Raw genomic sequence first — 112,636 nt, forward strand, 5'->3', positions numbered from 1 at the left:
AATTTGAGGCACCGCAGTGGCGGCCGGACTACCGTACCAGGGGGACCGAGGTGCAGGTCATGGATCCGGTGGCGGACGCACTGATGCATCCGGAGTGTCGGGGCGGACCTCCACGTGGGCGGATCTCGTAGACCGTGGACGACGTCAAGGGCGGACCCCACATATACGGGTGACCTGAGACCGCTCAACGCACCGTCGTGGGCCGCGAAGGCAGGCATGGCCGTCGGGGACACGCCTCTTTGGACGCCCTGAAAGAACTCTCCGGCCGACATTGAGGATGGAAACCTCGTCATCCCGCCCGGTAGCAAACTCGATCCCAAGGACATACTGTGATCACCTCAAGCCCAGTTGGCGACTGGACATGGGAAGTCGCGTCGGATGCGGAAGAGATGCAGCCGACTCGTGCAGCGGAAACAGCGGTAGCCATTTGGAATATCCTGACCGAAAACGAACTGGCAGTCCCCGAAGGAAGGGTCAGTGTTTCGGTCCGAGCCATGGGCGATATCCGAGAGGTACCTGTCGAGGCTTCCGGTCTTCCTCTGGAGCCGGAGCCCCTGTCCCTTGGAACGGCCCTCTCGCGGGCCATGGCTGACGCTGACTCCCTCACGGGGGATTTCCTCGTGAGCGTCCGGATTGAATGCCCTGGCTACTGGCTGGGATCAGGAGTCAAACACCGCGTAGAGAAACTGTTCGTCGTGCAGGTGGATATCTGGAAAGGCAGCCTGCTCGTGGGAACCCTGGAAACGTACACCGACGCCTGGCTGACGATGGACACGCGCGACCGGGAGCAGCCTGAGGTATACGCGGAGAATGCGCCCCGCCTGGCCCAAGCTCTGGCGAAAATCTCAGCATTGCTCGGCAGCGATTCGACACCGGGCGACCCGAACCGCCACGCAACCCCCACGAAGACGGGTTTTGAGGATCCGAGCATCGAGGGATTCTCCTACGACGACTCCTGGGGGACATTCGAGGTTCCCACGCGCTCCCGGCTGATCCGCTCCAGAATTCCTGCGTCAGACGACGAACACCAGGACATCACCGATCATCCGGTCCGCTACTTCACAGTTCGGCGCGACGGACAGACGCTGGGCTATCTCTGGGCCTCCACCGGAGATGAGGCCGCAGGCTTCGAACCCAGAACAGCCGCTGGCGAGGCGGCATTCGAGGCGGGCGCAGAATGGCTGCTACGCCTGCGGGCTGCTCATGGTCAAGGGCTCAGTCCACTCACCGCTCTGTCGTGGGCCGCCCATAGCCCGCCGCGCCCGCAGACCGGCCTGGTCATCGAGGACACAGCCCACGAAGCCCCGTCCTTGGACGCCCTGGAAGAACTCTCGGGACGGTACTGAGTATGGAAGCGCCGAAGGGATTCTTCAGGGTCTCATGATTCATGATCATACAGAAGGGACGCTGCCCTGAATAACCTGAGCGGACCAAGGTCAATACTGCCTGAACAACACCACTCCCGAACCCCAAATGGTCTGCGCCCCAGAGGAGTCTTCCGTGATTGCTACGGTCACCCGGCACGGCGAGCCGGGCTCCAATGCTGCGAGGTGGGCGGAGGAGCTGGGTCAGGAGCTGGCTGAAGACATCGACGAACTTGAGCAGTCCTCGGAGATGATCGACTCCACGTTCAGGACCGCTCTTCTGTATCTACGCGCCCGCTGCACCATCGATCCGCGCGCGGCGGAACTGGAGACGTGGGAGGGGGTCGTCAATGCAATGCAGCTGGGCTCAGCAATGTTCGCCGCAGCAGGTGCGAGCGAGGGCACCGTCGAGTGCCGCATCAACCGACAGCTGCGCAACATCCCAGCTCTCGGACGCAGCTCGTTCGCCGATGCAGGGAACTGGCTGACGTCGTTCTGGCTGGCGGTCGTCTGCCGGGACCAGAGGCGGATGACCGAGTTGTGCGAGATCACGCTTGATCGCCTCCGTTCACCGGAGGGTGCCTATGACGAGTACATTTACCACTGGGTGGATACCCTGCAGGCGTATTGGTTGCAGCGGCCCGGGCTGGTTGACAATCTCATCGCCGCAGTCGAAAGGTCGCACCCTGACGCGGTTTCAGTCACCCCTCGGCCTCTCTTGCAGGCCGTGCTCTATCCACCGATCAATCTCTTCCACCGCTTCGTCACCAACGATGCACAGAGCTTCAACCAAGCCTTGATGGAGGCACTGGAACTGCACAAGGCTTACTGGACCGCTGACGAGGACCGGGCGAAGGACCCTGACGGTCGCATCGCTCTGGGACCACTCGCCATTGCCTGCCTCGCCTTCGACGGGGGGATTCCGATCGAGGTCGAGTCGGATTATCTGCCCAAGCACCTCTTGCAGCGCGGTTGGCTAGGAGAGTTCCCCACGTGAGAGGACGGCACGCCGAGGTGAATAACGCTGTCCTCTCCAGAGGCTGGTGTGGACGTCTCCGGAAAGCAGGACCGTGCTCACCGGTGTCGATTTCTACCAATCGTTGTTGATCCTCTCCGACTTCACCGGTGCGGATCGGGGGCTAATCGTCGCCGTGAAGCGGACTGGGCTGTTGTGAGGTGATGCGTTGCCGCAGGGCGATGGCCCTGGGGTCCGTGAAGTCGGTCAGCAGGCCGGCCGCCCGGGCCAGGTGGGTGGTCGCCTCGTCCAAGGCCGTGGCCGACAGTGCGGTAAGGGCCACTGCCTCGTACCAGCGGTCTCCGAGTTCGCGGTGGGCCGTCGCCGCCTGGCGGAAGAAGTCGGCGGCCTCCTTATCCCGGCCCATCGCCCGGTAGGTCTCGCCTGCGCCCTGCCAGGCCATCGCCTCCCGGCTTCGGTCACCCAGCCGCCGGTGCAGGGCGGCGGAACGCTGGTAGGAGGCAAGGGCGTCAGCGTGCTGCCCGTTCTCACGCTGGGCATCGCCCAGCGTGATCAGCCAGTAGCCCTCCAGCACGTGGGCGCGGAGTTCGAGCGCGATCTCCACCGCCTCCTGGGCGGTGGCGAGGGCCGCTGCTGCCTCGCCGCGTTCACCGTGGATGGCGCTCAGGATGCGCAGGGCGTTCCCCGTACTGTTGCGCCGACCCAACTCCCTGTGCACGGCGAGGGCCTGGCCGGCATCCTCGGCAGCTTCCTCCAGTCGGCCGGCCAGTTGTCCGGCACTGGCCCGGTTGGAGCGGGAGACCGCTGCCCAGTAGGGGTCGCCCAGCTCTTCCCACAGCGTGATGGCCTGGTTGAGGCGTTCCTCGGCGGCCGTCAGCCTGCGGCGGCGGAGGTGGACAATGCCCAGCAGGTTCAGCGAGGTGGCCTCGCCCCTGCGGTCACCGAGTTCCCGCCGGATCGTCAGTGCCACCTCGTGGTGCGCCAGGCTCACCGTCAGTTGGTTGATCTTGGTGCGGCCCATCCCGAGGTACTCCGCGAGGAGCGCCTGTGCGGCCCGGTCGCCGAGGCGGCGGGCGGCTCGGAGTCCGGCTTCTCCGATGGTCAGCCAGTCGTGGATGGTCGTGGACGGAGGTTGGGCGTCGTACAGGACGGCGGACAGCAGCCATACGAGGCGGTCCTCCCCGGCCGCCTCGGCGGCGCGCACCACCGGGAGGAAGTTCTCCACCTCCTGTTCCGACCAGTCCACCGCTCCGTCGTAATCGGGGAAGGACAGCGGCAGTACTCCCCCGCCCGGCGGGTCGAGCGGCAGCGGGTCCTCCTCCGGCTTGGTCCACCCCCGTACCGCATGGGCGGTGTGGAGATACCAGTCGAGGACGCGGTACAGGGCCGCCCGCTGTTCGTCCGGGGACTCGTCGTTCCGGGCCTGGTCGGTGGCGTAGGCGCGCAGCAGGTCGTGGAATGCGTAGCGGCTGGGCGCGGTCTGTTCGATCAGGTAAGCGCCGACGAGGGTGTCCAGGAGTTGACGGGTACGGCGTGGGGTGGCCGAGCCGAGGGCCGCCGCGGCGGCCAGGCTGATGTGCGGGCCAGGGTGCAGGCCCAGGAGGCGGAACAGGCGCGCGGCGTCGGGGTTCAGGGCGCGGTAGGACCAGGCGAAGATGGTACGTACCGCCTCGGCTTCGTCCTCGTCGCCGGTGCTGAGGGTGTCCCACAGGGCGGATTCATCCCGCAGATCGGCGATCAGATCGTCCAGCCGCATATGGGGGTGGGTGGCGGCGCGTTCGGCCGCTATTCGCAGGGCCAGCGGCAGCCGGGCGCACAGCCTGGCGAGTTCGGCGAGCTTGTCGGCGTCGTCCTCGGGGCGGTAGCCGGCGGTGACCGCCCGCAGGAGGGATACCGCCTCCGGCTCGGGGAGGGTCCCCAGGGTGAGGCGTTGGGCGCCTTCCCGGATGGCGAGACCGGACAGCAGACCCCGGCTGGTGACAACGGCGAGAGAACGGGAGTTCCCCGGCAGCAGGGGTCGCACCTGGGCCACCGTCGCGGCGTTGTCCAGCACGATCAGAGTGCGGCGGTCGGCCAGTTGTGAGCGGAAGAGGGCCGACGCAGCCTCGATGTCGTCCGGGATCGCGGGGGCGGGAACGCCGAGAGCGGAGAGAAAACGGTGCAGGGCTTCCCGCGCGGTGACCGGTTCGCCCGGGTCGTAGCCGCGCAGGTTGATGTACAGCTGACCGTCCGGGAACTGCTCCTGGACCTGATGGGCCCAGCGCACCGCCAGGGCGGTCTTGCCCGCCCCGGCGGTACCCGCGATCAGACAGACCGAGACGACCAGCGGTGTCGTGCCGTCTTCTGCGGCGAGAATCGCGTTCAGCCGGTCCAGCTCGGCCGTACGGTTCACGAAGCCCCTTACTTCCGCCGGTAGTTGCCGGGGGATCCGCTCCCTGGTCGGTCGACCCGGCCCGGTGGCGTGCTCGTGGAAGTGCACGCCGCCGCTGATGCTGCCCGCCTGGACCGCGTCGCGGGCGGTCCCCGACAGCTCGTTCTCTCCGCCCACCGTGATCGCTACTCCCGGTCCGTCGTCTTCATCGTCAGGTTCGGTGGGGGAAGCGGGACCACCTCGCGGTCCACGTATGTGATCAGGTCCTCCCCCGTCGCGTAGAGACTCTTGATGAATTGCTCCCAGCCCGCGATGAGGCCGGGGTCGGTGAAGCGGAGCGCCCCCTGCGGGACACCCTGTTCCGAGTACTGAACGTGATACAGGACCTCACTCGCCAGGATCACGATCTCCGGGAGTACCCCTGCGGCCTCATGGGCGCGCACCACGTCGGCGCCGACCACTCGGGCGGGTCGTCCGTACTCGGCCTGCCTGCGCAGCGAGTGCAACTCCCACTGGAGGTAGGGGGTGAGGGGCTGTTCCACCACGCGCAGCCGGTGGAAGATGTTTCCCACCCGGACTTCCTCCGCCACGGTCCGGCGCAGGGCATCACCCCGGTCGTCCAGCAGCCGCAGCGCCCGGCCCCAGTCCCCGTCCCGGAGCGCGTCCCGGCTGGGGTTGTTCCGCTCCTCGAAGTGCTGAAGCCGCTCCAACTTCCAGGAAATGCGGTCTTTGATCTTCTCGTCGTGCCGCTGGAAGTCCCGCTGGTATTCGGGGCTGCTGAGCCGTTCGCCGCGCGCGGGGTCGAGCACCGGGGGCTGGAGGTCAAGCATCGGGGATGTCCGCTTTCAGCGCGTGCAGCATGTTGCCGGGGATGACCACCAGCCGCTCATCGGCGGCGAGGGTGACGCCCTCCGGAAGCCGTGAGCCGTACGCACTGGTCAGATCGCGGCCGATCACCGCGATATCGCCGTTGTCCAGCTGCCAGATGTCCGGGCAGTCGCCCTTGTCGTCGCTGTTTCCCAGCTCCTGTGCCGACTTGCCCAGCCGCCGGTCGAATAACGCCGACGGATCCGCCTCCCAGGAACGTGCCATGGCTGACTCCCTTCACGAGTCGATCAGGGCGTGTGGCACCCGTCACTCAGTGTAGGGGTGGGGGCTGTCCGCTTCAACGGCGTGCCAGGGGCGCGTAGTACGGCGAGGGCCCGGGTCCGGCGAGTGTTCGCCGGGGCCGGGCCCTCCCTGTTCCCGTGTCGCTCAGAACGCCGCTTCGTTCAGGTCCATCACCGTCGGGTCGACCGATTCGGCCGCCGTGCGGGCCGCCGTCACCGTCGGCAGGACTGTCGTCGCGAAGTGTTTGGCCGCCGCGATCTTGCCCTCGTAGAAGGGCTTGTCCTTCGCCGATGCCGTCGGCAGCTTCTCCGCCGCCACCGCCGCGCCGCGCAGCAGCAGGTAGCCGACGATCACGTCGCCCGTGGCGAGGAGGAAGGAGGTGGTGTTCAGGCCCACCTTGTAGATGGACTTCACGTCCTTCTCGGTGGCCGCCAGGTCGGTGAGCATGATGCCGGCGATCACCTCCAGGTCGGCCGCCGCCGTCGTCAGGCGGTCGCGGGCGGTGGCGAGGTCGTCGCCGCCGGGGGCGTCGGTCAGGAACTTCTTGATCTCCGCCGAGACCGTGCCCAGCGCCGCACCCTGGTTGCGGACGATCTTCCGGAAGAAGAAGTCCTGGCCCTGGATCGCGGTCGTGCCCTCGTACAGGGTGTCGATCTTGGCGTCCCGGATGTACTGCTCCAGCGGGTACTCCTGGAGGTAGCCGGAGCCGCCGAAGGTCTGGAGCGACTGGGCGAGCTGCTCGTACGAGCGCTCCGAGCCGTACCCCTTCACGATCGGCAGCAGCAGGTCGTTGATCGCCTCCTCCGCCGCAGCGTCCTCGCCCGCCGACCGCTTCAGTTCGATGCTGTCCTGCACGCTCGCCGTGTACAGCACCAGGGCGCGCATGCCCTCCGCGTAGGCCTTCTGCGTGAGCAGCGAGCGCCGGACGTCCGGGTGGTGGGTGATGGTGACGCGCGGCGCGGACTTGTCCGTGAACTGGGCGAGGTCCGGGCCCTGGACCCGCTCCTTGGCGTACTCCAGGGCGTTGAGGTAGCCGGTCGACAGCGTCGCGATCGCCTTCGTCCCGACCATCATCCGCGCGAACTCGATGATCTTGAACATCTGCCGGATGCCGTCGTGCTTCTCGCCCAGCAGCCAGCCCTTGGCCGGCCGCCCGTCGCCGCCCGTGCCGAAGGTCAGCTCGCAGGTGTTGGAGACCTTCAGGCCCATCTTGTGCTCGACGTTGGTGGCATAGGCGCCGTTGCGCTCGCCCAGTTCGCCGCTCTCCCAGTCGAAGTCGTACTTGGGGACGATGAACAGCGACAGCCCCTTCGTACCGCCCGCGTGGCCCTCGGGCCTGGCCAGTACGTAGTGGATGATGTTCTCGCTCAGGTCGTGCTCGCCCGAGGTGATGAAGCGCTTGACGCCCTCGATGTGCCAGCTGCCGTCCTCCTGGCGCACCGCCTTCGTGCGGCCGGCGCCCACGTCCGAGCCGGCGTCCGGCTCGGTGAGCACCATGGTGGAGCCCCACCCCTTGTCGATCATCAGTTGCGCGATCCTGCGCTGCTCCTCGGTGCCCTCGTCGTGCAGGATCGAGGCGAAGGCCGGCCCGGAGGCGTACATCCAGATCGCCGGGTTGGCGCCGAGGATGAATTCGGCGAAGCCCCACAGCAGCGAGCGCGGCGCGACGGTGCCGCCCAGTTCCTCGCCGATGCCGAGCCGCCACCATTCGGCGTCCATGTAGGCGGCGTAGCTCTTCTTGAAGGCGTCGGGCAGCGGGGCGGTGTGGGTGGCGGGGTCGAAGACCGGCGGGTTGCGGTCGCCTTCCGTGTACGAGGCGGCGAGTTCGTTCTCCGCGAGCCGGGAGATCTCCCGCAGGACGGTGCGGGCGGTGTCGGTGTCCGTCTCGGTGAACGGCCCGGTGCCGTACACCGCGTCGCGGCCGAGGACCTCGAACAGGTTGAACTCGATATCGCGGAGATTCGACTTGTAGTGACCCATGGCGACGACTCCAGCTCGCTCCGACAGTACCCGGTAGTAACTCCCATCATGCTACCCACCGGTAATAAGAAGCAAGCGGAAACCGCCCCCTCCTCACTCAGTAGGCTGCTGAGCATGTACGGCTACGACCAGACCCCGTACCCGGGTCAGCAGCAGCAGCCCTACGGGGACGCCTACAACGGGCAGCAGCTCTATCCCGAGCAGCCGCCCCAGCCCCAGCCCCAGGCGCAGCAACAGCAGCAGGCCGCCGCGGCCCCCGCCGCCGGTGGCGCCGCCCCCGCGCCGCCGTCCTTCACCGACGCCCTGCGCGCGTACACCTCGGGCGCGCTGTCGTCGGAGGAGTTCCACGACATCTTCCTCTCCGCCAAGATCTACTGCCCGCGCGGCGACACCCCCGGCTTCCTGGCGCTCCACAACACCCAGCAGCCCGTCATCCCGCTCTTCACCTCGCTCCGCGAGCTGCGCCGCTACGCCGGCAAGGAGTCGCGCTACTTCACGGTCACCGGCGGTGAGGTGCTGGATCTGCTGCCCACCGGGTACGGCTTCGCGCTCGACATGGAGGGCGAGCACCGCCTGGTCCTGGAGGCCGCCGCCGTGAATGAGATGGTCGACTACACCATGCGGCGTATGTACGGCTGACCCGGAAGCAGCGCCCCGGGCGCCCCCTCGACGAATGTTCACTGTTCAACTATTCTGGTGGTAGCCGCCGAGGAGGTACGACATGCCCGCCATCACCGTCGACAACCCGCTCACCCTGCCCAAGGTCGCCGCCCCCACCGGCAGTGACGCCCGCAAGGTGCTCACCGTCACCACCGCCCCCACCGGCTTCGAGGGTGAGGGCTTCCCGGTCCGCCGCGCCTTCGCCGGCATCAACTACCGGCACCTCGACCCGTTCATCATGATGGACCAGATGGGCGAGGTGGAGTACGCGGCCGGCGAGGCCAAGGGCACCCCCTGGCACCCGCACCGCGGCTTCGAGACCGTCACGTACCTCCTGGACGGCACCTTCGTCCACCAGGACTCCGAGGGCGGCGGCGGCGTCATCAAGGACGGCGACACCCAGTGGATGACCGCCGGCTCCGGCCTGCTGCACATCGAGGCCCCGCCGGAGGAGCTGGTCGTCACCGGCGGCCTCTTCCACGGCATCCAGCTGTGGGTCAACCTCCCCGCCAAGAGCAAGATGACCAACCCCCGCTATCAGGACATCGGCGGCGGCAACGTCAAGCTGCTCACCACCCCCGACGGCGGCGCGCTGCTGCGCCTGATCGCCGGCGACCTCGACGGCCACGCCGGCCCCGGCGTCACCCACACCCCCATCACCCTCATCCACGCCACCGTGACCGCCGGCGCCGAGCTGACGCTGCCCTGGCGCCCCGGCTTCAACGCCCTCGCGTACGTGCTGGCCGGCCGCGGCAGCGTCGGTACGGAGCGCCGCCCCGTCGAGCTGGGCCAGACCGCCGTCTTCGGTACGGACGGCGCGACGCTCACCGTGCGCGCCGACGAGCGGCAGGACTCCCACACCCCGGCCCTGGAGATCATCCTGCTGGGCGGGCAGCCGATCCGGGAGCCGATGGCGCACTACGGGCCGTTCGTCATGAACTCGCACGCCGAGCTGTCCCAGGCGTTCGACGACTTCCAGGCGGGACGGCTCGGCCGCATCCCCGCCACCCGCAACGTCGCCAAATAGGAGCTTTGACCGGTTTATACCTTTGCGGTGAGCGGCGCCGGGGCGGGACGGTAGTCTGAGTGGTCCATTCCCGGAACATGTTGACGACTTGGATGAACGATGCATAGGTACCGGTCCCACCTCTGCGGCGAGCTGCGCTCCGCGGACATCGGCAAGGATGTCCGGCTGTCGGGATGGCTGCACAACCGCCGCAATCTGGGCGGCATCCTCTTCATCGACCTGCGCGACCACTACGGCATCGTGCAGCTCGTCGTCCGCCCCGGCTCCGCCGTGGGCGAGCAGCTCAGCTCGCTCTCCAAGGAGACGGTGATCCGCGTCGACGGCACCGTCATCGCGCGCGGCGCGGACAACGTCAACCCCGAACTGCCCACCGGCGAGATCGAGGTCGAGGTCGGCGAGGTCGAGGTGCTGGGCGCCGCCGACCAGATCCCGTTCACCATCAACGCCGACGACGGCGTCAACGAGGAACGCCGCCTCGAATACCGCTTCCTCGACCTGCGCCGGGAGCGGATGCACCGCAACATCATCCTGCGCTCCCAGGTCATCTCCGCCATCCGGCAGAAGATGACCGCGCAGAACTTCACCGAGCTGGCCACCCCGATCCTCTCCGCCACCTCCCCCGAGGGCGCCCGCGACTTCCTCGTCCCCTCCCGCCTGCACGCCGGCAAGTTCTACGCCCTGCCGCAGGCCCCGCAGCAGTTCAAGCAGCTGCTGATGATCGCCGGCTTCGACCGCTACTTCCAGATCGCGCCCTGCTTCCGCGACGAGGACGCCCGCGCCGACCGCTCGCCCGGCGAGTTCTACCAGCTCGACGTCGAAATGAGCTTCGTCGAGCAGGAGGACGTCTTCCAGGTCATCGAGAAGGTGATGACCGAGCTGTTCGAGGAGTTCGGCGGCGGCCGGCACGTCACCTCCCCCTTCCCGCGCATCCCGTACCGCGAGGCGATGCTCAAGTACGGCTCCGACAAGCCGGACCTGCGCGCCAAGCTGGAACTCACCGACGTCTCGGAGATCTTCGCGGGCTCCGGCTTCAAGGCGTTCGCCGACCAGCACGTACGGGCGCTGGCCGTCCCGGACACCGCCGGGCAGCCGCGCAAGTTCTTCGACCAGCTCGGCGAGTACGCCGTCACCCAGGGCGCCAAGGGCCTGGCCTGGATCCGGGTCGGCGAGGACGGCCGTACGCTCAGTGGCCCGATCGCCAAGTTCCTGACCGAGGCCGACACCGACGCGCTGCTCGGCAAGCTGGACGCCACGGCCGGCACGGCGGTGTTCTTCGGCGCCGGCGACTTCGACGAGGTCTCCAAAATCATGGGCGCGGTACGGGTGGAGGCCGCCCGCCGCGCCGGACACTTCGAGGACGGCGTCTTCCGCTTCTGCTGGGTCGTCGACTTCCCGATGTTCGAGCGGAACGAGGACACCGGGCAGATCGAGTTCTCGCACAACCCGTTCTCCATGCCGCAGGGCGGCCTGGAGGCGCTGCGCAGCAAGGACCCGCTGGACGTGCTGGCCTGGCAGTACGACATCGTCTGCAACGGCGTGGAGCTGTCCTCCGGCGCCATCCGTAACCACGAGCCCGATGTGATGTACGAGGCGTTCGGCATCGCCGGGTACTCGCGCGAGGATGTGGAGCGGGAGTTCGGCGGCATGCTGCGGGCGTTCAAGTTCGGTGCCCCGCCGCACGGCGGGATCGCCCCGGGCGTGGACCGCATCGTGATGCTGCTGGCCGACGAGCCGAACATCCGCGAGACCATCGCCTTCCCGCTCAACGGCAACGCCCAGGATCTGCTGATGGGCGCACCGAGCGAGGTGGACGAGTCGCGGCTGCGCGAGCTGCACCTGAACGTGCGCAGGCCGGCGGCGCAGGAGAAGTAGGCCGTAACGACAGGGCCCGGGAGGACGTCGTCCTCCCGGGCCCTGTCGTGCGCGAGGTCAGCCCTCGGGGTTGGCCGAGGAGTGGTGGCTGACGATCAGCCACTCGCCGGTCTTGGCGTCCTTCTCGTAGACGAAGGTGTAGCGGGCGTCGACGGTGGAGGTCACGCCGTTCTCGGTGAGGGTGAAGGTGTACGAGCCGGAGTCGACGGCGGAGGTCGGGCTCAGGATGTCGACATAGGACTCGTTGATCTTGCCGGAGGGGTGCTTCTCCAGGAAGTGCTCGAAGTAGTCGACTATGCCGTCGCGGTCCGACCGGATCTGGTTGGAGAGGGTCGGAAGCAGCACGCCGTCGGCGGCGTAGCGGTCGGCGACCTCCTCCGGGTCAAGCGTGGCGAGGGCGTCGTTCCACTTGTCGAACTGGTCCCGGATCTCCTGCTGGGTCGGGTAGGTGGGAGTGGGGGGGTTGTGGTGGCCGTGGCCGTGGCCGTTGCCGTGACCAAACGTTTCCGCACTGACGTCGGCGGAGGCGACGGCGGTCGCACCGGAGGCCGCGGTGAGGAGCAGCAGGCTGCTGGCGGCGACGGCGTAAGCGGTCCGGGACCGTGAGTTGATCTTTCGCATGCTGCCAAGAAGTACAGGTCCGCGGTGAAGGACCGTACAAGAGTGAGTAAAGGAACTGGCATGGCAGGGCAAGGAGTTGACCAAGCCCAGCCATGTTCGTTCAATACTGATCAGTTTAGTTTAAAGGTCAAACTCGGCGGGCGGGATGTCCAGGGCGAAGCACACATCACGGACGACCTTCCGCTCATCGGCGTCGAAGTCCCCGTCCGCGCCGCCGATCACGATACCGATCTGGATCACCGCACGCGCCTCGGCCGGCTTCTTCTTCACCTTGGCGATCTCCTGCATGACCCCGATCTTCCCGAAGTCGAAGTCGGCGGTGAGCTGGTCGACGTACTTGTTGAACCGCTGCCGCAGATCATCGGCGGGGAAGTTCTGAAGCACCTCGTTGTTCCCGATCAGCGCCGCGACCCGCTGCCGCTCCACCGGATCCACCGAACCATCGGCGGCTGCCACCAGCGCACACATGGCCATACTCGCGTCCCGGAACGCCCCGCTCTTCAGGTCGTTCTTCTTCGCCACCAGCTGTGACTGCATGTTCTGGGCGGAATCCTTGATCCGGTCCCACAGGGCCATGTCTGTTCTCCTCGGCGTGCGTCGCGTTGAGTGAGCGTTACCTGTCCTCAACGAACCCGGGCGCGGGCCTGGTTCCGTACCCCGGGATTGACCGCGCGGAAGTACAGGAAGCCGGGCGAGGTGGACAGCACCTCGAACGCCTCGGGATCCTTCTCCTCGGCCTCCGGGCGCGGCAGCGGCTCCACCAGCTGGTCCACCGTGAACCCCGCCTCCCGCAGCGCGGCGAAGCACGCTCCCCCAGACTTCGTCCGGGAGGTACCCCCTTGCGGGCGGCGGTAGAACCGTACGGTGTGCGGCCGGCCCGCCAGTTCCCAGGTGTCTTCCACCTGCTCGGTACGGAAGTAGTCCGGCCGGTCGAACCAGTGCCAGTCCGCCCCCGGATGGTGCACCGACATCACCAGCGCGCCGCCCGGCCGCAGCACCCGGCGCAGCTCGGTCAGCGGTGCCACCCAGTCCTTCAGATAGTGGATCACCAGGGAGGCGGTCACCAGGTCGAACGACGCGTCCGGGAGGAAGTCCAGTGGTTCGGCCAGATCGGCGCGGTGGAAGTCCACACCGGCGCCGCACCGTGCGCGGGCCAGCCGGATCATCTCCGCGCTGCCGTCGATGCCGGTGGCGGACGCCGCGCCGCGTCCGATCAGCTCCGCCAGCAGATGCCCGGCGGCGCACCCCACGTCCAGCACCCGCAGCCCGGCCACCTCGCCCGCCAGATCGAGGATGGCGGGCCGGTCGTAGTGCGCGTTGTTGATGCTGGACGCGGTGTGTTCGGCGTAGTCCGCGGCTATGCCGTCGTACTGATCCGTCTGGACGCCCTGATGCGGCTGGTGCTGCTGATCGGTGTGGTCCGGGTGATCGGTGTGGCGCGGGTGATCCGTGTGGTCCGTCACGTTCCCACTCTGCCCACCGGCCCTGGTGCGCTACCCGGCCCCGCCTCAGCCGTCCGTCGCCCGGAACGCCCGCAGCCGCAGGCTGTTGGCCACCACCGACACCGAGGAGAAGGCCATCGCCGCCCCCGCCAGCATCGGGTTCAGCAGCCCGGCCGCCGCCAGCGGCAGCGCCGCCACGTTGTAGCCGAACGCCCAGCCCAGGTTGGTCCTGATGGTGAACAGCGTGCTGCGCGACAGCCGGATGGCGTCCGCCGCCGCCCGCAGGTCGCCGCGTACCAGGGTGAGATCGCCGGCCTCGATCGCCGCGTCCGTCCCGGTGCCCATCGCCAGACCCAGGTCGGCGGTGGCCAGCGCCGCGGCGTCGTTCACGCCGTCGCCGACCATGGCCACCGACCTGCCCTCCGCCTGGAGCCGCTTGATGACCTCGACCTTGTCCTGCGGCAGCACCTCGGCGATGACGTGCCCGGCGTCGATCCCGACCTCCGCCGCCACCGCCCGGGCCACGGCCTCGTTGTCGCCGGTCAGCAGGATCGGGGTCAGCCCCAGGCCGCGCAGCCGGGCGACCGCCTCGGCGCTGCTCTCCTTCACCGCGTCCGCGACCTCGAACACCGCCCGCGCCGCGCCGTCCCAGGCCACGACGATCGCGGTACGGCCGGCCGCCTCGGCCCGTACCTTCGCCTCGGCCAGCCCGGCCGGCAGCTCCATGGCCCACTCCGTCAGCAGCCGCTCCCGGCCCACCAGTACGGCGTGGCCGTCGACGACACCCTGGACGCCGAGCCCCGGCACATTCGCGAACTCCTCGGGGGTGGGCAGGGAGCCGGCGCCGACGCCGAGCCGCTCCGCCGCGCCCGCCGCCACCGCCTGGGCGATCGGATGCTCGGACGCGTGCTCCAGCGCCCCGGCCAGCCGCAGCGCCGCCGCCTCGTCCGTACCGTCCGCGACATGCACGCCCAGCAGCGTCATCCGGCCGGTGGTGACCGTACCCGTCTTGTCGAGCACGATGGTGTCGGCCTTGCGGGTGTTCTCCAGGACTTCCGGGCCCTTGATGAGAATGCCGAGCTGCGCGCCGCGCCCGGTGCCGACCATGAGGGCGGTCGGGGTGGCCAGGCCGAGCGCGCACGGGCAGGCGATGATCAGCACGGCCACGGCGGCGGTGAAGGCGGCCGAGGCCCCCTCGCCCAGCAGCAGCCAGAACGCGAGCGTGCCCAGCGACAGCAGGATCACCGCCGGGACGAACACCGCCGAGATCCGGTCGGCGAGCCGCTGGGTGGCGGCCTTGCCGTTCTGGGCGTCCTCGACCAGCTTCGCCATCCGCGCCAGCTGGGTGTCGGCGCCGATCCGGGTGGCCTCGACCACCAGCCGGCCGCCCGCGTTGACCGTGGCGCCGGTGACGGCGTCACCGACCGCGACCTCCACCGGGACGGACTCCCCGGTCAGCATGGACGCGTCCACGGCGGACGAGCCCTCCACCACCACTCCGTCGGTGGCGATCTTCTCGCCCGGCCGCACCAGGAACCGGTCGCCGACCGCGAGCCGCCCCACCGGCACCAGGACGGGGACCCCGTCCCGCAGCACCGTGACCTCCTTGGCGCCCAGCTCCAGCAGCGCCCGCAGCGCCGCGCCCGCCTTCCGCTTGGCGCGCGCCTCCAGATAGCGGCCGGCGAGCAGGAAGGCGGTCACCCCGGCGGCGGCCTCCAGATAGATGTTGCCGCCGGCGTCGCCGCGCTGGATGGTCAGCTCGAAGGGGTGGGTCATCCCCGGGTGCCCGGCCGTGCCGAAGAACAGCGCCCAGGCCGACCACAGCAGCGCGGCGACGGTGCCCATCGAGATGAGGGTGTCCATGGTCGCGGCGCCGTGCCGGGCGTTGGTGAACGCGGCCCGGTGGAAGGACCAGCCGCCCCACACCACGGCGGGCGCGGCGAGGGTGAGGGAGAGCCACTGCCAGTAGTCGAACTGCCAGGCCGGCACCATGGCGAGCACGATCACCGGGACGGCCAGCGCCACGGTGACCAGCAGCCGGTGCCGCAGCCCGGCGAGCTCGTCCGGTACGCCGGCGGTGGCGGCGGATTCCGGCTCGGGGGCGGGCGGCTCCGGTACGGCGGCGGTGTAGCCGGTCTTCTCGACCATGGCGATGAGATCCGGCACCGCCACCTCGCCGCCGTAGCTGACCCTGGCCTTCTCGGTGGCGTAGTTGACGCTCGCGGTGACCCCTGTCATGCGGTTGAGCTTCTTCTCGATCCGCGCGGCGCAGGAGGCACAGGTCATTCCGCCGATGGCGAGTTCGACCTCGTCCTTGGTCTCGCTGGTCTCGCTGGTATCGCTGTCGCTGTTCATCGCTGCTCCTCACCGCGAATATACCCGAGGGAGGTATCCCGCCCCCTGCCTCCTGTATACCCCTATGGGGTATACAGACGCAAGAAGCCGACCGGAATACGCATCGACCCCCCGGGGTTCCGGGTAGGGGCAGCCGGAACCCGCCCGGCCAGACGCGCCACCGAGGCAGACAGAGAGCGAGAGAGTGCGATGACAGCCATCGAACTGACCAAGGACAACTTCGAGGAGCAGGTCGCCAGCAAGGGGATCGCCTTCGTCGACTTCTGGGCCTCCTGGTGCGGCCCCTGCCGCCAGTTCGCCCCGGTCTTCGAGGCGGCGGCCGGCAAGCACGACGACATCATGTTCGGCAAGGTCGACACCGAGGCCCAGCAGGAGCTGGCCGCGGCCTTCCAGATCACCTCCATCCCCACCCTGATGGCGATCCGCGACAACGTCGTGCTGTACTCCCAGCCCGGCGCCATCCCCGGCACCGCGCTGGAGGAACTGATCGCCAAGATCCGCGAGGTGGACATGGCCGAGGTGCACCAGAAGCTCGCCGAACAGCAGGCCGGCCAGACGCCCGACGCCTAAGGTGGGCGCATGACCAGCGGCGGCCGGGCGATCGAGACGTCCATCTTCACGGAGATGACCGAACTGGCCCGGCGCACGGGGGCCGTCAACCTCGGGCAGGGCGTCCCCGAACTGCCCAGCCCGCCCGCACTGCTGCGCGAGGTCAGCGCGGCGGTGCTGGCCGGCCACAACCAGTACCCGCCGGCCGCCGGGCTGCCCGCCCTGCGCGCGGCCATCGCCGCCCACCAGCAGCGCCGCTACGGGATCGGCTACGCGCCCGACGGCGAGGTCCTGGTTACCACCGGCGCCACCGAGGCGCTGGCCGCCGCCGTCCTCGCGCTGACCGGCCCCGGCGACGAGATCCTCACCTTCGACCCCTGCTACGACGCCTACCCGGCCGGCGCCCGGCTCAGCGGCGCCGCACTGACCGCCGTGCCGCTCGCCCCCGACCCGGCCGGGGACCGCTTCGCCCTGGACGCCGACGCGCTGCGCGCCGCCGTCACCCCGCGCACCCGGCTGCTGCTCTTCAACTCCCCGCACAACCCCACCGGCAAGGTCTTCACCCCCGCCGAACTCGACATCATCGCCACGCTGTGCCGCGACCACGATCTGATCGCGGTCACCGACGAGGTGTACGAACACCTGCTGTACGACGCGGGCGCCCGCCATGTGCCGCTCGCCGCGCTGCCCGGGATGCGCGACCGTACCGTCACCATCTCCTCGGCCGGCAAGACGTTCAACGTGACCGGCTGGAAGGTCGGCTGGGCCTGCGGCCCGGCCGAGCTGATCGCCGCCGTCGCCTCCGTGAAGCAGTTCCTCACCTACGCCTCCGGCACCCCCTACCAGGGGGCGATCGCCTCGGCCCTGGACGGCGTCGAGGAGTGGGCGGCCGGGCTGCGCGACACCCTGCGGGCCAACCGCGCCCTGCTCGGCGAGGGACTGACGGCGGCCGGGCTGCGCCCGTACCGCGCCGAGGCCGGCTACTTCCTCCAGGCGGACGTGCGGCCCTGGGGGTACGCGGACGGGGTGCGGTTCTGCCGCGAACTGCCCGAGCGGGCCGGGGTGGTCGCCATCCCCACCGCCGCCTTCTATCTGAACCCGGGCGCGCCCGGCTGCCCGCCGTGGCTGGCGCGGTTCTCGTTCTGCAAGCGGCCTGAGTCGCTGCGGGAGGCGGTGGCGCGGCTCACCGCGGCGGCGGGGCGGCGACCCCCCACGGCGTAGGGCCGGCGTCCTCCGGGGGCCATTCGCCGGTCGCCAGCTTGCGCAGCGGTCCGGCCACCGCGCGCCGCAACACCGCCTTGAGCGCGGTGCGTTCGGCCTGATCCAGGCCGTCGAGCGCCAGCCGTTCGATGGCCGCGACCGCGTCGCGCGCGGCGGACAGCGCCAGCTTCCCGGCGGCGGTGGCCGTGACGATACGGGCCCGGCGGTCGTTCGGATCGGGCCGCCGGGTGATCAGAGCGGCCTTCTCCAGGTCATCGAGGACGGCGACCATCTTGCTCTTGTCAATCAATGACGCCTCGGCGAGCGCCAGCTGGGTGCGGGCCGGCTCCTCGGCGAGCCCGAGCAGCACGGTGTAGCCCCACAGGTCCATGCCGTACTGCCGCACGGCGCGGTCCTCGGCGACGGTGAGCCCGAACTTCATCTGGAGCAGCAGCCATCGCAGGTCGTCTTCAAGCTCGCCGCTGCCCATGCGCAGATGCTAGCAAGCGCCAGATCTTCTCAACAGAAGATGATTGCTGTATAAATTCATCCGCGATCCCAACTATTTTTCTCGCTGAACATACTGCAACGAAACGATTGGGGACCCCAACAGACCATGGACATCGGACTCAAGGACCGCGTCGTGCTGGTGACCGGCTCCTCCACCGGCATCGGCGCCGCCACCGCCCGCGCCTTCGGCCGCGAGGGCGCCTTTGTGGCGGTCACCTACCACCACAACAAGGACGCCGCCGAACGCGTCGCCGCCGCCATCACCGAGGACCGGGCCGACGCCTGCGCCGGCGCCGGCGCAGGCGGGCAGGGCCTCGCCGTCCGCCTCGACCTCACCGACCCCGCCTCCATCACCGACGCCACCCGCGCCGTCGCCGCCCACTGGGGCCGGCCGGTCGACGTCCTCGTCGGCAACGCCGTCTCCTGGGGCGCCGAGGCCCCGCCCGCCCAGCCGCCACGCTTCGAGGACATCCCGCCCGCCACCTGGCGGGCCATGCTCGACAGCAACGTCACCGGCACCGCCGCCTGCGTCGCCGCCGTACTCCCCGGCATGCGCGCCGCCGGCTGGGGCCGCATCGTGCTGATCTCCTCCGGCGTGGCCGAGGAGGGCCTGGAGGGCATGGCCCCGTACGGCACGGCCAAGGCCGCGCTGTACGGCATGGCCCGCTCACTGGCCTGGGACGCCGGCCGCGACGGCATCCTCGTCAACGTGGTGGCCCCCGGCTTCACCCGGACCGAGAAGACCGAGAACTTCGGCGCCGCGATGCTCACCGCCATGGGCGCCGCCACCCCCAGCCGCCGGGTCTCCACCGCCGAGGACGTCGCCCGCCTCGTCGTCCACCTCGGCTCGGCGGCCAACGGCAACCTCACCGGAGAGGTCATCCGCGACGGCACCTCCGCCGCCCGCGCCCCACGCGTCCACGGCTGACACCGGCCGACACCGGCCCACACCCGACCGACCCAGACAGCCGGCCACCCCCTCCCGTACAGCGCCCGCTGTACGGGCCCCCCACCACCCCCCGGGCGTCTCTTCCTGCGCGGTCGCGTCGTTAGCGCTGTGACAACGACACGCACGACGCGCACGACGCAACCGCACCCCGGAGGACAGCCGCCATGCCGACGCACCCACTCCGCCCCCGCTTCGCCTGGCTGGAGATCACCGGCTTCTGCAACCTGCGCTGCCGGCACTGCTACGCCGACTCCTCCCCCCAGGGCGGCCACGGCGAGATGACCGACGCCGACTGGCTGCGGGTCCTCGGCGAACTGAGTGAACTCGGCGTGCGCGACGTGCAGTTCATCGGCGGCGAGCCCACCCTCCACCCCGGCCTGCCCGCGTACATCCACCACGCCCGCGAACTCGGCATGTCGGTCGAGGTGTTCAGCAACATGACGCACATCGCCCCACCGGTCTGGCAGGCGCTGCGCCGCGACGGGGTGCGGCTGGCGTTCAGCTACTACGCCGCCGACGCCACCGCCCACGACGAGATCACCGCGAGCGCCGGTTCGCACGCCCGCACCCGCGCCAACATCCGGCGCGCCCGCGAGCTGGGCGTACCCCTGCGCGGCAGCGTCATCGAGCTGCCGGGCACCGGCGCGGGCGGCCGGCGCGACCTGCTGGAGCTGGGGGTCCGGGAGGTCGGTACGGACCGGGTCCGGCCGTACGGGCGCGGCGGTGGCGGAATGACCCCCGAGTGCGGCGGACTGTGCGGACGGTGCGGCCACGGCCGGCTCGCCGTCCTGCCCGACGGCCGGGTCACGCCGTGCGTGTTCGCCCGCTGGCTGGCCATGGGCAACGCCCGCGAGCAGAGCCTGCGCGAGATCTGCGCGAGCGCCGCGACCCGGCAGGCCCGTACCGAACTGGCCGCGCACTTCCCGCCGCCGGCCGTCAACACCACGCCCGTCTGCCTCCCCGACTGCGCCCCCGCCGCCACGGTCACGACGGAGGACGAGAAGAAGGGGACGGGGACGGGGACGGGGACGGAGAAGAAAGGAAAGAAGAAGGAAAGCCGCTGAGGCCCGGCTACAGCACGAACGGCTCGCCCGCGTCGCTCACCAGCTCACGCCCCGCGCTCTCCCAGGCGTGCAGCCCGCCGTCCACATTCGTCGCGTCGATGCCCTGCTGCACCAGATACGCGGTGACCTGCGCCGAGCGACCGCCCACCTTGCACAGCACATACAGCGGTCCGTCCGCCGCCCGTTCGGTGATCTCCGGCAGCCGGGCGACGACCTCCCCGATGGGGATGTGCAGCGCGCCGGCCGCCCGGCCGGCCGCCCACTCCTCCGGCTCGCGGACGTCCAGCAGTACGGCGTCGGCGGGCACCTCGCCGGGGGCGACGGTGGGGATGTTCGCGAAGTTCATACGCCCGACCCTAACGCTCGCTCGTCAGCTCCCGTCCGGGGCGGTCGGCCCGGTCGGCCCGGACGGCCCGGACGGCCCGGACGCCCCGATCAGCCCGGCCAGCTCGGCCTCCTTGGCCACCACCTTCTGCCGCAGCTCGACGGCGACCTCCTCCAGCAGCGTGTCCGGGTCCTCCGGCGCCATCCGCAGCATCGCCCCGATCGCGCTGTCCTCCAGCGCGGCGGCGGCGTCCGCCAGCAGTTCCTTGCGGTTAGCCAGCCACTCCAGGCGCGCGTACAGCTCCTCGCGCCGCCCGTACCCGGCCGGCTCGTGCGCCGGGCCCACGCCGCTGTCCCACTCGTCGGTCAGCGTGCGCAGCGCCGCCACGTCCCCCCGCCCGTACGCCTGGTTGACGCGGACCAGAAAGGTCCCGCGCCGGTCGCGCTCGGTCGGGTCGGCGACCAGGTCCGGGTGGGCGCGGCGTACCAGCTCGCGGTAGAGCTTGCGCGCCTCCTCGCCGGGGCGCACCTTCGGCGGGGGCTGTACGGACTGCTCGGTGAGCATCGCGGCGGCCTCGGGCGAGAAGCCGTCGCCGTCCAGCCAGCCCTGGAAGAGTTCGGAGACCTGCGGCATGGGCGCCACCATGGCGCGCGCCTCGCGGGCCCGGCGCTCGTCCTCGGGGTCCTTGGTACGGGCGGCCACCGCCTCGGCGATGTCGGCCTCAAGCTCCTCCAGGCGGACGTAGAGCGGGCCGAGGCGCTGTTCGTGGAGCCGGGAGAAGTTCTCGACCTCGATCCGGAAGGTCTCCACCGCGATCTCGAACTCGATCAGCGCGGCCTCGGCCGCCCGTACCGCCTTGTCGAGGCGTTCGGTGGCGGCGGCCTCCTCGGCCTCCTCGGCGTCGTCGCGCCCGTCGCGGTTCTCGTGCTCTTCCGGAGTTGTCACCCCGTCAGCCTAGGGGGTCATTCGCGCAGCGCCTCCGGGCACTGGTTGGCGCCGTCCACGAGGTGCTCCTCGGCCCAGCGCGACAGCTCCACGAGGGCCGGGCGCAGATTCTCGCCGGCCGCGGTGAGCCGGTAGACGACGCGCAGCGGCGGCCCCGGCTCCACCTCGCGGGACACCAGGTCGAGCGCGGCCAGCTCGCTGAGCCGGTCCGAGAGCATGCGTTCGCTGATTCCGGGGATCGAGCGGCGCAGCACCGCGAAATGCCCGGGGCCGCCCATCAGGGCGGCCACCACAAGTCCTGTCCATCGTTTCCCGAAGACGCCGAAGACCTTGGTCATCGCGTCATCGGGCTCGGTACATCTGTGGCCGTCCCGTAGCTCCGCCATGCGTCCACTCTACTGGAAGGACGCAAGTTGCTAAATAAAAGTAAGCTGCTACGCTAAAAAAACCTGCGCACTTTGCCGCAGTAACGCACGCAAGTATTGCCCTAACCACCGTCCGTCACGAAGGGCCCACCCTCATGGCCACGCTGCTGCACATCGACTCCTCCATCAACGGCGACAACTCCGTCTCCCGTGAGGTCACCAAGACCTTCCGCGAGGAGTGGCTCGCCCAGCACCCGGACGGAAAGGTCATCTACCGCGACCTGTCCGCCAACCCGCTGCCGCACATCGACGCCGTCTCCTACTACGCGCCGAACGTCGACGCCGCGAACCGCACCCCCGAGCAGCAGTCCTCCTACGACCTGCGCGACGAGCTGGCCAAGGAGCTGGAGGAGGCCGACGCCGTCGTCATCGGCGCGCCGCTCTACAACTACGCGGTCCCCTCCAGCCTCAAGAGCTGGATCGACCACGTGATCATCGGCGGGCGCACCGCGCAGACCGAGGAGTCCACCATCGCCGGCAAGCCCGTCACCGTGGTCACCAGCCGGGGCGGCTCGTACGCGCCCGGCACTCCCATGGAGGGCAACGACTTCGCCCAGAACTACCTCACCTGGGTCCTCGGCGGCGCCCTCAAGCTCGATGTGGACTTCATCGTGCCCGAGCTGACCCTGGCCCGGATCGTCCCGGCGATGTCCGGCCTCATCGAGCAGGCCGACGCCTCCCGCGCCCAGGCCCACGAGCAGGCCCGCACCCGCGCCAAGGCCGCCGTCGCCGCCTGAGCAGGCACCGCGAAGCCCCGCCGACGAACCGCCGGCGGGGCTTCGTCGTCCACCTGGCCGTCAGCCGGCGGACGAGGACCGCGCCTCCTCCGCCTCGGCGGCCTTCCCGCCGCCGCCACCCTGCGCCGCCGGCCGGGGCACACTCACCCCCGCCGCGGCCCCACCGGGCACACTCGCCAGCCGCGCCAGCCGCCGCCGTACCCCCTTCACCAGCCGCCCGGCCGTGAACGACGCCCCGTACACGAACCGCATCGAGGGCCCGAACGTCGGCGCCGCCAGCAGCCCCGCGAAGAACAGCCCCGGCCGCGAGGACTCGAACCCCTGGTCCAGCTCCGGAGCCCGCGTCCCCAGCACCGCCGTCAGCCCGTCCCGCAGCGCCGGATCCAGCAGATCGAGCCGGCGCAGATCCGGTACGAAGCCGGTCGCCGCGATCACATGCTCCGTCTCGATCAGCGACCGCCCCTCGCCCGGCGTGGCCAGCTCAAGCCGCACCCCGCCCTCGATCCGCGCCGCCCGCCGAATCCGATGCCCCAGCCGCACCGGGACCGCGCCCTCCACCCGCTCCCGCAGCCACCACGCCCCGGCCGGCCCCAGCGCCGTCGTCGCGATCTTCACCCGGGTGGTCTCCGGCAGCCGCCGCAGCGCCCACGGCACCCGCGAGTACGCCCAGCTGCTCCACCCCGTACCGAGCCCGCTGTGCGGGGCGCGCAGCCGGGCGACGGGGTTGCGGCGCAGCGGCTGCGGCACCGTGTTCCAGTTGACGGCGCCGGCCCGGGCCACCACGGTGGGCTGCGCGCCCTGCTCCAGCAGCAGCGCCGCCGTCTCCAGCGCCGCCTGCCCGGCGCCGATCACCGCCACCTCCTGGCCCTTGAACCGGGTCAGATCGTTGTGGCCGCTGCTGTGCGTGACCAGCTCGGCCGGCAGATCGCGCAGCGCCTGCGGCAGATGGACGAACGGCATCACGCCGATCGCCAGCGCCAGCGTGCGGCACAGCATCACCTCCCCGGCGTCCGTCTCCACCCGGAAGCCGTCGCCGTGCGCGGTCACGGAGATGACGTTCTGCTCCTCCACCGGGACCGGCAGCCGCTCGGCGAACCACATGCCGTAGTCCGTGAACGTCTCGATCGGCAGCGGGCTGCCGTGTTCGGCGCGCTCCTCGCGCTCCGCGCAGTACGCGGCGAGCGTGTGCTTACGCGCCGCGTCGGACAGATTGGACGCCCAGGGCTCCGACTTCAGGAACATGCCATCGGGCATGTGGTCCCGCCAGGACGCCATCGGCCGGCCCAGGATCCGCAGATCCAGGCCGGCCGCCGCCGCGTGCGCGGCGATCGACAGGCCGTACGGGCCGGCGCCTACCACTACCAGGTCGTGCATCGGGGTTCGCCGCTCTCTCTCGCTGGGTTGCGTTGGGTGGATGGAGGAAGGGGAGCGGGATGCGGAACGGCTCCGGTCCCGGGGCGGGCATCGGGGCCGGAGCCGAAGCCGGAGCCGGAGCGGGGGAAGACCCGCCCCCACCCCTTCCGCACCACCCGCGCCGTCCAGCTGCCGGCCATCGCCGCGAACGGCGCCGGATCGTCCGCCGCGAACCACGCCGTCTCCACCGGCCGCCCGCGCAGCGCGGCGGCCCGGGACGGCGCGGCGAGCGCGGCCGGCAACCCGTAGTTCTCGGCCACGAACATCCGCCCCGGTACGGCACGGGCCGCCGGCACCGCGCGCCCCGTCAGATCCAGATGCAGCGCCCGCACCACATCCATGCCGGACGGATCGGTGAACAGCCGGAACTGCGCGCCGGGGCGCGGATTGACATCCAGCAGGTGGTACGCGCCGGAGCGGGCGTCGCGGCGGAAGTCCAGGTCGAGGATGCCCCGGTAGCCCAGGTGCGCCGCGAGCCGCCGGGCCGCCTCCGTCACCGCCGGGTTCTCCCGCCAGCTGCCCACGGCGGTGGCCCCGGCCCGTACCGGCCAGGACAGCTCCTTGCGCCCGGTGCCCCCGTACAGCGGGGTGCCGCCGGCGCCGAAGCAGCCGTGGAAGAACCAGTCCGCGCCCCGGCCGCCCGGCAGCCGCCGCTGGAGCAGCAGCCGGCTGCCCGCGAGGGCGCTCGCCGCGTACAGCTGCCGCGCCTGTGCGGCGGAGGTGAGGACGACGGCGCTGCGCAGCCCCGGGCCGGGGCCGCTGTCCCTGGGCAGCAGCCAGGGGCGGCTCCACTTGGCGACCAGCGGCAGCCCCAGCTCGCGTACGGCGGCGGTCACCTCGTCCGCGCTGCCCGGGATGACGGTGCGCGGGTGCGCCAGCCCCAGCTCCGTGCACAGCCGTGCCAGCCGCGCCTTGTCGGCGGCGCCTTCCAGCGCGCCGCGCGCCACGTCGGGCAGCAGGTACGCGCCGCGCAGCCGGTCGGCGAGGCCGGCCAGGGCGAGCGCGCCCGCGTCGTCCATGGGGAGGAGGACGGCGGGCCGCCCGATGTGTTCGGCGGTCCGCAGGAGGAGCCGTTCCACATCGATTTCGGTGTCCGGAATGGGGTGCGCCCGATCCAGATATCGGGACCTGGCGAGCGGAACGCCCGGAGATTCCACAAAGGCATGCACCTCGACACCCGCCCGGCCCAGCGATCGGACGGCACCGAGCGAACCGTGGTGAAAGGGATTGCGATCGAGGCGGAGCAGAAGCGCGGGCACCCCGGTGTCGAGCTGCGGCATGCTGCCGATCATTCCCCGTAACCGCGCATACGATCGGCAGCGGCCTCGATCGGCCTATCAGAATGCCTTCTTGCGGCCCATTCAAGGGATGGTGTGCTTAATCTCGTAGCATGTTTGGCCTCGGACTGACCACGACCGCGCTGCTGGCGGCGGCGACCGTACCCGTGACCCCCATCTCGACCGACTCCTTCGGCGCCTTTCTGGGCTCGGGCCCGGAGGGCGTGAGCCGGGTCGCCCTGCTGGAACGCTGGCTGGGCGGCACCGAGATGACGGTCGGCCACACCTACCTGCCCGGCGATCTGTGGGTGAACATCGAGGGCCGCCCCGAGTTCCTGCGGCCGTGGGCCCAGTGGCGGCAGGAGAAGGCGGACCGGATGTTCGTGCTGAACGTCCCCATGCTGGAGCGCAACGAGGACAAGCTGCCCGACTACCAGGTGCGGCAGTTGCTGCGCTCGGGTGCGTCCGGCAGCTACGACCGGCACTTCCGGGTGCTGGGCGAGCGCCTGGTGGCGGCCGGGCTGCCGGACGCCGTGCTGGTGCTGGGCTGGGAGATGAACGGCACGACGTACACGCATCGCTGCGCGCCGGATCCCGAGGCGTGGAAGCGGTACTGGCGGCGCATCGTGACCACCATGCGCGCCGTACCCGGGCAGGAGTTCCGTTTCGATTTCGCGCCGAACAGAGGGCTGGACGCGATCGCGTGGGACCGGTGTTATCCGGGGGACGATGTGGTCGACATCATCGGAATGGACTCCTACGACCAGCCACCCGGTGAAACGTTTGACGAGCAGATCAGCCAGCCGTACGGACTTCAGTTCCACGTGGATTTCGCGGCGGCGCACGGAAAGCCGGTTTCCTTCCCCGAGTGGGGCCTGTTCCGCAATGGTGACAATGCCGCGTACATGCGGCGGATGCTGGAATGGATCGAAGAAGTCCAGCCGGTGTATCACACCATCAGCGATTACTGCCCGCACGGTGTGTGGCAATGCCTCCAGAATCCGGCGTCCTCGGAGATCTTCCGTACGGCCCTGTCACCGCCGCAGGCGCCGCCGGAGGGCGGCCCTGGCCGTGGCCCACGGCCCGGCACCCCGGCCCCGGACCCGGACCCGGACCCGGCCCCGGACGGCCCGACCCGCGGCCCGCGCCCGGCCGGCGGCTAGGAAGGCGGCAGCGACGGCGAACCGACCGCCCGCACCAGGGGCAGATACACCTGATCGACGATCTCGACCAGCACACTGTCCGGGGCGGTGGGGGCGCCACGCACCACGAACTCGTTGCGCAGCAGCACGACGGCCACCGTGGCGACCCGCGGATGCAGTGCCTCGGGCGCCGCCTCGCCCCGGGCGACGGCGCGCCCCAGCACGGTCAGCCAGGGGGCGGCCACGGCGTCCGCCGGCTGGTCCTGGAGCTGCGCGAGCAGTTCGGTGGTCCCGCCCGTGCCCGCGGCGGCGGCGAACAGCTCACGCAGGATGGCGCCGAGCGGCGAACTCCAGTGCCGGTTGGCGCCGCGCAGCAGTTCGAGGGTGTCGCCGCGCAGCGTGCCGGTGTCCGGGGGCCGTACGGCGGTGGCCAGCCGGCGGTAGGCGGCGATGCCGAGGGCGAGGCGGTTGGGCCAGCGGCGGTAGAGGGCGTTCTTGTTGGTGCCGGCCCGGGCGGCGACCTTGTCCATGGTCAGCCCCGCGTACCCGGACTCGGTGAGTTCGTCCACGGCGGCCCGCAGGATCGCCTCTTCGAGGGCGGCCCCGCGCCGCCGCGTCTGCTGCTGCCCGCCGTCCGCCATGGGCTCCCGTTCCGGTACACGGTACGCGTCGTACCGTCCCATTGTGCTGACCAGCCACACCCCCCGACAAATAAGGTACGGTGCGTACCCTAGTGGAAATGTGGAGGGCACATGCGCGCCAAAGGCATCAGCTACGACACCGGCTGGGTCCATCACGGAACCACCGGCCACGAGGGCTTCGACCCGGAGGTCGTCCGGCGCGAACTGCGCGTCATCCGCGAGGACCTGCACTGCACCGCGATCCGGGTGATGGGCGGCGACCCGGAACGCCTCGAAACCACGGCGGACATCGCCGCCGGCCTCGGCCTGGAGGTGTGGTTCTCGCCCTACCCCCTGGAACTGACCGAGGACGACATGCTCGCCCTGTTCGCCGACTGCGCCGAGCGGGCCGAACGCGTACGGACCCGGCGGCCGGGCACCGAGGTGGTGTTCGTGACCGGCGCCGAGCTGAGTCTCATGAACATCGGCTTCCTGCCCGGCGACAGCCTCGCCGAACGCGTCACCCACATCCGCGACCACCTCGGCAGGGTCGGCCCCCGGGTCAACGCGTTCCTCGGCAAGGCCGTCCCACTGGTGCGGGAGCGATTCGGCGGCAAGGTGACGTACGCCGCCGTCCCGCTGGAACAGGTCGACTGGGCGCCGTTCGACATCCTGTCCATGGACCTGTACCGATCGGCCCAGATCGCCGACCGGTTCGCGGCCGGGCTGCGCCATCTCGTCGAACAGGCGCGGGGCAAGCCCGTCGCCATCACCGAATTCGGCAGCTCCACCTACCGGGGCGCGGGCGACCTCGGCGCCACCGGCCTCGACGCCGTCGAGTACGACCCGGCCACCCGGCGGGCGCTGCGCATGAAGCAGGTGTACGAGCGGGACGAGGCCGGACAGGCCGCGTACATACGGGAGTCGCTGGCGGCGTTCGAGGAGGGCGGCATCGACGCCGCGTTCGTCTTCACCTTCGCCCTCTACGACCACCCCCACCGCCCGGACGGCGACCCGCGCGACGACCTGGACCTGGCCAGCTACGGCGTGGTCAAGGTCTACGAGGACCGGTACGGGACGACCTACCCCGAGCTGCGCTGGGAACCGAAACAGTCCTTCACGGCGGTCGCCGACCACTACCGGTAGCGCTACCGCGCACGGCGCCCGGCGGAGGCGGAGACGGAGACGGAGACGGAGACGGGATCGGCGGCGCCGGTCACGCGGGTGGCCTGATCGGGCAGGGCGGTGGTCGCCGGGACCGGACCCGGATCGCCGGCCGGTCCCGGGGCCGGATCGCCGCCGTTCGTCCGCACCAGCAGCACCAGCAGCCCCACCAGCAACCCGGCCACCAGCCCGACCGCCAGCCGGATGAGAGGCGTGGCGGACACCGGTCCGGCCGAAGGCTGGGCCTCGGCGAAGACCGCGAGCCGGGTACCGGTGCTGTCCGAGGCGTCATTGCCGTACCCGATCAGGGCGCGGGCCACCGCGTTGGCCATCTCGGCGGCCCGCGCCGGGCGGGTCGCCGTACCGGTGATCTCGATCATCGGCGCGTCGGGAGAGGTCGCGGCCCGTACCCCGCCGCGCAGTTGCGCCAGTGTGGCACCGGCATCGGTCTGGGCGGTCGTCAGTACGGCGTCCCCGGTGGCAATCCGCCCGAACGCCTGCGCCAGCCCCACCGCCCCGGCCGGATCGGCCCCCTCGGCAGGTTGAACCACCACATAGCCGCTCGCCGCGTACTCCCGGTCGCCCAGCAGCCCATACCCTCCGCCGGCCACCCCACCGAGGACCGCGCAGAACGCCAGCGGCCACCACAGGGGCAGCCGGCCCCGCATCCCGGAACCCCACGACCGGCACCGTCGCACGAGGGCCGGCAGCCCGGTCGCGGACGCGGAACCCCCCACCGGGGGTACGGAGCGCGCGGCGCTGTCCGCTGCCTCCGCGCCGGGCCCGGACGGCGGAACCGACCCGGAGTCCGGGACGGACCGCTCCTGTCCCCCAGGGTGCGGCGGGCCGCCGGCCCCCGGACCGGACGCGTGGCCGAAGGCGCGGCGGGCGCCCCGTCGTACCGGCCTCGCCCGCCGCCGCACCGGCCGGCGGGCGCTGACGAGGAACCACAGCAGCCAGGCCAGCCCCACCGTCCGCACCACACCCGGCCCCCGCCGGGTACGGCGCACGGCCGGCTCCGCATCGGCGGGTTCGTCCGCCTCGCCTGCCCCGGCCCGGCCCGCCCGCCCGCCGACCACGGGGCCGGTACCCGGCACGGCGCCGGTCACGGCCGCCCGCGAACCACGCGCTCCCGGCCGCCCCAGCGGCGACGGCGCGTCCTCCACCTCCAGGGCTGTCACCCCGGCCGGCTTCCCCGGCCCGGCATCCGCGGTCGCGGTCGTGCTCTTCACCGTCGACCGCCGCCCCGCCCCGGACGGACCCGCACGACCCCCCAGCGCCGGAGCAACCGCACCCGGCCGCCCGCCCGGGTCGGGAACACCGGCCGTCTCAAGGGGCGTCTCCCCGGTCGCCGACTCGCCCGCACCGGAGGCGCCACTCGGCGCACGTCCGCGCCCGCCCATCTCCCACGCGGACGCGTCGTCGGCCGGCACCGGGGCAACCGCCCCGGGCTGCCCGTCCTCCCCGTCCCCCGCGTCCGCATCGGCCGGCAGCCCCGTCGGCCCACGTCCACCGGAAGCGAGCACGGCGTCGCCCTGCGGCCGAGCCTCCATCGCCGGCACAGGCGCCCCCGGCCGCCCGCCGGCACGCCCCGCCGACGCGCCGTCCGCCAGCGGCAACTGCCCCAGCACCGGCACGACCCCAGCCGACGCACCCGGCTCGGCACACCCCGAACCCTCACCTCCACCGGACACAGGCACACTGCCCACTCGCGACCGCTCCTCCACCCCCGACCGCCCGCCGGCACGCCCGGCCAGTTCGCCGTCCGCCAGCGGCAACTGCCCCAGCACCGGCGCAACCCCAGCCGACCCGCCCGGCTCGGCACACCCCGACCCCTCACCTCCACCGGACACAGGCACACTCTCCACTCGCGACCGCTCCTCCACCCCCGACCGCCCGCCCGAGGGCCCGGCGCCCGGCGCCGGGGTGCGGCGGTGGCGGTTGGGGCGGTGGCGGTTGGGGCGGAGCATGGCCTTCGCTCTGGTCTTCGCCTTGTGTCTCATCGGCTCTGCGCCCCTTCGTACACGTCCATCAGTCGTCCGGCCGCCCGGCCGATGTCGTAGTGGTGCACCGCTTCGGGAACCGGGAAGCGGTACGGGGCCCGCTCCAGTTCGGTGCGCAGCGCCGCCCGCAGGGCGTCCGCCCCGGCCCGTACCCGGCGCGCGCCGGGGGCCGCCGCGGGCGGCAGTTCGTCGATCGCCGGGCAGGTCACGTGCAGCACCGGCAGCCCGGCCGCCAGTGCCTCCAGCGTCGCCAGCCCGAAGGTCTCCTCCGTCGACGCGGACACATACACATCCATCGCCGACAGCAGGCCGGGCACATCGCATTCGCCCGGCAGCAGAACCCGGTCCCCGATCCCCAGTCCCGCCGCGAGGCGTTCCAGTCCGGGCCGCAGCGGGCCTTCGCCGGCCAGAACGAGGCGTACATCGCCAGGCAGTCCCCCCGCCACCGCCCGCACCAGATCCGCGAAGCCCTTCCCGCGCACCAGCCGCCCCACCCCACCCACCAGCACGGCGTCCGCCGGGACCCCCAGCCGGGCCCGTACGGCGGCCCGCGCCCCGGCCTCGTACCGGAAGCGTTCGGGCGCGATGCCGTTCGGTACGACATGGATGCGGTCCGCCGGCACCCCCCACTCGCGCAGCCGTCCCGCCACCGTGCCGGACACGGCGACCGTGGCCCGTCCCAGCCGTTCGGTCGCCAGGTACAGCGAACGCGTGCCCCGGGTCAGCGGCCGGCCCTCCATGACGTTCTCGCCCAGCGAGTGCTCGGTGGCCACCACCGCCCTGACCCCGGCCAGCCGGGCGGCGATCCGGCCGTACACGCAGGCCCGGTACAGGTGGGTGTGGACCACGTCGTACCTGCCCCGGCGGATCAGCCGGGCCAGTTTGGACACCGCGCCCACATCGCGGTTGCCGGCCATGCCCAGGTGTGTCACCCGTACCCCGTCGGCCCGCAGTTCGCGGGCCACCGCGCCCGGGTTGGTGAGCGTCACCACGTCGCAGGCCAGCGGCAGCCGCCCCAGCAGGGCGCCCAGTTGGCGTTCGGCGCCGCCGATGCCCAGGCCGGTGATGATGTGCAGCGCCCGCTTCACGACACCGTCTCCCCGGCCACCACCGGCCGCCGCCGCAGCGGGTGCAGCAGCCGCTTGGCGCGCAGCCGCGCCCCGCCGTCCGACTGCCCGACGTGCACCCGGGGCAGCGCGTGCCGCCCGGTGAGCGGCCCGGGGTCGATGGCGCAGGCGTACGCGTACCCGGCGTCCCGTACGGCCGCCACCGACCGTTCGTCGATGGTGCCGTAGGGGTAGCAGAACCCGGCGACCTCCTGCCCGGTGAGTTCGGCGAGCCGTTCCCGGCTGCCGGCCGCTTCGGCGCGCAGGGTGTCGTCGTCGAGGTCGGGCAGCGCCCGGTGCAGCAGCCCGTGGGAGCCGATCTCCATGCCGGCTTCGGCCGCCGCCCGGATGCCGGCCTCGTCGAGGAGGTCTTTGCGCGGGCCGAGTTCGTCCCACTCGTTCTCGCCGCCCAGCCGCCCCGGGAGGACGAACACGGTGGCCGTGAAACCGTGCTGGCGCAGCAGCGGCACCGCGTGCCGGGTGAAGTCGGTGTAGCCGTCGTCGAAGGTGAGGGCGACGAGCCCCGCCGCGTCGCCGGCGTCGTGCGCGGCGAGGAGTTCGGCGGCGGAGACGCCGCGCAGGCCGCGGTTGCGCAGCCAGCTGAGCTGGGTGCGCAACCGGTCGGGGGTGACGGTGATGTTGTACGGGTCGGCGGGGGTCACCGTGACCGAGTGGTACATCAGCATCCACAGGTGGCGTTTCGCCGCCTTGCGTGCCGGGGCCGGGGCCGGTTCCTGCTCCTGTGCGTGCTCCTGCTCCGGCTCCTGCTCCTGCTCCGTCAGCAGTTCTTCCAGGGATGTGGGGGACTCGGGTTCGGTCGTCATGGGGTGGCCTTCAGCTTTCGTTGAGCGGCGGACAGCAGCGCCATGGCCTCCGGCACCCGGAGCACCCACGCGCCGGCGGCGAACACCGCCGGTACCACCAGGGCGGCGGTCGCGGCGGACAGCAGCGCGGACCCGGTCTGCGCCGACACCGCCCAGCCCGCCGTACCGGCGGCCACGGCGGCCAGCAGCAGGCGGCCGAGGCCGGCCATGACGGCGGCGGGATCGATGGGGATCACCCGGCCGGCGAGGCCGCGCATCAGCAGCAGGGCGGTGGCGGTGATCCCGGCGGCGTTGGCGGCGGCGATCCCGGCGGCGCCCCAGTACCGTACGGCGACGCTCCCGGCCAGCACGGTGATCGCCAGCCCGACGCCCATGGCGGCCAGCGGGAACCAGGTGGGGCGGGCGGCGGAGAAGAACGGCCTGATCAGCGCGCCGACCAGGGTGTGAGCGAGCAGCCCGAGCGCGTACACCCGCATCACCTCGGCGGTGGCGGCCGTCGACTCCGCCGTGAACTGGCCGCGCTGGAAGAGGAGTTCGACCAACTGCGGGGCGCAGGCCATGACGTAGGCGGCGCCGAGCGACGCCACGATCCCGACCAGCAGCAGATCGCGTTCCACCCGGCGCCGCGCGCCCTGCGTGTCGCCCTCCGCCATCGCGCGGGCGACGAGCGGCAGGGTGACGGTGGGGATCATGAGCGCCAGCACCATGGGGATCTGGCTGACCTTCTGGGCGTAGTTGAGGTGCGAGATGGCGCCGGGGGTGAGGGAGGACGCGAGGAAACGTTCCACCAGCACCTGTGCCTGCCGGCTGAGCGCGAACAGCGCGATCGGCGCGACGAGGGCGACGGTGACGCCGAGTACGTACGGACGCGCGGGGTCCTTCGTACGACGCCGGGCGCGCCAGTCGGCCCAGGCGGCGCGGACCGGCAGCTTGCGCAGGAAGAACGGCAGTTGCAGCAGCACCATCAGCGCGCCGCCGAGCGCCACCCCGAGGGCGGCGGCCCGTACCCCGAACCGGTGGTGCAGGGCCAGCGCGGTGGCGATGATGCCGATGTTGTATCCGATGTAGATGGCGGCCGGGGCCAGATAGCTGCGGTGGGCGCGCAGCGCGGCGCTGAGGTAGCCGGCGATGCCGAAGGTGAGCACGGTGACGGCGGTGAGCCGGGTGCAGTCGACGGCGAGGGCGGGGTCGGCGAGGCCGGGGGCGAGGAGCCGTACGAGGAGCGGGGCGCTGAGCGCGGCGAGTGCGGCGGCCAGTGCCAGGCCGAGGAGGAGGCGGGGGAGGGAGGCGGCGAGGAGCCGTCGTACGGCGTCGGGGTCGGGTTCGTTCCGTGCGCCGCGCCGGGCGAGGGCCACGCTGAAGGCGGGGACCAGCACCAGCGCCATGGCTTCCTCGATGAGCAGCGTCGAGGCGAACTCCGGGATCGTCCAGGAGACGAGAAAGGCGTCGGTCGCGCCATCTGCACCGAACAACTGTGCGATCATCTGATCGCGCAGCAGCCCGAACAGCGCCCCGCCCGCCGCCAGCGCGGCCGTCAGGCTCGCGGCCCGCGCCACGAACCGGTTCCCGGTGTCGGCGGACGGCCGCCGCTGTTCCTCCGCCAGCACCTCGCCGCCACCGCCGCTCATGCCGACCGCCCGCCCTCGACCGCGCGCACGTTCGCACCCGCGTTCGCGTTCCCACCCGCACCCGCACCCGCGTCCGGGCGCAACGCGGCCGGCGACAGCGCCCACCACGCCACCAGCCCGAACGCCACCGCCGTCAGCACGGTCGTCGGCCCACCGATGTCCGCATAAAGGAAGTTGACGGTCAGCCACACCACAAGACCCGTCGCCAGCAGCCCGCCGTCCACCACACCACCGCACCGCCGCAACCGCAGCACCGCGCCCAGCAGCAGCGCCGCCCAGCTGCCCGCCACCGCCGCCGCCCCCAGCAGCCCCTGCTCGCTCAGCAGCAGCAGATACATGTTGTGCGGCGACAGCAGCTCCTGCACCTGGAACTCCGCCCCCGCCCCCGCCGTGTCACTGCCCGCCGACAGCGCCAGCGAGGCATGCGTGTCGCGGTACTCCGCGAACCCCTTCAGCCCCACCCCCGTCCACGGCTCCTGCCGCCACATCGCCAGCGCCGCGTCCCACATCGCGTACCGGTCGATCACCGACTGATCCGGGGTGCCCGTCACCTGCCCGATGCTGGTCAGCCGGTCCGCGACCGCGTCCGAGACCAGCGCCGCGCCACCCACCAGCAGCGCCCCGCCGCACGCCAGCAGCGCGAGGGTACGGCGCGCCCGCCGCCACCCGGCGATCAGCAGCACCACACACACGGCGGCGCCGGTGGCCAGCCACGCGCCCCGGCTGAACGACACCGCCAGCGGTACACACAGCACACCCGCGCAGCCCAGCGCCACCGGCCGCCACCAGCGCGGCGCGCCGGGCGGCGGCGCCAGGCCGAGCGCGAGCGCGGCGATCAGCCCGTACGACACGACCGTCGCCATGCCCATCACGTTCAGCGGGCCGAAGGTGCCCACGGCGCGGACGTTCTCGCCCATGTACGAGGCGCCGGTGCCGGTCGCGTACTGCACCACCCCCACCGCGCCCTGCACCAGCGCGAGCGCGACGACCGCGACGGCCACCAGCCGTACGTCGCGCCGCGAGCGCAGCAGCAGCACCAGGGCGAGCGGCACCAGCACGAACACCTGGACGTACCGCAGGAAACCGGGCAGCGCCGCCACCGGATCGGTGGCGCCGATGGTGACGACCGCGAACGCGACGGCCGGCGCGCCCAGCACCGCCGCCGCCTGCACACTGAGCCGGGGCGCGGCGGACCAGCGCCGTACCAGGACGAGGGCGCACGCCGCGACCAGCGCCAGCGAGGCGGCGTCGGCGGGGGTGACCCGGCTGGTGACCGGCAGCATGAGCAGCACGACCGGCAGCACGGCGAGCAGCACCGCCCAGTGCGCGCGCACGGCGCGGGCGGCCCGCGCGACCCGGGCGGCGGGGAGAACGAGCGCGGGCGCGGCCACGGTCAACTCCCCCCGAGCCGGAAGCAGGAGGCGGTGGTGCGCAGCATGATCCGCACATCCGCCCACAGCGTCCAGGTTTCGATGTAGAGGTTGTCGAAACGGGTGCGGTCCTCGATGGAGGTGTCCCCGCGCAATCCGCTGACCTGGGCGAGGCCGGTCAGCCCGACCGGCATCCGGTGCCGGTCGGCGTAGCCGGGGTACGTACGGCTGAACTCGGCCACGAAGTGCGGGCGTTCGGGGCGCGGGCCGACCAGGCTCATGTCGCCGCGCAACACGTTCCACAGCTGGGGGAGTTCGTCGAGGGAGGTACGGCGCAGCAGCCGGCCGGCCGGGCTCATGCGGTGGTCGCCGGCGATGTTCCAGCGGGTGGCGGCCTCTTGGTCGGTGTCGGGGCGCAGGGTGCGGAACTTGAGCATGGTGAACGGCTTGCCGTCCTTGCCGATGCGTTCCTGCCGGAACAGCACCCCGGGCCCGTCGGCGATCCGTACGGCGAGCGCGCAGGCGCCCAGGAGCGGCGCGGCGAGGAGCAGGGCGAGGCCGGCTCCGGCGATGTCGAAGACCCGCTTGAGGAAGTCGGCGCCCCAGGGGCGCCGTTCGGGCGGGTCCAGGCGGCGGCAGGTGTAGCCCCACAGGTGGGAGGCGGGGGCCGGGAACCACAGTGGCGGCTCGGGGTCCACCAGCCATACGGCGCAGCCGCGCTCCCAACAGCGGCGCAGCGGGGCGGTGTCGTCCTGCGCGCGGGTGAACACGACGGTGCGGGCGCCGTGTTCGGCGAGCGCACGGTCGAGCTGGTCCGGTTCGGCCGGGCCGACAGGACGCATCCCGTACTCGGGGTGCTCGGCGAGCAGCGCGGCGACCCGGCGGGCGGTCGCGCCGGTGCCGACGACGAGGGTGGGGCGCGGGCGCTCGCGCACGGCGATCCGGCGCAGCTGATAGACGGCTCCCCGCGCGGTGGCGGCGAGCAACGGCACGAGGAGAAAGGCCGGTCCGCCGCCGCTGAGCAGCCAGCCGAGCAGACCGTGCCCGGCGAGCCGGGGCAGATCGTCCAGGGCGGCGGCCATCGGGCTGGGCCGGTAGAGGCCGCCCCAGGCGTTGAGGGCGAGCAGCACCGCCAGCGCGACCAGTCCGTGCAGCGCGCCCGCGCCGCACGCGACGAGCACGGCGACGGCGAGCACATCGGCGGCCAGCAGCAGCCCGGCGATCCCCGGCCGGCGGCGCCGGCGGCGCCGCGCGGCGGGCACGGCGGCCGGCGGCGCGGGCGCCCGCGCCGGGCCCGGCACCACAACGGTCGCGGGGGCCACGGCGGGCGCGGGGGCGGGTGCGGGGGCCACGGCGGGAAGCAGGGTACGCAACCGGGTGCCGGTATCCGGCACGCTGACGCTATCCATGGGTGAGCCCGCCCCCACTCCCACCCCGAACCGAGGCGTCAGCCGCTGTCGCCGCCCCGCCATCCGCCCGCCCCGGAACCGGCGGCGGGGCAGCCCCCGCACAGCCGGGAGCCGATGACCGAAGCGCGGAGACGACGGCGTCCTCGGGTGCACCACCCGCCGGGCCCGTACGGGGGTCCCGCGCGTCCGACCCCGCCGCCCCGACTCCGTTCGACGGCCCGCTGGGCACTCCGGAACCACCGGAACCACCGGAACCGCCGGAACCACCGGAGTCAACCCCGGGCGGCTCGTGGCCGATGCCACCGACCGATCCCACCGCGACGGCCGGGACCGGCGGCCCACCGCCGGACTCATCGGCCGGCCGCGTTCGCGGGGTGGCCCGGGGCGGTTCGGTTGTCTCCCGCTCCGCCGGTGCCCGGCCGGCCGCCGAGGCCGCCGGCATCCGACCGGCAGCCACCACCGGCAACCCGGTCTCGGGTCCGGCCACCGCTTCCGCTTCCGCCGCCACCGGCACCGGCACCGCCCGGGCCCCCGCCCCGCCGGTACCGGTGCCCGGCCGGAAGACCAGCCGCCGGGCCGCCTCAGCGGCCCGGACCCGTACGTGGCGGCCGGCATCCCGCCGGACCTGCTCGTACAGGTCCGTGTACGCCGCCGCCATCGTGTCCATCCCGTACGCGGCCCGCACATGCGCCTGAGCCGCGCGCGCCAGCGCACGGCGCCGCTCGGGCGCCGTCAGCAGCGCCGTCAGCGCCCACCCCAGCGCGCCCACATCGCCCGCCGGGACCAGGCACTCGCCGGCCTGCCCCGGCGCCAGACTCTCCCGTCCCCCGCCCACGTCACTGAGCACCACCGCCCGCCCCACCGCCATCGCCTCCAGCGGCGCCAGCGCCATCCCCTCCCAGCGCGAGGGCTGCACCACCACATCCGCCGCCGTGTACCACGGCACCGGATCATCGGTGTGCCCCGCGAACAGCACCTGCCGCGGGTCCGCCATCGCCGTCAGCCGCGCCCGCTCGGGGCCGTCCCCGACCAGCACCAGCCGCGCCCCCGGCACCCGTTCCACCACCCGCCGCCAGGCGGCGAGCAGCAGGTCCTGCCCCTTCTGCCGGCACAGCCGCCCCACGCACACCACCAGCGGCGCCCGCTGCGGCAGTCCGTGCACCGCGGCCAGCGCCGCCCGCGCCTGCCGCCGGTCGACCTCCCCGGCCGCCGCGAACCGCTCCAGATCGATCCCGTTCCGGATCACCGACCACCGCCGCGCCGCGATCCCGGCGCGCACCCCCCGCTCGCGTTCGGCCTCGCTCACGCACACCACCCGGTCCGCCCAGCGCGCCCCGAACCGTTCCCAGCGCACCGCCAGCCGTTCCGTCACCCCCTCCGCCGCCTCGAACGACCAGGCGTGCGGCTGGAACACGGTCGGCACCCGCCCCCGTACCGCCAGCCGCCCCGCCAACCCGGCCTTGGCGCTGTGCAGATGCACCACATCGGGCCGCAGCCCGCGCACCGCGCGGGCCACGAACGCCGCCTCCCAGGGCAGGTTGGGGCCGGGTTCGCGGGCGGCGACCCAGTCCCGTACCTCCGCGCCCGCCGCCCGCGCCGCCCCGCGCAGCGGGCCGCCGGGCGGGCACAGCAGCGCGGCACGGATCCCGGCCGCCGTCTGGGCGCGGATCAGGTCCGTCACGACCCGGCCGACGCCACCGTCCGTGGGCTGCGCGACATGCAACACGGTCATGGCTGTTGTCCTCATTCCCGGCCGCCTCACTCGCGGGCGTCGGCCTGGAGGAACACCGCGCCGACCTGGTACGGGCGCGAGCCGCCCGTGAACCGCAGCTCGACCGCGTCCGGCCCGGCGCTCAGCGCCTGCCGCACATCCAGCACGTTGGAGTCGTAGCCGAGGGTGTTGACGTACGCCGGATTGCGCCCGGTGACGTTCCGCCCGTGGTCGGCGATCGTCGAGTCCAGCGCCCGGTGCCGCGCGGTGGAGCCGTCCGCGCCCCGTACGGTCAGCCCGTGCCCGCTGGCGGTCCGCTCCCCGTGGTAGCCGACGACCCCGACGCTGCCCGCCGCACCCGGCGCGATCCGCAGCCCGTCGATGGTCACGGTCACGTCCTGCGCGGGCCCGTCCACCGACTCGAAGCCGTCCCAGATGGCCAGTTCGCGCAGCGGCTCGGCGGGGTTCTCGTAAGCGACGATGAGCGTCCAGCCGCCCCAGGCCCCCATGTCCGAATTGCCCATGGCGACATTGATCTGGGCGACCGTCCAGGCGCCCGGCTGGGACCAGCGCACCAGTTCGGTGATATCGGCGGAGGCGGAGAACCCCTGATGGGCGCCCGCGTCCCGGTGACCGACCATCGAATCGGCGCGGATTTCCTTGTACCGTCCGCCCGGTTCGGCGACCAGCACCCGGTCATTGTCGGCCGGCGGCTTCTGCTCGCCGACGCGCAGATTGGCGCCCCAGTAAAGCCGCGCGTAGCTCACCCGCGACCCCTGTGGAATCCGCAGATCGGCGCTGGAGGAGTTGTACGTGTTGCGGTCGTCGTCGATGTCGATGTACGTCATCTCGTACTGTCCGCTGCGCCCCGCCGCTCCGTTGCGCTGCACATCGGCGCAGGTCGGGGCGGTGACGGAGACGGCCGTCCCACAGGTGATGGCCGAATTGGCGGCCCGTACGATCCCGCCGTGCTGCACCGCGTGATAGCGCTCGGCGAACGGTACGGTCTCGGCCTCCCCCCGATCGGAAGGCGCGGGCATGGCGGTGTGCTGGGACACCCCGACGGACAGCAGGAACGCGGACAGTACACAGACCGCCGCGCGTTTCCCGAACCCCAGAGCAAAACGCATAACTCACCTTCCCGAGCCATTTTCCGACAGGCGTTGAAAACCATGACAGAAAACAAAAGGGAAAGCACGTAAAACACACGGCGTTGAACGCAAGAAGCGATTCTAAGATTTACACACCATCAGGATCGAAGGCGAACTCCGCCGGTCAGGAGACGGCTTCGATGGTGATCCGCTCCGCCCGCGCCAGCTGGTCGACGCCGATGTCGATGTGACCGAGGATCAGCAGATCGGCCGAGGCCGCCGGGCCGTCCCGGTGGAAGAGCGCGAGATTGCCCCAGGGCGCGTAGTACGCGATATCGCCGGCCCTGGCCGGGGACGGTACGGGCGCGCCGTCGGTGGTGAGCCGGCGCGGCGGGTAGCCGATCCGCTCCGTCCCGTGGAAGTCCTCCAGCTCCAGGGTGAGCGGCAGCAAGGTCGCCAGGTCGCGTGCGGCAGGGCTGTCGTTCAAGGTCCCCCGGACGGTGCGGCCGTCGACGGTGACGCGGATGTCCATGGCGGTGTTCCTGTCGGAGCCGGAGGGCGTGCTGGACGGTGCGGACGGCGCGGACGGCGCGGACGGGGCGGGGACCCCCTGCTGATCGCCGGCGCACGCGGCCAGAGCCGGCAACAGCGCGGCGACCACCAGGGAGACGACCGGAGCGGCACGCGGCGGAGTCCGTCGGACGGTGAAGGGCATGGCGTCGTCCCTCGCGTCAGGCGGGCATGGGTTCCGCGTAGTGCCGGAACCCGCCGCGTTCGGTGTGCAGGGCGTACAGCCGCTCCGCCAGCACCGCCGGACTGGAGTGCTCGGAGTCCGGCGCGATCGCGCCGGGCACGATCAGCTGGGCGGCGTGGATGTTCTCCCCGGCGAGCGCGTCGTGCAGCATCGCCGCGTACGCGCTCTCCCCGGCGAACGCCACCGACGTACCGGCCCGCTCCGGGACCGGGCGCACCGCGCTGCCGCCGTTGACGAACAGCAGCGTGCCGCGCCCCAGCGCCCGCATCCCGGGCAGCACCGCGCGCACGCAGGTGACCGGGCCCCGTACCGAGAAGGCCAGCGGGGCGTCCAGATCGTCGGCCGTCGTGTCGAGCACCGACTTCATGAAGTCGGCGCGCGGCAGCGGGCTGTACTGCAAGACCTCGATCGGCCCCAGCTCGTCCCCGGCCGCCGTCAGGGCGATGGTGAGCGAGTCGGGGCGCAGCACGTCGGCGCGGTAGCCACGGGCCTCGACGCCGTCCCCGGCCAGGCTGTCCACCAGCCGGCCGAGGCGGTCCCCGTCGCGGGACAGCAGGGCGACACGGTGGCCGGCGGCACCGAACCGGCGGGCGCAGGCCAGCCCCAGACCGGGGCCGGCGCCGACGAGGGCGTACGTGGTCACGATGAGTACTCCTTACGGATCAGGGGCGCAGCAGGGTCTTGATCGCGCGGCGCTCGTCCATCGCCCGATAGCCCTCGGCGACCTGGTCCAGGGGCAGGGTGAGGTCGAAGACCTTGCCCGGGTCGATCCGCCCCGTCAGCACCCGCTCGATCAGGTCGGGCAGGTAGCGGCGTACGGGGGCGGGCCCGCCGTGCAGGCCGACGTGCGAGAAGAACAGCTCCTGGGCGTCGACCGACACCCCGTGCGGGACGCCGACGAAACCGACGCTGCCGCCCGGGCGCGCGGAGTGCAGCGCCTGCTGCATGGACTCGCCCGTACCCACGCACTCCAGCACGCTGTCGGCGCCGATACCGCCGGTCAGGTCCTTGATGACGGCGACGCCCTCGTCGCCGCGCTTGGTGACGATGTCGGTCGCGCCGAACTCGCGGGCCAGCTTCTGCCGCGACTCATGGCGGGACATGGCGATGATCCGTTCCGCGCCCATCTCCTTGGCCGCGATCACCGCGCACAGCCCGACCGCCCCGTCGCCGACCACCACCGCCGTCGAACCCGGCTTCACCTCGGCGGCCTCGGCCGCCCACCAGCCGGTGCCCATGACGTCCGAGACGGCCAGCAGCCCCGGCCAGAACTCCTCCCCCGGCACCTCGTCGGTGGCGACCAGGGTGCCTTGCGCGTTGGGGATGCGCACGTAGTCGGCCTGGCAGGTGGACATGAACTCGCGGTGCACGCAGTTCGACTGGAAGCCGTTGCGGCAGTTCGCGCAGGTGTTGTCCGACGTGGCGAACGAGCCGACCACGAACTGCCCCGGCTTCACCGCCGTGACCCCGGACCCGACCTCCTCCACGAAGCCGACGTACTCGTGGCCCATCGGATGCGCCTCGGCGACCGGCTCCACACCCCGGTACGGCCACAGATCGGAGCCGCAGACGCAGGTCACGGCGGTACGGATGATCGCGTCGGTGGGGTGGAGAATCCGCGGGTCGTCCAGGGTCTCGAAGCGGACGTCACGGGGGGCGTGGATCACTGCGCCGCGCATGAGAGGGGTTCCTTTGTGCCGGTACGGGTGTACGGGTGTACGGGTGTACGAGTGGGGGCCTGATGGCTCCCTTCAGGTAACCCGTTCCTGGCACCCGAGGCGAGACACCATCAGGGGGTGTACCAGCAGTACATCCCTATGGCCGTGCGCGGGACGTACCGTCGAACACGTGGACAACCGAGCAGCGGTCCGCGAGTTCCTCACCTCGCGGCGCGCCAAGATCACCCCCGGGCAGGCCGGCCTGCCCGCCGGCAGCCGCCGCCGCGTACCCGGCCTGCGCAGGAGCGAGGTCGCCGCCCTCGCCGACATGAGCGTCGAGTACTACGCCAAGCTGGAACGCGGCAACCTCGCCGGCGTCTCCCCGGCCGTCCTCGAAGCCGTCGCCCGCGCCCTCCGGCTCGACGACGCCGAACGCGCCCACCTCCTCAACCTGGCCCAGGCCGCCGACGGCTCCGACGCCCTCACCCGCCCCCGCCGGCGCGGCGCCACCCGGCCGTGGACCCCGCACCGCAGCCTGCAATGGACCCTGGACGCGATCACCGCCGGCCCCGCCTTCGTCCGCAACGGCCGCATGGACGTCCTCGCCGCCAACCAGCTCGCCCGAGCCTTCTACAACGACGTCTACGCCACGCCCCACAACCAGGCGAACCTCGCCCGCTTCGCCTTCCTCGACCCGGCCGCCCACCGCTTCTACCCCGACTGGGACCAGACCGCCGACACCACCGTCGCCATCCTGCGCACCGAGGCCGGCCGCAACCCGCACGACAAGGACCTCCACGACCTGGTCGGCGAGCTGTCCACGCGCAGCGACGCGTTCCGCACCCGCTGGGGCGCCCACAACGTCCGCCTGCACGGCACCGGCACCAAACGCTTCACGCACGAGACGGTGGGTGATCTCTCGCTCGCCTACGAGGGACTGGAGCTGGCCGCCGAACCCGGCCTCACCCTCACCATCTACACCGCCGAACCCGGCTCACCCTCCGAGGAGGGACTGCGCCTGCTCGCGTCCTGGGCGGCCACCCAGGACATCGGCACCGATGCCCTCAGCCGAGGCGTTCCACCGGCTGACGCAGAACGGTCCTGAGCTTCTCGGGGGCGGTACGGCGCGGGTCGCCGAGGTAGATCTCGTGGTGCTTGCCGGTGGGGCGCAGCCGGTTGGCGTCGAGGTAGGTGTGGTGCAGCTCGTTCATGATCGGCGTCTCGTCGTCGTACGAGCCGACGTGCAGCACCTGGGCGCTGAGCCCTTCGTGCAGGATCAGATACCGGAGCTGGGAAATGGTGGCCAGCTTCTTCTTGGCCAGGGCCACCTCCCTGGCCTCCGCCACCCGCTCCTCGGTGATCCAGGCGGGCAGGCTGATCAGCATGGTCCAGTTCCAGCTGTCCTTGGCCCGGCTGGTGAACGCGGCATAGTCCTCCGACCACCACAGCCCCTCCAGCGGCCCGACGACGAAGTCGCGGCCCGCCGAGAACTTGAGGGTGTAGGCGACGGCGTACAGGGCCTGGACCGCACTGGCGTAGGCGGGCGCGGTGTTCGGGTCTCCGGTGCCGTCGACGGCGAGGAAGTGCTGTTCGGGAACGTCGACGGTGGCCCAGGTGGTGTTCTTGGGCGCGTACAGCTCCTTCTTGTCCCGCTTCACGTCGTACGGAGTCGTCGCCACGGCCGGCTCTCCTTCTGCTTCTGAACGGTGCGCGGCGTCGTCCAGCGACGCACGGTAACGGGCCAGCCAGTCCTGCTCGGCGGCCAGCTGACTGAGCGAGTGATCGAAGATCGCCCGTACGAACCCGGGCGCGTCCGCATCCCGCGCCGCCGCCCGCCGAACGTCCTCGACGCGCTCAGCGAGTGCGACGGCCCGCTGGTCAAGGGCGATCCGCAACCGCTCGGGCTCCATGGCGGGCTGATTGGCCAGCCCGACGAGAACGCGCGGAAAAACCGGCACCAGGTCGGCGATCGCCTCCTCGGCCGCAACGGCGCACAGCTGCCGCCCTTCGCCGGTCGCGGCATACACCTTGCGCGCCTTGGCCCCACCGGGCGGGTCCGCATCGGCCTGGGTGATCAGCCCGCGCTGGCGGAGCTTGGTGAGCAGGTAGTAGATCGAGCTGAACCCGATCTCGGTCCAGTCCCGCATCCCCCGTTCGGTGATCACCTTCTCCAGCTCATAACCATGCCGGGGCCGCTCCACGAGCAGCCCGAGCAGGGTCAGCTCGGCGGCGGTCAGACCTGAGTTCATGGGATTATTCTAGTACTAGAATATGGCCGCAGGGGCCGCCGTTGGCGGATGGCCGGCACGACACCGCCGCACCGACCACCACACCCATCACCGATCAGACCGACCGAAGCCCCCCATCCACGACGGCCCGCCGAAACTCCCCCCACCGCTCACCGGCGAACCGCAACGGGACGCGATGGCGAGCCTTGGAGTCCCGCACGGCTATCCCGCCAGGAAGGTCGGTGACCTCCACACAGTCGTGCTCTGCTCCGCTGGCCGTCGCCTTGCGCCAGCGCGCAGTGGAGAGGTCATTGATGTGCAACTCATCCATGAAGATCCCCATCAGAAATGGCCTGCTGAAAGTCCGCCCACCGCTCGACGGTGAACCGCAGCGGAGTGCGATACCGAGCTTTCGAGTCCCGCACGGCTATGCCGCCGGGAAGGTCTGCGACCTCCACACAGTTGTGTTCAGGACCGCTGGCGGTGGCCTTGCGCCAGCGAGAGGCTGAGAGGTCATGCGCATGCAGTGCCGCCAGAGCGTCATTCACTTCCGTTGCCTTTCTTCCAGTTGTGAAATGCGTGCGAAAGAGTCCTCCACCGACAGGGCAGCCGCCCGGATGCGATCGACCGCCTGTGCGAAGGTTGACGTGCCGTCGCCCTCAACGTAAGTAGCACCGCTGAGATTCTCCAGCGACACAATTTCCGGGGCCGGCCCGGGGAAGCTGACCAGGCTGAACCCGCCGAAGATCCCCGGGTGGGCGGTGCAGTCAAGCGGCATGATCTGGAGAGTGACGTTGGCCATCTGGGCAACGTCGAGCAGCCTCTGGAGCTGTTCCCGCATGGTGCCCGGCCTCACTGCGAACCGCTGGTGCAGCGCAGCCTCATGGATGATCGCCCACAATTCCAAGGGGCGCTCGGGTCGTGACAACACGGCCTGCCGGGCCCGGCGCACCTCGGTCAGCGCCGCAATCTCCTGTGGCGTCCGGGATAGCGACGTCCCCGTCATGCTCTCCAGCGCGTAGTTGGCCGTCTGCAACAGGCCCGGGATGACCAGTGGGGCCCATTCGCAGATCCGGTCGGCGTCGTCCTCCAGGGAGATGTAGTCGGCGTACGACTGCGACACCACACCGCTGTACGTCTGCCACCAGCCCTTCTTGTCCGCGTCCCGGGCCAGGTTCTCCAGTGCGGTCAGCACCTCGGGGTCGTTTATGCCGTAGCCCCGGAGCAGGGTGGGGACTTGGGTGGGCGGGATCTTCTGGCGGGCGTTCTCGATTTTGGAGAGCTTCGGGGCCGACCAGCCCATGGCCTCGGCCGCGTCGTCCAGGTTCAGGCCGGCCTCGTTGCGGAGCTTCCTCAGCGTTGTGCCGAGCCGCCTTCGGCGGATCGTCGGCACCAGCGGTTGATGGGGCATATTCCGCAGTCTTGCACCATCCCCAGCTCCCTCACGCTCCATCCGAGGCCGCCCATTCACTCTTTAGGGCAGAAACCTTGCGGCCCCTTGAAGACTTAGGGCACCCTCCAAGGGGGTCGCCGAATGTGGCGCCAACCGGGCGCCGGCCCGGCCCACTTGATCCACCATCGGCTGGAGGCCGTCGTGTCCACACCGCAGTCCGCGACCGTGCCTGTCCCGGCCCAAGCCCGGGGCGGGTACTTAAAGCGTCGGAAGCGTGGGTTCTCGCTCTACATCGACGCCTGTGCGGAGCAACTGTGCATGGTCCGTGAGCTGATCGCCCGGACGCTCGGCGATGCCGCCGTGGATCTCGGCACCTGCGAGAACACGCAGCTCGTCGCCTCCGAGCTGGTCGGGAACTGCGTACGGGCCTGCGGGGACCGGGTCCCGCTGGTCATCGAGATCGATGCCGGGCGGGCCGGGGTCTGGGTCAAGGTTCATGATCCGGAACGGAATCGGCTGCCGCGCCGCAAACCCGTCGCCCTCGACGATCCCGTCTCGGAGTCGGGACGCGGGCTGTGGCTGCTGGACCTCCTCGCGCCGGGGTGGCATGTGGTGCCCACCCCGCTCGGCAAACAGGTCGTGTGCTGTCTGCCGTACGAAGCGGGCCGGCCATGACCGGGCCGCACAGCGTTGACGAGTTCACCTTCGCGGGGCATCGGTTCCGGGTCCGCACCGACCCGTCCCTGCGGCTGCTCCAGCTCGCCCGGCTCCGCGACTTCGTCCCGGACCTGGGGCCCGCGATGCCCTGCCGCTGCCGGTACCCGACCACGGTACGTATCCACCACAACGGCGAACTGTTCCAGGACCGCGCCGCCCGGCTCGCCCGGGCGCCCTCGCTGCCCACCACACCCCTGCGCGGCGAGCGCTACCTCTTCTCGGCCATCGGCGACGTCCACTGGTGGCGGCCCGCCGAACCCGCCGGGGGGAACCATCTGTACGCCCGGGACCCGGCCGGGCGCCTGCACATCGTGCTGGACCCGGCCGCCCACGGCACCGAGCACCATCTGCCGCGCGTCATCCGCGAAGTGGTCCTGCGCTGCGCCGAACACCGGCGCTGGGCCTTCTTCCGGGCCTGCGCCGCCGCGACGCTGGGCGGCCAGGGGGTGCTGATCGCCGGGCCGCCCGGCTGCGGCAAGGGCACCGTGCTGCGGGCCCTCACCGTGTACCGGCCGGCGCAGCTGGTCGCCTCGGGGCGCACCGCCGTCACGGCGGACCGCGTTCCGGCGGTGGTCGGGATACCGCTGCCGGTGGGGGAGCGCACCCCGAGGGAGTTCGCGGACGTCTACCGCACCCGGGTGCGCGAACGCGCCCCGCTGCGGCTGGTGGTCCTCCCCCGCCTCACCGGTGACGCCCGGCCGCCCCGGCTGGAACTGCCCGGCCCGGAGTGGGCGCGCGCCGCTCTCGCATCGGTGTGCTGCACCCCGGACGACGAGACGTGGCTGGCGCCCTGGCTGGCCGAACGCACCCGACCACCGGGCGCGTTACGCCTCCAGGCCGCCGCCCTCATCGACCGGATGGTGGCCGGCGTCCGCGTCATCACGGTGACCGCCGGCCGCCACGCCCCCCGCCTCGCCGAACACCTCACCGACACCATCACCCGCCAACTCCCCTGACAACCCGACATGCGCACAGGGAGACCCGGGACCGGGTTCGCCATGAGATGGCCGCACAACGTTCAGCGGATCACGTACCCCCTCCAGTACTTCGAACCGGGTTCCGCACCGCATCGCGCAGGACGGACAGCAGGCGGGCCGCCCGTGAGTCGGGGCGCCTCGGCGGTGTGCGCGCGAGCTGCCCCAACATCGCGCGGGAATACTCTGTCAGCTCGCGTCCAAGCTCCAAGGCGGTGCGCCGCGTACGCACTCGGCGCAGCACGGGTGTCGCAACAGCCATCAGCGACAGAGTCAGCATGATCGCGTAGCCGAAGAACGTAGCGCGGTTGACCCCGTGGCTGATCGACGGCCACACGGCAAGAATGAGCGGCAGCGCGATGGAGGCGACGACAACGACCTGTCGCCCGCGCGGCTCTGCTCTGAATGCCGCACGCCAACTCTGCTCCTGCACCGATTCAATGATGCGGGACCCGATGGCGCCCAGGATCACCGCCCGCCTCCGCATGTGGGAGTGCTCGCGGTCAGTCTGCGGGAGTCCCGCCGACAGGAGACGAGTCAGCTCGGCCGCCTCCTGCCGCCAGCGTGCGCGAGCCACGGGCCGGGGGCCTCTGCCAGTGGCATCCCAGTACAGTTGGCGGGCCGCAATAAACACAAAGAGAGCGGCGAAGACGACGCCAGAAAGTGTGGACCTGGCATCCTCGCCGATCATGCCACCGGCGTAGCCACCCAACAGACCTACCACGGTGAGCAGTAACGGCGTCTGGAACAACGTCGAGTGCCGGTGGTCGGGCAGTTCATGCAGGTGTCGTTCGACATCCGATACGCGACGCCGCAACAACAGCGACACCACTTCGCCCCCCAGCGTGGCAACGACATAGATCATCTCGATGCCGAGCAAGGTCATCCACGCATACATCTCCACTGGTCGCAGCATAGAGCGCAGCCGGATGACCGGTTATTGACAGCAGCATTGTGGTTGTTGTGCGACAGCGATTCCGGCATCACCCCCTGGGAGGGCGTGGGGCGGCCTAATCTCCGGGCGCGACCCGGCCGACACCCGCCGCCCCTCCTGGTCCCCGATGCCGGCTCGCCCAACGGGCCACTCAGGCGCAAGGAAGGCCGGAGTGAACCGAGACGGCCGCCACCGGGTTCCTTTCGGTGGCGGCCGTGGAGGCCGTGCGGGCCGAGTTGGGGGTCAGAAGGGGTACGCGGGGAAGGTGCAGGTGGGCACGGATCCGGTGCCGCCGGTCACCGTGCTGGTGCTCACTCCGGTGCCGGACGGCTTGACGGTCGAGTTGTGCAGGGCGACGGCCGCGTACTGGCTGTCGGTGGTGTTCACGTCCAGGGCGATGTTGAGCAGCGTGACGTCCAGCGGGTTGGCCGCGTTGTAGCCGATGAACTCCGAGCGGGCGCCGGAGACCGAGTTCGTGGCCCGTACCCCGTTCACCACGATCCCGCTGAACACCGGCGTGGAGCCGCTGCCGCTCGCATAGTGGGTGTTGAACACCAGCGGGCGCTTCACCAGCGTGATGCAGTTGCTCTCGTAGGTCACCCGGGTCACCGGCCCGCCGTTCGAGCCGCCGCTCTTGATGCGCAGGCCGACGCTGTGGCCGCTCGGGTTCCCGTACGCGTCGGTCCCGGTGAGGGTGTTGTTGCGCACCAGGACGTTGCTGACGCCGGAGTTGGTCTCGCTGCCGATCGAGATGCCGTGGGTGCCGTAGAAGTGGCTGTCCCGGACGGTGATGTTCTTCGAGGGGGCGCTGCCGCCCTTGATGGCGATGCCGTCGTCGCCGGTCATGATGTACGAGTGGGCGATCGTCACATCGGTGGCGCCGGCCGGGTCGATGCCGTCCGTGTTGCGGGCGGTGGCCGGGGTCTTGATGCGGACGCCCCAGGCGGTGAAGCCGGTGGCGTTCTGGTACGAGACGTGGAAGTTCGCCGCGTTGACCAGGTCGAGGTGGTGCAGCGTGAAGTTGTCGGCCTTCGTCGCCTGGATGAGGCGCGGGTTGTTCTGTTTGGCGTTCTGCTCCTTGGCCTGCGCGGCCAGGTCCCACCAGGTGGTGGCCGTGGCGGTGCCGCGCAGCCGCAGGTCGCCGCGCCCGTCGATGCGGCCCTGGCGGCCGTCGGCGCCGCGCTCTCCGTGGATGCCGGCGTTGGCGGCGCCGACGGTGAGCAGCGCCCGGCAGCCGCCGGATTCCGGGCCGACCGTGCCGCAGGCCGGCTTGCCGCTGATCTGGTAGTCGGCGGGGTTGAGCGACCCGTACAGGGTCACCCGGCTGTCCAGCACCAGCACCACCCCGCGCGGGATGGTCAGCGGGCCGGTCAGGAACGCCACATGGTCGCCGCTGGCGGCCAGCCGCACCGCGACCTGCCCGGAGCCGGAGCCGCCCTGCGCGCAGCCGTCCAGGGCCTGCTGGACGCGTACGGTGTCGGGCGGCGCCGCCTCCTGTGTCTCGCCGGACTTGCGGGAGGCCATCGTCAGCTTGGCGTTGAGGGTCTGGCACACGGTGGCGGGCGCGGCCGGCTCGCGCACCGTACGGCTGTCGCCGGTGGCGAGCGGCGGGACGGTGGCGGCGCCGGAGGTGGTCGCGGCCATCAGCAGGCCGCCGACGGCGAGTACCCCGGCGAGGGAGGCGCTGACCGCGACCCTCGTCCGGGTGAAGGACGGGGCGCGGTGCCCCCTGCGGCCGGGTCCGGGTCTGTCTGTGTGCATCTGCTGGTCGTCCTTCCCACGGAACAAACGATCTTCAGCATCTCGTCGCCGCCGCCCCGCCAGGGGTTGCCGTCACCCCGCCGAAAACCTCCGTGGTGTAAATCACACCGGATGTTCACCTCTCCTCCGCCTACGGAGCGCAGCCGAAGAACACCGGAAAAACGGAAAAGCGGAGCGGCCGGCATCGTGATTACGATGCCGGCCGCTCCGACTGGTGCGCGAGGGGGGAGTTGAACCCCCACGCCCTTTCGGGCACTGGAACCTGAATCCAGCGCGTCTGCCTATTCCGCCACCCGCGCATTGGGTGTTGCCGCCTTGTGCTGACCGGGCCTTGGCCCCTGGCGACGAACAGAAGATTAGCACGCACCGGGCACCGCTCTCACCTCGGCAATCCACGCCCCCGACCCGCGCCGCCGCGACCCCGGCCCACGGCCGTAATCCCTCCCCATCCCTCCGCAGAACCTCCGCGCATGCGGGACACTGTTCTCTGCTCCCCTTTACGATCCCGGGGGGAGCAGCGGCGTGGGTGCGGGGACCGTCCGGGGCCATCCCGGGAACCACCTGATCGTCTCGCGCGTGGATACGATCAGTAAGCACTACCGCGCCGAACCGCAGGCTGTCGGGACACCGGAAGGAGGTGCGTCATGGGAGTCTTGAAGCGTTTCGAGCAGCGCCTCGAAGGTCTCGTCAACGGCACCTTCGCCAAGGTCTTCAAGTCCGAGGTGCAGCCGGTGGAGATCGCCGGCGCGCTCCAGCGCGAGTGCGACAACAACGCCACCATCTGGAACCGCGACCGCACCGTCGTTCCCAACGACTTCATCGTCGAGCTGAGCGGCGGCGACTACGAGCGGCTGGCCCCGTACTCCGGGCAGCTCGGCGACGAACTGGCCGGAATGGTCCGGGAGTACGCCAAGCAGCAGCGCTACACCTTCATGGGCGAGATCAAGGTCAACCTGGAGAAGGCGCCCAACCTCGACACCGGCCTGTACCGGGTCCGCAGCCGCACCCTGGCCGCCAGCAGCAGCGCGCAGCAGAGCCCCGGCGCCCCGGCGTACGGCGCCCCTCCCACGGCGTCCCCGCACTCCCCGCCGCCCGGCGCCCCGGCCCGCCCGGCCGGCGCGCCCCCGCTGCCCGCCGGACCGCCGCCCGGCGCGGCCCCCGGTGTGCGCGGTACGGTGCGCCGCTGGGTGGAGATCAACGGCGCGCGGCACCAGATCTCGCGCCCCACCCTGGTGCTCGGCCGCAGCACCGAGGCGGACGTCCGGATCGATGACCCCGGGGTCTCCCGGCGGCACTGCGAGATCCAGGCCACAGAACCGGCCACAATCCGGGACCTGGGCTCGACCAACGGCATCGTGGTCGACGGGCAGCACACCAAACGCGCTACGCTCCGCGACGGCTCACGCGTCGTCGTGGGCAGCACCACCATCATTTACCGGCAAGCCGAAGGGTGAAGCGGGGGCAATGTCAGAGCTGACCCTGACGGTCATGAGGCTGGGTTTCCTGGCCGTCCTGTGGCTGTTCGTGATCGTGGCCGTGCAGGTGATCCGCAGCGACCTGTTCGGCACCCGGGTCACCCAGCGCGGCGCCACCCGCCAGGGCGGCAACGCCCCGATGCAGCCGCGTGCCCGGCAGCAGCAGAAGCCGGAGCAGGCCAAGCCCGCCCGCGGCGGCCGGGGCGGCGGGCGGCAGCGCCGCGGCGCCCCCACCAAGCTGGTGATCACCGAGGGTTCTCTCACCGGAACCACTGTCGCCCTGGCGGGACAGACCATTACGCTCGGCCGGGCACACGACTCGACGATCGTGCTGGACGACGACTACGCCTCGGGGCGGCACGCCAGGATCTACCCCGACCGCGACGGCCAGTGGATCGTCGAGGATCTCGGATCGACCAATGGCACCTACCTTGAGCGCGGCCGGCTGACCACGCCGCAGCCGATCCCGCCCGGAGCGCCGATCCGGATCGGCAAGACGGTCATCGAGCTGCGGAAGTAGGGACGGCCACCATGAGGACCGGGATCACCGGGATGACCGGAGGGCGGGCAGCGTGTTCGGAGCCCCGGAACGGGCGGGTGAGGTGAGCATGACACTGTCCTTGAGATTCGCCGCCGGATCACACGTCGGCATGATCCGCGACCACAACGAGGACTCCGGCTACGCCGGCCCCCGCCTCCTCGCCATCGCGGACGGCATGGGCGGCCAGGCCGCCGGCGAGGTCGCCTCCTCCGAAGTGATCTCCACCCTCGTCCAGCTCGACGACGACATCCCCGGCTCCGACATCCTCACCTCCCTCGACTCCTCCGTGCAGGCCGCCAACGACCGGCTGCGCTCCATGGTCGAGGAGGACTCCCGCCTCGACGGCATGGGCACCACCCTCACCGCACTGCTGTGGACCGGCCAGCGGCTCGGCGTCGTCCACGTCGGCGACTCCCGCGCCTACCTGCTGCGCGGCGGCGAGCTGACCCAGATCACCCAGGACCACACCTGGGTGCAGCGGCTCGTCGACGAGGGCCGCATCACCGAGGAAGAGGCCACCACCCACCCGCAGCGCTCGCTGCTGATGCGGGCCCTGGGCAGCGCCGACCACATCGAGGCCGACCTCTCCATCCGCGAGGTACGGGCCGGCGACCGCTATCTGGTCTGCTCGGACGGCCTGTCCGGCGTCGTCAGCCACGACACCCTCCAGGACACCCTCGGCGCCTTCCTGCCCCCGCAGGACACCATCCGCGACCTCATCGAGCTGGCCCTGCGCGGCGGCGGCCCCGACAACATCACCTGCATCGTCGCCGACGTGCTGGACGTCGGCACCCAGGAGGGCGACACCCTCGCCCAGCAGCTGTACGACGCCCCGCAGATCGTCGGCGCCGTCGCCGAGGTACAGGCCCAGACCGGCGGCGACGCCCCGGCCACCCCCGCCTCCCGCGCCGCCGAACTCGGCCGCCAGCAGCCCGGCACCCCCGGCGGCGGACCCGGGGCCGACGGCCAGGGCGGGGTACCGCCCGGCACCTTCGGCGCCTTCACCGACGACGAGTACGTACCGCAGCGCCCCCGGCGCCGCCCCTGGCGCACCGTAAGCCTCTCCGTCCTCGCCCTCGCCGTCATCGGCGGCGGCCTGTACGCCGGCTACCGCTGGACCCAGAACCAGTTCTACGTCGGCGCCAACGGCGACCACGTCGCGCTCTTCCAGGGCGTCAGCCAGGACCTGGGCCCGCTCAGCCTGTCCAGCGTCAAGGAGGACCACCCCGAGATCCCCCTGGCCCTGCTCCCCGACTACCAGCGCAGCCAGGTCGAGGGCTTCATCTCCGTCAACGATCTCGCCGAGGGCAACGCCCGGATCGCCGAGCTGGGCGAGCAGGCCGACGCCTGCCAGGCGCTCGCCGACCAGCGCGACGCCCTCGCGGCGGCCGAGCAGCACAAGCAGGACGAGCAGGACGCCAAGAACGACGGCAACAACGTCACCCCGGACAACCCGGAGAACCCGGAGAACCCGGAGAACCCGGACGACTCGGAGGACCCTGAAGCCACCGAACCCCCCACCGGGGGCGGCGCAGCAGCCGGCCCCGGCCCCGAGATCCCGACCCTCACCGAACGCCAGCAGCAGCTCGCGCGGTACTGCGCCTCTTAGCCGGCGTCCCGCGTAAGCGAGGCCCGTGCCCGCGCCCACCCGGGCGGCACGGCCTGGCGCGACCCAGAGACCTGAAGCGATGAGCACCAGCAACACCACCGTCTCCACCGGCGGGCTGCCCAGCCGCCGGAACACCGAGCTGGCGATGCTCGTGTTCGCCGTGCTCATCCCCGTGCTGGCCTACGCCAACGTGGGCCTCGCCAAGGACGGCTCGATCCCCGCCGGCACCCTCCAGTACGGCCTGGGCCTGGGTGCGATGGCCGCCGTGGCGCACCTGGTGGTACGGCGCTGGGCCCCGTACGCCGACCCGCTCATGCTGCCGATCGCCACCCTCCTCAACGGCATGGGACTGGTACTGATCTGGCGGCTGGACCTGGAGCCGTCCATCACCACCGCCAAGCTCGGCGGCGCGATGGCCCCCAACCAGCTCATGTGGTCCGCGCTCGGGGTGGCGCTCTTCCTCGGCGTGCTGATCTTCCTCAAGGACCACCGCATCCTCCAGCGCTACACCTACATCTCCATGGTGGTCGCGCTGATCCTGCTGATCTCCCCGCTGTTCTTCGGCGAGGTCAACGGCGCCCGGATCTGGGTCACCATCCCCGGCGTCGGCTCGCTCCAGCCCGGCGAGTTCGCCAAGATCGTCATCGCCGTCTTCTTCGCCGGCTACCTGATGGTCAAGCGCGACGCCCTCGCGCTCGCCTCCCGCCGGGTGCTCGGCGTCTACCTCCCACGCGGCCGTGACCTGGGCCCGATCCTGGCGATCTGGGCGGTCTCGCTCATGATCCTCATCTTCGAGACCGACCTGGGCATGTCCCTGCTGTTCTTCGGGATCTTCGTGGTGATGCTGTACGTCGCCACCGAGCGCACCAGCTGGATCATCTTCGGCCTGCTGCTGTCGGTCTCCGGCGCGGTCGTCGTCGCCAACGCCAACAGCCACGTCGGCCAGCGCGTCGACAACTGGCTCAACCCGCTCGCGCTCCAGAACGGCGGCGTCACCGAGACCGCCCAGTCGATGTACGCCTTCGGCTCCGGCGGCCTGTTCGGCTCCGGCCTCGGCCAGGGCTACTCACGGCTCATCGGCGGCATCGCCACCAAGTCCGACTACATCCTGGCCACCGTCGGCGAGGAGCTGGGCCTGGTCGGCCTGATGGCCGTCATCCTGCTGTACGGGCTGCTCATCCAGCGCGGCCTGCGGACCGCGCTGGCCGCCCGCGACCCGTTCGGCAAGCTGCTCGCGGTCGGCCTGTCCGGGGTCTTCGCCATCCAGATCTTCGTCGTGGCCGGCGGGGTCACCGGGCTCATCCCGCTGACCGGCATGACCATGCCGTTCCTCGCCCAGGGCGGCTCGTCCGTCATCGCGAACTGGGCCTTGATCGCGCTCCTACTTCGGATCAGCGACACTGCACGACGACCCGCACCCGCCCCCGCGCCCAACACGGACGTCGAACAGACTCAGGTAGTACGAGTATGAACAAACCAATGCGACGCGTCGCGGTCTTCTGCGGCCTGCTCATCCTCGCCCTGCTGGTCCGGGTCAACTGGGTGCAGTTCGTCCAGGCCGACGAGCTCCAGACGGACGCCAACAACCGGCGGGTCCTCATCGAGCGGTACGCCCACCCGCGCGGCGACATCATCGTCGACGGCCAGCCCATCACCGGCTCGGTCGAGACCGACGACAACGACTTCACGTACAAGCGCACCTACACCGACGGCGAGATGTGGGCGCCGGTCACCGGCTTCGCCTCGCTCTTCAACACCACCCTGCTCGAAGGCATCTACGACTCGATCCTCACCGGGGACGACGACCGGCTGTTCTTCAACCGCACGATCGACATGCTCACCGGCAAGGACCGCACCGGCGGCAACGTCGTCACCACCCTGAACGAGGACGCCCAGCGGGCCGCCTTCGAGGGGCTGGGCGACAAGAAGGGCGCGGTCGCCGCGATCGATCCGCGCACCGGCGAGATCCTCGCCCTGGTCTCCACCCCCTCCTACGACCCCTCCACCTTCACCGGCAACACCTCCGAGGACACCGAGGCGTGGAGCGCGCTCCAGAAGGAGAACGATCCCGACGACCCGATGCTCAACCGGGCGCTGCGCGAGACCTACCCGCCCGGCTCCACCTTCAAGGTGGTCACGGCGGCGGCGGCGCTGGAGAACGGGCTGCTGGACGGCGTGGACACCAAGACCGACTACCCCGAGCCGTTCGAACTGCCCGGTACCAACGGCCGTACCCTGGACAACCTCATCAAGGGCCGCTGCGCGGACGCCACGATCCGCATCGCCCTGGAGGACTCCTGCAACACCGTCTTCGCCGGCATCAGCGATGAGCTGGGCAACGAGACGATGATGGAGACCGCCGAGTCCTTCGGCTTCAACGAGGAGATCTTCACCCCGGTCCGCGCCGAGGCCAGCCAGTACCCCGAGGACAACGCGCCGCAGAACGCCATGGCCGGCATCGGCCAGGCGTCCAACCGGGCCACCCCGCTCCAGATGGCCATGGTCGCCGCCGCCATCGCCAACGACGGCAAGCTCATGCAGCCGTACATGGTGGACCGGCTGGAGGCCCCGAACCTCAATGTGATCGAGCAGACCGAGCCGCAGGAGATGAGCCGGCCGCTGTCCGCCGAGAACGCCCAGGCGCTCCAGTCCGCCATGGAGTCCGTGGTCGAGGAGGGCACCGCCTTCAACGCCAAGATCGACGGCGTGAAGGTCGGCGGCAAGACCGGCACCGCGCAGCACGGTGAGAACAACGCGGCCATCCCGTACGCCTGGTTCATCTCCTACGCGATGACCGACAACGGCTCCCCGGTCGCGGTCGCCGTCGTGGTCGAGAACGGCTCCGACGACCGCAGCGAGGTCGGCGGCAACGCGCTCGCCGCCCCCATCGCCAAGGACGTCATGGAAGCCGTCCTGGCCGGCCAGAATTGACCGCACCGTGACAACCGCGCCCACCCGTCACACGTCATACACATGACCGGCCCGTACCGGCCCCTTCCCGGCGGCACGCGATACCGGTTGCGTATCAGCGAGCGGCCGGGGGCCGGGCCCCCGGCCCGCGGCGGGTACCGTAAGCCAGAGCTTGGACCCCTCGTGCCCGAGGTCGGGGGACCCCAGCCGGGCCGACCACAGGTGCGGCCGGGATCGAACGGAGAGGGCAGCAATCATGGATGAGCCGCGTCGCCTCGGCGGGCGGTACGAGATCGGCCATGTGCTCGGTCGCGGAGGCATGGCCGAGGTGCACCTGGCCCATGACACGCGTCTCGGCCGTACCGTCGCCGTCAAGACCCTGCGCACCGACCTCGCCCGCGACCCCACGTTCCAGGCCCGCTTCCGCCGCGAGGCGCAGTCCGCGGCCTCGCTGAACCATCCCGCGATCGTCGCGGTGTACGACACCGGCGAGGACTACGTCGACGGGATCTCCATCCCGTACATCGTGATGGAGTACGTGGACGGCTCCACGCTGCGTGAGCTGCTGCACTCCGGGCGCAAGCTGCTGCCCGAGCGCGCGCTGGAGATGACGATCGGGGTGCTCCAGGCGCTGGAGTACTCGCACCGCAACGGGATCGTGCACCGCGACATCAAGCCGGCGAACGTGATGCTCACCACGTCCGGCCAGGTCAAGGTGATGGACTTCGGAATCGCCCGGGCCATGGGCGATTCCGGCATGACCATGACGCAGACGTCGGCCGTGATCGGCACCGCCCAGTACCTGTCGCCCGAGCAGGCGAAGGGCGAGCAGGTCGACAACCGGTCCGATCTGTACTCCACGGGCTGCCTGCTGTACGAGCTGCTGGCGGTCCGGCCGCCGTTCATCGGGGACTCCCCGGTGGCGGTGGCGTACCAGCATGTGCGCGAGGAGCCGCAGCCGCCGAGCGTCTTCGATCCGGAGGTCACCCCGGACACCGACGCCATCGTGCTCAAGGCCCTGATGAAGGACCCCGACTACCGCTACCAGAACGCCGACGAGATGCGCGCCGACATCGAGGCGGCCCTCGACGGCCGCCCGATCTCGGCCGCGCTGCCGGTGGGCGCGGCGGCGTACGGGTACGACGACCGGCCGACGACCGCGCTGCGGGCGGCCGACCCGGGGACCGCGATGCTGCCGCCGGCCGACGGCGACCGGTACGACGACGGCTACGGGCGGGCGGACCGGCGGCAGCGCAAGAGCAATCTGTCGACGATCCTGCTGGTGCTGGCCGGGGTGCTGGTGCTGATCGGCGCGATCTTCATCGGCAAGGCGCTGTTCGCGGGGGACACCCCGCCCAGTTCGATCAAGGTGCCCAACCTCGCCGGGCAGACCCTTGAGGACGCGGAGAAGCTGGCCAACGGCTTCGTCCTCAAGGAGGAGGGCAGCAAGCCGTGCGAGGAGCCCGAGGGCACCATCTGCGAGACCGACCCGGCGGCCGGCTCCGAGATCGAGCGCGGTGACACCGTCACCGCGATCATGTCGGAGGGCCCGGCGGCGATCGAGGTCCCGGATGTGACGGACAAGACGTTCGACGAGGCGAAGGGCGAGCTGGAGGACGCGGGCTTCAGCGACATCCAGCAGGAGTCCGAGGTGAGCACCACCGTCGAGCCGGGCACGGTGCTCTCCCAGGATCCGAAGGCGGGCGCGGAGGCCAAGCCGGACGCGACCATCACCCTGACGGTGGCGGCGGCGCCGGACACCGTGTCGGTGCCGGACGTGGTGGGCAGGACGTTCGACGAGGCGAAGGCCACCCTGGAGGGCGCGGGCTTCGTCGTCACCCGGGTCAACCAGACGGATGACTCGCGGCCCGAGAACACGGTGATCAGCCAGAACCCGGGCGCCGGGGGCCAGCACACGCCGAACGGCACGGTGACCCTGACGGTGGCCCAGCCGTCGCCGAACCAGCAGCCGGAGCAGGTCGGGATTCCCGACCTGACCAACCAGCCGCTGAACTCGGCCCGGCAGCAGCTGGAGCAGTCGGGCCTGCGGGTGAAGGTGGAGGGGCCGGACAACGACACGGCCGTCGTCTACGCCACCAACCCGGGTGCGGGCACCCAGGTGGACAAGGACTCCGAGGTCACCGTCTACACCTACGACCCGGGCCAGGTCGGCGACCCGGCCGGGGCGGACGGCGGCGGCGACAACGGCGGAAACAACGGGAACAACGGGAACAACAGCGGCAGCTGGCCCTTCGGCGGGGGAACCGGCTGACCGTGACCGCCGCCGGGGCGAGCCCCCGGGGCGTTACCGGACCGGGGTACGGGTGAGGGCCCGGCAGCATTGCTGCCGGGCCCTCACCCGTACCCGCAGGCGCGCATCCGTACCCGCGGGCGCGCATCCGCCCGGCGCGGCCGGCCGCTGCCGTGGTGGCTTGCGGGCCGGTTACGGGCGCGGTGCGCTGTCCTCGCCCAGGATGTCGGGGGCGGGTGCTCCCGTGGAGTCGGCGGCGTCGAGTTCGGTCGCGGGGGTGGGCTCCATCAGCCAGTCGGGGCTGGACTGGTTCTGCCACCAGCGCCAGGCGAGGACCGCGGTGCCCACCAGCACGCCGGCCACGCCGAGCCGTCGCAGCCCGCGCCGTCGCCGGGCGGCGCAGCGGCGGCGGTGGATGGCCTGCTGGATCTCCCGGTTGGTCACCTGCCCGCGCAGCGCCGCGAAGGCCGCCGCCGACCGGGCCGCCGCCTCCTGGGAGGCCGGGCCGGCCGCCGCGATGGCGGCCTCGATGCGCGGTCCGGCCACGTCCCGGGTGCGGATCGCCGCGATCCGGGCCCGCTCGGCGGCCCGTACGGCGGCGGCGTCCATGCCCTCGGGCAGGTTCTGCCGGGCCTGGTTGAGCCCCTGCTGGAGGCCGTCCCGGGCGGCGCCGGCCGCCCGCTGGGCGTGTGGTGCCAGATAGGTTCCGGCGTCCCGCGCGTAGCAGGCGGCCTGCTCCCGTACCGACCGCGCCTGTCGTGGTCGCATGCGCGTGCGAGTCATATGTCCTCCTCAGTACCGCTTTTAGGCAGTACATACCGCTATCTCCGCTTGTGTGGAAATCATGCCGCTTGGGGGAGGTATCAGCACGCGAAACGGGCATCCGGGCGCAGGGTGTGTCGTCAGCGCATGGCAGGATCGTTGACCGTCACTGACGTAAACGGAAGGTACATCGTGGCTGAGAAGCTGTACGCCACCCTGAAGACGAACCGCGGCGACATCGAGGTGGAGCTCTTCCCGAACCACGCGCCGCAGACGGTGAAGAACTTCACCGAGCTGGCCCAGGGCACCCGGGAGTGGGTGGACCCCAACACCGGTGCCAAGACCAACGCCAAGCTGTACGACGGCACGGTCTTCCACCGGGTGATCGAGGGCTTCATGCTCCAGGGCGGCGACCCGCTGGGCAACGGCACGGGCGGTCCGGGCTACAAGTTCAAGGACGAGATCCACCCCGACCTGGCCTTCACCAAGCCCTACCTGCTGGCGATGGCCAACGCCGGCCCGGGCACCAACGGCTCGCAGTTCTTCATCACCGTGTCCCCCACCACCTGGCTGACCGGCAAGCACACCATCTTCGGTGAGGTCACCTCCGGCCAGGAGGTCGTCGACGCGATCGCGGCCACCGACACCAACCCCCGTAACGACCGCCCCGTCAACGACGTGGTGATCGAGACCGTGGTCATCGAGACCCGCTGACCCGGCGCTGACCCAGCGCTGACCCGGGCCCGTATCCCGGGAACCATTGATGCCCCCCTGTCCGTAGGATCAGGGGGGCATGTCAATGGGTGTGCCGGGAGCCGGGAGCCGAGGGGATGTCATGACGGAGCAGCAGGGACAGCAGCCGCCACCCGCCGGCCTGGCCGTCTGCTACCGGCACCAGGAGCGCGAGACCGGCATCCGGTGCACCCGCTGCGAGCGCCCGATCTGCCCGGAGTGCATGATCTCGGCCTCGGTCGGCTATCAGTGCCCCTCGTGCGTGCGCGGCGCCTCGGCGGCCTCCCGGGGCAGCTCTCCGCGCACGCTGGCCGGTGGTTCGCTGGTGGCGGACACCCGCCTCATCACCAAGATCATCCTCGCGATCAATGTCGCCGTCTTCATCGCGGTGCTGTCCGCCGGTGACCGGCTGGTCACGGACCTCGGCATGCTCGGGTACGCGCTGGACGCGGACCCCGGCGGCTGGCGCATCATCGGCGTCGCGGACGGCCAGTGGTACCGGATGCTGACCTCGGCCTTCCTGCACCAGGAGATCTGGCATCTGGGCTTCAACATGCTGGGGCTGTGGTTCCTGGGCCCGCAGCTGGAGGCGGCGCTCGGCCGGCTCCGCTTCACCGCGCTGTATCTGATCTCGGCGCTGGCCGGCTCGACGCTGTCGTACGTGCTCGCCTCGCAGTACCAGCTCTCGCTCGGCGCCTCCGGGGCGATCTTCGGCCTGTTCGGCGCCACCGCCGTGCTGATGCGCCGGATGAACTACGACATGCGGCCGATCGGCGTGCTGCTGGCGATCAACCTGCTGATCACCTTCACGTGGTCGGGCATCGCCTGGCAGGCGCACATCGGCGGTCTGGTGGCCGGGGTGGCCGTGGCGTACGGGATGGTGCACGCGCCCCGGCAGCGGCGGACGCTGGTGCAGGTGGCGGTCTGTGGGGCGGTGCTGGCCGTGATCGTGATCGCCTGCGTGGTCCGCACCCAGCAGCTGGTGGGCTGATCCTACTTATCCACAGGCCGGATCAGCCCTGTGCACAACCGGCGACCGGCCCAGGCACTCCCACGTTTCCGCAGGTCAACTGGGGTACGGCCGCACCGTACGGCGCCCGGCCCCCGGGCCGGCGCCTCGGGTTATCCACAGCCCATCCGATGATCGGTGTGGATAACCCGAGGTCACTTCCACTGCGTCGAGACGACAAACCCCACGGCGATGAACCCGAAGCCCACCACGATGTTCCAGTTGCCCAGCGCACCCACCGGCAGATCACCCTGCGTCACGTAGAACAGCACGATCCACGCCAGACCGATCACAAACATCGCCAGCATCAGCGGCGCCACCCAGCGACGTCCCCCCATGTCGAGCTTGGTGGTCTCCTTCTTCTCCGGCGCGGTGAAGGACGCGTCCTTCTTCTTCCGGATCCGGGACTTCGGCACGAGGGACTCTCCTGTCGATCGTGCGGCGGCTGGGGCGCGCACAGCGGTGGGATCGTCAGCTAGCGTAGTGCTTCGGCGGCCAATACAGGAGACCAGGGGTGGGAGTGGGATGCGTGTGAACCGGATACGCCCCGCCCGGCTGGGCACCATAGCCGTCTTCGCCCTCGCCGGACTCCTCTTCTGGGTCAGCTTCAGCGTCTCCGGCGGCAGCAACATCCGCACCGACGACTCGCTGCTCCAGATGTCCGACCTCATCAGGGAACGCGGCCGGGACAACGCCCGCCTCGAATCCGACGCCGCCCAGCTGCGCGCCGAGGTCGACACCCTCACCAAACGCGAGAGCCCCACCGACCCGGCCGGCACCGAACGCCTCGCCCGCGTCGAGGACGCCGCCGGCCTCACCGAACTCACCGGCGACGCCCTCACCGTCACCCTCACCGACGCCCCGCCCAACGCCGTACCCCTGCTCCCCGGGCTCCCCGACCCGCTGCCCAACGACCTCGTCATCCACCAGCAGGACCTCCAGGCCGTCGTCAACGCCCTGTGGGCCGGCGGCGCCGAAGGCATCCAGGTCATGGACCAGCGGCTCATCTCCACCAGCGCGGTGCGCTGCGTCGGCAACACCCTCATCCTCCAGGGGCAGCTCTACTCCCCGCCCTACACCGTCACCGCCGTCGGCGACCGCGACGCCCTGCGCACCGCCCTCGACGAGGACCCCACCATCCAGAACTACCGCGCCTACGTGGACGCCTACGGCCTCGGCTGGAAGGTCGAGGAGAGCGGGGACACGACCCTCCCCGCCTACACCGGCTCCACCGCCCTGCAATACGCCGGCCCCGTCGGATAACCGGATGACTCCGGTCACGCCGGTCCCCGAGATGGCGTGATCCTCTGAAGAGGATCCGTCGCGCGTCGTACTCTTGGGGGCACGCGGCGCCGCCGCGCGGAGCGGGACACGAAGGAGAAGCGACGCCATGTACGGCTGGATCTGGCGGCACCTGCCGGGCAACACGCTGGTACGCGCGCTGATCTCCCTGGTGCTGGCCCTCGGGGTCGTCTATCTGCTGTTCAGTTACGTCTTCCCCTGGGCCGAACCCCTCCTCCCGTTCAACAATGTGCCGATCGACGGCGAGCAGGGACAAGGGGCAGCCGGCTGATGAGCACACCCGCACGCATTCTGGTCGTCGACAACTACGACAGCTTCGTCTACAACCTCGTCCAGTACCTCTACCAACTCGGCGCCGAGTGCGAGGTGCTGCGCAACGACGCGGTCCGCCCCGCCGACGTCACCGCCGACCGGTACGACGGGGTACTGCTCTCCCCCGGGCCCGGCGCCCCCGAACAGGCGGGCGTGTGCATCGACATGGTGCGGCACTGCGCGGTGGCGGGCATCCCGGTGTTCGGGGTGTGCCTGGGGCTCCAGGCCATGGCGGTGGCGTACGGCGGTGTGGTGGGCCGGGCACCCGAACTGCTGCACGGCAAGACCTCCGAGGTGGAGCACACCGGGGCCGGCGTCTTCACCGGACTGCCCAGCCCGCTGACCGTGACCCGCTACCACTCGCTGGCGGTCGCCGAGGGCACCGTGCCGGACGTCTTCGAGGTCACCGGCCACACCCAGGGCGTCATCATGGGCCTGCGCCACCGCACCCTGCCGGTGGAGGGGGTTCAGTTCCACCCGGAGTCGGTGCTCACCCAGGGCGGCCACCGGATGCTCGCCAACTGGCTGGCGGTGTGCGGCGATCCGGGCGCCGTCGAGCGCTCGCACGGGCTGGCGCCGGTCGTCGGGCGGGCCGGACGGCAGGAGCCCGCGGCGTGACGCAGGGGCGTGGGGGAGAGGGCGGGCCCTGGTACCCCGGGGAGGACGCCTACTACCAGCAGCCACCGCAGCCCCAGAACCCGCAGCAGCAGCCGCACTACCAGGAGCCGTACGCCTCCTACCCGGCGCCGTACGAGGAGACCACCGCGTACGACAGCGGGCCGCCGGAGGATCCGCGGACCGTGGGGCTGCGTACCCCGGCGGATCTCGGCGGCACCGCGGACGAGGGGGCCACCACCGTACTGCCGCCCGTACCACCCGTCGCCGAAGGCCGCGCGGCCCGGCGCAGGGCGGACCGGGCCGCCGGGCGGCACGGCGCGCCCCCCGCACCGGACCCCACCCCCGAGGCGCCGCCGCCGGAGACCGGTGGCCGGGCCGCGCGCCGCCAGGCGGCGAAGGCCGCCGCCAAAGCCGCCAAGCAGACCGGCACCGCCATCAGCAATGTGATCGGCGAGCTGTTCATCACCACCGGCGTGCTGCTGATGCTGTTCGTCGTCTACCAGCTGTGGTGGACCAACGTCGAAGCCCGGGCGCACGCCAACGGCCAGGCCGACTCGCTCCAGGAGCAGTGGGAGCGCGCCGAGGCCGGCGAGGACGACGGCGAGGATCGCGAGCCGGGCGTCTTCTCCCCCGGCGAGGGCTTCGCGATCATCTACCTGCCCACCCTCGACGTCCGGGCCCCCATCGCCGAGGGCGTCGACCCCAAGGCCGTCCTCGACAAGGGCATGGTCGGCCACTACACCGCCGAGGACCAGCTGCCCTCCGCCATGCCCTGGGACGAGGAGGGCAACTTCGGCCTCGCCGGCCACCGCAACACCCACGGCGAGCCGTTCCGCTTCATCAACAAGCTCAACCCGGGCGATCCGATCGTCATCGAGACGGAGACCACGTACTACGTGTACGAGATGGCCACCCGGCTCGACTCCACCTCCCCGTCCAACATCGCCGTCCTCGACCCCGTCCCCGACCAGGGCGGCTTCACCGAACCCGGCCGCTACATCACCCTCACCACCTGCACACCGGAGTTCACCTCCACCTACCGGATGATCGTCTGGGGGCAGTTGACCGAGGAGCGTCCCCGCAGCGAAGGAAAACCCGATGCCCTCGTCGACTGAACCGGCCGAACCGGACACCGAAGCCGAAGCCGAAGCCGAAGAGATAACCCCGGAGCCGGAGCCCGCCGCACCCCAAGCTCGTCGAGCCGGAGGTACCCGAGGCCGTATCGCGTTCGCCCTCTCCGTCTTCGGCGAACTGCTGATCACCGGCGGCATCGTGCTGGGCCTGTTCGTCGCCTACTCGCTGTGGTGGACCAACGTGGTCGCCAACCAGCAGGCGTCGCGCGCCGGTGACGCGGTGCGCGACCAGTGGGAGAGCGGCGAGGCCGACCCGCGGGACCCGGTGGCGTACGACCCGGCCGACGGCATCGGCTTCCTGCACGTGCCCGCCATGACCAAGGACGAGATCCTCGTCAAGGAGGGCACCGACCTCGACATCCTCAACGGCGGCGTGGCCGGCTACTACAACGAGCCGCTGGAATCCGCCATGCCCTGGGACGAGGAGGGCAACTTCACCCTGGCGGCACACCGGGACGGCCACGGCGCGAAGTTCCACAACATCCAGCGGATCGAGGAGGGCGACGCGATCGTCTTCGAGACCCGCGACACCTGGTACATCTACCGTGCCTACGCCGTCCTTCCGGAGACCTCCCGGTACAACACCGCCGTCCTGGAGGCCATCCCCACCGAGTCCGGCGCCACCGAGGCCGGCCAGTACATCACCCTCACCACCTGCACCCCCGTCTACACCTCCAGGCACCGCTACATCGTGTGGGGCGAGCTGGAGCGCACCGAGCCCGTCGACGACCAGCGCACCCCGCCCGCCGAGCTGACCGCCGGCGCCTCATGAGGCCGGCCCCCAGCTGATCCCGGCCGCGACCGGCAGATGGTCACTGCCGGTCGCGGGCAGCAGCCACGCGCTGTCCGGCTGCACGCCGCGCACCAGGATCTGATCGATCCGCGCCACCGGGAAGCTCGCCGGCCAGCTGAAACCGAAGCCGGCCCCGGCCGCGTCCTGGACCGAGCGCAGCTGAGCGGTGACACCGGCCAGCGCGCGGTCGTCCACGGTGCCGTTCAGATCGCCGAGCAGCACCACCCGCTCGTTCGGCTCGGCGGCGATCGCCTCGCCGAGCGCCCGGGCGCCCCGGTCCCGCGAGTCCGTCCAGAAACCGGCCCGCGGGTTCACCCGTACCGACCCCAGGTGGACCACATACACCGCGAGCGGCCCGCGCTCCGTGGCCACCGAGGTGCGCAGCGCCCGGGTGTAGGCCATGGTCTCCTCGACCGGCTTGGCGTCGCCCAGCGGCCCGTAGTCCATCTCGATGTCGACCGGCCGGGTGTCGGACAGCGGCAGCTTGCTCCACAGCCCGACGGTGCCCAGCACGGTGTGGTGCGGGTACGCCGCCGCCAGCTCCCTCTCGTACGTCCCCAGGTGCTGCTCGGTGATCTCCTGGAGGGCCAGCAGGTCCGCGCCGGAAGCGGCCAGGGCGCGGGCGGTGCCGGCCGGGTCGGGGTTGTCGGCGCCGACGTTGTGGCTCACCACGGTGAGGTCGCTGTCCGCGTCCGGGTGGGACCTGTCGCCGAGCAGCCCGCCGAAGAGGTGCAGCCACACCGCGACCGGCAGCAGCAGCGCGACCACGGCGGCCGGGGCGCGGCGCCACAGCGCGGCGGCCAGCAGCAGCGGGATGAACAGGCCGAACCAGGGCAGGAAGGTCTCCACCAGGCTGCCGAGGCCGCCGATCCGGTTCGGAATCCAGGCGTGCGCCGACAGAAACAGGCCGAGGAGCAGCGCGAGCGCGGCGAGCACCCGCCCGCGCCGCCAGGGCTCGGGCCGAAGCCGCAGACGAGTTCGTATCATGCCGCCAGTGAAGGCGGCGCGGCGTTGCCGGCCCGTATGAGATTTCCGATACGCCGACGATATGTGCCGACTCGTAGGCTTACGGGCATGCGTGTGCTGATCGTCGAGGACGAGCCCTACCTGGCGGAAGCCATCCGCGACGCGCTGCGCCTGGAGGCGATCGCGGCCGACATCGCCGGCGACGGCGACACCGCCCTGGAACTGCTCGGCGTCAACAGCTACGAGATCGCCGTCCTCGACCGCGACATCCCGGGCCCCTCGGGCGACGAGATCGCCCGGCACATCGTCGCCTCCGGCAGCGGCACCCCGATCCTGATGCTCACCGCCGCCGACCGGCTCGACGACAAGGTCTCCGGGTTCGGCCTCGGCGCCGACGACTACCTCACCAAGCCGTTCGAACTGCGGGAGCTGGTGCTGCGGCTGCGCGCGCTCGACCGCAGGCGGGCGCACACCAGGCCGCCCGTACGGGAGATCGCGGGCCTGCGGCTCGACCCGTTCCGCCGCGAGGTCCACCGCGAGGGCCGGTATGTCGCGCTCACCCGCAAGCAGTTCGCCGTGCTGGAGGTCCTGGTCGCCGCCGAGGGCGGGGTGGTCGGCGCCGAGGAACTTCTGGCCCGGGCGTGGGACGAGAACGCCGACCCGTTCACCAACGCCGTACGCATCACGGTCTCCGCGCTGCGCAAACGCCTCGGCGAACCCTGGATCATCGCCACCGTGCCGGGCGTCGGCTACCGCATCGACCATGGATAGGCGGCCCGGGCTGAGCGTCCGGCTCAAGCTGACCCTCAGCTACACCGGCTTCATCATGGTCGCGGGCACCCTGCTGCTCGCGGCGGTGTGGTTGTTCCTCCTGCGGTACGTCCCGGACCGGGCGATGCTCATCCCCGGCTCCACCGACACCCCCACCGGGGTCTTTCCCATCCGCTCCAGCCTGCTGCGGGTCTTCGCCCCGCGGGCGGCCGTGGTGTTCGCGCTCCTGCTGCTGTTCGGCCTGGTGGGGGGCTGGCTGCTGGCCGGCCGGATGCTCGCCCCGCTGACCCGGGTCACCCAGGCCACCCGCCGGGCCTCGGCCGGATCGCTCTCCCACCGGATCCGGCTGCCGGGGCGGGCCGACGAGTTCCGCGAACTCTCCGACGCCTTCGACACCATGCTCGCGCGGCTCGAAGCACACGTCGCCGAGCAGCAGCGATTCGCCGCCAACGCCTCCCACGAACTGCGCACCCCACTGGCGATCTCGAAGGCGCTGCTGGAGGTGGCCCGCACCGACCCGGACCACCGGGCCACCGGCGAACTCGTCGACCGCCTGTACGCCGTCAACACCCGGGCCATCGACCTCACCGAGGCCCTGCTCCTGCTCAGCCGCGCCAACCAGCGGTCCTTCACGCCGGAACCCGTCGATCTGTCCCTGATCACGGAGGAGGCCGCCGAGACCCTGCTGCCGCTGGCCGAACGGCACGGCGTCACCCTGGAGACGGACGGCGACATCGCGCCCACGACCGGATCGCCGGCGCTGCTGCTCCAGCTGACCACGAACCTCGTCCAGAACGCGATCGTCCACAACCTGCCGGCGGGCGGCACGGTACGGGTCCACACCGCCGTCCGCCCCACGACCGTGCTGCTCACGGTCGAGAACACCGGCGAGCGGCTCAGCCCTGCGCTGGTCCCGACCCTGACCGAGCCCTTCCAGCGCGGCACCGAACGCACCCGCGCCGAGCAGGAGGGCGTCGGCCTGGGCCTGGCCATCGTCCACACCATCACCCGGGCCCACAACGGAACCCTGACCCTGACCCCCCGCCCCACCGGCGGCCTCCACGTCACCGTGGAACTCCCCGGGGAGGGCGGACCAGCCACCAGAGCGGCCGACAGCGCCGGCCCGTCCGCCAGTTCGCGGTGGCGGCGGCGATGACGGTGGTCGGCCGGTCCCGGCAGCCCCGTCCGGCGTACCAGGTGCCCACTGTGCGATCCGTGGAGTCCCCAGCTGCCGATAGTTGAGGAACAGTCGTTCTTGACCGACCGTTCCCTAACGGGATATTGTCATGTCATGGGAAGGCCAAGGGCGTTCGACGAGGACATGGCGGTGCGCGCCGCCGTAGAGCTGTTCGGCAGCCGCTCCTACGACGGGGTGTCCGTCGACGATCTCGTCAACCACCTCGGCGTGCACCGCAACAGTCTGTACAAGACGTTCGGCAGCAAGCGCGGCCTCTACATGGTCGCCCTGCGCCGCCACCTCGCTGACGACATCCGTCCCTTGGTCGACGCGCTCGCCACGGCATCGGATGCGGCGACCGCGCTGCGGCTCGTCACGTCCGCCGACCTCGGTCTGCTGCTGCTCGCGGTGGCCGAACGGGCACCGGCCGACGAGGAGGTCGCCGCCGAGGTGAGGGCCGCGTTGGACGCGGTCGACCAGGCGATCGCCGACGCGCTCGGCATTCCCGCCACCTTGGCCGCTGCCCTCACTGCCGCCGCCTTGGGCATCCTCCTGCGCGGAAGCTCCGACAGCGTCGGCACCGCACTGTCCCAACGCCTCGATCTTCTCGTCTGACAAGGAAAACCGACATGGCAGTGGTTCGCATCGACGGTGACGACCTCGTCGTCGTGATCGAGGGACTCCACAAGGTCTGGGCGCTGAAGAGCAGCCTGACCATCCCGGTGGCCAACGTGCGTGGCGCGACCGTCGACCCCGGCATCATCGCCGAACCCAAAGGCATCCGCGCACCTGGCACCCGCGTCCCCGGTCTCATCACGGCCGGCACGTTCCATCTCGATGGCGAGAAGGTGTTCTGGGACGTCAGGGATCCGGCAAAAACCGTCGTGGTCGAACTCGTCGACCACTACTACACCCGTCTGGTCCTCCAGGTCGACGACCCCCGCGCCACCGTCGCACTGGTCGAAAACGCCCTCCTCTGAACTGAAAGAGACATCCGGTGCTCCTCCGTTTCGCTACGGTCGTGATGGCCTTGGCCATCACGACCGCCACCCCGGCCGAGGCGGCTCCTCGCCTGGTGCCCGCCTCCGACCGCGAGGTCGTCTTCACCGTCGACGGGACGGCGACGTACGGCACCTTGCATGTCCCCGCGCACCGTCCCGGGCAACGACTGCGGGCCGCACTGCTGCTGCCCGGCAGCGGACCCAACGACCGTGACGGCAACCAGCCACCCGCGTCCCAGTCGAACACCTTGGCGCAGTTGGCCGACGCGCTCGGCAGCGACCAGGTCGCCACGCTGCGATTCGACAAATATGGCACCGGCCGCACGGGGCTCGGCGACTACACCGACCGCCCCGAAGAGCTCGACTACCCGGCGTTCGTCCGCCAGGCCCAGGGCGCGTACGAGCTGTTGCGCGATCAGCCGGAGACCGACCCGCGCCAGCTGATGATCGTCGGGCACAGCGAGGGCGCGATGACCGGGCTGCTGCTCGGCGGCACCGTCCACCCGCGCCCGGCCGGCCTGGCACTGCTGCAACCACAGGCGATCCGCATGCTCGACCTGGTCGCGCTGCAACTGCACACCCAGGTCGAAGAGGCGACCCGGCACGGCCAGTTCACCCCGGAGGAGCAGCGCGTCATCGACGAGGCGGTCGACGCGGCCGTCACTGCCCTGCGTGAACACCGACCGGTCGACGTCAGCGAACTGCCGCCCCCGATAGCCCAGTTCTTCCAAGCCTTCGAAGCGGCCGGTCGGTTCGTGAACAGCAACGACGCCATCTACCCGCCGGACACCGTCGCGGCACTCCATCCCCGGACCAAGGTGCTGCTGACCTGCGGCACGAACGACCCCCAGGTCCCTTGCGCCACCACGGACGCCCTGACCACCGCCCTGCGCGACGCACACATCCGTGGGCCGGGCCGGGTTACGCTGCCCGGAGTGGACCACCTGCTGCACGACGCCGACCACCCGGACACTCTCGCCCCGGCCGTACTCAACGCCTTGCACCGATTCACGGAGTGCTGAGCCGGCCCCAGAGCAGCCTCCGCTCCCCTGCCCAGCCGTGAAAGCCGTGTCGCTCATGCCGTCCGTGGTGCCGTCATTCCCGGCGGGATGAGAGCCGTACTGGACGGGTTGACATCGCTGCCGGCGAGCTCCGGGCCCTCAAGCGACTCGGCTCACGAATCGCTCACATCTCTGCACCAGCACTCCACGGTCCGGCCCAGGAGATCACCGGGAGAGACAAGGGAGAGCAAATCCCCTGGGAGACAGCGGCCACCCTTGCGCCCAGCGAGAACCAATGTGCCCACCAACGGACGCAAAAAAATGCCCTCTGAAACTGCGTTTCCGCAGGTCAGAGGGCATTTAGCGTGTGGAGCCTAGGAGAGTCGAACTCCTGACATCCGCCATGCAAAGACGGCGCTCTACCAACTGAGCTAAGGCCCCGACGCCCGATCGGGCATGGCCTAGCGTACCCAATCTTCCCGCCGGAAACCGACCGGGTATCGCCCGCACGCCACCTCGCTCCGTAGGATGACGCGCAACTTCGCTCACGTGAAGCGATCAGGGGAGAACAAAGGGGAGACACGATGGACTCTGCGCAACAGGAGGCCACCGAGAAGGCAAGAGAGCAGCAGACCACCTGGTACGGAGAGCCCCTGGGCACCCTCTTCCGCCGGCTGATCACCGATCTCGGCCTCAACCAGGCGCGGCTCGCCGTCGTCCTGGGGCTCTCGGCGCCCATGCTGTCCCAGCTGATGAGCGGACAGCGCGCGAAGATCGGCAACCCCGCCGTGGTTCAGCGGGTCCGCGCGCTACAGGAACTTGCCACCGAGGTACGGGCCGGCCACATGAGCGCCGCCGAGGCCACCGGCGCCATGGACGAGATCCGCCGCAACGCCGGCGGCAACGTCCTGGGCGCGCACTCCGGCACCACCCGCTCCGGCTCGCTCGGCATCCCCGCCAACCCCACCAAGCGCGTCGTCCGGGAGATCCAGGCCCTGCTGCGCTCGGTCTCCGACGCCACCGAGATCCAGAGCGCCTCCCGGCTGCTTGCCGACAGCCACCCCGAACTGGCGGAGTTCCTGCGGATCTACGGCATCGCCAGGACCCGCGAAGCGGTCGAGCACTATGAGAGCCACCAGGGCTGATGGGCCAGGTCTTCGCAGGACGGTACGAACTCGCCGACCCGATCGGGCGCGGCGGCGCCGGTGAGGTGTGGCGGGCCTGGGACCACCGCCGTACCCGCTACGTCGCGGTCAAGGTGCTCCAGCAGTCCGACGCCCACACCCTGCTGCGCTTCGTCCGCGAACAGGCGGTACGGATCGATCATCCCCATGTGCTGGCGCCCACCAGCTGGGCCGCCGACGACGACCAGGTGCTGTTCACCATGGACCTGGTGGCCGGCGGCTCGCTCTCCCACCTGATCGGGGACTACGGGCCGCTCCCGCCGCGCTTCGTGTGCCTGCTGCTCGACCAGCTGCTGGCCGGGCTCCAGGCGGTTCACGACGAGGGCGTCATCCACCGCGACATCAAGCCCGCCAACATCCTGCTGGAAGCCACCGGCACCGGCCGGCCCCGGCTGCGGCTGTCGGACTTCGGGATCTCCATGCGGCAGGGCGAGGCCCGGCTCACCGAGACCAACCTGGTGATCGGCACCCCGGGCTACTTCGCCCCCGAGCAGTTGGAGGGCGCCGACCCGGACACCCGCGCCGACCTGTACGCGGTGGGCCTGGTCGCCCTCTACCTGCTGACCGGCACCAAGCCGGACGCCCAGGCGCTGACGGAGGCGTACCACGAGGGCGGCGGCGTACCGGCGGCGCCCGAGTTCGTACCGGAGCCGCTGTGGCAGGTGCTGAGCACCCTGCTGGACCCGGACCCCGAGGCCCGCTTCCGTACCGCGACCGGGGTGCGCAAAGCGATCACCGCCGCGATCGAGCTGCTGCCCGAGGAGAACCCGGCCGAGGGCGCCGAGCAGCGGGTGGAGATCTTCGATCAGCTCGGTCCGCTGCCGGCCGGGTACGGTCCGGCCGGACCGGTGGCGGCCACCGACAGTGAGGGGGCCCAGGAGACCACCGGCAGCTACCGCATCGGGCCGCCGCTGCCGCCGGCAGTGCGGCTGGCGCAGGCTCCGACGGCCGGCTTCACCCGGGCCGACACCCCGCCGCCCCCCGACCCGGCCTCGGCGTCGGCGCCGTCGCCCGCGCCCCCGGGCCCTCCGGCGAAGGTCGCGATACCGGTCCTGCTGCTGGCGGCCCTGAGCATCGGCCTCGGCGTCTGGGCCCTGCTGACCGCCTAGGGCCTGTCTGATGGATAGCGCCGGTTGGGCCCGCGGCGTCTGGTGCAGGGGGCACCTCCCGGCCGAAGGCTGGGGGCGCATCGCAAGGCGGAGGGGCGTCCTCGCTGGGGTATCCCCTGCTCGAAGAGCTTGGGGAGGGGCTACTTGGACGTCTCGACAACGAAGCGAGGCGCCGTGCCAGACGCCGCGGGCCAGGCGGGATCCATCAGACAGGCCCTAGGTACGCACCCGGGCCCGGCGGCCGTCGCGCAGCCGCCAGCCGCCCAGGAACGCCAGCAGCAGCACCCCGACCGCGATCCCCGTCACCCCGAGCAGCCGCCGGTCACCGGAGTGCCCGGCGGCGGCCAGCTCGGCGTCGCTCAGCGCCCGGTCCGCCTGATCGATGTCGGCGTCGGTGACCCCCAGCCCGGCGGCGAACAGATCCCCGGCGTACGGCGGCCCGGCCCTGCGCTCCCCGAGCAGGGCGACCCGTACGGTCAGCCCGATCGGCTCGGTGGTGACGGCGGCGACATCCGGGTGCACGGTCACCATCACGTAGTGCCACCCCGGGAACCGGCCCCGGTTGATGAGGGCGTTGTCCGTGATGGCCCGGTTGCCGTACTCCACCCGGGGGCTCAGCGCCCACTGGCTGAACTGGTCCCCCTGATACCGACCGAACGTGGAGGCGCCGACCCGGACCCGCAGCGGCCCGTGCAGTTCGGTGAGTACCGCCTGGTTGACGTACTCGCCGCTGCCGCTGGGGGAGTTGGCCAGCTCCGTCACGACCGCCAGTTGCTGGCCCCAGTCCACCGGCACCCGGTAGACGAGGGTCTGCCCGGCGCGGATGTCGTCGCGCCACACGCCCTCACCGATCGGCTGGGCGTCGTTGAAGCCGGTGCCGCCGGCGACGCGGGTGCCCTTGCCGGTGGGCATGACGGGCAGTTCGGTCACCCACTCCAGCGGGTCGGGGGTGCGCTGCACCCGCTCCACCGGGGGCTCCAGCACGAAGCTGATCTCGATCGGCCAGGGCCGCGGATCGGAGGTGCTGGTACGGGTGACGGTCAGCAGAAAGTCGCCGGCCCGCTGGCAGGCGGCGCTGGACTGCTCAAGCAGCCGCCCCACCCAGGCGGAGACCGGCCGGGCGGCCCCGTCGGTGCCGAACTCCACGCCGCTCTTGCCGCAGTCGTCGTTGCCGGTGGTCGACAGCGCCACGTCGATCCGATCGGCCCGCAGCACCTCGGTGTCCGGGGCGGGCGCGGCCACCGTGGTGAGGTAGGCGCTGGAGTAGTCGTCCAGGGTCAGCGCGAAGTACAGCGTCTCGTCCGGCTCGATCACGTCGTCGTAGATCCCGCCGGCCTCGATCAGCGGCGCGTCCGCGCTGGTCGCCGTGCCCTCCACCACGACGGCCCGCTCCGCCGTCCGGTAGCCGTCCGGCCGCTCCTCGGCCGCCACCGGCGCCGCCCGCACCACGGGCGCCAGCACCAGCAGCACCCCCGTCATCCCCGCCACCAGGGCACATCTGCGGCCCCGGCCCCGTATCCGGTCCATGCGTCAACTTCCCCCTGCTGTTCGCCACATACGTCCCCCACACAACACCATGGGCCCCCAGCCGCGTGAAGCGGTGGGAGCCCAGGAGCAATTCGACGGAGGGTCAGACGCCCGCGGGGGCGGAGTCGGCCGGCACGGTGTCCGTGGCCTCCGTCCACAGGTCGTCCTCGGCCTTCTTGGCCTGGAGCTGGCGGTACACGAGGAGACCACCGACAGTGGCCAGTGCGACCAGGAGGAGCTTCTTCACCGCGCTACCTCGTCCTTCTTCGACGTTAAGGAATCATCCGCCCGCCCGATGATACCGAACAGGCGCGGCGGAAGGCTGATGTCAAGGGGGATGGCGTCAAGCCTGGGCGTCAAACGCCCCCGGCCGGAATCCGGCCGGGGGCGTTCTCGCTGGTGGGGCTAACAGGACTTGAACCTGTGGCCTCATCCTTATCAGGGATGCGCTCTAACCATCTGAGCTATAGCCCCTCGCGCAGAGATAGATTAACGCATCCCCGGCGTGGGCCCAAATCGGTTGGCGCATCCCTGATCTGGGGTTACTCGTCCTCCGCCAGGGTGACCTCCACCCCGCCGACGAAGCCCGCCGACAGGTTGTAGATGAACGCCCCCAGCGTGGCCAGCGCGGTGGCCAGCACCACGTCGATCACCGCGATCAGCGTGGTGAACATCAGCACCCGCGGCAGCGACAGGAAACTCTCCAGGTCGAAGCCCGAACCGTCCTCCGCCGCCGTCGCCTCGATGATCACATCGCCGATGGAGGAGAAGACCCCCATCGCGTCCATGACCATCCACAGCACCCACACCGCGATGATCGTGCAGATCCCGATCGCGATCGACAGCAGAAAGCTGACCTTCATCACCGACCACGGATCGGCCTTGGCCACCCGCAGCCGCGCCTTGCGGGTGCGCGGCACCGTACGGGCCCCCGTACGCGGCCGGCGCACCCCCGCTCCCTGCGTGCCGCCGCCCAGGGTGCCGCCCCCGGACGTGCCACCGCCCCCGCCGCCCTGCTGGCCGACGCCCGGGGCCGCGCCCGGCGGCGCCGGGTAGGCCTGCGGCGGGTGGTACGTCTGCCCGGTCTGGCCGGTCGCCCCGTCCTGTGAGTAAGGATCCACCGGTCTGGCGCTGGTCATCGTGGAACCCCCACGAGTCGTGTCTTCCTGGGACGGCCCGGCGGACTGTGGCCCGGCCTCACTGCTCGCGGCGCCCGTGGCACCACTCACGCCTACTCCTCGTCGCTCGTGACCGGCCCGGCGTCGCCTTCGGCGCCCGCCTCGCCCTCGATGGCCTCGACTTCCTCAGCCTCCCGGCCCGCCTCGGCATTGCGCGCGATACCGACGACGGCATCCCGCTTCCCGAGGTTGATGAGCTGGACGCCCATGGTGTCACGGCCGGTCTCGCGCACCTCGTTCACCCGGGTACGGATCACGCCACCCCCGAGCGTGATCGCCAGGATCTCGTCGGTGGCCTCCACCACCAGCGCGCCGACCAGCGAACCACGGTCCTCGACGATCTTCGCCGCCTTGATCCCCAGCCCGCCGCGGCCCTGCACCCGGTACTCGTCCACCGGGGTCCGCTTGGCGTACCCGCCGTCGGTGGCCGTGAACACGTACGTGCCCGCCCGCACCACACTCATCGACAGCAGTTCGTCACCGGGGCGGAAACTCATCCCCTTCACCCCCGACGTCGCCCGGCCCATCGGCCGCAGCGAGTCATCGGTGGCGGTGAACCGGATCGACTGCGCCTTCTTGCTGATCAGCAGCAGATCATCGTCCGCCGACACCAGCTCGGCACCGATCAGCTCATCGTCCCGGCCGTCCTCCATCTCCCGGAGGTTGACGGCGATGACCCCGCCCGAACGCGGCGAGTCGTAATCCTTCAGCGCGGTCTTCTTCACCAGACCCGACTTGGTGGCCAGCACCAGATACGGCGCCGCCTCGTAGTCCCGCACCGCCAGGATCTCCGCGATCCGCTCATCGGGCTGGAAGGCCAGGAGGTTCGCCACATGCTGCCCGCGCGCGTCCCGCCCGGCGTCCGGGAGCTCGTACGCCTTCGCCCGGTACACCCGGCCCTTGTTGGTGAAGAACAGCAGCCAGTGGTGCGTGGTGGAGACGAAGAAGTGGTCGACGATGTCGTCCTCGCGCAGCTTGGTGCCGCGCACCCCCTTGCCGCCGCGCTTCTGCGCCCGGTAGTCCACCGTCTTGGTGCGCTTGACGTAGCCGCCGCGCGTGATGGTGACGACGATGTCCTCTTCGGCGATCAGGTCCTCGATGGACATGTCGCCCTCGAACGGCACCAGCGCGGTGCGCCGGTCGTTCCCGAACTTGGCGACGATCGCCGCCAGCTCCTCCGAGATGATGGTGCGCTGCCGCTGCGGCGAGGCCAGGATCGCGTTGTACTCGTCGATCTTCGCCTGGAGTTCGTCGTGCTCGGCGATGATCCGCTGCCGCTCCAGGGCGGCGAGCCGGCGCAGCTGCATCTCCAGGATCGCGTTCGCCTGGATCTCGTCGATCTCCAGCAGGCTCATCAGCCCGCCACGCGCCACATCGGCGGTGTCCGAACGCCGGATCAGCGCGATGACCTCGTCGATCGCCTCCAGCGCCTTGAGCAGACCGCGCAGGATGTGCGCCCGCTCCTCGGCCTTGCGCAGCCGGTAGCGGGTCCGGCGCACGATCACGTCGATCTGGTGGCTCACCCAGTTGCGGATGAACGCGTCCAGCGACAGGGTGCGCGGCACCCCGTCCACCAGCGCCAGCATGTTGGCGCCGAAGTTGGTCTGGAGATCGGTGTGCTTGTAGAGGTTGTTCAGCACCACCTTGGCGACCGCGTCCCGCTTGAGAACGATCACCAGCCGCTGACCGGTGCGCGAGGACGTCTCGTCCCGTACGTCGGCGATCCCGCCGACCCGGCCGTCCTTCACCAGATCGGCGATCTTCAGCGCGAGATTGTCCGGGTTGACCTGGTACGGCAGCTCGGTGACCACCAGGCACTGCCGGCCCTGGATCTCCTCCACCGCGACGACCGCCCGCATGGTGATCGAGCCGCGCCCGGTACGGTACGCCTCCTCGATGCCCTTGCGGCCCACCACCAGCGCGCCGGTGGGGAAGTCGGGGCCCTTGATCCGCTCGATCAGGGCCTCCAGCAGCTCCTCGTTGCTCGCCTCGGGGTGCTCCAGGTACCACTGGGCGCCGGCCGCGACCTCGCGCAGGTTGTGCGGCGGGATGTTGGTGGCCATGCCGACCGCGATGCCGGCCGAGCCGTTGATCAGGAGCGCCGGGAAGCGGGACGGCAGGACCGTCGGCTCCTGGTTGCGGCCGTCGTAGTTGTCCTGGAAGTCGACGGTCTCCTCGTCGATGTCCCGCAGCATCTCCATGGCCAGCGGCGCCAGCCGGCACTCGGTGTACCGCATGGCGGCGGCCGGGTCGTTGCCCGGGGAGCCGAAGTTGCCGTTGGAGTCGACCAGCGGCATCCGCATGGTCCAGGTCTGGGCGAGGCGCACCAGGGCGTCGTAGATGGAGCTGTCGCCGTGCGGGTGGTACGTACCCATCACGTCGCCGACGACGCGGGCGCACTTGTAGTAGCCGCGCTCGGGGCGGTAGCCGCCGTCGTACATGGCGTACAGCACGCGCCGGTGCACCGGCTTGAGGCCGTCGCGCACGTCGGGCAGCGCGCGGGAGACGATGACGCTCATCGCGTAGTCGAGATACGAGCGCTGCATCTCGGTTTCGAGCGTCACCGGCTCGATGCGCTGGACCACTTCTTCTTCGAGCACCGCGGCGGGGTTCTCGGCGACGGGGGAGTCCCCGCCGTCCGAGGTGGGGGTGATGTCGTCGGCCATGACGGAAGTCCGATTCCTCTCAAGCTGCTCAGGATGCCAGGTGGGGTGCTGCTCAGATGTCCAGGAACCGGACGTCCTTCGCGTTGCGCTGGATGAAGGACCGGCGTGCCTCCACGTCCTCGCCCATCAGGATCGAGAACAGGTCATCGGCCGCCGCCGCGTCATCGAGCGTCACCTGGCGCAGCACGCGGTGCGCGATGTCCATGGTGGTGACCCGCAGTTCCTCGGCGTTCATCTCGCCCAGGCCCTTGAAGCGCTGGATGGAGTCCTCGCGGATGCGCTTGCCGCGCTCGCGGCCCAGCAGGATGAGGGAGTCGCGCTCGCGGTCGGAGTACGCGTACTCGAACTCCTCGCGGCCCCACTTGATCTTGTAGAGCGGGGGCTGGGAGAGGAAGACGTGCCCGGCCTCGACCAGCGGGCGCATGAAGCGGAAGAGGAGGGTGAGCAGGAGGGTGTTGATGTGCTGGCCGTCGACGTCGGCGTCCGCCATCAAGATGATCTTGTGGTAGCGGAGCTTGCTGATGTCGAAGTCCTCGTGAATGCCGGTGCCGAACGCCGAGATCAGCGCCTGGACCTCGGTGTTCTGGAGGACCTTGTCGATCCGGGCCTTCTCCACATTGAGGATCTTGCCGCGGATCGGGAGGATCGCCTGGAACTGCGGATCGCGGCCGGCCTTGGCCGAGCCGCCGGCCGAGTCACCCTCCACGATGAAGATCTCGCACTTGGCGGCGTCGTTCGACTGGCAGTCGCTCAGCTTGCCGGGCAGCGACGCCGTCTCCAGCAGGCCCTTGCGACGGGTCAGATCGCGCGCCTTGCGGGCCGCCACCCGGGCGGTGGCCGCCTGGATGGACTTGCGGATGATGTCGGCGGCCTCGGAGGGGTTACGGTCCAGCCAGTCGGTGAAGTGCTCGTGCACGATCTTCTGCACAAAGGTCTTCGCCTCGGTGTTGCCCAGCTTGGTCTTGGTCTGACCCTCGAACTGCGGCTCGCCGAGCTTGACCGAGATGATCGCGGTGAGACCCTCGCGGATGTCCTCACCCGTCAGGTTGTCGTCCTTCTCGCGCAGCAGCTTCTTGTCCCGGGCATACCGGTTGACCAGCGCGGTCAGCGCCGCCCGGAAGCCCTCCTCGTGGGTGCCGCCCTCGTGCGTGTGGATGGTGTTGGCGAAGGAGTAGACCCCCTCGCTGTACTGGGCGTTCCACTGCATCGCGATCTCGACCGAAAGCTTGCGCTCGGTGTCCTCCGCCTCGATGTCGATCACCGAGGGGTGCACCGGCTCGCCCTTGCGGGAGTTCAGATGCCGCACAAAGTCTGAAATGCCACCTTCGTAGTGGTACGTCACGGTACGCGGCTGGTCATCGTCCTCCGCCGCCACCGAATCCGCACCCGAGGTCTGCTTCGCCGCCGCCCGCTCATCCGTCAGCGAGATCGTCAGCCCCTTGTTCAGGAACGCCATCTCCTGGAAACGCCGCGACAGCGTCTCGAACGAATAGTCCGTCGTCTCAAAAATGTCGCCGTCGGCCCAGAACGACACCGTCGTACCGGTCTCATCCGTGGCCTCGTGCTGCGCCAGCGGCGCCGTCGGCACCCCCAGCGCGTACTCCTGCGTCCAACGGTGACCATCCGTGCGAATCTCCACCGCCACCTTCGTGGACAGCGCGTTCACCACCGACACACCCACACCGTGCAGACCACCGGACACCGCGTAACCGCCGCCGCCGAACTTGCCGCCCGCGTGCAGCACCGTCAGCACGACCTCGACCGCCGGCTTGCCCTCCGAGGGCACAATGCCCACCGGAATACCACGGCCGTTGTCCACCACGCGGACCCCGCCGTCCGCCAGCAGCGTCACCCCGATGGTGTCCGCATAGCCCGCCAGCGCCTCATCGACCGCGTTGTCCACCACCTCGTACACCAGGTGATGCAGACCACGTTCACCGGTCGACCCGATGTACATGCCCGGCCGCATACGGACCGCGTCCAGCCCCTCCAGCACCGTAATCGCACTGGCGTCGTACGCCACACCATCCGCCGGCACACCGAGCGCGGCCTCCGGCTCAGCACCGGGGGTCGGAATGTTCTTGTTGGAATCGCCGGAATCGGCCACGAAGCGCCCTTTCTGGCACAGCGCGAGCCGTCTGCGTTCCCACAGAAACGGCTGCGTCGTTCGACTATGGTCCGCGACAGCACGGATGTCGCCCAGTCTACCGCTAGCGCCAACCCCGATGGCGGTTTGCCGGGCCCTGAGTCCGCATGTGCCGCCCTGAACTGGCGTCCCCCGACTCCCCATATGCGGCCCCGGGGCCGCATCGGCTCCAGGCGGCGCTCAGCGCCTTCCCCTGTCAACCCACAGCAACGTGACCGGCATCACACCCCAAGCCGCCCAACCCTACCCATACGTGTCACCAGGACCCCGGCTCCCCGGCGCCCGCAACCGGCCCCCACCCGCCCGCGGCGGACCCCCAGGACCCACCACCTTGATCAACCGCACCGAACCCTGACCCACATCCGCGTTCAACTTCTTCACCACCTGCGGAGCCATCCACCGCAACTGCGTCGCCCACGCCGTCGAATCACAGCGCACCGACAACACCCGCTCCGCCTCGTCGAACGACAACGGCACACAATGCGCCGCGATCTCCGGTCCCACCAACTCCGGCCACCGACCCATCACCCCACCCACCGCCAGCGGAACCTCCCACCCCCGCTCCAACCGCAACCGCTCCACCGCCGCCCCCAGCAACAACGGATCCCGACCCCCCGGACGCGCACCCGACCGCAACCCCCCACCACGCCGCGCCTGCCGCCGCTGCCCCGCCTGCTCCCCACGCTCCCTGGCCCGCGCCTTCGCCGCCCGCAACGCCACCCGCGCCAGATCAACCCCCGTCGGCTCCGGCCCCTTCGGCTCCTCTTCCTCTTCCTTTTCCTTACGCTCACTTCTCACGTTCGACCCGCCCACCCGACACCGCGAACCGCGACCCCGCCAACACCGCCGGCACATCCTCCGGCACCGCCGCCGTCACCAACACCTGCTCCCCACCCGACACCAGACCCGCCAGCCGCTCCCGCCGCCGCCCGTCCAACTCCGCGAACACATCGTCGAGCACCAGCACCGGCTCCGGGCCCTCCTCCCGCAGCAACCCGTACGCCGCCAACCGCAACGCCAACGCCAGCGACCACGACTCCCCGTGACTCGCATACCCCTTCGCCGGCAACTCCCCGAGCCGCACCACCAGCTCATCCCGGTGCGGCCCCACCAGCGTCACCCCACGCTCGATCTCCCGCTTCCGCGCCTCCCCCAGCGCGGCCAGCAGCACCCCGTACAACTCATCCCGCCCCGCACCCCCGTCCAACGGCTCCTCGGTCGCCACCGAACGGTACTCAAGCCCCACCGGACCGCCCCCCGGCGCCAACTCCTCGTACGCCTTGTCCGCCAACGGCCCCACCGCCGCCAGCAACCCAAGACGCTGCCCCCACAACTCCGCACCCGCCCGCGCCAGATGCTGATCCCACACATCCAGCGTCGACAGATCCACCCCACGACCACCGTGCCGCCGCGCCATCGCCGCCGACTTCAGCAACGTATTGCGCTGCCGCAACACCCGCTCGTAATCCGACCGCACCCCCGCCAGCCGCGGCACCCGCGCCGTGACCAGCTCATCCAGAAACCGCCGCCGATCCCCCGGATCACCCTTCACCAGCGCCAGATCCTCCGGCGCGAACAACACCGTACGGACAATCCCCAGCACATCCCGCGGACGCACCTGAGAAGCCCGATTGATCCGCGCCCGATTCGCCCGCCCCGGATTCAGCTCCAGCTCCACCAGCTGACGCCGATCCCCCTCCACCACCGCCGCCCGCACCACCGCACGCTCCGCACCCGCGCGCACCAGCGGCGCGTCCGAGGAGACCCGGTGACTGCCCAGCGTCGCCAGATAACCGACCGCCTCGACCAGATTCGTCTTCCCCTGCCCATTCGGGCCCAGGAACGACGAAACGCCCGGGCCGAGTTCCACCTCGGCCCGGGCATAGGACCGGAAGTCGGCCAGCGACAGATGCGTCACATGCACCATGCGCCCCGCCGGCCCAACCGCTACTTGCTCTCGACCGCGTGACCACCGAACTGGTTACGCAGCGCCGCGATCATCTTCATCTGCGGCGAATCATCCTGCCGCGACCCGAACCGCGCGAACAGCGACGCCGTGATCGCCGGCAGCGGCACCGCGTTGTCGATCGCCGCCTCCACCGTCCAACGACCCTCACCCGAGTCCGCCGCGTACCCGCGCAGCTGCTCCAGGTGCTCATCGTCATCCAGCGCCCGCACCGACAGATCCAGCAGCCAGGACCGGATCACCGTGCCCTCCTGCCAGGACCGGAAGACCTCCCGCACATCGGTGACCGAATCCACGGTCTCCAGCAGCTCCCAGCCCTCCGCGAAGGCCTGCATCATCGCGTACTCGATGCCGTTGTGCACCATCTTCGCGAAGTGCCCGGCACCCACCTTGCCCGCGTGCACCGCGCCGAACTCGCCCTCGGGCTTCAGCGCCTCGAAGATCGGCCGCACCCGCGCCACATGCTCGGCGTCACCGCCGTACATCAGCGCGTAACCGTTCTCCAGACCCCACACCCCGCCGGAGACCCCGCAGTCCACGAACCCGATGCCCTTGGCACCCAGCTGCTCGGCGTGCTTCTCGTCATCCGTCCACCGCGAGTTACCGCCGTCGACCACCACATCACCGGGCTCCAGCAGCTCACCCAGCTGATCCACGGTCGACTGGGTCGCCTCACCCGCCGGCACCATCAGCCACACCACACGCGGCGCGGCCAGCGAATCCACCAGCTCCTTGAGACTGTGCACATCCGAGACATCCCGCTGCTGGGCATACCCGACGACAGTGTGACCGGCACGGCGGATGCGCTCGCGCATATTCCCGCCCATTTTGCCCAGGCCGACGAGACCCAGCTCCATCAGGACTCCTTCATCGTGCTTGACGTTCGCAGCCGAGCCTACGCCCGCACCCCCGCGCTCACCTGCGGGGTCAGCCGCTCACACGGCTGAGGCCGCACCGTACGGACGGCACGGCCCCGGCCGTCGTACTCAGCCGGACAGCCGCACCGGCATACGCGATCTTGTGAGGGGCGACCCTCACACTCCCGAGCCGCCCCCGGCCGTCGTACTCAGCCGGACAGCCGCACCGGCATGATCAGGTACTTGTACGCCTGATCCGCCTCCGCGTCCTTCGCGGGGCGCCCGCTCAGCAGGGCCGGCTTGGTCGAGGTGGTGAACGCCAGCTGCGCCACCGGGGAGTCGATCGCGCTCAGCCCCTCCAGCAGGAAGCCCGGGTTGAAGGCGATCGAGATGTCGTCGCCCTCCAGGTCCGCGTCCACCCGCTCCACAGCCTGTGCGTCGTCGCTCGACCCCGCCTCCAGGGTCAGCACACCCTGCTCGAAGCTCAACCGCACCGGGGTGTTCCGCTCGGCCACCAGCGCCACCCGCTTGACGGCCTCCACGAACGGCGCCGTCTCGATCACCGCCACCGAGTTGAACTCGGTCGGGAACAGCGTGCGGTACTTCGGCAGGTCACCCTCCAGCAGCCGCGTGGTGGTACGCCGGCCCGCCCCCTCGAAGCCGATCAGGCCCTCGCCGGACCCCGAGCCCGACAGCGCCAGCGAGACCGTCTCGCCGCCACTGAGGGACTTCGCGGTGTCCAGCAGCGTTTTGGCGGGCACCAGCGCCACCGCCGACACATCGGCGATCTCCGGCTTCCACAGGAACTCCCGCACCGCGAACCGGTAGCGGTCGGTGGAGGCCAGGGTGACCGTGTCGCCCTCGATCTCGATCCGCACCCCGGTCAGCACCGGCAGCGTGTCGTCCCGGCCGGCCGCGATCGCCACCTGGGCGACGGCGGACGCGAAGACCTCACCGGGCACCGTGCCGGTCGCGGTCGGCATCTGCGGCAGCGCCGGGTACTCCTCCACCGGCAGCGTGTGCAGCGTGAACCGCGAGGAGCCACAGACCAGCGAGACCCGCACCCCGTCGGTGGAGATCTCCACCGGACGGTTCGGCAGCGCCCGGCAGATGTCGGCCAGCAGCCGGCCGGACACCAGGACGGTGCCCTCCTCCTCGGCGTCCACCTCCACCGAGACCCGCGCCGAGACCTCGTAGTCGAAGCCGGACAGGCTCAGCATGCCGTCCTCGGCCTTCAGCAACAGGCCAGCGAGAACCGGCACCGGCGGTCGGGCCGGCAGGCTCCGTGCGGCCCATGCCACCGCCTCCGCGAGCACATCGCGTTCTACCCGGATCTTCACTTCAGCCGCCTCCTGCTGTCGCTGGCTGCTCCCAGCCCTTGCTGCCTCGCTGGCTCTTACCGGCCACCAGTCTGACGCACCCCACTGACAGTAGGGGCTGGAGTGCGTCAAATCGATCCGGGATGGGTAGACCGGCTGAGGCCCGTTCATCCACAGCACCCACTTCGAAACGACCTCCTCCCACTAACTGTGTCGTAGTAGTAGTAGGGCCTGTGGAAACCGTGGATAACTCCCTTTTCCCAGCTCAGGCACCGTTTTTTGTCCACACTGCCTGTGCATGGACCGGTGGATGAACAGGGGGTCCCTGTGGACGGAGCACCGGTCATCCACAGGCATCCACAGAAGACCCTGAGTTACCCACAGCCACGTCCACAGAATCCGGCCCCCTTATCAACAGGGCGCGCGGGCGTCTGCTGTGACCTGATTCACCCGCAACGGTGATCCCGCGCGTTGTGTTGCCGAACAGTGGACAGCGTTGTGGATCACCTGTGGGTAACCTGACCTCTCCTGTGGATCAAGGGGGTTTCCCTGGGGAAACCCAGGAGCGGCCCGCCCGGCCCCGTACCGTTGTCCACAGGCTGTGGAGAAGACTGATCCACATTTCCCCAGCCATGTGACCTGCGAAGAGTCCCGAACGCCCGGCCCCCTGTGGACGCAGATGTGGGCGACGCGCCGTGCCCACAGGGTGTGGACGGCTGGTCGGGCCCTTTTCTGTGGATAACCGGGCCGCCGCACCCCGTAATCGAACAGCGCCCCCGGGGTCTCCCGGGGGCGCTGTGGGTTGCTGCGAGGGTCTGCGCGGGCGATCAGCGGGCCGCTCAGCCGTTCTTGATGCGGTTGGTGAGCTCGGTGACCTGGTTGTAGATCGGCCTCCGCTCGGCCATCAGCACCCGGATCTTGCGGTCGGCGTGCATGACGGTGGTGTGGTCCCGGCCGCCGAAGTGCTGGCCGATCTTGGGCAGCGACAGATCGGTGAGTTCCCGGCACAGATACATGGCGATCTGCCGGGCGGTGACCAGTGTGCGGCTGCGCGAGGAGCCCGCCAGGTCCTCCACCCCCAGGCCGAAGTACTCGGCGACGGCGGAGGTGATGGCGTCCGCCGTGATCTCCGGGGTGGACTCCTCGCCGCCGGGGATCAGGTCCTTCAGCACGATCTCGGTGAGCCCGAGGTCCACCGGCTGCCGGTTGAGGCTGGCGAAGGCGGTGACCCGGATCAGCGCGCCCTCCAGCTCCCGGATGTTGCGGGAGATCCGGGAGGCGATGAACTCCAGCACGGCCGGCGGGGCGTTCAGCTGCTCCTGGACGGCCTTCTTGCGCAGGATGGCGATCCGGGTCTCCAGCTCGGGCGGCTGGACATCGGTGATCAGACCCCACTCGAAGCGGTTGCGCAGCCGGTCCTCCAGGGTGATCAGCTGCTTGGGCGGCCGGTCGGAGGAGAGCACGATCTGCTTGTTGGCGTTGTGCAGGGTGTTGAAGGTGTGGAAGAACTCCTCCTGCGTGGACTCCTTGGAGGCCAGGAACTGGATGTCGTCGACCAGCAGGATGTCCATGTCGCGGTAGCGCTTGCGGAACGCGTCCGCCTTGCCGTCGCGGATGGAGTTGATGAACTCGTTGGTGAATTCCTCGGAGCTGACGTAGCGCACCCGGGTGCCCGGGTAGAGGCTGCGCGCGTAGTGCCCGATGGCGTGCAGCAGATGCGTCTTGCCCAGCCCCGACTCGCCGTAGATGAACAGCGGGTTGTACGCCTTGGCGGGGGACTCGGCGACGGCGACGGCCGCGGCGTGCGCGAAGCGGTTGGAGGCGCCGATGACGAAGGTGTCGAAGAGGTACTTGGGGTTCAGCCGCGCGGTCGGTTCGGCGGGGCCCACCCCGCCACCCCCGCTGCCGCCGGCCGGCTCGGGGAGGGCGGACCCGCCCTGGCCCGTACGGTGCTCGGCGCCGCGCCCCGCGCCGGGCCCGGGGCCCGGGCCGGTGTTCTGGCCGGGCAGCGCGTCGGGGCGCAACTGCTGGGGGGCGGCGTGGTCGTAGGTGCGGTAGCCGGAGTCGTAGGACGGCGGCTCGTGCCGGTTGTAGTGGGCCGGCTGGGCGGGGATCTGCGGATAGCCGTCCGGTGCCGGCCAGCTGCCGGGGGCGCGGGGCTCGCTCGCCGGGCGCGGCGCCTGCGGGTGGTCCGGGTAGGCGGGCCGGGCGGCTGGCAGCTCCTGGGGGTAGCCGTCGTAGCCCCCGGCGCCGCCCCCGCTGCTGCCCGCGCCGTCGTAGCGGCCGGGGGCCTCGTAGCTGTCGTAGCCCTCGTATCCGCGCTCGTAGCCGTCGTGGGTCCGGTCCGCGGGGTGCTCGTGGCGGCCCGGGGAGCCCAGGGCGGGCTCCTCCGGGCGGCGCGGCGCCGGCGGCTGCGGAGCGGGGGCGCCCTGGGGCTCGGGTACGGCGGCGGTGACGGTGATGGCCAGTCCGACGGGCCGGCCGCACTCGCGGCTGAGGGCCTGGCCGATCAGCGGGGCCAGCCGGCCCTCCAGCACGCTCTTGGCGTACTCGTTGGAGACGCCCAGCAGTGCGGTGCCGGAGACCAGGGCCAGCGGGCGGCAGTCCTGGAGCCAGCGGTGGTCCTTGGACTCGACGCCCTGGCCGTCGGCCAGGATGGCGCTGAGCACCCGGGGCCACACCGCGGCAAGATCTGCAGGTAGGTCAGCCACGGGGCACGCTCTCTCACTCGCTGGGGTGGCGCCGGCTGTGGTCATGAGGTGTGACGCGGAGGCGACCGGGACATAGATGTCGAGTTGAGCCACGTTAGTCAGCGTGGTGCGGGGACATCAAGTCATTGTCCACAGGGTGTGTACAACAGGCCGTGGCCCGGTTTGACCGTGCGGCCACCTCGCGCGTACCGTTGCCAGGTCTCATTGTCGACGGCTGCTGCCGCCTGCCTCCGATGGTCCGCCCTTCCGCTTCGCGCGGGAATGGTTCCGTTGCGAGTCCCTCGTGGGCGCACGGTGGCAGCCAGTCGGCCCGCCGCATCCTGTCTCGGCAGCCTGTGCCGGTACACCGAAAACTTCTGGAGCCCCCGAGTGAGCAAGCGCACTTTCCAGCCGAACAACCGTCGTCGGGCCAAGACCCACGGCTTCCGGCTGCGCATGCGGACCCGCGCCGGTCGCGCGATCATCACCGCCCGCCGTACCAAGGGCCGCGCCCGGCTGTCGGCCTGAGCCGCCGCCGGATCGACGGGTCCATGCGGTGCTGCCCCCCGAGAACCGGCTGCGGCGGCGCGAGGATTTCGCGCTCGCGGTACGCCGTGGTCGCAGGGCCGGGAGCCGGCGTCTCGTCGTCCATCTGAGCAGTGGTACGGACCCGCACGCGGGCCGGGAGAGTCCTCTTCCGGCGCGTGCGGGTTTCGTCGTGAGCAAGGCCGTGGGGAATGCCGTGGTGCGCAATCGCGTGCAGCGGCGGCTGCGGCATCTCATACGGGCCCGGCTGTTCCGGGTGCCCCCCGGTAGCCTGGTGGTTGTCCGGGCTCTGCCCGGCGCGGGCACGGCTGACAATGATCGGCTGGCCCGGGATCTCGATGCCGCGCTGGAGCGGCTGCTGGGAGGGGTACGTCAGTGAAGTACCCGCTGTTGCTGCTGATCAAGCTGTATCAGTGGACGATCTCCCCGCTGCTCGGGCCGGTCTGTCGTTACTACCCGTCGTGCTCCCATTACGGCTACACGGCGGTCGGCCGGCACGGCGCGATCAAGGGTTCCGCGTTGACCGCGTGGCGCATCCTGCGCTGCAACCCCTGGTCTCCCGGCGGTGTGGATCATGTCCCGCCGCGCAAGCGTCCTGTCTGGCATCGGCGTCTGCGTGATCGCTGGCTGCACCGGACTCTCCCCCAGATCCCATCCGGGGGCGCCTCTCACAATGCCCAAGGAGTCTGACTCGTGGACACGATCAACTCGATCCTCAGTCCCCTCTATTACGCAGTGTCGTGGATCATCATCCGGTTCCACGATCTGTACAGCCTGGTCTTCAACGAGGACAGCGGTTGGGCCTGGGGCCTGTCGATCGTGTCCCTGGTGGTCGTGATCCGGATCGCCCTGATCCCGCTGTTCTTCAAGCAGATCAAGTCCACGCGGAACATGCAGGCGCTCCAGCCGAAGATGAAGAAGATCCAGGAGCGCTACAAGAACGACAAGCAGCGGCAGTCCGAGGAGATGATGAAGCTGTACCGGGAGACCGGTACGAATCCGCTCTCCAGCTGTCTGCCGATCCTGGCGCAGTCGCCGTTCTTCATCGCACTCTTCCAGGTCCTCAACCACATCGCGAACAACGACAAGGTCGGGGTGCTCACCCAGGACCAGGTCACCAGCGCGCGTGAGGCCACCATCTTCGGCGCTCCGATCGCGGCCCGCTTCCTGGACAGCACCGAGAAGCTGGCCCAGCTCGGCGCGAGCCTGACGGATGTGCGGGTGGTCACGATCATCATGATCGTGCTGATGTCGGCCTCGCAGTTCTTCACCCAGCGCCAGCTGATGACGAAGAACGTGGACCTGACGGTCAAGACGCCGTTCATGAATCAGCAGAAGATGCTGATGTACATCTTCCCGATCATGTTCGCCGTCTTCGGCATCAACTTCCCGGTGGGTGTGCTGATCTACTGGCTGACCACCAACGTGTGGACGCTCGGCCAGCAGATGTACGTCATTACGCGTAATCCCACTCCGGGCAGCCTGGCCTTCCAGCAGCGTCAGGAGCGGCTGAAGAAGAAGGGCAAGCTGAAGGAGGACCCGGCCGAGGCCGAGGCGAAGAAGGCCGCCGAGGCGGCGCGGTCCACCCGTACCCAGCCCAAGCGGCAGTCCAAGTCGCAGCGGCAGACCGGTGGCACCCACCCGCAGGGCAAGCCGGAGAGCGGTCAGCCGTCCGCCGAGGAGCCGAAGCAGGCTCAGCCCAAGCAGCAGCAGGGCAAGCAGCGGCCGAAGAAGTCGCAGCCCGGTAAGCCCAAGTCCCCCAACAGCAAGAAGTGATGAAGGAGTCCCCCGTGACGGACACCACCTCGACCGCCGCTGAGGGCACCGACGCCCTGACTCGCCTGGAGCAGGAGGGCGAGATCGCGGCCGACTATCTTGAGGGGCTGCTGGACATCGCGGACCTCGACGGTGACATCGACATGGATGTCGAGGCGGACCGTGCCGCGGTGTCGGTGATCTCCGAGGGCACCTCGCGTGATCTCCAGAAGCTGGTCGGCCGGGACGGTGAGGTCCTGGAGGCGCTCCAGGAGCTGACCCGGCTGGCGGTGCTGCGGGAGACCGGTGAGCGCAGCCGGCTGATGCTGGACATCGCCGGGTTCCGGGCGCAGAAGCGGGAGAAGCTGACCGCGCTGGCCCAGGAGGCCGTGGAGCAGGTGAAGGAGTCCGGCGAGTCGGTGAAGCTGAGCCCGATGACGCCGTTCGAGCGCAAGGTGGTGCACGACGCGGTGGCGGCGGCCGGCCTGAGCAGTGAGTCGGAGGGCGAGGAGCCGCAGCGCCGCGTGGTCGTTCTGCCGTGAGCGGGGATCCTTCGCCCGGGCAGGAGCCGGGTGCGCAGCTGTCGCCGCCGCCCGCGGTGGCGGCGGAGGTCTTCGGGGACCGGCTGCCGGACGCGGTGCGTTATGCGGAACTGCTGGCCGACACGGGCGTACGGCGGGGGCTGATCGGCCCCCGTGAGGTGCCCAGGCTGTGGGAGCGGCATCTGCTGAACTGTGCGGTGCTCTCCGAGGTGGTTCCGGAGGGTGTGACGGTCTGCGATGTCGGTTCGGGTGCCGGGCTGCCCGGTATTCCGCTGGCGCTGGTGCGGCCGGATCTGGAGATCACGCTGCTGGAGCCGCTGCTGCGGCGCACCAACTTCCTCCAGGAGGTCGTGGAGCTGCTGGGTCTTGACCATGTGACGGTGGTCCGGGGCCGGGCGGAGGAGGTGCTGGGCAGCTTCACCCCGGTGCATGTGGTCACGGCGCGGGCGGTGGCCCCGCTGGACCGGCTGGCCGGCTGGGGGGTGCCGCTGCTGCGGCCGTACGGCGAGATGCTGGCCATCAAGGGCGATACGGCGGAGCAGGAGCTGAAGGCGGCCCGGGCGGCGCTCGGGAAGCTGGGGGTGGTGGAGACCTCGGTGCTTCAGGTGGGCGAGGGTCTGGTGGATCCGCTGTCCACGGTGGTGCGGGTCGAGGTCGGGGAGAGCCCGGGCGGGGTGCGGTTCGCGGCGAAGCGGGCCAAGGCATCGCGCTCGCAGCGCGGGAGCCGGGACGGCTGGCCGAGCCGGGGTAATCGGAGCGGTCGCCGGGCGCGCTGAGCTTGATCGGGTGGCTGCCGTGATACGGCCGATCCGGGTAAAAGAGCTGAAGATATCCCGGGTGCGGAGTGTCGCCGGGCCGTGCGGATCGCGGCGTGGGCATCGTGTTTCACGTGAAACGCCGCTCACTGCTGCACGGAATCATCAGCCGTGGTCGCGCGGCCGGCGGGCCGCGCGACCGTAAGTCGTCGAGAGCCTCCAAAAGGGTGACCGACGTATCCACACCCCCCGAGTTGTCCACAAGTAACCCGGCCTCGCTGGTTCATGACCCCCGGGACATGGCAGGCTTTGACTCCACGGAGCCTGCGCATGTCGAGGAGAGTGAACCATTGCGGTCCGACGCCAATATCGCTGGGCCGACGGCCGATCCCGTCCCCGGCCCCCGGTCCGAACCGGTGGACGCGCCGGGCGGCGCCGTTGACATCGCCCACAGCGCGCCCGCGGCGGCCGATGCCCCGGTGGGCCGGGCGGCACAGCAGACGGTCGCGGCCATGTACCGGGCCGGTGGCGGGCTGCCCCGCCCGGACCGTACCCGCATCATGATCGTCGCCAATCAGAAGGGTGGCGTCGGCAAGACCACCACCACGGTGAATCTGGCGGCCTCGCTGGCGCTGCACGGGGCCCGGGTGCTGGTCATCGACCTCGACCCGCAGGGCAACGCCAGTACGGCGCTGGGCATCGATCACCACGCCGAGGTCCCCTCCATCTATGACGTGCTGATCGACAGCCGCCCGCTGTCGGAAGTGGTGCAGCCCGTCCGGGACATCGAGGGGCTGTTCTGTGCCCCGGCCACCATCGACCTGGCCGGCGCCGAGATCGAGCTGGTGTCCGTGGTGGCGCGCGAGAGCCGGCTCCAGCGGGCGATCAGCGCCTATGAGCAGCCGCTGGACTACATCTTTGTGGACTGCCCGCCCTCGCTGGGGCTGCTGACGGTCAACGCGATGGTGGCCGGCGCCGAGGTGGTCATCCCGATCCAGTGCGAGTACTACGCGCTGGAGGGCCTGGGCCAGTTGCTGCGCAATGTGGAGCTGGTGCGCGGGCATCTCAACCCCGAGCTGCATGTCTCGACCATCCTGCTGACGATGTACGACGGCCGGACCCGGCTGGCCTCGCAGGTGGCGGAGGAGGTGCGCGGGCACTTCGGCAAGGAGGTGCTGCGGACCAACATCCCGCGCTCGGTGCGTATCTCGGAGGCACCCAGCTATGGACAGACGGTCCTGACGTACGACCCGGGTTCCAGTGGCTCGCTGTCCTATCTGGAGGCGGCCCGGGAGATTGCCCTGCGGGGACCCATTCCACGGCAGCATGAGGGGATTCATCAGTGAGTGAACGACGCAGGGGTCTGGGGCGCGGGCTGGGTGCGCTGATTCCGGCCGCGCCCAGCAGTGTGGAGACCGCCACGCCGACGGTGGAGCAGGGTGGCACCACCTCGCCCAGCGCGGTGCCGGTGCTCACCCCCGAGCGGGGTCTCGCGGCGGCCCAGATGACCGCCCCGTTCGAGGCCGAGGTGTTCGGCGAGGTGCCGCCGCCCGCCTCGGAGCCGGTCGTGGTGCCCGTCCAGGAAGCCGGGACGGTGGCGGGTGCGCACTTCGCGGAGCTGCCGCTGGACTCCATCACTCCGAACCCGCGGCAGCCGCGTGAGGTCTTCGACGAGGACGCGCTCGCGGAGCTGGTCACCTCCATCAAGGAGGTGGGCCTGCTCCAGCCGGTGGTGGTCCGGCAGCTGGGCGCGGAGCGCTACGAGCTGATCATGGGCGAGCGCCGGTGGCGCGCCTGTCGGGACGCCGGTCTGGAGGCGATCCCCGCGATCGTCCGGGCGACCGACGACGACAAGCTGCTGCTGGACGCTCTGCTGGAGAACCTGCACCGGGCGCAGCTGAATCCGCTGGAGGAGGCGGCGGCGTACGACCAGCTGCTGCGGGACTTCAAGTGCACCCATGACGAGCTGGCCGACCGGATCGGGCGTTCGCGTCCGCAGGTCTCCAACACGCTCCGGCTGCTGCGGCTTTCACCTCGGGTGCAGCGGCGGGTGGCGGCCGGGGTGCTCTCCGCGGGGCATGCCCGGGCGCTGCTGTCGGTGGATGACTCCGAGGAGCAGGACAAGCTGGCGCGGCGGATCGTGGCCGAGGGTCTTTCGGTGCGGGCGGTCGAGGAGATCGTCAGCGTGCAGGCGGCGGCGGCCAAGAGCGGTGGTCGGCACCGCAAGCCCCGGGCCGGCAAGCTGATCTCGCCGGCGCTGGACGGGTTGGCGGGGCGGCTCTCGGATCGCTTCGAGACCCGGGTGAAGGTGGACCTGGGTCAGAAGAAGGGCAAGATCGTGGTGGAGTTCGCCTCGATGGAGGATCTGGAGCGCATCCTCGGTCAGCTGGCACCGGGCGAGGGCCGGGTGCTGGAGCAGCAGTTGCGGGAGGACGGGGACGACTCCGAGGAGGAGTGACCCGGTAGTTCCCGGCATGCGGAAGGCCCCCTGTTTCACGTGAAACAGGGGGCCTTCCGCATGCGGTGCTTACTGAAGGAAGTCGGCGAGGTCGCGCTCCAGGGCGGCCTTGGGCTTGGCGCCGACGATCGACTTCACGATCTCGCCGTTCTGGTAGACGTTCAGCAGCGGGATCGACAGCACGCCGTACTTCGCGGTGGTGTCAGGGTTCTGGTCGGTGTTGAGCTTGGCGATGGTGATCTTGTCCGCGTGCTCGGCGGCGATGGCCTCCAGCGCGGGGGCGATCTGGCGGCACGGGCCGCACCACTCGGCCCAGAAGTCGACGAGGACCGGCTTGTCGCTCTGGAGGACCTTCTCGTCGAAGTCCGCGTCGGTGACGGTGATGGTGGCCTTCTCGGAGGACTTGGCGTCCGCCATGGTGTTTCTCCTTTGGGTGGGGCGAGGGTGGTGTGCTCGGAGCCGACGGCTCAGGCCTGAACGGCTTCGGCGGCTTCCGCGTGGCTGAGGGCCGCCAGGTAGCGTTCGGCGTCCAGTGCGGCGGAGCAGCCGGTACCGGCGGCGGTGATGGCCTGGCGGTAGGTGTGGTCGACCACGTCACCGGCGGCGAACACGCCGGGGATGTTGGTCCGGGTGGAGGGGGCCGCGACCTTGAGGTAGCCCTGCTCGTCCAGGTCGAGGACGCCCTTGAACAGTTCCACCCGGGGGTCGTGGCCGATGGCCACGAAGAGGCCGGTGGCCGGCAGATCGGAGTACGCGTCCGTGGTGGTGGAGCGGATCTTGAGCCCGGAGAGCTTGCCGTCACCCTGGATCTCGGCGACCTCGCTGTTCCACAGGAACTCGATCTTCGGGTCGGCGAAGGCGCGCTCCTGCATGGCCTTGGAGGCCCGCAGGGTGTCCCGGCGGTGGACGACGGTGACCTTGCTCGCGAAGCGGGAGAGGAAGGTGGCCTCCTCCAGGGCGGTGTCCCCGCCGCCGATGACGGCGATGTGCTGCTCGCGGAAGAAGAAGCCGTCACAGGTGGCGCAGTAGGAGACCCCGCGGCCGGAGAGCGCGTCCTCATTGGGGAGGCCGAGCTTGCGGTGCTGGGAGCCGGTGGCCACGATGATCGCCTTGGCCCGGTGGACGGTGCCGGCGGTGTCGGTGACCGTCTTGATCTCGCCGCTGAGGTCCACGGCGACGATGTCGTCCGGGATCAGCTCCGCGCCGAATCGCTCGGCCTGGCCCCGCATGCCGTCCATCAGGTCCGGGCCCATGATCCCGTCCTTGAAGCCGGGGAAGTTCTCCACCTCGGTGGTGTTCATCAGGGCGCCACCCGCCGTCACCGACCCCTCGAAGACCAGCGGCTTGAGGGAGGCACGGGCGGTATAGAGCGCGGCGGTGTAGCCCGCGGGTCCGGAGCCGATGATGATCACGTTTCGGACGTCGCTCACGGAATTCTTCCTTGTCTCGGGGCACTCACCCAGGGCCCCGGATGGGGTCCACAGTCCAGTAACAGATCCTAGGGTCCCAGACATTCCTGGCGGGCCGGTGCCCCCCGGCCCCGCCAGGGCGTGCGGTCATTCGTCGAGCGGATAGCTCTCCTTGGCCAGGACCTCGCCCTCCACCGGTGGGGAGGCGCTGACGCAGTCGGCGTCCACCACATAGGCGTCCACCCGCTGGGGGTCGGCGGAGTGCGGCAGCACCACCAGATAGGCGTCGGTGCCCTGGTAGCGCTCCTCCTCTGCCGCCAGCGGATCCTCGCTGCGGCCGATCGCCGACTCCACACAGGACGGGATGACGGCCGAGACCGATCCAAAGCCGTCGTTGCCGTTCGGTTCGGCCGCTTCGGTGGACTCGGGCACCGGCCGGTCGGCGCTCTCCGGCGCGTCCTCCGCGAGGGCGCCGGAGTCATCGGACTCAAGGATGCCGCCGTACTGCGGTACGTCCGCCTCGGCCAGCAGCTCCCGTACCTGGCTCTCCAGTGGATCGCCGGCCTCGTCGACGGCCAGGTCGGCGGTGCTGCCGGAGCCGTCGAGGTGGAGGTTCTGGAGGACCAGCGTGCCCAGGCTCAGGGCCACGACGGTGCCCACGGCGGCGAGGGCCAGCCGGGGCCAGCGCACTGTTTCACGTGAAACCAGGGCGCGGAAGCGCCGGCCGCCGATCGGTGTGGCCGCGCGCTCCGCGGCCAGGGCGGCGTCGAGCCGGGCCGCGACGTCGGGCGGCATCTCCGGAGCCGGCAGCTGCGCCAGCTCCTGGCGGAGCAGCTGGAGTTCCTGGTGGACCTGTTGGCACTCCGGGCAGTCGGCCAGATGTGCTCGCAGCCGGCGGGCCTCGGCGGCCGGGTGCAGATCTTCGTCAAGAGCCGCGATCTCAGCGGGCTCGGGATGCATATCGGTCATGTGCGTCCGCCTCCATCCCGCACGGCCCCGTTCTCTCCGGTATCTCTCGGAGGTGGGACGGATGTACCTGGTGTCCGGTTCCTGCCCGCGGAGTCCGGTGGAGAGTCCTCCGGGGAGCTCCGGGGATGAAGATGACTGACGAGGGGCAGCAGCCGGGCGCGGGCCCGGGCACAGCGGCTTTTGATGGTGCCCACCGGGGTCTTGAGGATCTGTGCCGCTTCGGCGACCGGATAGCCCTGCATATCGACCAGCACCAGGGCGGCGCGCTGCTCCGGGGGCAGGACGTCCAAGGCGTCGCGCAGCTGACGGCGCAGGTCCTGGCGTTCGGCGGGGGCAGCCGCGGACTCATGGGGCTCCAGCAGGGACTCCAGCCGCTGTGGCTCAGGCACCGGGGTGGCCCGGCGGCTCTTGGCCTTACGGAGCCGGTCCAGGCAGGCGTTGACGGTGATCCGGTGCAGCCAGGTGGTGACGGCGGACTGGCCCCGGAAGGTGTGGGCGGCGCGGTAGGCGGAGACCAGGGCGTCCTGGACGGCGTCGGCCGCCTCCTCGCGGTCGCCGAGGGTGCGCAGGGCGACGGCCCACAGCCGGTCGCGGTGCCGGCGAACCAGCTCGCTGAAGGCGTCCGGATCGCCGGCCACGTGCTGGGCCAGCAGTTCCTTGTCCGTGGGGCCTTCCACGGCGGTGGCGATGGAGGGTTCGCGTCGCGTGCGTCGGCCCACGGCGGATCCTCCCCTTCTGTTGGTGCTGGTCGTGCTGGTCCGGCTTGGGCGAGATTGAACCGGCTGGTCAGCCGGAGACCGTGATCTCGCTAATGCGCCCACGGTAGTTGCCGTCGCTCCCCTGCGGCAGGTCCGTCAGCCAGACGAGAACAAACCGTGTTGTGACGGGCTCTTCCGCGGTGAGGATGTGGGACTCGCCGCCCCCCTCGGCGATCAGCCGGAAGTCGTCCAGCTGGGTGGGCCGGGTGGTCACATCGGGCCCCGCCACCCGGAACTCCAGCGGGGTGTCGCCGATGGTGTCCACCGTGAGCGTCTGCACGCGCTTCGGTTCGCCCAGATCGAGGATGAGGCCGAGGCCCTCCTTGAGATTTCCGAACTTGGAGTACCCGCGATAGTTGCTGGTGTGCCAGAAGGTCTCGGGATCGCCGTCGAAGGCGTTGGGCACCGCGTCGGGGTTCTGCGATCCGCCGGGCCTCGCCGGGTCGAACTCGACGGCGTCCTGGATCGGATACAGCTGTGGTTCGGCGACTTCTTCCTGTTGATCCGGCACCGGCGGGGCGCTCTTGGCGGGCGGGTCGGCCGGGGTGTCGCCCTTGAGCAGCACATCGGCGAGCTGCCAGCTGCCCAGCGCCAGCGCGGCGATCAGCAGTGCGGTGACCCCCCACTTGAGGGCGGCCCCGGTGCGGCCGGGCAGCGTGGGCGGTACGGGCGGCAGCGGGGCGTGGTGTGCCGGTGGGGCGCCGTGGCCCCCGCCGGACAGCGAGCCCCGCTGATAGGTGGTGCGCTGGTAGCCGGCGAGATCGACCGGGGAGGGCTCGGGAACGGGGATCCGGGGCAGTGCGGCGATCGCCCGGGACAGCTCCTCCGGGGTGGTGCAGGGCGGCTGCTGGCTGGTGGCGGTGGCGCCGTTGTTGACCATGGCGCGCATGGCCAGCTCGGACAGTCCGCGGTGCACCCCGGCGCGTACCTGCTCGGGGGTGGCCAGCGACTCCCGGGAGCTTTTGCTCAGACCCGCTACTCCATTGAGGCCATAGCCGCCCTCGCCGTAGGGCCAGCGCTGGGTCAGCGCGGCGTACAGCAGGGCCCCGATCGCCTCGGTGTCGGTGCGCTGGGGGTGCTCGGAGGTGATGCCGCGCAGGGCGGCGTCCACGGCCAGGCCACGGATCCGGAACTGACCGGGGCCGGTGCGCAGCACGGTGCCCGGGGTGAGCCGCAGATGGGCCAGTCCTTCGCGGTGGGCGGCGGCCATGGCCTGGGAGACCTGGCTGACCAGGGCGTACGCCTCGTGGGCTGCCAGCGGGCCGCTGTGCAGAACGGCGCTGAGCGGGGTGGCGTCGGGGAGCCACTCGTGGATGACATGGACGACGTCGCTCTCCTCGACCGCGTCCAGGACCTGGACGAAGCGGGGGTCGCCCAGCAGGGCGGAGGAGCGGGCCGCGGAGATCACCGAGGCGGCGCGGTCGTGGTCGGCGGGCAGCACATGCACGCCCACCGCCCGGCGCAGCTTCTCGTCGACGGCACGCCAGCTGCTGAAGCCGTCCAGCCGGGTGATGCACTCTTCCAGCCGGTACCGCTTGGCGAGTCTGTGGCCGCTGTGCGGCTCGGTGGCGCGGGAGGGCGCCGTAGGCGTGCTGGGCGTCGCTGTGTCGGCGTTTGCCGCCGTCTCCGCGTCCTGTGCCGAGCGCTGCGGAGGGCTGGTCGCCGTGCTCCGTTCCGCCACCGTTGAATCCGCCTCCCCGTGTTGGCTGCCGCTGGTGACACTGCCAGATTCATTGTGCCGGTACTCCGTCGCCCTGCACGACATGTGAAGTGGGCCAGAGGTTGTACAGGGGGTGGCCGTCGACTGATGTGCGAGGGGTCCTCCCCGCCGGCCCGGGGCGGCGGGGAGGACCGGTGATCAGCGGCCGAGCCGGGAGCGGACCATGCCCACCAGGGCGGTGAGTTCCTCGACCCGCATCCGGCGGGCGGTGAGGTAGAAGACCACCAGCAGCACCGCTCCGCCGCCGGCCAGGGCGGCCAGTGAGCCGAGGGTGCCCTCGCCGAGTGCGCTGGTGATGCCGTATCCGGCGGCGCCGCCGAGCAGCGCGGCGGGGATGCTGGCACCGGCGAGCCGGATATAGGTGCGCACCACGCGGGCGCCGTCCAGATCGGTGCCCATCCGGGCGCGCAGCCGGCGCCAGGCGATCGAGACGCCCAGGGTGTAGGCGATCCCGTAACTGAACGCGATACCGGCCACGACCCAGCGGTCGGGAAGAGTGACGAAGGACACGGCGGACAGCACGATCCAGGCGGCCGAGACGATCACCGTGTTGTAGAAGGGGGTGCGGGTGTCCTCGTAGGCGTAAAAGGCGCGCAGCACCACGTACTGGGCGGAGAACGGGATCAGGCCGAGGCCGAAGGCCATCAGGATGTACCCGAAGGAGCGGGCTCCTTCGTCACCGGCGGAGCCGAACAGCAGGGTGCACATGGGGACGCCGAGGGCGACGAAGGCGAATCCGATCGGCACGATGGCCACCGCCGAGGTGCGCAGCCCGTGCGAGAGGTCATCCCGCACGGCGGCGGTGTCGCCGTCCGCGGCGGAGCGCGAGATGCGGGGCAGCAGGGCGGCCATCACGGAGACGGTGATGATGGCCTGGGGCATCTGCCAGATCAGCAGGGCGCTGTTGTAGGCGATGAATCCGGTGCCGGGGTATCCGGCGCGCTCCGCGTTGTCGCCGGCCCAGGTGGCGAACTGGGTGATGACCACCAGGCCGGCCTGGTTGGCGAAGACGAACAGCACGGTCCACTTGGCGAGTTTGGCGGCCTTGCCCAGACCGTGGCCGCGCCAGTCGAAGCGCAGCCGCATGCGGAACCCGGCGGCGCGCAGATAGGGGATCATCGCCAGCGCCTGGACGACGAGGCCCAGCAGGGTGCCGACGCCGAGCAGCCGGACGCCTTCGGGGGTGATGGTGGTGACGCCGAGTTCGGAGCTGCGCTGGGTGCCGTAGACCCACAGGAACATGCCGAAGGTGAAGATGACCACGATGTTGTTGAGGACCGGGGTCCACATCATCGGGCCGAACGAGTCGCGGGCGTTGAGGATCTGGCCCATGACCACATGGACGCCCATGAAGAAGATCGTGGGCAGGAAGTAGCGGGCGAAGGTGATGGCCACCTCGTTGGCGGCCGGGTCGTCCGCGATCTTCGCGGACATCATCCGCACCAGCAGCGGAGCGGCCAGCACGGCGGCGATGACCAGGCCGCCGAGCACCACCATGACGAGGGTGAGCAGCCGGTTGGCGTAGGCGTCGCCGCCGTCCTCGTCGTTCTTCATCGCCCTCACCAGCTGGGGGACGAAGACGGAGTTGAGGCCGCCGCCGATGGTGAGGATGTAGATCATCGAGGGCAGGGCCCAGGCGACGGTGTAGGTGTCACCGAGCACGGCGGCGCCGAGGGCGGCGACCAGGACCAGCTGGCGTACGAAGCCGGTGAGCCGGGAGACCAGGGTGCCGGCGGCCATGATGGCGCTGGAGCGCAGTATTCCGGCTGCCTTGCCGCCGCGCTTGGGTGCCGGGGCGGGTGCGGGTGCGGGGGCCGGCGGTGCGGGCTGCTGGGCGGCGGGTGGGGGTGTCATGGTGCCCTGCGCGGGGGCGGGCGGGGCGGGGTAGCCGCCGCCGGGGCTCTGGGTCCGGCTCTGGGTGGTGCCGGGACCGGCCGGGCTCTGCTGGTCGCGGAAGAGGTGCGCGAAGGCGTCCTGCTGGGGCTGCTGCGGTGGCTGGGGCTGCTGGGGCGCGCCGGACCAGCCCTGGGGGTCGCGGGGGGCGTAGGGCTGCTGTGGCTGCTGCTGGTACGGATAGGGCGGCTGGTGCTGGGGCTGCTGGTGGGGGTAGGGGCCCGCGGGGTACGGGCCGGGTTGCGGGTCGCCGTCCCCCGGAGCCTGGCCGTCTTCACGGTCGTACGGCGCTTGCATCGCTACCCCACCTCTGGTTCCCGGCCGGAGTCCGGCTCACTCGCTTCGATCCACCCTCTCACCATCGGGAGGGGTGCTGGTGCCGTCGTCGCCGGTGTCGGCGCCGCTCTCACCCGCGGGCGCGGCATCGGCCGCGGCGCCGGAGTCGGTACCGGAGTCGGTACCGGAGTCGGTACCGGAGTCGGTACCGGTTCCCGGCTCGGGCTCGGTCGAGGCGTCCCCGGGCCGGGCGGCGCGCTTGCGCTTGCTGTACATGCGGACCCCGGCCAGAACCACCAGGAGCAGCCCGCCGGCGATCACCATCAGCACGGCGGAGGTGATGGAGGTGACCTGCGCCTGGAAGCGCATCGGCTTGCCGTACGGCTTGCCGTCCGCCGTGTACAGCTGGGCTTCCAGATAGGTGAGGCCGTTGGCACGGGCGGTGGTGGAGAACTTCACCGAGGTGCTGTGGCCGCCGTTGACGGTCACCAGCTGGGCGTCGCCGACGTCCAGGCCGATCTTGCGGCTGGAGGTCAGCCGCAGCTCCAGGTTCTGTACGCCCTGGACCAGGTTGTTCTGCACCGAGATGGGGATGGTGGCGCTGCGCCCGGACAGGGTGATCTTGGTTTTCTGGATCAGATGCACGCGCTCGGTGAGGCCCGCCAGATCGCTCTGCACGGTGGCGCGGTACTGGGCGGCCTCGGTGGCCCGGCCGCGCCAGGAGGTGGACATCTCGCGGCGGATGGCGTTGCCGAAGGGGGTGGTGACCCGGTCGGGGCGGGTGAGGATGACCTGGAAGTCGTCCAGGGTGCGCTGGGTCTCGCGCATCTCCTGGAAGGCGCTGGTGGACAGCTCCTGCTCGCGCAGCCGGTCCGGGTAGGCGCCGGTGCCGGGGACCTGGCGGTTGGCGGCGGGGTCCGGCTGGGCTTCGGCCGCCTCGGTGAGGCCGGTGAAGGTGATCCACTCCGGGTGGGCGGCCAGGGCGGTGATCGCGTCGGCCATGGCCTGGGCCTGGTCGGCGGTGGGGGTGCGCTGGGGGGCGAGCAGGATGCTGCGGTCCCGGCCCGGGTTCTGCTGGGCGATGGCCAGGCTCTGGGCGAGCAGTTGCCGGCGGGCGGCGGTGGCGTTGGCAGGCAGGCTCATGTCGGCCTCGAAGAGCCTGGAGAGGGTGGCGTCGGCGACCAGGGCGGTGGTGCCGCCGCCGATCGGGCGGGCGGCGGTCTCGGTGTAGTCGAGGGAGTCACCGGGGCGCAGGCTGTCGCTGCGGCTGATGATGTGGTGTGCGCCGGCCGAGGTGGCCACCGAGACGATGTCGGGGTCGATGGCGCCCTCGATGGGCCAGGCGAAGTCGGTGCTGGGCTGCACACCCAGGACGGTCTCCACGGTGAGGGCGGAGACCTCGGTGGCGGTGCGCAACTGGCTCAGGGCGCCGGGGACGTTCTTGCCGTGGTGGGCGAGCGAGGCGAGATCGGGGTCGCCGAAGGGCAGGGCGATCACGTCCCGGTCCTGGACGGCGTCCTGGAGAGCGCCGAGCCAGGCGCGGGCGGCCTCCTGCCCACCGCCCGGCTGGAGGCCGTCCGGGGTGTGGATGCGGTAGTCCTCGGTCATGGCGTCCACCGAGGCGAGCAGGTCGGCGTCGATGACCCAGGTGACGGGAAGGCCGGCGCCGAGGGTGACCAGCTGGTAGAGCCGGCCGCCGGGGGAGATCTCGGTGAGCAGGGAGTTGTCCCGGAAGGCGGGGGTCTGTTCCTCGTCGGCGTCGGTCTCGGCGGTGAGGTGGGTGGTGGAGATCAGCGGCCACAGCACGGTGAGCTGCGTTCCGGAGTTCGCGCCGCCGGAGGTGGTCTGCCAGGGCAGCAGACTGCGGCCCACGCCCAGGATCTGGTCCCATCCCTCGGCCTCGGTCTGGCCGGTGAGGGTGACCGCCAGCTGGTAGACGCCGTCCTCGCCCAGGTCGAGGGCGGCGACCGGGACCCGGAGGTCGAAGGTGGCGGACATGCCGGGGGCGATGGTGCCGATGTCCTGGCCGTGCTCGTTGATGAGCCGGCCATCCAGCTCGGCGGCGAACCCGGTACGGGACAGTGCCTCGGACAGGCCGTCCCGGGAGTCGAGGAGGGTGCCGGTACGGGGAGCCAGCCGGCTGCCGGTGATGGCGGAGGGGCCCTCGTTGGTGACGGTGCCGCGCAGGGTGAGGGTGTCGTCCCGGCTCGGAACGTCCGGGGTGATCTCGGTGAGGGAGATGGTGGCGGTGCGCTGTCCGGTGCCGACGTCCTGGGCGGGCGCGGCCTGCGGCGCCCGGCTCATGGCGGTGAGCAGTGGCAGGGCCACCAGCAGGCTCAGCAATGAGGCGATGATCAGCTGGGCGCGGCGTCGGGCGGGGCCCGGGCGCCGGTCCGGGTGGGCACGGGAGATCATCGCCGGCACCTCTGTCACGCGATTGCCCCGTTCCCTCGTCCCAGAACCCGCACTCATGGTAACGATGCCTGACACGGCTCCGTGCCGGGGAGCCCGCTGGAGGGCGGGGGAACGGGCGGGCCGGTGGGGGCGGGCCACGTACCCTCTTCTGTTGTGCCGAACGACAGGAAAGACACCCACGCCCCGCAGTCCCTCCCCGTGCTGAGCCAGGTGCAGCAGCAGGCCGTGAGTGAGCTGTTGCGGGTCTCCCCCATCGCCGATGATCTTGCCGTCCGGTTCGCGGCGGTGGGCTTCTCGCTGGCCCTGGTGGGCGGCTCGGTGCGCGACGCGCTGCTGGGGCGGCTGGGCAATGATCTCGACTTCACCACGGATGCCAGGCCGCAGGATGTGCTGCGGATCGTACGGCCGTGGGCGGACGCGGTGTGGGAGGTGGGCATCGCCTTCGGCACGGTGGGCTGCCGCAAGCGGGCGCCGGAAGAGGGGCAAACCGGCGCGGGGGATGGTCATCGCGACTATCAGCTGGAGATCACCACCTATCGGTCCGAGGCGTACGACCGGGACTCCCGTAAGCCGGAGGTCGCGTACGGCGACTCCCTGGAGGAGGATCTGCGGCGCCGCGACTTCACCGTCAACGCGATGGCGGTGGCGCTGCCGCGCAAGGAGTTCATCGATCCGCACCACGGTCTTGAGGACCTGGCGCGCAAGGTGCTGCGGACGCCCGGGACCCCGCAGGAGTCGTTCTCCGACGATCCGCTGCGGATGCTGCGGGCCGCCCGGTTCGCCGCCCAGCTGGACTTCCAGGTGGCCGACGAGGTGCGGGCGGCCATGACGGCGATGGCGGATCGGATCTCCATCGTCTCCGCCGAGCGGATCCGGGACGAGCTGAACAAGCTGCTGCTGGCGGACCGGCCGCGCCGGGGGCTGACCCTGCTGGTGGAGACCGGGCTGGCCTCCCATGTGCTGCCGGAGCTGCCGGCGCTGCGGCTGGAGCGCGATGAGCACCACCGGCACAAGGATGTCTACGAGCACAGCCTGACCGTGCTGGAGCAGGCCATCGCGCTGGAGACCGACGGCCCCGATCTGACGCTGCGGCTGGCGGCGCTGCTGCATGACATCGGCAAGCCGAAGACCCGGCGCTTCGAGAACGACGGCCGGGTCTCCTTCCACCACCACGAGATCGTCGGTGCCAAGCTGACCAAGGCCCGGATGACCAAGCTCAAGTACCCCAATGAGCTGGTGAAGGAAGTCTCCCGGCTGGTGGAGCTGCATCTGCGCTTCCACGGCTATGGCACGGGCGAGTGGACCGACTCGGCGGTGCGCCGCTATGTACGGGACGCCGGGCCGCTGCTGGACCGGCTGCACAAGCTGACCCGCTCGGACTGCACCACCCGGAACAAGCGGAAGGCGCAGGCGCTCTCCCAGTCCTATGACGGGCTTGAGCTCCGGATCGCCCAGCTCCAGGAGCAGGAGGAGCTGGACTCGATCCGTCCGGACCTGAACGGCAACGAGATCATGAAGATCCTGGACATCGGCCCGGGACCCGAGATCGGCGAGGCGTACCGCCATCTGCTGGAGCTACGGCTGGAGCACGGCCCGATGGAGCATGAGGCGGCCGTCGCCGCGCTCAAGGAATGGTGGGCCGCGCGGGAGTGACGGGTGGCCGGGGCGGTGTTTCACGTGAAACAGTGCCGCGTTGCAGCCGGTAGATCAGGGCCGCGGTGCTGCCGAAGAGGAGGGCCACGATCAGCAGCAGTGCTGCGGAGCGGCCATCGGTGGGAAGCATCAGCGCGGCCAGCCCGGCCGAGGCGACGAAGGCGATGTTGAACAGCATGTCGTACAGGGCGAAGATCCGGCCCCGGTAGGCGTCGTCGACGGAGGACTGCACCACGGTGTCGGTGACGATCTTGGCGCCCTGTGAGGTCAGCCCGAGCACAAAGGCGGCGACCAGCATGGGCGCCGGATGGAAGGGCAGCCCCAGCGGAGGCAGCAGCACCGCGGCGGTGGCCGCGCAGAGGGCGAACCAGCCCAGCCGTCCCCAGCGCCGTACCGCCGAGGGGGTGAGCACGGCGGCGGCGAAGAAGCCGGCGCCGGTGCTGCCCACCGCGAGCCCGAGCAGGGTCATGCCGCCGCCATTGCCGTCATTGCCCCAGGAGTTGCGGGCCAGCATCAGCAGCATCACCAGCAGCGCGCCGTAGCCGAAGCGCATCAGCACCACCCCGGCCAGCGTCCAGGAGGCCAGCCGGCGCCGGGTGAGATGCCGCAGCCCGGCGGCCAGCCCGCGTGCGGTGGAGGCGAGCGCCGCGAGGACATGCGGCTGCACCGCGGCCGGGTCGGGGCCGAGCAGATCGCGCTGGATGCGCACGGCGGCTAGTCCGGCGGCCAGATAGATCAACGCCGCGACGGTCAGCGCCAGCGCGTCCTCACTGACGGCGGTGTGGGTGAGGACCTGGGTCACCAGGGTCACCCCGCCGCCCACGGTGGCCGCGATGGTGCCGGCCGTGGGGGACAGCGCGTTGGCGACCACGAGGCGGTCCGGATCCACGACCCGGGGCAGCGAGGCGGACAGCCCGGCCAGGATGAAACGGTTGACCCCGGTCACCGAGAGCGCGGAGAGATAGAACAGCCAGGTGGGGACCCCATGGATCACCAGCGCACAGGTGACCGCGGCCATCAGGGCCCGCAGCAGATTCCCGTAGAGCAGCACCTGGCGGCGGCGCCAGCGGTCCAGCAGCACCCCGGCGAACGGGCCCAGGAGCGAGTACGGGAGCAGCAGCACCGCCATGGCGCCGGCGATGTCGCCGGGGGTGGTCTGCTGCTCCGGGGAGAACACCACATAGGTGGCCAGGCCGACCTGGAAGGCGCCGTCGGAGAACTGGGAGAGCAGCCGGACGGTCAGCAGCCGCCGGAAGTTGGGGAAGCGCAACAGCGTCCGGAGATCGGTGACGACAGTCACGCGGTCCGCCCTTCATGTTTCACGTGAAACGCCCCGGTCGATGGCAGCGGCCGGCGTCCGGCGGCGCAGGGTGAAGGCGTCGGGGGCACCGTCCAGGACACCTCCTCCCGGGTCGTCGGATCCGGTGCGGCGGATCACATCATGATCGGGGCGCAGCACATCGCGAACGATCATCACACAGAGATAGAGCGTGCCCAAGAGATGCGCGGTAATGGCCAGCTGATAGCCACCGACCGGCAACCCGTCATGGCCGTCTCCGGTGATGTGGGCGAGATACATCCAGATGCCGAAGAAGTAGAGCACCTCGCAGCCCTGCCAGATCAGGAAGTCCCGCCAGTGGGGCCGGGCCAGGGCGGCGAGCGGGATCAGCCAGAGCACGTACTGCGGTGAATAGACCTTGTTGGTGAGGATGAAGGCCGCCACCACGAGAAAGGCCAGCTGGGCCAGCCGGGGCCGGCGCGGCGCCCGCAGGGCGAGCAGCCCGATGGCGGCACAGGCCAGCAGGGTCAGCGTGGTGGCGTAGGTGTTGACCGAGTCCAGCGGGAAGTAGGTGCGCTGCGCGATGATCAGCCAGAAGGAACCGAAGTCGACGGGCCGTTCCTCGCTGAAGGTGTAGAAGGTGGCCCAGCCCTCCCAAGCGAGCAGCATCACCGGCACATTCACCACCAGCCAGGCGCCGGCCGTGCCCAGCAGCGTGGCGGCGAACTCCCGCAGCCGGGCCGCCCGCCAGCACAGCAGAAACAGCGGGCCGAGCAGCAGCAGTGGATAGAGCTTGGCGGCGGTGGCCAGACCCAGCAGCACCCCGGTGGCCAGCGGCCGGCTCCGCGACCACATCAGCAGCGCCCCGCAGGTGAGCGCGCCTGCCAGCAGATCCCAGTTGATGGTGGCGGTCAGCGCCAGCGCGGGCGCGAGGGCCACCAGCAGCCCGTCCCAGGGCCGGTCGCGGTGGACGCGGCTGACACAGGCCGCGATGATCACCGCGCAGATCAGCAGCATCCCGGCGTTGACCAGCCAGTACAGCTGCGCGGGCCCCGGATCGACACTCGCCCCGGGCGTGAACCAGGCGGCCACCTCCATGAACAGCCCGGTGAGCACCGGGTATTCGAGGAAGTCCTTGTCGGGGGAGAGGGTGTCGGGGATGCGGTCGAAGTAGGGGATGAGCCCGTCCGCGAAGCCCCGGCCGTAGTAGAGGTGGGGGATGTCGGAGTAGCAGGCCCGGGTGTACTGGGCGGTGGGACCGCCGACCCAGCTGTCCGTGTAGCAGGGCAGCTTCTGCGCCATGCCGAGGGCGAACATCCCGATCATCACGAGCACGATGACCCGGGCCGGGTTCCACCACCCCCGCCCCCGGGCCGCCCGCTTCCCGGCCGGCCCGCCGAGCAGTTCACTGCCGGCGGCGGCCACCTCATCATGCGTGGTGGGCCGTACGGGCACGGGTGGGTTGGTCGGTGCCATGCCCACAATCCTGCCGTACGACCCACCAGGGTCAGCCGATGACTCGGCCAGCTACGGAGCGCTATCCGCCGCTCCACCAGCCTCCGCCGTTGTTGCCGCTGTCGGCGGCTCCGCCGGCATCGGCCTCTCCTGCGCCGGCATCCGCTCCGCCGGCATCGGCGCCGCCCGCGTCGGCTCCGGCGTCGGAGCCGGTACCGCCGTCACCACCGTTGCCGCCGCTGGGTAGCCCGATGCCGCCGCTGTCGTTGCCCTGGGAGTTGCCGCCGTTGTTGTTGCCGTTGCCGGCGTTCCCGCCGGAAGCGCTCGGGTCCGGGTCCGGGTTGGGGGGCGGGTTGTCGGGCGTCGGGTCGGTCTCGGGCTCCTGGGTCTCGTCGGTCTCCGGCTCGTCAGGCTCCTCCGTGTCCTCCACCACCGGGGGTTCGGGAGCCTCGGGCTCGGTGCCGGTGCCGCGGTGGTCCTGGCCGATCTTCCCGGGCTTGGGGAAGTCCTCGACAGGGTCGTCCTTGGTGGCTTCCTGCATGAAGCCCAGCCAGACCTCGGCCGGCAGCGAACCACCGGTGATCTTTGGCAGTCCGGCGGTGCCCACCATGGACATGAACTTACGGTCGGCCGGGTCGATGTCCTCCGAGTCCGGGAAGCGCCACATGCCGATCGCGGTGGACAACTGCCGGGTGTAACCGACGAACCAGGCGCTGTTGTTGCCGTCCGTGGTACCGGTCTTGGCGGCGACCGGTCGGCCGAGATCCTTCACACTCTGAGCGCTGCCGTTCTGTACCACGTCGGTCAGCACGTCGGTGACGGTGTCGGCGACATCGGAGGCGAAGGCCTGCTGGACATTCTGCTTGTGCTCATAGGCCATCTCCCCTTCGCGCTCCACGTGGGTCACGAAGTAAGGGTCGGCCTGCTCACCGCTGGCGGCAAAGGTGGCATAGGCGTCCGCCATCCGGATCGGGCCGGGGGTGGAGACACCGAGCGCGAAGGAGGGCACGCTGTCGTCCGCCGGGCCCAGGGTGCCCTCCAGCAGTCCCGCGTCGATGGCGGCCTTCTTCACGGTGGCGGGGCCGATGTCCATGCCGAGCTGGACGAAGGGCGAGTTGGACGAGATCTCCATCGCCCTGCGCAGGGTGATCTCGCCCTCCTCGCCGCCCTCGAAGTTGGGCTGCTTCCAGTCCTCCAGCTCGCCGGTCTCCGGGTCCTCGCCGTACCAGACGTCGCCCTTGTAGTCCTTGATCTGGAGCATGTTCTCGCTGGAGTAGATGCTCTCCGGGGAGATCGGGGTGCGGTCCTTGTCCGACTGGTCCGCGGGCTTGCTGGGATCCCGGACGCCGTCGCGCAGAGCCGCCGCCAGGACGAAGGGCTTGAAGGTCGAGCCGACCTGGGCGCCCGCGTTGTTGGCGTTGTTGAGGAAGTGCTCGACCGCGTTGTGTCCGCCGTAGACGGCGACCACCGCGCCGTCGCCCGGGATCACCGCCGCGCCGCCGAACTGGACGTGTTCGTCTTCTTCGCGGTTCTCCGGGTCGAGCTTGTCGTCGATGACGGCCTGCACCGCCTCCTCCATCTGGTTCACCATCTTCTTGTTGAAGGTGGTGTGGATGGAGTAGCCGCCCAGGGCGAGCTTTTCGGCGTCGATGTTGATCTCGTCGTTGTTGATCAGGTAGTTGTCGGCCAGGTCCTTCAGGTAGCCGATCTGACCGGCCAGGTTGGTGGCCGGCTTGAAGTCCTGGGGCATCGGGAACTCGGTGTACTCGGCCCGTTCCGACGCGTCCATGTTGCCGACCGTGACCCGGCGGTCCAGGACCGTCACCCACTGGTTGGTGGCCCGCTCGATGTTGGCCGGGGCCCGTTCGGCACCCCCGGTGCCGCCCGAGGTGTCGTAGAGGTCCGCGCCCTTGAGCAGGGTGGTGAGGTAGGCGCACTCGTTGGCGTCGAGGTCCTTGGCGTCCTTGTCGTAGTACGCGCGGGCAGCCGCCTGGATGCCGTAGGCGCCGCGGCCGAAGTACGCGGTGTTGAGGTACCCGGCCATGATCTCTTCTTTGCGTACGTTGGACGACACCTTGACCGAGATCAGCAGTTCCTTGAACTTGCGGGTGAGTGTCTGGCTCTGGTCCAGGTACAGGTTCTTCACGTACTGCTGGGTGACGGTCGAGCCGGACTGGGTCTCCCCGCCCTGCGCCATGTTCACCACGGCTCGGGCGATGCCCTTGAAGTCGACACCGGAGTCCGTCCAGAACGTCGCGTTCTCCGCCGCGACCACCGAGTCCACCATGTCGCTGGGGATCTCGGTGAACGGGATGATCTGCCGGTTGAAGTCACCGCCGCCCGCGACGACCATCTCCGTGCCGTCGTCCCAGTAGTAGACGTTCTTCTGGCTCTCGGCGGCCTTGTTCGGGTCCGGGATCTCGACCATGGCGTAGGCGAGGCCGACCAGGCCGACCAGTATGCCCATGAAGATGATCGCGGAGCCCAGGATCTGCTTCCAGGACGGCAGCCAGCGGCGTACCCCGGTGTGCCGGGCGCGCGGGTAGTCGATGAATCGCTTCTTCGGGGGAGGCTCCGGCCTTCGCCTGGCACGGCGGCCTGCGCCCTCGGCGGCGTTGGCCGCCGTGTGCCGATGGCCGCTCCCGCCGCTCTCCTCGCGCTGCGGTGGCGGCGCGGCCCGGCGGCCGGAAGGCGCCGCGGCGCGTCGGCCGCGTGACTGCGGCGCCTTGCGACGGTGCTCGCTCATGGACAGCTACTCCTCGGACAGACGTGGAACGTCCGCTGCGGCAATGACGTGTGGTGTCTTGCAGTCCCCCCGTTGTGTGCGGCCAGGCTCTGGCCCGGACGCACGTCACCGTGAACGAGGACGCCGATTTCCGCCCCCAGGTTCCCGGACAGTGATCCGCACACGGGGTTCAGGGTACGCAGCACCAAAAGCCATCTTTCTTTTCATAAGGGCCACTTCGGGCATTTCACTTTCAGTGAAGCGAAGATGTGATCCCCTTCACCAGGACTCCTCTTGCAGCACCTCTCGGGCCGTTCTATCGTGGCGATGTATCGGGCCGATACATCGGCGCAATACATCGCACGTACCAGCACCACAGGACAGGCAGTCCGACCCGGGAGGTGATTCCAGCCGTGAGCCGACGTTCCGGAGTCCTGGAGTTCGCCGTACTCGGGCTCCTGCGGGAATCCCCGATGCACGGGTACGAGCTGCGCAAGCGGCTCAACACCTCGCTGGGCGTCTTCCGGGCGTTCAGCTACGGCTCCCTCTACCCCTGTCTCAAGACGCTGGTCCTGAACGGATGGCTCGCCGAGGAGCCCGGCAGCGACGCGGAGGACCCCCGGGCCACCGCACTGTCCGGGCGGCGGGCCCGTATCGTCTACCGGCTCACGGCCGACGGCAAGGAACGCTTCGAGGAGCTTCTGACCCAGACCGGCCCCGACGCCTGGGAAGACGACAACTTCGGTGTCCGGTTCGCTTTCTTCGGCCAGACCTCACGCGACGTACGGATGCGGGTCCTGGAAGGGCGCCGCAGCCGCCTGGAGGAGCGCCTCGCCAAGATGCGCGCCTCGCTGGCCCGTACCCGCGAGAAGCTGGACGATTACACGCTGGAGCTACAGCGCCACGGCATGGAGTCCGTGGAGCGCGAGGTCCGCTGGCTCAACGAGCTGATCGAAAGCGAGCGGGAGGGCCGCGAACGCGGCACCGCACCGCCGCCGGGTGGCTCCGGCGACACCGGCAACACCACCACGTGACCATCACGTCACACTTCCGGGCCCCGCGACGGCGTGGGGCCATGCCGAAACACACACAGGGAGCAACCGGAATGGGTTCGGTTCGCGTAGCCATCGCCGGCGTGGGCAACTGCGCCGCCTCGCTGGTACAGGGCGTCGAGTACTACAAGGACGCGTCCCCGGACACCCGGGTGCCCGGTCTGATGCACGTCCAGTTCGGCGACTACCACGTCTCGGACATCGAGTTCGTGGCCGCCTTCGACGTCGACTCCAAGAAGGTCGGCCTCGACCTGGCGGACGCCATCGGCGCCAGCGAGAACAACACCATCAAGATCGCCGACGTGCCGGCCACCGGCATCACCGTCCAGCGCGGCGAGACCCTGGACGGCCTGGGCAAGTACTACCGCGAGACCATCGTGGAGGCGGAGGCCGAGCCGGTCGACATCGTCCAGGTCCTCAAGGACACCAAGGCCGATGTGCTGGTGTGCTACCTGCCGGTCGGCTCCGAGGACGCCGCCAAGTACTACGCGCAGGCCGCCATCGACGCCAAGGTCGCCTTCGTCAACGCCCTCCCGGTCTTCATCGCCGGCACCAAGGAGTGGGCGGACAAGTTCACCGCCGCCGGGGTCCCGATCGTCGGTGACGACATCAAGTCGCAGGTCGGCGCCACCATCACGCACCGCGTCATGGCCAAGCTGTTCGAGGACCGCGGGGTGATCCTGGACCGCACCATGCAGCTGAACGTCGGCGGCAACATGGACTTCAAGAACATGCTGGAGCGCGACCGGCTGGAGTCCAAGAAGGTCTCCAAGACCCAGGCCGTCACCTCCCAGATCGTCGACCGCGAGCTGGGCGCCGGCAATGTGCACATCGGCCCCTCCGACTACGTGGCCTGGCTGGACGACCGCAAGTGGGCCTACGTCCGCCTTGAGGGCCGCGCCTTCGGCGATGTGCCGCTGAACCTGGAGTACAAGCTGGAGGTCTGGGACTCCCCCAACTCCGCCGGTGTGATCATCGATGCGCTGCGCGCCGCGAAGATCGCCAAGGACCGCGGGATCGGTGGCCCGATCACCTCGGCGTCCTCGTACTTCATGAAGTCCCCGCCGGTCCAGTTCTTCGACGACCAGGCGCGTGACAACGTGGAGAAGTTCATCAGCGGCGAGCTGGAGCGCTGAGCGCCTCCACCCCGCACGCGAGCACCATGACGGCGGCCCGGGCCTACTGGCCCGGGCCGCCGTCGTTCCGCGTCAATGCCCGCTCACTCGTCGACGACCCGGTCCACCTGGGTGGTGGTGTGCCGCAGGATCGCCCGCAGCTCGTCGCCGACCTTCGGCCCCTTCGACTCGGCCGGCACGAACAGGATCGACACCTGCATGTGCGGCGGCTCCGCGAACCACCGCTGCTTGCCGTCCCACACGAACGGCGACAGATTGCGGTTGACCGTGGCCAGACCGGCCCGCGCCATCCCCTTCGCCCGCGAGGACATCCCGTGCAGCGCCTTGGGCGCCTCCAGGCCCACCCCGTGCGACGTACCGCCCGCGACCACCGCCAGCCAGCCGTCCCCCGGCGCCTTCTGCTGCCGGTACCCGAAGCGGTCCCCCTTGGCCACCGGGGTCACATCCAGCACCGCCCCCCGGTACTCCGTCGCCGCGTGGTCCCCGAGCCACAGCCGGGTGCCGATCCGCGCCCGGAACCGGGTCTGCGGGAACTGCTGGCGCAGCCGCGCCAGCTCCTCGCCGCTGAGGTGGCTGACGAACATGGTGTCCAGCGGCAGCCGGGCGGCCCGCAGCCGGTCCATCCAGCCGATGACCTCCTCCACCCCGTCGGTGCCGTCGGTGCGGTCCAGCGGCAGATGGATCGCGAAGCCCTCCAGGCGTACGTCCTCCAGCGCCGCGCCCAGCTTGCCCAGATCCGCGGGCGTCACCCCGTGCCGGCGCATCGTGCTCATCACCTCGACGACGACCCGGGATCCCACCAGCCCGTACACGCCGTCAACCGAGGAGGCCGAACGAATCACCCGATCGGGGAGGGGGACCGGCTCCTCACTGCGTCGGTAGGGGGTGAGGACGAGCAGGTCGCCGCTGAAGCGGTCCTTCATCGCCTCGGCCTCGTACGCCGTGCCGACCGCCAGGGTCTCGATGCCCAGCTCGGTGACCTCCTCGGCCAGCCGGTCGTGGCCGAAGCCGTAGCCGTTGCCCTTGCAGACCGGCACCAGGTCGGGGAAGTCGGCGACGATCTTCCGCTGGTGCGCCCGCCAGCGGTCGGTGTCGACGTAAAGGGTGAGCGCCATGGCCGGGAGGGACCCTTCTGTTGGGGTTGTACGAGGTGGGAAGGGGTGTGGGGGTGCGGTG

General features: G+C 70.7%; 102 protein-coding genes and 3 tRNA genes. 46 read left to right on the plus strand and 59 right to left on the minus strand.

Annotation, left to right across the window (positions count from 1 at the left end; all coding sequences use genetic code 11):
* The first annotated feature begins 329 nt into the window (after positions 1 to 329).
* Both AC5WRL_RS22450 and AC5WRL_RS22455 read left to right on the plus strand, forming a co-directional pair.
* Positions 330 to 1,346, plus strand: a complete 1,017-nt coding sequence (locus AC5WRL_RS22450; RefSeq protein WP_496090441.1) for a hypothetical protein — start codon at positions 330 to 332, stop codon at positions 1,344 to 1,346.
* A gap of 154 nt (positions 1,347 to 1,500) precedes the next feature.
* The gene (locus AC5WRL_RS22455) at positions 1,501 to 2,361 is read left to right on the plus strand and encodes an immunity 49 family protein (RefSeq protein WP_496090442.1); all 861 of its coding nucleotides are present in this window, start codon (positions 1,501 to 1,503) and stop codon (positions 2,359 to 2,361) included.
* 142 nt (positions 2,362 to 2,503) lie between these two features.
* On the opposite strand, the gene AC5WRL_RS22460 is transcribed toward AC5WRL_RS22455, so the two are convergent.
* From AC5WRL_RS22460 to AC5WRL_RS22475, 4 genes are all read right to left on the minus strand, one after another.
* A complete protein-coding gene (locus AC5WRL_RS22460; protein ID WP_496090443.1) occupies positions 2,504 to 4,888 on the minus strand; it encodes an ATP-binding protein in 2,385 nt (794 codons plus the stop codon).
* Positions 4,889 to 4,896: 8 nt separating this feature from the next.
* Entirely contained in the window at positions 4,897 to 5,541 is a 645-nt protein-coding gene (locus AC5WRL_RS22465) for a DUF6879 family protein (RefSeq protein ID WP_496090444.1), read from the minus strand.
* A complete protein-coding gene (locus tag AC5WRL_RS22470) occupies positions 5,534 to 5,803 on the minus strand; it encodes a hypothetical protein (RefSeq protein ID WP_496090445.1) in 270 nt (89 codons plus the stop codon). Before AC5WRL_RS22470 ends, AC5WRL_RS22465 begins: the two co-directional genes overlap by 8 nt.
* Positions 5,804 to 5,965: 162 nt before the next feature.
* Positions 5,966 to 7,801, minus strand: a complete 1,836-nt coding sequence (locus AC5WRL_RS22475; protein WP_496090446.1) for an acyl-CoA dehydrogenase — start codon at positions 7,799 to 7,801, stop codon at positions 5,966 to 5,968.
* A gap of 114 nt (positions 7,802 to 7,915) precedes the next feature.
* On the opposite strand from AC5WRL_RS22475, the gene AC5WRL_RS22480 reads away from it, so the two are divergent.
* The 3 genes from AC5WRL_RS22480 to aspS all read left to right on the plus strand — a co-directional run bounded on the left by AC5WRL_RS22480 (position 7,916) and on the right by aspS (position 11,360).
* On the plus strand, positions 7,916 to 8,440 hold the full coding sequence (locus tag AC5WRL_RS22480; protein WP_496090447.1) for an SseB family protein: 525 nt from the start codon (positions 7,916 to 7,918) through the stop codon (positions 8,438 to 8,440).
* A gap of 82 nt (positions 8,441 to 8,522) precedes the next feature.
* The gene (locus AC5WRL_RS22485) at positions 8,523 to 9,488 is read left to right on the plus strand and encodes a pirin family protein (RefSeq protein ID WP_496090448.1); all 966 of its coding nucleotides are present in this window, start codon (positions 8,523 to 8,525) and stop codon (positions 9,486 to 9,488) included.
* 99 nt (positions 9,489 to 9,587) lie between these two features.
* Complete coding sequence (gene aspS, locus AC5WRL_RS22490; RefSeq protein WP_496090449.1) at positions 9,588 to 11,360, plus strand: aspartate--tRNA ligase; 1,773 nt, start codon at positions 9,588 to 9,590, stop codon at positions 11,358 to 11,360.
* A gap of 57 nt (positions 11,361 to 11,417) precedes the next feature.
* Here the strand turns inward: aspS and AC5WRL_RS22495 are convergent, their stop codons facing one another.
* From AC5WRL_RS22495 to AC5WRL_RS22510, 4 genes are all read right to left on the minus strand, one after another.
* The gene (locus tag AC5WRL_RS22495; RefSeq protein ID WP_496090450.1) at positions 11,418 to 11,981 is read right to left on the minus strand and encodes an SgcJ/EcaC family oxidoreductase; all 564 of its coding nucleotides are present in this window, start codon (positions 11,979 to 11,981) and stop codon (positions 11,418 to 11,420) included.
* A gap of 120 nt (positions 11,982 to 12,101) precedes the next feature.
* Positions 12,102 to 12,557 (minus strand): tellurite resistance TerB family protein, encoded by a 456-nt coding sequence (locus tag AC5WRL_RS22500; protein WP_496090574.1) that lies wholly within the window; start codon positions 12,555 to 12,557, stop codon positions 12,102 to 12,104.
* A 47-nt stretch (positions 12,558 to 12,604) separates the two neighbouring features.
* Complete coding sequence (locus AC5WRL_RS22505; RefSeq protein WP_496090451.1) at positions 12,605 to 13,444, minus strand: class I SAM-dependent methyltransferase; 840 nt, start codon at positions 13,442 to 13,444, stop codon at positions 12,605 to 12,607.
* 45 nt (positions 13,445 to 13,489) lie between these two features.
* On the minus strand, positions 13,490 to 15,778 hold the full coding sequence (locus AC5WRL_RS22510) for a heavy metal translocating P-type ATPase (RefSeq protein WP_496090452.1): 2,289 nt from the start codon (positions 15,776 to 15,778) through the stop codon (positions 13,490 to 13,492).
* Between the two features lie 189 nt (positions 15,779 to 15,967).
* On the opposite strand from AC5WRL_RS22510, the gene trxA (AC5WRL_RS22515) reads away from it, so the two are divergent.
* Together trxA (AC5WRL_RS22515) and AC5WRL_RS22520 are read left to right on the plus strand one after the other, a co-directional pair.
* Positions 15,968 to 16,348 carry a thioredoxin gene (trxA, locus tag AC5WRL_RS22515; protein ID WP_496090453.1) on the plus strand — a complete coding sequence of 127 codons (381 nt, stop codon included), beginning with the start codon at positions 15,968 to 15,970 and terminating at the stop codon, positions 16,346 to 16,348.
* Positions 16,349 to 16,357: 9 nt separating this feature from the next.
* Entirely contained in the window at positions 16,358 to 17,548 is a 1,191-nt protein-coding gene (locus AC5WRL_RS22520) for an aminotransferase class I/II-fold pyridoxal phosphate-dependent enzyme (protein WP_496090454.1), read from the plus strand.
* On the opposite strand, the gene AC5WRL_RS22525 is transcribed toward AC5WRL_RS22520, so the two are convergent.
* Positions 17,511 to 18,017 carry a MarR family winged helix-turn-helix transcriptional regulator gene (locus AC5WRL_RS22525; RefSeq protein WP_496090455.1) on the minus strand — a complete coding sequence of 169 codons (507 nt, stop codon included), beginning with the start codon at positions 18,015 to 18,017 and terminating at the stop codon, positions 17,511 to 17,513. The genes AC5WRL_RS22520 and AC5WRL_RS22525 overlap by 38 nt on opposite strands.
* A gap of 126 nt (positions 18,018 to 18,143) precedes the next feature.
* On the opposite strand from AC5WRL_RS22525, the gene AC5WRL_RS22530 reads away from it, so the two are divergent.
* Together AC5WRL_RS22530 and AC5WRL_RS22535 are read left to right on the plus strand one after the other, a co-directional pair.
* Positions 18,144 to 18,965, plus strand: a complete 822-nt coding sequence (locus AC5WRL_RS22530) for an SDR family NAD(P)-dependent oxidoreductase (protein ID WP_496090456.1) — start codon at positions 18,144 to 18,146, stop codon at positions 18,963 to 18,965.
* A 185-nt stretch (positions 18,966 to 19,150) separates the two neighbouring features.
* Positions 19,151 to 20,050: a radical SAM/SPASM domain-containing protein gene (locus tag AC5WRL_RS22535; RefSeq protein ID WP_496090457.1), complete on the plus strand. Its 900-nt coding sequence runs from the start codon at positions 19,151 to 19,153 to the stop codon at positions 20,048 to 20,050.
* 7 nt (positions 20,051 to 20,057) lie between these two features.
* Here the strand turns inward: AC5WRL_RS22535 and AC5WRL_RS22540 are convergent, their stop codons facing one another.
* From AC5WRL_RS22540 to AC5WRL_RS22550, 3 genes are read right to left on the minus strand one after another with little or no spacing between them, the layout of a single operon-like run.
* Complete coding sequence (locus AC5WRL_RS22540; RefSeq protein ID WP_496090458.1) at positions 20,058 to 20,396, minus strand: rhodanese-like domain-containing protein; 339 nt, start codon at positions 20,394 to 20,396, stop codon at positions 20,058 to 20,060.
* 24 nt (positions 20,397 to 20,420) lie between these two features.
* Positions 20,421 to 21,320 (minus strand): hypothetical protein, encoded by a 900-nt coding sequence (locus tag AC5WRL_RS22545; RefSeq protein WP_496090459.1) that lies wholly within the window; start codon positions 21,318 to 21,320, stop codon positions 20,421 to 20,423.
* 17 nt (positions 21,321 to 21,337) lie between these two features.
* Complete coding sequence (locus tag AC5WRL_RS22550) at positions 21,338 to 21,706, minus strand: winged helix-turn-helix transcriptional regulator (RefSeq protein ID WP_496090460.1); 369 nt, start codon at positions 21,704 to 21,706, stop codon at positions 21,338 to 21,340.
* Positions 21,707 to 21,840: 134 nt separating this feature from the next.
* On the opposite strand from AC5WRL_RS22550, the gene AC5WRL_RS22555 reads away from it, so the two are divergent.
* A complete protein-coding gene (locus AC5WRL_RS22555; protein WP_496090461.1) occupies positions 21,841 to 22,482 on the plus strand; it encodes an FMN-dependent NADH-azoreductase in 642 nt (213 codons plus the stop codon).
* Positions 22,483 to 22,542: 60 nt separating this feature from the next.
* Here AC5WRL_RS22555 and AC5WRL_RS22560 read toward each other — a convergent pair whose 3' ends face one another.
* Together AC5WRL_RS22560 and AC5WRL_RS22565 are read right to left on the minus strand one after the other, a co-directional pair.
* Positions 22,543 to 23,856, minus strand: coding sequence for an NAD(P)-binding domain-containing protein (locus tag AC5WRL_RS22560; RefSeq protein WP_496090462.1), 1,314 nt, complete (start codon positions 23,854 to 23,856; stop codon positions 22,543 to 22,545).
* Positions 23,841 to 25,175 (minus strand): carboxylate--amine ligase, encoded by a 1,335-nt coding sequence (locus AC5WRL_RS22565; protein WP_496090463.1) that lies wholly within the window; start codon positions 25,173 to 25,175, stop codon positions 23,841 to 23,843. Before AC5WRL_RS22565 ends, AC5WRL_RS22560 begins: the two co-directional genes overlap by 16 nt.
* 110 nt (positions 25,176 to 25,285) lie before the next feature.
* Here AC5WRL_RS22565 and AC5WRL_RS22570 point away from each other — a divergent pair, with 110 nt between their 5' ends.
* Entirely contained in the window at positions 25,286 to 26,335 is a 1,050-nt protein-coding gene (locus tag AC5WRL_RS22570; protein ID WP_496090464.1) for a glycoside hydrolase family 26 protein, read from the plus strand.
* Here the strand turns inward: AC5WRL_RS22570 and AC5WRL_RS22575 are convergent.
* The gene (locus AC5WRL_RS22575) at positions 26,332 to 26,955 is read right to left on the minus strand and encodes a TetR/AcrR family transcriptional regulator (RefSeq protein ID WP_496090465.1); all 624 of its coding nucleotides are present in this window, start codon (positions 26,953 to 26,955) and stop codon (positions 26,332 to 26,334) included. The genes AC5WRL_RS22570 and AC5WRL_RS22575 overlap by 4 nt on opposite strands.
* Before the next feature lie 111 nt (positions 26,956 to 27,066).
* On the opposite strand from AC5WRL_RS22575, the gene AC5WRL_RS22580 reads away from it, so the two are divergent.
* Positions 27,067 to 28,080, plus strand: coding sequence for a glycoside hydrolase family 113 protein (locus AC5WRL_RS22580; protein ID WP_496090466.1), 1,014 nt, complete (start codon positions 27,067 to 27,069; stop codon positions 28,078 to 28,080).
* Between the two features lie 2 nt (positions 28,081 to 28,082).
* On the opposite strand, the gene AC5WRL_RS22585 is transcribed toward AC5WRL_RS22580, so the two are convergent.
* The 11 genes from AC5WRL_RS22585 to AC5WRL_RS22635 all read right to left on the minus strand — a co-directional run bounded on the left by AC5WRL_RS22585 (position 28,083) and on the right by AC5WRL_RS22635 (position 41,673).
* Positions 28,083 to 29,330 carry a YveK family protein gene (locus AC5WRL_RS22585; RefSeq protein ID WP_496090467.1) on the minus strand — a complete coding sequence of 416 codons (1,248 nt, stop codon included), beginning with the start codon at positions 29,328 to 29,330 and terminating at the stop codon, positions 28,083 to 28,085.
* A gap of 767 nt (positions 29,331 to 30,097) precedes the next feature.
* Positions 30,098 to 31,189: a glycosyltransferase gene (locus AC5WRL_RS22590; protein ID WP_496090468.1), complete on the minus strand. Its 1,092-nt coding sequence runs from the start codon at positions 31,187 to 31,189 to the stop codon at positions 30,098 to 30,100.
* Positions 31,186 to 31,887 carry a polysaccharide deacetylase family protein gene (locus AC5WRL_RS22595; protein WP_496090575.1) on the minus strand — a complete coding sequence of 234 codons (702 nt, stop codon included), beginning with the start codon at positions 31,885 to 31,887 and terminating at the stop codon, positions 31,186 to 31,188. Before AC5WRL_RS22595 ends, AC5WRL_RS22590 begins: the two co-directional genes overlap by 4 nt.
* 140 nt (positions 31,888 to 32,027) lie before the next feature.
* Positions 32,028 to 33,659: a murein biosynthesis integral membrane protein MurJ gene (gene murJ, locus AC5WRL_RS22600; RefSeq protein ID WP_496090469.1), complete on the minus strand. Its 1,632-nt coding sequence runs from the start codon at positions 33,657 to 33,659 to the stop codon at positions 32,028 to 32,030.
* Positions 33,656 to 35,050 (minus strand): O-antigen ligase family protein, encoded by a 1,395-nt coding sequence (locus AC5WRL_RS22605; RefSeq protein WP_496090470.1) that lies wholly within the window; start codon positions 35,048 to 35,050, stop codon positions 33,656 to 33,658. Before AC5WRL_RS22605 ends, murJ (AC5WRL_RS22600) begins: the two co-directional genes overlap by 4 nt.
* Before the next feature lie 2 nt (positions 35,051 to 35,052).
* Positions 35,053 to 36,438, minus strand: coding sequence for an exopolysaccharide biosynthesis polyprenyl glycosylphosphotransferase (locus tag AC5WRL_RS22610; protein ID WP_496090471.1), 1,386 nt, complete (start codon positions 36,436 to 36,438; stop codon positions 35,053 to 35,055).
* Complete coding sequence (locus AC5WRL_RS22615; RefSeq protein ID WP_496090472.1) at positions 36,431 to 38,170, minus strand: glycosyltransferase; 1,740 nt, start codon at positions 38,168 to 38,170, stop codon at positions 36,431 to 36,433. Before AC5WRL_RS22615 ends, AC5WRL_RS22610 begins: the two co-directional genes overlap by 8 nt.
* Before the next feature lie 26 nt (positions 38,171 to 38,196).
* Positions 38,197 to 39,279 (minus strand): DUF3344 domain-containing protein, encoded by a 1,083-nt coding sequence (locus AC5WRL_RS22620; RefSeq protein ID WP_496090473.1) that lies wholly within the window; start codon positions 39,277 to 39,279, stop codon positions 38,197 to 38,199.
* Positions 39,280 to 39,424: 145 nt separating this feature from the next.
* Positions 39,425 to 39,772, minus strand: a complete 348-nt coding sequence (locus AC5WRL_RS22625; protein ID WP_496090474.1) for a cyclophilin-like fold protein — start codon at positions 39,770 to 39,772, stop codon at positions 39,425 to 39,427.
* A 199-nt stretch (positions 39,773 to 39,971) separates the two neighbouring features.
* On the minus strand, positions 39,972 to 40,637 hold the full coding sequence (locus tag AC5WRL_RS22630) for an SDR family NAD(P)-dependent oxidoreductase (RefSeq protein ID WP_496090475.1): 666 nt from the start codon (positions 40,635 to 40,637) through the stop codon (positions 39,972 to 39,974).
* A gap of 19 nt (positions 40,638 to 40,656) precedes the next feature.
* Entirely contained in the window at positions 40,657 to 41,673 is a 1,017-nt protein-coding gene (locus AC5WRL_RS22635) for a zinc-dependent alcohol dehydrogenase family protein (protein WP_496090476.1), read from the minus strand.
* A 169-nt stretch (positions 41,674 to 41,842) separates the two neighbouring features.
* On the opposite strand from AC5WRL_RS22635, the gene AC5WRL_RS22640 reads away from it, so the two are divergent.
* Entirely contained in the window at positions 41,843 to 42,757 is a 915-nt protein-coding gene (locus AC5WRL_RS22640) for a helix-turn-helix transcriptional regulator (RefSeq protein ID WP_496090477.1), read from the plus strand.
* Here the strand turns inward: AC5WRL_RS22640 and AC5WRL_RS22645 are convergent.
* The 4 genes from AC5WRL_RS22645 to AC5WRL_RS22660 all read right to left on the minus strand — a co-directional run bounded on the left by AC5WRL_RS22645 (position 42,717) and on the right by AC5WRL_RS22660 (position 45,291).
* Positions 42,717 to 43,901 (minus strand): GyrI-like domain-containing protein, encoded by a 1,185-nt coding sequence (locus AC5WRL_RS22645; protein ID WP_496090478.1) that lies wholly within the window; start codon positions 43,899 to 43,901, stop codon positions 42,717 to 42,719. The two genes, AC5WRL_RS22640 and AC5WRL_RS22645, sit on opposite strands and share 41 nt — an antisense overlap.
* A 94-nt stretch (positions 43,902 to 43,995) precedes the next feature.
* A complete protein-coding gene (locus AC5WRL_RS22650; protein ID WP_496090479.1) occupies positions 43,996 to 44,223 on the minus strand; it encodes a DUF397 domain-containing protein in 228 nt (75 codons plus the stop codon).
* Positions 44,204 to 44,428: a DUF397 domain-containing protein gene (locus tag AC5WRL_RS22655; protein WP_496090480.1), complete on the minus strand. Its 225-nt coding sequence runs from the start codon at positions 44,426 to 44,428 to the stop codon at positions 44,204 to 44,206. The genes AC5WRL_RS22650 and AC5WRL_RS22655 overlap by 20 nt, the downstream gene beginning before the upstream one ends.
* Positions 44,425 to 45,291 carry a helix-turn-helix domain-containing protein gene (locus tag AC5WRL_RS22660; RefSeq protein WP_496090481.1) on the minus strand — a complete coding sequence of 289 codons (867 nt, stop codon included), beginning with the start codon at positions 45,289 to 45,291 and terminating at the stop codon, positions 44,425 to 44,427. Before AC5WRL_RS22660 ends, AC5WRL_RS22655 begins: the two co-directional genes overlap by 4 nt.
* Before the next feature lie 300 nt (positions 45,292 to 45,591).
* On the opposite strand from AC5WRL_RS22660, the gene AC5WRL_RS22665 reads away from it, so the two are divergent.
* A complete protein-coding gene (locus AC5WRL_RS22665) occupies positions 45,592 to 45,948 on the plus strand; it encodes an ATP-binding protein (RefSeq protein WP_496090482.1) in 357 nt (118 codons plus the stop codon).
* On the plus strand, positions 45,945 to 46,946 hold the full coding sequence (locus AC5WRL_RS22670; RefSeq protein WP_496090483.1) for a hypothetical protein: 1,002 nt from the start codon (positions 45,945 to 45,947) through the stop codon (positions 46,944 to 46,946). The genes AC5WRL_RS22665 and AC5WRL_RS22670 overlap by 4 nt, the downstream gene beginning before the upstream one ends.
* A 70-nt stretch (positions 46,947 to 47,016) precedes the next feature.
* Here the strand turns inward: AC5WRL_RS22670 and AC5WRL_RS22675 are convergent, their stop codons facing one another.
* From AC5WRL_RS22675 to AC5WRL_RS22685, 3 genes are all read right to left on the minus strand, one after another.
* Positions 47,017 to 47,868 carry a hypothetical protein gene (locus AC5WRL_RS22675; protein WP_496090484.1) on the minus strand — a complete coding sequence of 284 codons (852 nt, stop codon included), beginning with the start codon at positions 47,866 to 47,868 and terminating at the stop codon, positions 47,017 to 47,019.
* 273 nt (positions 47,869 to 48,141) lie between these two features.
* A complete protein-coding gene (locus AC5WRL_RS22680; RefSeq protein ID WP_496090485.1) occupies positions 48,142 to 49,659 on the minus strand; it encodes a glycoside hydrolase family 28 protein in 1,518 nt (505 codons plus the stop codon).
* Positions 49,660 to 49,871: 212 nt separating this feature from the next.
* Positions 49,872 to 49,958: transfer RNA gene (locus AC5WRL_RS22685), tRNA-Leu, on the minus strand.
* 345 nt (positions 49,959 to 50,303) lie between these two features.
* On the opposite strand from AC5WRL_RS22685, the gene AC5WRL_RS22690 reads away from it, so the two are divergent.
* The 6 genes from AC5WRL_RS22690 (at position 50,304) to pknB (ending at position 58,466) form a co-directional block, all read left to right on the plus strand.
* On the plus strand, positions 50,304 to 51,113 hold the full coding sequence (locus AC5WRL_RS22690; protein ID WP_496090486.1) for an FHA domain-containing protein: 810 nt from the start codon (positions 50,304 to 50,306) through the stop codon (positions 51,111 to 51,113).
* A 10-nt stretch (positions 51,114 to 51,123) separates the two neighbouring features.
* Positions 51,124 to 51,654, plus strand: a complete 531-nt coding sequence (locus AC5WRL_RS22695) for an FHA domain-containing protein FhaB/FipA (protein ID WP_496090487.1) — start codon at positions 51,124 to 51,126, stop codon at positions 51,652 to 51,654.
* An 88-nt stretch (positions 51,655 to 51,742) separates the two neighbouring features.
* A complete protein-coding gene (locus AC5WRL_RS22700) occupies positions 51,743 to 53,284 on the plus strand; it encodes a PP2C family protein-serine/threonine phosphatase (RefSeq protein WP_496090488.1) in 1,542 nt (513 codons plus the stop codon).
* A 79-nt stretch (positions 53,285 to 53,363) separates the two neighbouring features.
* Positions 53,364 to 54,755: an FtsW/RodA/SpoVE family cell cycle protein gene (locus AC5WRL_RS22705; protein WP_496090489.1), complete on the plus strand. Its 1,392-nt coding sequence runs from the start codon at positions 53,364 to 53,366 to the stop codon at positions 54,753 to 54,755.
* Entirely contained in the window at positions 54,752 to 56,215 is a 1,464-nt protein-coding gene (locus AC5WRL_RS22710; protein ID WP_496090490.1) for a peptidoglycan D,D-transpeptidase FtsI family protein, read from the plus strand. Before AC5WRL_RS22705 ends, AC5WRL_RS22710 begins: the two co-directional genes overlap by 4 nt.
* A gap of 235 nt (positions 56,216 to 56,450) precedes the next feature.
* Positions 56,451 to 58,466 carry a Stk1 family PASTA domain-containing Ser/Thr kinase gene (gene pknB / locus AC5WRL_RS22715; protein ID WP_496090491.1) on the plus strand — a complete coding sequence of 672 codons (2,016 nt, stop codon included), beginning with the start codon at positions 56,451 to 56,453 and terminating at the stop codon, positions 58,464 to 58,466.
* 171 nt (positions 58,467 to 58,637) lie between these two features.
* On the opposite strand, the gene AC5WRL_RS22720 is transcribed toward pknB, so the two are convergent.
* On the minus strand, positions 58,638 to 59,228 hold the full coding sequence (locus AC5WRL_RS22720; protein WP_496090492.1) for a DUF5324 family protein: 591 nt from the start codon (positions 59,226 to 59,228) through the stop codon (positions 58,638 to 58,640).
* 171 nt (positions 59,229 to 59,399) lie between these two features.
* Between AC5WRL_RS22720 and AC5WRL_RS22725 the strand changes: the two genes are divergently transcribed.
* On the plus strand, positions 59,400 to 59,921 hold the full coding sequence (locus AC5WRL_RS22725) for a peptidylprolyl isomerase (RefSeq protein ID WP_496090493.1): 522 nt from the start codon (positions 59,400 to 59,402) through the stop codon (positions 59,919 to 59,921).
* Positions 59,922 to 60,042: 121 nt separating this feature from the next.
* Entirely contained in the window at positions 60,043 to 60,930 is an 888-nt protein-coding gene (locus AC5WRL_RS22730) for a rhomboid family intramembrane serine protease (protein WP_496090494.1), read from the plus strand.
* 173 nt (positions 60,931 to 61,103) lie between these two features.
* On the opposite strand, the gene crgA is transcribed toward AC5WRL_RS22730, so the two are convergent.
* Positions 61,104 to 61,364: a cell division protein CrgA gene (crgA, locus tag AC5WRL_RS22735; protein ID WP_496090495.1), complete on the minus strand. Its 261-nt coding sequence runs from the start codon at positions 61,362 to 61,364 to the stop codon at positions 61,104 to 61,106.
* Between the two features lie 109 nt (positions 61,365 to 61,473).
* Between crgA and AC5WRL_RS22740 the strand changes: the two genes are divergently transcribed.
* From AC5WRL_RS22740 to AC5WRL_RS22760, 5 genes are all read left to right on the plus strand, one after another.
* Positions 61,474 to 62,211 (plus strand): DUF881 domain-containing protein, encoded by a 738-nt coding sequence (locus AC5WRL_RS22740; protein WP_496090496.1) that lies wholly within the window; start codon positions 61,474 to 61,476, stop codon positions 62,209 to 62,211.
* Positions 62,212 to 62,338: 127 nt separating this feature from the next.
* Complete coding sequence (locus AC5WRL_RS22745) at positions 62,339 to 62,521, plus strand: hypothetical protein (RefSeq protein WP_496090497.1); 183 nt, start codon at positions 62,339 to 62,341, stop codon at positions 62,519 to 62,521.
* Positions 62,521 to 63,180 (plus strand): aminodeoxychorismate/anthranilate synthase component II, encoded by a 660-nt coding sequence (locus AC5WRL_RS22750; RefSeq protein ID WP_496090498.1) that lies wholly within the window; start codon positions 62,521 to 62,523, stop codon positions 63,178 to 63,180. The genes AC5WRL_RS22745 and AC5WRL_RS22750 overlap by 1 nt, the downstream gene beginning before the upstream one ends.
* Entirely contained in the window at positions 63,177 to 64,295 is a 1,119-nt protein-coding gene (locus AC5WRL_RS22755; RefSeq protein ID WP_496090499.1) for a class E sortase, read from the plus strand. The genes AC5WRL_RS22750 and AC5WRL_RS22755 overlap by 4 nt, the downstream gene beginning before the upstream one ends.
* Positions 64,279 to 65,085 (plus strand): class E sortase, encoded by an 807-nt coding sequence (locus AC5WRL_RS22760; RefSeq protein WP_496090500.1) that lies wholly within the window; start codon positions 64,279 to 64,281, stop codon positions 65,083 to 65,085. The genes AC5WRL_RS22755 and AC5WRL_RS22760 overlap by 17 nt, the downstream gene beginning before the upstream one ends.
* Here AC5WRL_RS22760 and AC5WRL_RS22765 read toward each other — a convergent pair.
* The gene (locus AC5WRL_RS22765) at positions 65,080 to 66,093 is read right to left on the minus strand and encodes an endonuclease/exonuclease/phosphatase family protein (protein ID WP_496090501.1); all 1,014 of its coding nucleotides are present in this window, start codon (positions 66,091 to 66,093) and stop codon (positions 65,080 to 65,082) included. The two genes, AC5WRL_RS22760 and AC5WRL_RS22765, sit on opposite strands and share 6 nt — an antisense overlap.
* A gap of 87 nt (positions 66,094 to 66,180) precedes the next feature.
* Between AC5WRL_RS22765 and AC5WRL_RS22770 the strand changes: the two genes are divergently transcribed.
* The 5 genes from AC5WRL_RS22770 to AC5WRL_RS22790 all read left to right on the plus strand — a co-directional run bounded on the left by AC5WRL_RS22770 (position 66,181) and on the right by AC5WRL_RS22790 (position 70,043).
* Positions 66,181 to 66,843: a response regulator transcription factor gene (locus AC5WRL_RS22770; protein WP_496090502.1), complete on the plus strand. Its 663-nt coding sequence runs from the start codon at positions 66,181 to 66,183 to the stop codon at positions 66,841 to 66,843.
* On the plus strand, positions 66,836 to 67,999 hold the full coding sequence (locus AC5WRL_RS22775; RefSeq protein WP_496090503.1) for a sensor histidine kinase: 1,164 nt from the start codon (positions 66,836 to 66,838) through the stop codon (positions 67,997 to 67,999). Before AC5WRL_RS22770 ends, AC5WRL_RS22775 begins: the two co-directional genes overlap by 8 nt.
* Before the next feature lie 135 nt (positions 68,000 to 68,134).
* Positions 68,135 to 68,635: a TetR/AcrR family transcriptional regulator gene (locus AC5WRL_RS22780; protein WP_496090504.1), complete on the plus strand. Its 501-nt coding sequence runs from the start codon at positions 68,135 to 68,137 to the stop codon at positions 68,633 to 68,635.
* A gap of 14 nt (positions 68,636 to 68,649) precedes the next feature.
* On the plus strand, positions 68,650 to 69,000 hold the full coding sequence (locus tag AC5WRL_RS22785) for a hypothetical protein (RefSeq protein ID WP_496090505.1): 351 nt from the start codon (positions 68,650 to 68,652) through the stop codon (positions 68,998 to 69,000).
* A 44-nt stretch (positions 69,001 to 69,044) separates the two neighbouring features.
* Entirely contained in the window at positions 69,045 to 70,043 is a 999-nt protein-coding gene (locus AC5WRL_RS22790) for an alpha/beta hydrolase family protein (RefSeq protein ID WP_496090506.1), read from the plus strand.
* Between the two features lie 347 nt (positions 70,044 to 70,390).
* On the opposite strand, the gene AC5WRL_RS22795 is transcribed toward AC5WRL_RS22790, so the two are convergent.
* Positions 70,391 to 70,463 (minus strand) — tRNA-Ala (locus tag AC5WRL_RS22795).
* 143 nt (positions 70,464 to 70,606) lie between these two features.
* On the opposite strand from AC5WRL_RS22795, the gene AC5WRL_RS22800 reads away from it, so the two are divergent.
* Entirely contained in the window at positions 70,607 to 71,167 is a 561-nt protein-coding gene (locus tag AC5WRL_RS22800; RefSeq protein WP_496090507.1) for a helix-turn-helix domain-containing protein, read from the plus strand.
* Positions 71,167 to 72,315 (plus strand): serine/threonine-protein kinase, encoded by a 1,149-nt coding sequence (locus AC5WRL_RS22805; RefSeq protein ID WP_496090508.1) that lies wholly within the window; start codon positions 71,167 to 71,169, stop codon positions 72,313 to 72,315. The genes AC5WRL_RS22800 and AC5WRL_RS22805 overlap by 1 nt, the downstream gene beginning before the upstream one ends.
* A 216-nt stretch (positions 72,316 to 72,531) precedes the next feature.
* On the opposite strand, the gene AC5WRL_RS22810 is transcribed toward AC5WRL_RS22805, so the two are convergent.
* The 11 genes from AC5WRL_RS22810 to dnaA form a co-directional block, all read right to left on the minus strand.
* On the minus strand, positions 72,532 to 73,842 hold the full coding sequence (locus AC5WRL_RS22810) for a hypothetical protein (protein WP_496090509.1): 1,311 nt from the start codon (positions 73,840 to 73,842) through the stop codon (positions 72,532 to 72,534).
* Positions 73,843 to 73,945: 103 nt separating this feature from the next.
* Positions 73,946 to 74,089 (minus strand): DLW-39 family protein, encoded by a 144-nt coding sequence (locus AC5WRL_RS22815; RefSeq protein WP_019432167.1) that lies wholly within the window; start codon positions 74,087 to 74,089, stop codon positions 73,946 to 73,948.
* Between the two features lie 150 nt (positions 74,090 to 74,239).
* Positions 74,240 to 74,316: transfer RNA gene (locus tag AC5WRL_RS22820), tRNA-Ile, on the minus strand.
* Between the two features lie 68 nt (positions 74,317 to 74,384).
* The gene (locus AC5WRL_RS22825) at positions 74,385 to 74,981 is read right to left on the minus strand and encodes a DUF3566 domain-containing protein (RefSeq protein ID WP_496090510.1); all 597 of its coding nucleotides are present in this window, start codon (positions 74,979 to 74,981) and stop codon (positions 74,385 to 74,387) included.
* Between the two features lie 92 nt (positions 74,982 to 75,073).
* Positions 75,074 to 77,686, minus strand: coding sequence for a DNA gyrase subunit A (gyrA, locus tag AC5WRL_RS22830; protein WP_496090511.1), 2,613 nt, complete (start codon positions 77,684 to 77,686; stop codon positions 75,074 to 75,076).
* Between the two features lie 52 nt (positions 77,687 to 77,738).
* Complete coding sequence (gyrB, locus tag AC5WRL_RS22835) at positions 77,739 to 79,814, minus strand: DNA topoisomerase (ATP-hydrolyzing) subunit B (RefSeq protein WP_496090576.1); 2,076 nt, start codon at positions 79,812 to 79,814, stop codon at positions 77,739 to 77,741.
* Positions 79,815 to 80,075: 261 nt separating this feature from the next.
* Positions 80,076 to 80,645 carry a DciA family protein gene (locus AC5WRL_RS22840; protein WP_496090512.1) on the minus strand — a complete coding sequence of 190 codons (570 nt, stop codon included), beginning with the start codon at positions 80,643 to 80,645 and terminating at the stop codon, positions 80,076 to 80,078.
* The gene (gene recF, locus AC5WRL_RS22845) at positions 80,620 to 81,756 is read right to left on the minus strand and encodes a DNA replication/repair protein RecF (RefSeq protein WP_496090577.1); all 1,137 of its coding nucleotides are present in this window, start codon (positions 81,754 to 81,756) and stop codon (positions 80,620 to 80,622) included. The genes AC5WRL_RS22840 and recF overlap by 26 nt, the downstream gene beginning before the upstream one ends.
* A gap of 23 nt (positions 81,757 to 81,779) precedes the next feature.
* Positions 81,780 to 82,655, minus strand: coding sequence for a phosphogluconate dehydrogenase (NAD(+)-dependent, decarboxylating) (gene gnd / locus AC5WRL_RS22850; RefSeq protein WP_496090513.1), 876 nt, complete (start codon positions 82,653 to 82,655; stop codon positions 81,780 to 81,782).
* Between the two features lie 209 nt (positions 82,656 to 82,864).
* Positions 82,865 to 83,995 carry a DNA polymerase III subunit beta gene (dnaN, locus tag AC5WRL_RS22855; RefSeq protein ID WP_496090514.1) on the minus strand — a complete coding sequence of 377 codons (1,131 nt, stop codon included), beginning with the start codon at positions 83,993 to 83,995 and terminating at the stop codon, positions 82,865 to 82,867.
* An 818-nt stretch (positions 83,996 to 84,813) separates the two neighbouring features.
* Complete coding sequence (dnaA, locus tag AC5WRL_RS22860; protein WP_496090515.1) at positions 84,814 to 86,685, minus strand: chromosomal replication initiator protein DnaA; 1,872 nt, start codon at positions 86,683 to 86,685, stop codon at positions 84,814 to 84,816.
* A 369-nt stretch (positions 86,686 to 87,054) separates the two neighbouring features.
* On the opposite strand from dnaA, the gene rpmH reads away from it, so the two are divergent.
* From rpmH to AC5WRL_RS22900, 8 genes are all read left to right on the plus strand, one after another.
* Complete coding sequence (gene rpmH / locus AC5WRL_RS22865; RefSeq protein ID WP_078635495.1) at positions 87,055 to 87,192, plus strand: 50S ribosomal protein L34; 138 nt, start codon at positions 87,055 to 87,057, stop codon at positions 87,190 to 87,192.
* 28 nt (positions 87,193 to 87,220) lie between these two features.
* The gene (rnpA, locus tag AC5WRL_RS22870) at positions 87,221 to 87,589 is read left to right on the plus strand and encodes a ribonuclease P protein component (RefSeq protein ID WP_496090516.1); all 369 of its coding nucleotides are present in this window, start codon (positions 87,221 to 87,223) and stop codon (positions 87,587 to 87,589) included.
* The gene (gene yidD / locus AC5WRL_RS22875) at positions 87,586 to 87,900 is read left to right on the plus strand and encodes a membrane protein insertion efficiency factor YidD (RefSeq protein WP_496090517.1); all 315 of its coding nucleotides are present in this window, start codon (positions 87,586 to 87,588) and stop codon (positions 87,898 to 87,900) included. Before rnpA ends, yidD begins: the two co-directional genes overlap by 4 nt.
* Positions 87,901 to 87,912: 12 nt before the next feature.
* Positions 87,913 to 88,986: a membrane protein insertase YidC gene (yidC, locus tag AC5WRL_RS22880; RefSeq protein WP_496090578.1), complete on the plus strand. Its 1,074-nt coding sequence runs from the start codon at positions 87,913 to 87,915 to the stop codon at positions 88,984 to 88,986.
* Positions 88,986 to 89,507, plus strand: coding sequence for a Jag family protein (locus AC5WRL_RS22885; protein ID WP_375879571.1), 522 nt, complete (start codon positions 88,986 to 88,988; stop codon positions 89,505 to 89,507). Before yidC ends, AC5WRL_RS22885 begins: the two co-directional genes overlap by 1 nt.
* Before the next feature lie 38 nt (positions 89,508 to 89,545).
* Positions 89,546 to 90,283 carry a 16S rRNA (guanine(527)-N(7))-methyltransferase RsmG gene (gene rsmG / locus AC5WRL_RS22890; protein ID WP_200368640.1) on the plus strand — a complete coding sequence of 246 codons (738 nt, stop codon included), beginning with the start codon at positions 89,546 to 89,548 and terminating at the stop codon, positions 90,281 to 90,283.
* Between the two features lie 278 nt (positions 90,284 to 90,561).
* Complete coding sequence (locus AC5WRL_RS22895) at positions 90,562 to 91,608, plus strand: ParA family protein (RefSeq protein WP_496090518.1); 1,047 nt, start codon at positions 90,562 to 90,564, stop codon at positions 91,606 to 91,608.
* A complete protein-coding gene (locus tag AC5WRL_RS22900; RefSeq protein WP_496090519.1) occupies positions 91,605 to 92,720 on the plus strand; it encodes a ParB/RepB/Spo0J family partition protein in 1,116 nt (371 codons plus the stop codon). Before AC5WRL_RS22895 ends, AC5WRL_RS22900 begins: the two co-directional genes overlap by 4 nt.
* A gap of 69 nt (positions 92,721 to 92,789) precedes the next feature.
* Here the strand turns inward: AC5WRL_RS22900 and trxA (AC5WRL_RS22905) are convergent, their stop codons facing one another.
* From trxA (AC5WRL_RS22905) to AC5WRL_RS22935, 7 genes are all read right to left on the minus strand, one after another.
* Entirely contained in the window at positions 92,790 to 93,137 is a 348-nt protein-coding gene (gene trxA / locus AC5WRL_RS22905) for a thioredoxin (RefSeq protein WP_496090520.1), read from the minus strand.
* Positions 93,138 to 93,187: 50 nt separating this feature from the next.
* Positions 93,188 to 94,150, minus strand: a complete 963-nt coding sequence (trxB, locus tag AC5WRL_RS22910; RefSeq protein WP_496090521.1) for a thioredoxin-disulfide reductase — start codon at positions 94,148 to 94,150, stop codon at positions 93,188 to 93,190.
* Between the two features lie 126 nt (positions 94,151 to 94,276).
* Entirely contained in the window at positions 94,277 to 95,098 is an 822-nt protein-coding gene (locus AC5WRL_RS22915; protein ID WP_496090522.1) for an anti-sigma factor family protein, read from the minus strand.
* Entirely contained in the window at positions 95,095 to 95,817 is a 723-nt protein-coding gene (gene sigM / locus AC5WRL_RS22920; RefSeq protein WP_496090523.1) for an RNA polymerase sigma factor SigM, read from the minus strand. Before sigM ends, AC5WRL_RS22915 begins: the two co-directional genes overlap by 4 nt.
* 67 nt (positions 95,818 to 95,884) lie before the next feature.
* Positions 95,885 to 97,621, minus strand: a complete 1,737-nt coding sequence (locus AC5WRL_RS22925; RefSeq protein ID WP_496090524.1) for a protein kinase family protein — start codon at positions 97,619 to 97,621, stop codon at positions 95,885 to 95,887.
* A 93-nt stretch (positions 97,622 to 97,714) separates the two neighbouring features.
* On the minus strand, positions 97,715 to 99,766 hold the full coding sequence (murJ, locus tag AC5WRL_RS22930; RefSeq protein WP_496090525.1) for a murein biosynthesis integral membrane protein MurJ: 2,052 nt from the start codon (positions 99,764 to 99,766) through the stop codon (positions 97,715 to 97,717).
* 36 nt (positions 99,767 to 99,802) lie between these two features.
* The gene (locus tag AC5WRL_RS22935; protein WP_496090526.1) at positions 99,803 to 102,160 is read right to left on the minus strand and encodes a DUF6049 family protein; all 2,358 of its coding nucleotides are present in this window, start codon (positions 102,158 to 102,160) and stop codon (positions 99,803 to 99,805) included.
* Positions 102,161 to 102,313: 153 nt separating this feature from the next.
* Between AC5WRL_RS22935 and AC5WRL_RS22940 the strand changes: the two genes are divergently transcribed.
* Positions 102,314 to 103,813 carry a CCA tRNA nucleotidyltransferase gene (locus tag AC5WRL_RS22940; RefSeq protein ID WP_496090527.1) on the plus strand — a complete coding sequence of 500 codons (1,500 nt, stop codon included), beginning with the start codon at positions 102,314 to 102,316 and terminating at the stop codon, positions 103,811 to 103,813.
* Here the strand turns inward: AC5WRL_RS22940 and AC5WRL_RS22945 are convergent.
* From AC5WRL_RS22945 to AC5WRL_RS22955, 3 genes are all read right to left on the minus strand, one after another.
* Positions 103,785 to 105,113: an MFS transporter gene (locus AC5WRL_RS22945; protein ID WP_496090528.1), complete on the minus strand. Its 1,329-nt coding sequence runs from the start codon at positions 105,111 to 105,113 to the stop codon at positions 103,785 to 103,787. The genes AC5WRL_RS22940 and AC5WRL_RS22945 overlap by 29 nt on opposite strands.
* Before the next feature lie 12 nt (positions 105,114 to 105,125).
* Positions 105,126 to 106,568 carry a glycosyltransferase family 87 protein gene (locus tag AC5WRL_RS22950; protein WP_496090529.1) on the minus strand — a complete coding sequence of 481 codons (1,443 nt, stop codon included), beginning with the start codon at positions 106,566 to 106,568 and terminating at the stop codon, positions 105,126 to 105,128.
* 61 nt (positions 106,569 to 106,629) lie between these two features.
* Positions 106,630 to 109,293 (minus strand): transglycosylase domain-containing protein, encoded by a 2,664-nt coding sequence (locus AC5WRL_RS22955; protein WP_496090530.1) that lies wholly within the window; start codon positions 109,291 to 109,293, stop codon positions 106,630 to 106,632.
* Between the two features lie 392 nt (positions 109,294 to 109,685).
* On the opposite strand from AC5WRL_RS22955, the gene AC5WRL_RS22960 reads away from it, so the two are divergent.
* The gene (locus AC5WRL_RS22960; RefSeq protein ID WP_496090531.1) at positions 109,686 to 110,306 is read left to right on the plus strand and encodes a PadR family transcriptional regulator; all 621 of its coding nucleotides are present in this window, start codon (positions 109,686 to 109,688) and stop codon (positions 110,304 to 110,306) included.
* A 71-nt stretch (positions 110,307 to 110,377) separates the two neighbouring features.
* Positions 110,378 to 111,460, plus strand: coding sequence for an inositol-3-phosphate synthase (locus AC5WRL_RS22965; protein WP_496090532.1), 1,083 nt, complete (start codon positions 110,378 to 110,380; stop codon positions 111,458 to 111,460).
* Between the two features lie 83 nt (positions 111,461 to 111,543).
* Here AC5WRL_RS22965 and AC5WRL_RS22970 read toward each other — a convergent pair whose 3' ends face one another.
* Complete coding sequence (locus AC5WRL_RS22970) at positions 111,544 to 112,575, minus strand: alanine racemase (RefSeq protein ID WP_496090533.1); 1,032 nt, start codon at positions 112,573 to 112,575, stop codon at positions 111,544 to 111,546.
* Positions 112,576 to 112,636 lie beyond the last annotated feature (61 nt).

Source organism: Streptomyces sp. NTD107 (assembly GCF_059510435.1).

What these genes read in the sequence shown, in the direction of transcription:
- AC5WRL_RS22970 (WP_496090533.1), bottom strand. Translation starts at nt 112,575, where the DNA reads ATGGCGCTCACCCTTTACGTCGACACCGACCGCTGGCGGGCGCACCAG.
- AC5WRL_RS22885 (WP_375879571.1), top strand. Translation starts at nt 88,986, where the DNA reads ATGAAGGAGTCCCCCGTGACGGACACCACCTCGACCGCCGCTGAGGGC.
- AC5WRL_RS22695 (WP_496090487.1), top strand. Translation starts at nt 51,124, where the DNA reads ATGTCAGAGCTGACCCTGACGGTCATGAGGCTGGGTTTCCTGGCCGTC.
- AC5WRL_RS22810 (WP_496090509.1), bottom strand. Translation starts at nt 73,842, where the DNA reads ATGGACCGGATACGGGGCCGGGGCCGCAGATGTGCCCTGGTGGCGGGG.
- AC5WRL_RS22775 (WP_496090503.1), top strand. Translation starts at nt 66,836, where the DNA reads ATGGATAGGCGGCCCGGGCTGAGCGTCCGGCTCAAGCTGACCCTCAGC.
- AC5WRL_RS22790 (WP_496090506.1), top strand. Translation starts at nt 69,045, where the DNA reads ATGGCCTTGGCCATCACGACCGCCACCCCGGCCGAGGCGGCTCCTCGC.
- pknB (WP_496090491.1), top strand. Translation starts at nt 56,451, where the DNA reads ATGGATGAGCCGCGTCGCCTCGGCGGGCGGTACGAGATCGGCCATGTG.
- AC5WRL_RS22745 (WP_496090497.1), top strand. Translation starts at nt 62,339, where the DNA reads ATGTACGGCTGGATCTGGCGGCACCTGCCGGGCAACACGCTGGTACGC.
- AC5WRL_RS22570 (WP_496090464.1), top strand. Translation starts at nt 25,286, where the DNA reads ATGTTTGGCCTCGGACTGACCACGACCGCGCTGCTGGCGGCGGCGACC.
- AC5WRL_RS22485 (WP_496090448.1), top strand. Translation starts at nt 8,523, where the DNA reads ATGCCCGCCATCACCGTCGACAACCCGCTCACCCTGCCCAAGGTCGCC.
- AC5WRL_RS22595 (WP_496090575.1), bottom strand. Translation starts at nt 31,887, where the DNA reads ATGTACCACTCGGTCACGGTGACCCCCGCCGACCCGTACAACATCACC.
- AC5WRL_RS22580 (WP_496090466.1), top strand. Translation starts at nt 27,067, where the DNA reads ATGCGCGCCAAAGGCATCAGCTACGACACCGGCTGGGTCCATCACGGA.
- AC5WRL_RS22660 (WP_496090481.1), bottom strand. Translation starts at nt 45,291, where the DNA reads ATGCCCCATCAACCGCTGGTGCCGACGATCCGCCGAAGGCGGCTCGGC.
- AC5WRL_RS22720 (WP_496090492.1), bottom strand. Translation starts at nt 59,228, where the DNA reads ATGACTCGCACGCGCATGCGACCACGACAGGCGCGGTCGGTACGGGAG.
- AC5WRL_RS22740 (WP_496090496.1), top strand. Translation starts at nt 61,474, where the DNA reads ATGCGTGTGAACCGGATACGCCCCGCCCGGCTGGGCACCATAGCCGTC.
- AC5WRL_RS22525 (WP_496090455.1), bottom strand. Translation starts at nt 18,017, where the DNA reads ATGGGCAGCGGCGAGCTTGAAGACGACCTGCGATGGCTGCTGCTCCAG.
- AC5WRL_RS22760 (WP_496090500.1), top strand. Translation starts at nt 64,279, where the DNA reads ATGCCCTCGTCGACTGAACCGGCCGAACCGGACACCGAAGCCGAAGCC.
- AC5WRL_RS22955 (WP_496090530.1), bottom strand. Translation starts at nt 109,293, where the DNA reads ATGAGCGAGCACCGTCGCAAGGCGCCGCAGTCACGCGGCCGACGCGCC.
- gyrA (WP_496090511.1), bottom strand. Translation starts at nt 77,686, where the DNA reads ATGGCCGACGACATCACCCCCACCTCGGACGGCGGGGACTCCCCCGTC.
- AC5WRL_RS22560 (WP_496090462.1), bottom strand. Translation starts at nt 23,856, where the DNA reads ATGCACGACCTGGTAGTGGTAGGCGCCGGCCCGTACGGCCTGTCGATC.
- AC5WRL_RS22765 (WP_496090501.1), bottom strand. Translation starts at nt 66,093, where the DNA reads ATGATACGAACTCGTCTGCGGCTTCGGCCCGAGCCCTGGCGGCGCGGG.
- AC5WRL_RS22805 (WP_496090508.1), top strand. Translation starts at nt 71,167, where the DNA reads ATGGGCCAGGTCTTCGCAGGACGGTACGAACTCGCCGACCCGATCGGG.
- AC5WRL_RS22670 (WP_496090483.1), top strand. Translation starts at nt 45,945, where the DNA reads ATGACCGGGCCGCACAGCGTTGACGAGTTCACCTTCGCGGGGCATCGG.
- trxA (WP_496090453.1), top strand. Translation starts at nt 15,968, where the DNA reads ATGACAGCCATCGAACTGACCAAGGACAACTTCGAGGAGCAGGTCGCC.
- AC5WRL_RS22480 (WP_496090447.1), top strand. Translation starts at nt 7,916, where the DNA reads ATGTACGGCTACGACCAGACCCCGTACCCGGGTCAGCAGCAGCAGCCC.
- AC5WRL_RS22800 (WP_496090507.1), top strand. Translation starts at nt 70,607, where the DNA reads ATGGACTCTGCGCAACAGGAGGCCACCGAGAAGGCAAGAGAGCAGCAG.
- AC5WRL_RS22750 (WP_496090498.1), top strand. Translation starts at nt 62,521, where the DNA reads ATGAGCACACCCGCACGCATTCTGGTCGTCGACAACTACGACAGCTTC.
- AC5WRL_RS22650 (WP_496090479.1), bottom strand. Translation starts at nt 44,223, where the DNA reads ATGGGGATCTTCATGGATGAGTTGCACATCAATGACCTCTCCACTGCG.
- AC5WRL_RS22475 (WP_496090446.1), bottom strand. Translation starts at nt 7,801, where the DNA reads ATGGGTCACTACAAGTCGAATCTCCGCGATATCGAGTTCAACCTGTTC.
- AC5WRL_RS22965 (WP_496090532.1), top strand. Translation starts at nt 110,378, where the DNA reads ATGGGTTCGGTTCGCGTAGCCATCGCCGGCGTGGGCAACTGCGCCGCC.
- AC5WRL_RS22495 (WP_496090450.1), bottom strand. Translation starts at nt 11,981, where the DNA reads ATGCGAAAGATCAACTCACGGTCCCGGACCGCTTACGCCGTCGCCGCC.
- AC5WRL_RS22625 (WP_496090474.1), bottom strand. Translation starts at nt 39,772, where the DNA reads ATGGACATCCGCGTCACCGTCGACGGCCGCACCGTCCGGGGGACCTTG.
- AC5WRL_RS22925 (WP_496090524.1), bottom strand. Translation starts at nt 97,621, where the DNA reads ATGTCGTGCAGGGCGACGGAGTACCGGCACAATGAATCTGGCAGTGTC.
- trxA (WP_496090520.1), bottom strand. Translation starts at nt 93,137, where the DNA reads ATGGCGGACGCCAAGTCCTCCGAGAAGGCCACCATCACCGTCACCGAC.
- AC5WRL_RS22635 (WP_496090476.1), bottom strand. Translation starts at nt 41,673, where the DNA reads ATGCGCGGCGCAGTGATCCACGCCCCCCGTGACGTCCGCTTCGAGACC.
- AC5WRL_RS22895 (WP_496090518.1), top strand. Translation starts at nt 90,562, where the DNA reads ATGGCAGGCTTTGACTCCACGGAGCCTGCGCATGTCGAGGAGAGTGAA.
- AC5WRL_RS22520 (WP_496090454.1), top strand. Translation starts at nt 16,358, where the DNA reads ATGACCAGCGGCGGCCGGGCGATCGAGACGTCCATCTTCACGGAGATG.
- AC5WRL_RS22700 (WP_496090488.1), top strand. Translation starts at nt 51,743, where the DNA reads ATGACACTGTCCTTGAGATTCGCCGCCGGATCACACGTCGGCATGATC.
- AC5WRL_RS22680 (WP_496090485.1), bottom strand. Translation starts at nt 49,659, where the DNA reads ATGCACACAGACAGACCCGGACCCGGCCGCAGGGGGCACCGCGCCCCG.
- AC5WRL_RS22500 (WP_496090574.1), bottom strand. Translation starts at nt 12,557, where the DNA reads ATGGCCCTGTGGGACCGGATCAAGGATTCCGCCCAGAACATGCAGTCA.
- AC5WRL_RS22610 (WP_496090471.1), bottom strand. Translation starts at nt 36,438, where the DNA reads ATGGATAGCGTCAGCGTGCCGGATACCGGCACCCGGTTGCGTACCCTG.
- AC5WRL_RS22550 (WP_496090460.1), bottom strand. Translation starts at nt 21,706, where the DNA reads ATGGCGGAGCTACGGGACGGCCACAGATGTACCGAGCCCGATGACGCG.
- AC5WRL_RS22620 (WP_496090473.1), bottom strand. Translation starts at nt 39,279, where the DNA reads ATGCGTTTTGCTCTGGGGTTCGGGAAACGCGCGGCGGTCTGTGTACTG.
- AC5WRL_RS22555 (WP_496090461.1), top strand. Translation starts at nt 21,841, where the DNA reads ATGGCCACGCTGCTGCACATCGACTCCTCCATCAACGGCGACAACTCC.
- AC5WRL_RS22770 (WP_496090502.1), top strand. Translation starts at nt 66,181, where the DNA reads ATGCGTGTGCTGATCGTCGAGGACGAGCCCTACCTGGCGGAAGCCATC.
- AC5WRL_RS22575 (WP_496090465.1), bottom strand. Translation starts at nt 26,955, where the DNA reads ATGGCGGACGGCGGGCAGCAGCAGACGCGGCGGCGCGGGGCCGCCCTC.
- AC5WRL_RS22935 (WP_496090526.1), bottom strand. Translation starts at nt 102,160, where the DNA reads ATGATCTCCCGTGCCCACCCGGACCGGCGCCCGGGCCCCGCCCGACGC.
- AC5WRL_RS22915 (WP_496090522.1), bottom strand. Translation starts at nt 95,098, where the DNA reads ATGACCGATATGCATCCCGAGCCCGCTGAGATCGCGGCTCTTGACGAA.
- AC5WRL_RS22465 (WP_496090444.1), bottom strand. Translation starts at nt 5,541, where the DNA reads ATGCTTGACCTCCAGCCCCCGGTGCTCGACCCCGCGCGCGGCGAACGG.
- aspS (WP_496090449.1), top strand. Translation starts at nt 9,588, where the DNA reads ATGCATAGGTACCGGTCCCACCTCTGCGGCGAGCTGCGCTCCGCGGAC.
- AC5WRL_RS22730 (WP_496090494.1), top strand. Translation starts at nt 60,043, where the DNA reads ATGACGGAGCAGCAGGGACAGCAGCCGCCACCCGCCGGCCTGGCCGTC.
- murJ (WP_496090469.1), bottom strand. Translation starts at nt 33,659, where the DNA reads ATGAGCGGCGGTGGCGGCGAGGTGCTGGCGGAGGAACAGCGGCGGCCG.
- AC5WRL_RS22705 (WP_496090489.1), top strand. Translation starts at nt 53,364, where the DNA reads ATGAGCACCAGCAACACCACCGTCTCCACCGGCGGGCTGCCCAGCCGC.
- AC5WRL_RS22950 (WP_496090529.1), bottom strand. Translation starts at nt 106,568, where the DNA reads ATGGCACCGACCAACCCACCCGTGCCCGTACGGCCCACCACGCATGAT.
- AC5WRL_RS22785 (WP_496090505.1), top strand. Translation starts at nt 68,650, where the DNA reads ATGGCAGTGGTTCGCATCGACGGTGACGACCTCGTCGTCGTGATCGAG.
- AC5WRL_RS22535 (WP_496090457.1), top strand. Translation starts at nt 19,151, where the DNA reads ATGCCGACGCACCCACTCCGCCCCCGCTTCGCCTGGCTGGAGATCACC.
- AC5WRL_RS22780 (WP_496090504.1), top strand. Translation starts at nt 68,135, where the DNA reads ATGGGAAGGCCAAGGGCGTTCGACGAGGACATGGCGGTGCGCGCCGCC.
- AC5WRL_RS22615 (WP_496090472.1), bottom strand. Translation starts at nt 38,170, where the DNA reads ATGACCGTGTTGCATGTCGCGCAGCCCACGGACGGTGGCGTCGGCCGG.
- AC5WRL_RS22510 (WP_496090452.1), bottom strand. Translation starts at nt 15,778, where the DNA reads ATGAACAGCGACAGCGATACCAGCGAGACCAGCGAGACCAAGGACGAG.
- AC5WRL_RS22825 (WP_496090510.1), bottom strand. Translation starts at nt 74,981, where the DNA reads ATGACCAGCGCCAGACCGGTGGATCCTTACTCACAGGACGGGGCGACC.
- gnd (WP_496090513.1), bottom strand. Translation starts at nt 82,655, where the DNA reads ATGGAGCTGGGTCTCGTCGGCCTGGGCAAAATGGGCGGGAATATGCGC.
- AC5WRL_RS22470 (WP_496090445.1), bottom strand. Translation starts at nt 5,803, where the DNA reads ATGGCACGTTCCTGGGAGGCGGATCCGTCGGCGTTATTCGACCGGCGG.
- AC5WRL_RS22690 (WP_496090486.1), top strand. Translation starts at nt 50,304, where the DNA reads ATGGGAGTCTTGAAGCGTTTCGAGCAGCGCCTCGAAGGTCTCGTCAAC.
- AC5WRL_RS22530 (WP_496090456.1), top strand. Translation starts at nt 18,144, where the DNA reads ATGGACATCGGACTCAAGGACCGCGTCGTGCTGGTGACCGGCTCCTCC.
- AC5WRL_RS22665 (WP_496090482.1), top strand. Translation starts at nt 45,592, where the DNA reads ATGGTCCGTGAGCTGATCGCCCGGACGCTCGGCGATGCCGCCGTGGAT.
- AC5WRL_RS22710 (WP_496090490.1), top strand. Translation starts at nt 54,752, where the DNA reads ATGAACAAACCAATGCGACGCGTCGCGGTCTTCTGCGGCCTGCTCATC.
- AC5WRL_RS22540 (WP_496090458.1), bottom strand. Translation starts at nt 20,396, where the DNA reads ATGAACTTCGCGAACATCCCCACCGTCGCCCCCGGCGAGGTGCCCGCC.
- AC5WRL_RS22565 (WP_496090463.1), bottom strand. Translation starts at nt 25,175, where the DNA reads ATGCCGCAGCTCGACACCGGGGTGCCCGCGCTTCTGCTCCGCCTCGAT.
- AC5WRL_RS22645 (WP_496090478.1), bottom strand. Translation starts at nt 43,901, where the DNA reads ATGAACTCAGGTCTGACCGCCGCCGAGCTGACCCTGCTCGGGCTGCTC.
- murJ (WP_496090525.1), bottom strand. Translation starts at nt 99,766, where the DNA reads ATGCAAGCGCCGTACGACCGTGAAGACGGCCAGGCTCCGGGGGACGGC.